The organism is Georgenia sp. Marseille-Q6866 (assembly GCF_965111665.1).
On record NZ_CBCOOR010000003.1, the window covers coordinates 1 to 113,793 of the forward strand.

Consider the following 113,793-nt stretch of genomic DNA (forward strand, 5'->3'; position numbering starts at 1 on the left):
CGAACAGCACCAGTGCCGGTCCGACGAAGAAGGCGATCTCCAGGCGCTTGCGCCACTGGCCGGAGAGGCGGGACGGGCCACGCCCCCCCGGCCGTCCCCCCCGCCGGGCGGGGGGCCGGCCCGCGGGGCGGGGCGCCCGCCCCGGGGGGCGGCGGCCAGGCCGCTGCGCCGGGGGCGGCGGCTCAGGCCGCGCGGGCGGTGAGCATGCGCGCCAACCCGGTGAGCATCTCGTGGCTCGCGGCGGGCAGGCCGAGCCCGTCCAGCGCCGCCAGCCCCTCGGCGAGGTGGCTGTCGACGAGCCGCTGGTGCTCCTCGACGGCGCCGGTCGTCTCAAGGACGGTGCGCAGGAGCGCGACGTCCTCGGCGGACAGGTCCGGGCGGCCCACGTGCCGCTGCAGGGTGGCGCGCTGCTCGGCGTCCGCGCCCCGCAGCGCCAGGGCGAGCAGGACGGTGCGTTTGCCCTCGCGCAGGTCGTCGCCGGCGGGCTTGCCGGTCACCTCGGGCTCGCCGAAGACGCCGAGGACGTCGTCCCACAGCTGGAAGGCCACGCCGAGGGGGAGGCCGACCCGGCGTAGCGCCGCGAGCGCCTCGTCGGGCGCGCCGGCCAGGGCGGCGCCGAGGACGAGGGGGTGCTCGACGCTGTAGCGCGCGGACTTGTGCTGCACCACCATGAGCGCGCGGTCGACGTCGTCCTGCTCGTTCCACGGCAGCACCTGGGAGCGGACGTCGAGGTACTGCCCCACGGCCACCTCGGTCGTCATGAGGTCCCACGTGGCGCGCGCCCGCGTCGAGGCGGCGTCGTCGACGAGCCGCCGCGCGAGGTCCATCTCGACCGAGGACACCGACAGGAGCAGGTCGCCGAGGAGGATGGCGCCGGCGGCCCCGTGACGGTCCGGGTCGCCCAGCCAGCCCCGATCGGCGTGCTCGCCCGCCATGCGCCGGTGGACGGCCGGCAGACCGCGGCGGGTCAGCGACCCGTCCATGAGGTCGTCGTGGGCGAGCGCGGCGCCCTGGAAGAGCTCGAGTGCGCTGCCCGCGAGGACGGGCGCGGAGCCGGCCGCCACCGGCCTGTCGGTGAACGCCGTCCAGCCGGCGGTGCAGAAGGCCGCGCGCAGCCGCTTGCCCCCGCCGAGCAGGGCCTCACCGGCGGACAGCAGCTCCTCCACCCCCTCGAGGGACTCGAAGGGGCGGGTGTGCTCGCGCAGGGCGGTGGCGACACGGTCGGTCACGAGCGTGGCCAGGCCGGCGGTAGGTGCTGCCATGCAGGGCAGCCTACGGGTGGCGGCCGCTGCTCCCCAGACGACGGGCTCCGCACGTCCTCCACAACGGGCACCGGCGCCTCGGTGACGGGCACCCGCGGCGGTGTGCGATGGACCCATGAACACGACGACCATCACGATCTCCCAGCCCGAGGACATCGTCGCCTACCTGCCCTACCGGCTCGGCTTCCGCCCGCGGGACTCGGTGGTCCTGCTCGCGATGTGCGGGGAGCGCAACCGTCTCGGCCTCGTCACCCGGGCCGACCTCGCGGACATCGGCCACCCGCGGGTCGGACCGGCGCTCGTCCGGGACGTCTCCCGGCTCATGGCGGAGGAAGGGGCCCACGACGTCTTCGTCGTCCTCTACTCCGACCTGCCCCGGGACCGGCTCGCGGCCGACCCCCTCGTGCGCGGAGCCCTGGAGCACCTGCGCACCCTCACCTCGTGGGCGGACCCGCCCGGCCCCTGGGTGGTGGGCGCCGGCACCTACGGCTGCTGGGGGACCGGCGAGGAGTGCGCCCCCACCACCCGCGACGCCGCCGAGCTCGACCAGCGGCCCGTCGTCGCCACCCTCGTCCTCCACGGCCTCGCCCTCGTCCCCGCTCGGGAGGACCTCGCGGTGCCCCGCACCACCGACGCCGAGCGTCGCCGCAGCGCCACGCGCGCGGCGCGCGAGGGGCGCCGCAGGCTCACCGAGCTGCGCGCCCGCAGCGGCGGGGGAGCGGCGCTGCCCGGTGCGGCCTTCGGCGTCCCAGGTGCGGCGCCGGCCGTCGACCAGCGCGAGATGGCCGAGTGGCGGGAGGAGGAGCGGCGCCGCTGGGAGCGCCTCGTCGCCCTCGCCGTGCGCGGCGCCGTCCTGCCCGCGAGCGAGCTGGGCATGCTCGCGTCCGCCCTGGAGGACAACACCGTGCGCGACAGCGTCCTGTGCTCGGTGATCCACCCGCTGGCCGGCCGGGTGCTCGACCGGGCGCGGACCGAGGAGATCCTCGACCTCGCGATGCTCCCGGGCGGACCCCCGCCCGACCAGGACCGGGTCGAGCCCGCTGCCTGCGTCCTGCGGGCGCTCGTGGCCTGCGTGCCACGCCGCTCCGGGGCGCTGGCGCTCGGCCTGCTCGCCTGGATCGCGTGGTGGTGCGCCGACGGAGCCCGCGCCGACGTCCTCGCCCAGCAGGCGCTGCGGGCGCGCCCGCGCACCCGCCTCGCCGAGCTCGTCGATGAGGCGCTCGCGGCGCGTCTCCCGCCGGGGTGGGTCCGGACCGCCTCGGGCGACCCGGCGGCCCCGAGGCCGCCGATCCGGTAGCGTCAGCGCACACGGAGCAGGCCCAGGACGTCCCGGCAGGAGCCGGAGGATGGAGCGCTGAATGACGGTCGTCGTGGGCTACCTCGCAACCCCTGAGGGCGAGGCGGCGCTGGAGACCGGCGTCGCGGAGGCCCGACGACGGGACGCACGCGTCGTCGTCGTCATCTCCCGGCGCTCCCGGCAGGAGCAGCACGCCGACGTCGACGCCGAGCTCGACGCCCTGCGCGACCGGCTGGACGACGCCGAGGTCGCCTACGACGTCCGGCAGCTCGGCCGCGGCAACGACGTCGCCTCCGACCTCGTCGAGACCGCCGAGGAGACGGGCGCCGAGCTCATCGTCATCGGGCTGCGCCGCCGCTCGCCGGTGGGCAAGCTCATCCTCGGCTCCAACGCCCAGCGCATCCTCCTCGACGCGCCGTGCCCGGTGCTCGCGGTCAAGCCGCCCTCCGCGGAGCGCCGCTCCTACTGAGTTCCCGCCGCCGGCCGGGGAATGCCGGGGTCCCCTCCCGTGTTGTCACGGGTGGCTGCCGATGGACTGCCGTTCGCGTGAGACCGCGCGGACGCGCGCAGCGAGTTATAATTGTAGGCAGCGCACCGGCTTGAAGCCGGAACCCTCGTCCCCCTCCGAAAGGCCTTCTGTGTCGTCGCACGCCCAGAGCACCTCCAGCCGCACGCACGCCGCGCGCACCTCTGCCGGCGGCACCACCGCGTCGGTCGAGGAGACGTCGACGAAGACCCGGGCCAAGGCGCCGGCGAAGTCGACCACGGCCAAGAAGCCCGCGGCGAAGAAGGAGACCAGCACGGCTACCAAGCGCACGGCCACGAAGACCACCGCCGCCAAGAAGGCAGCCCTCAAGGCGGTCCCCGACGTCGAGCAGCCCGAGGCGACCACCGACGAGGCGACCGAGACCACCGCCGCCGCGCCGGAGGCCGAGGCCACCACCAGCAAGGAGAGCGGCTTCGTCGTCTCCGACAACGACGACGACGACGCCCCGGTCCAGCAGGTCGTCACCGCCGGTGCCACCGCCGACCCGGTCAAGGACTATCTCAAGCAGATCGGCAAGGTCGCCCTCCTCAACGCCGAGCAGGAGGTCGAGCTCGCAAAGCGCATCGAGGCCGGCCTGTTCGCCGAGGAGAAGCTCGCCAGCGAGGACGTCTCCGGCAAGCTCAAGCGTGAGCTCGAGTGGATCGCCAACGACGGCCGTCTCGCCAAGAACCACCTCCTCGAGGCCAACCTGCGCCTCGTCGTCTCCCTCGCCAAGCGCTACACCGGGCGCGGGATGCTCTTCCTGGACCTCATCCAGGAGGGCAACCTCGGCCTCATCCGCGCCGTGGAGAAGTTCGACTACACCAAGGGCTACAAGTTCTCGACGTACGCCACCTGGTGGATCCGTCAGGCGATCACCCGCGCGATGGCCGACCAGGCGCGCACCATCCGCATCCCGGTGCACATGGTCGAGGTCATCAACAAGCTGGCGCGTGTCCAGCGCCAGATGCTCCAGGACCTGGGCCGCGAGCCCACCCCGGAGGAGCTGGCCAAGGAGCTGGACATGACGCCCGAGAAGGTCGTCGAGGTCCAGAAGTACGGCCGCGAGCCGATCTCCCTGCACACCCCCCTCGGTGAGGACGGTGACAGCGAGTTCGGCGACCTCATCGAGGACTCCGAGGCCGTCGTCCCGGCCGACGCCGTGAGCTTCACCCTCCTCCAGGAGCAGCTCCACCAGGTCCTCGACACGCTCTCCGAGCGCGAGGCCGGCGTCGTGTCCATGCGCTTCGGCCTCACCGACGGCCAGCCGAAGACGCTCGACGAGATCGGCAAGGTCTACGGCGTCACACGAGAGCGCATCCGTCAGATCGAGAGCAAGACGATGTCCAAGCTCCGTCACCCCAGCCGCTCCCAGGTCCTGCGCGACTACCTGGACTGAGCACACCCGCACGACGAAGGCCCGCACCGGTACGGTGCGGGCCTTCGGGCGTCCTAGCCGCGTGCCGCGTGGCGGTCGGCGTTGGCGTGGATCGCGTCGCGCACGTACTGGGCCAGGCCGGGACGGATGTCCTCGTAGGTCTTCGTGAAGCGCGGGTCGCTCACGTACAGGTCCCCGAGGTTGCGGTGGAAGTCCGCCGAGAGCGAGTAGAAGCGCTCGTGGATGTGGAGCCGGGCCCGCTCGGCGGCGTCCATGGCGGCCTCGCTCGTCGCCGGCTCACCCGCCTCCAGGGCGGCGACGAAGGCGGCGTTGACCTCCTCGGCCTCCGCCTTGATCTCCTCCCAGTCGGCCTTGGTGTAGCGGGACGTGCGCTGCTGGGACTGGCGCCACGCCTCGGTGTCGCCCCAGCGGTCCTGCGCCTCAGCGGCGTACTCGTCGCTGAACCCGTCGCCGAACAGCTCGCGCTGCTCCTCCTTGGTGAGGTTCACCCCGGTCATCTCTTTCTCCAGTGCTCGGTCGATGGCCGTGACGAGCTCGGCGAGCTCGTCCAGCCGGGACACGACCGCGGAACGCTGCCGTCGCAGGTGCTCGAGCAAGGCCGGCCGCGTGCCGTCGTCGAGCAGCTGGGCGATCTCCTCCAGGGAGAAGTCCAGCCGCCGGTAGACGACGACGTGCTGCAGGCGCGTGACATCCTCCTCGGTGTAGAGCCGGTATCCCGCGTGGCTGCGGGCGCTCGGGCTCAGCAGGCCGATCGCGTCGTAGTGGTGCAGCGTGCGCACCGTGACGCCGAAGCGCTCGGCCACCTGGCCCACCGTCAGCACCGTGAGGACTCCTGTTCCGTCGGTCATGCCTCCACCGTGGCGCCTGACGCCGCGTGAGGGTCAAGCCCATTCTCCTCGCCCGCGGAGCTGCGTGGGGGGAGTGACCGGGGCGCCGCGCGCGCACGGGGGCCGGCGACCGGGGACTGTCGGGACCGACCTCTACGATCGACCGGTGAGCACCGACACCTCGACCACGCGCCCGCCGCTCGGCCTGCGCACCTCCGACCTCGTGACCGCCGCCGCCACCGGGCTCCTCACGCTGCCGGACCCGGCCCGCCGTACCCCGGCCACCCGCTTCGCGCTGCGGACCGCCGTCGCCGGGACCACCGGCGCCGGCGTGTGGCTGGGCACGGACGGGGGCCGCGCCCTGGACCTACCCAGCCGGGTCGCCTTCACGGCCGGCGCCGTCGGGTTCGTCTACGGGGCCGCCGAGCTCGGCGAGGCCGTGGACCGGGCGCTCCAGCGCCGGCTCGTACGCATGGGGGTGCGCCGCCCGCGCGTGACGATGGCCCTGGCCGGCGTCGGCGCCTCGCTGGCAATCTCCCTTCTCGAGCGGCGGGCCGAGGCTGCCGAGGAGGAGGACGACGCCCCCGAGGGCCCCGTCCTGCGACCCCTCCCGGAGCCCGTCCGCGAGCTCGTGAGCGCGATCCTCTCGCACACCGAGGACTACGACTCCCTGCGCCTGCGCGCCCAGCTCACCGGGGCGCGCGAGGAGGTCTGGGGCGAGCCGGAGGACGCCCCCCCAGATGGTCGAGCTGTCCGTGCCCGAGGACGCCCCGCTCGCCGTGCCGCACTCCTTCACCTTCCCGGTGAGCGCGCGCTTCACCTCGGCGCGCGGGGTGCCCTGTGCCGCGCGGGTCCTCGTCAGCGGCGGCCGGCTCGCTGCCGTCGTCGTCGACCTCGACGACGACGCGTGGGAGGTGCTCGCCGAGGACTGGGACCCGGCCGGCGGTGACCCCGACCCGCTCGCCGACGTGACGCTGCCGCGGCCGCAGGACGTCATCCTGGTCACCGAGGCGCGGGGCTGAGCCTCACACGTCCTTGCCGTAGGCGAGGGACCGGCGCGACTCCCGGTAGCCGAGGCCCGTGTAGAGGTCCAGGGCGCGGTTGGGATTCTCGACGTCCACGCCGAGGTCGGCCCGCTCGATCCCGTCCTCCCGCAGCGCCCGCATGGTCGCCGCGAGGAGGGCCCTGGCCACGCCCGCGCGCCGCCACGGCCGCCGGACACCGAGGAGGTCGGTCCACCCGGCCGAGTAGCCCTGCGCCGCCCAGTCCTGCTCGTAGGCCGAGGTGAGGCTGTACCCGGCGACCTCGTCGCCGTCGAGGACCACGAAGCTCCACGTGGGCCGGAAGTAGCGCCCGCCGACGCTCTGGCGCTCCCAGTTCTCGCGGTCGCGGGGCTCGCTGCCCCAGTGGTCGGCGAAGGCGTCGTTGTGGGCCAGCCGGACCGGCTCGCTGAGGGCCGGCTCGTAGGGCATGAGCCGCAGGTCCTCCCGCAGCGCGGCCGCGGGGATCTCGGTGTCCAGCGGGCGGGTGAGCTCGAGGTAGACGCGCAGCCGGCGGAACCCGGCCCGGTCGAGGAGACGCTCGGTGGCGGTGAGCCCGTCGTCGACGTGGACGAGCACGCGCCCCGGGCCGGTGGTCCGTGCGGCGGCGATCTTCTCCCGCCCCAGCCGCTCCTGCCAGGCGAGCAGCTCCCGGCCGATGCCCCGGCCGCGCCACTGCGGGTGCACCCCGCCCCAGCAGAAGGCACGGACCGTGCGGACGTCACCCGGGAGCACCTGGACGTGCCCGAAGGCGCGGGGGACGCCGTCGTCGTCGATGCCGATGGTGCTGTCGCGGGCCGGGTCCTTCCAGGAGCCGTCGAGCAGCTCGTCGTGGAGGTCCTCGGGGGTGTAGCGCTCGGCGGGGTCGTCGGCGGCCTCGATCGCTCGGACGAGCTCGTGCCAGACGGGGACGTCCTGCGCGGTGATGGCCCGCCAGCGCAGGCCGGCGACGGGGGCGGGTGCGGTGCTCATGCCGCGGAGGCTACGGGCCGGCCGCCCGGCCGTCACGGGAAATAGCGCAGGCGCCGGCACCCATCGGGTGCCGGCGCCTGCGGTCGGTCGTGGAGGGCGCCTCTCAGCGCGCGTTGTCCTCGGTGAGACGGTGCGTCTCGTCCTGGATGGCGGTCGCGACCCCTTCGAGCGCCTCGGCGTGCTTGCGGGCGTGGTGCGCGCAGAAGAGCAGCTCCCCTACGGGCAGTCCCACGCGCACGTACGCCTGGGCGCCGCAGCGGTCGCAGCGGTCCTGTGCGGTCAGCGGGGCGGTCATCGTTGCGTTCACATCTGCATACAACCACGTCGGCACCGGAAACTTCCCCGGGACGGCGCCCCGTTCGCTTCCAGCGGACCGGGTGGCGCGATCGAGTGACGAGGGTCACGACGGCGGCCGCCTCCTCGAGTGCTCCCCATCACCTCCTCGCGGGGCCGGTGTACGCGATCCCGCGGGTCAGTCCGCGGAAACGGGGGAAGTCGTTCGTATGATCGCCGGGTGCCTCCCAAGTCGACCGCCTCGCCCTCGCAGTACACCGCCCGCCACCTCTCCGTCCTCGAGGGGCTGGAGGCGGTCCGCAAGCGTCCGGGCATGTACATCGGCTCGACCGACTCGCGCGGCCTCATGCACTGCCTGTGGGAGGTCATCGACAACGCGGTCGACGAGGCGCTCGAGGGCCACGGTGACTCCATCGCCGTCGTCCTCCACCCCGACGGCTCCGTGGAGGTCCGCGACAACGGGCGCGGCATCCCCGTCGACACCGTCGACTCCGTGGGCCTCAGTGGCGTCGAGGTCGTCTTCACCAAGCTCCACGCCGGCGGCAAGTTCGGCGGCAGCTCCTACGCCGCCTCCGGCGGCCTGCACGGCGTCGGTGCCTCCGTCGTCAACGCGCTGTCCGCACGTCTGGACGTCGAGGTCGACCGCGGCGGCAAGACCTACCGGATGACCTTCCACCGCGGCGAGCCGGGCACCTACGACGACCGCGCCGGCGCCGGCCCCGAGGCGCCCTTCGCGCCCTTCACCGACGCGAGCGAGCTCGCCGTCGTCGGCAAGACGCCGCGCGGGCGCACCGGCACCCGGGTGCGCTACTGGGCCGACCCGCAGATCTTCCCCTCGTCCTCGCAGTTCTCCTACGACGAGCTCATCACCCGCGCCCGCCAGACGACCTTCCTCGTCCCGGGCCTGACGATCACCGTCCGCGACGAGCGGCGCCTGCCCGGCACGCCGGGGGAGGACGGCCCGGTCGAGGAGGTCTTCCGGCACGACGGCGGCGTCGTCGACTTCACCGAGTTCCTCGCCACCGACCCGCCCGTCTCGGACATCTGGCACCTCACCGGCAGCGGCACCTTCACCGAGACCGTCCAGCAGCTCGACGCGTCCGGCCACCTGAGGCCGCAGGAGGTCGAGCGCACCTGCGAGGTCGACATCGCGCTGCGGTGGGGGCAGGGCTACGAGACGACGGCCCGCTCCTTCGTCAACATCATCTCCACGCCCAAGGGCGGCAGCCACCTCACCGGCTTCGAGCAGGGGCTCGTGCGCACGGTGCGCAAGCAGATCGACGCGAACTCCCGGCGCCTCAAGGTCACCGCCAAGGACCCGAAGATCGAGAAGGACGACGTCCTCGCGGGCCTCACCGCCGTCGTCAACGTCCGCCTGCCCGAGCCGCAGTTCGAGGGTCAGACCAAGGAGATCCTCGGCACGGCGCCGGTGCGCGGCATCGTCGCGAACGTCGTCGACAAGCAGCTCACCGAGATCCTCACCTCGCCCAAGCGCCACGAGAAGGCGCAGGCCGCCGCGGTGCTGGAGAAGGTCGTGGGGGAGATGCGCGCCCGCGTGCAGGCGCGGCTCACCAAGGAGATCTCGCGGCGCAAGAACGCGCTGGAGAGCTCGCGGCTGCCCGCCAAGCTCGCGGACTGCCGCACCGACGACGTCGAGCGCTCCGAGCTGTTCATCGTCGAGGGCGACAGCGCCCTCGGCACGGCGAAGCTCGCGCGGTCCAGCGACTTTCAGGCGCTCCTGCCGATCCGCGGGAAGATCCTCAACGTCCAGAAGGCCTCGCCCGCCGACATCCTCCGCAACGCGGAGGTCGCCTCGATCATCCAGGTCATCGGCGCCGGGTCCGGCCGCACCTTCGACCTCGACGCCGCCCGCTACGGCAAGGTCATCCTCATGACCGACGCCGACGTCGACGGCGCCCACATCCGCACCCTCCTCCTCACGCTGTTCTTCCGGTACATGCGCCCGCTCGTCGAGGCCGGCCGCGTGTACGCCGCGGTGCCCCCGCTGCACCGCGTCGAGATCGCGGGCTCGGGCGGCAAAAAGGGCGAGAAGATCTACACCTACTCCGAGGCCGAGCTCCACCAGCTGCTGCGCAAGCTCGAGAAGCAGGGCAAGCGGTACAAGGAGCCGATCCAGCGCTACAAGGGCCTGGGAGAGATGGACGCCGACCAGCTCGCCGAGACGACGATGGACCCCGCCCACCGCACCCTGCGGCGGGTGAGCATGGCCGACGCCCAGGCGCTGGCCGAGGCCGAGCGGGTCTTCGAGCTCCTCATGGGCAACGACGTCGCCCCCGCAAGGACTTCATCGTCGCCGGCGCCGGCCAGATCGATCGCGACCGCATCGACGCCTGACGCGCCCCGGACCACCACAGCTCAACGCGCACTTTAGGATTCCGACATGCCCGACACCTCCCCGACCGCGCCGCCCCTCCCGCCCACGCCGCCGTCCCCGCCCCTCACCTCGGCCTCACCTGGCGGCCACTCAGCACCGACGACGTCGACCCCGTCCACGCCCTCATCGGGCGCTGCGAGGCCGTGGACCAGCCGGTGCTCCGCACGGCGCGGGCCCAGGTCGAGGACGTCCTCGGGCGCCCGGCGACCGGGATGAAGGCCGACAGCCTGGGCGGCTTCGACAGCTCGGGGGAGCTGCGCGCCGCAGCCTTCGTCCACGCGCCGCTCGGTGATGAGACCCACGCCCGCGTGTTCATCTCCGCGTCGGTCGACCCGTCGTGGCGCGGACGCGGCATCGGCCGTGCGTTGCTGACCTGGCAGGACGACCGCGCCCGCCAGATCCTCGCCACGCTCGACCCGAACCTGCCCGGGCGCATCGCCGCCTACGTCGACGAGGACCTCGAGGACCGCCGTCGCCTGTACGCCGCCGCCGGCTTCAGCCCCAAGCGCACCTTCCGCGAGATGCGGCTGCGGCTCACCGAGCCGCCCGCCGCCGTCGACGTTCCCGAGGGCTACGAGATCCGGCAGTGGAGCCCGGAGATCGACGACGCCGTCCGCGACGCGCACAACGAGGCGTTCCGGGACCACTGGGGCTCCCAGCCCGTCGCCGAGACGACCTGGGCGGCCTCCCACCGCTCGCTCGAGGCGGCGTGGAGCGTCGTCGCCGTCCACCTCGCGACCGGCAGCGTCGCGGGCTACGCGCTCACCGCCCGCCACGAGCACCAGTGGGAAGCGCTGGGCCACACCGAGGGCTACACCGAGCTCCTCGGGGTGCTGCGCCCGCACCGCGGCTCGGGGGTGGCGCGCGCGCTGCTCTCCGCGGTCCTCGGTGCGCTGTACCGCGACGGCATCGAGGTCGCGGCGCTCGACGTCGACATGGAGAACCCCTCCGGCGCCCACCGCTTCTACGAGCGCATGGGCTACGAGCCGCAGGGCGCCCGGATCCTCTACACGATCGAGGTGTGACGCGTCCCGCTCACCGGCGGCGCCGGTAGGCCGTGACGCGGTGAGCACGTATCGTCGGAGCATGCTCGAGGACTACGACGGCGCCAGCCGCGCCCCGGCGCCCCGCGCCGCCGTGGAGGGGACCGGCGTCGAGCTGCCGCAGGGACACGACCTGCGGTGGCAGTGGCTGACCCTGGAGGGCAACGCCGTGCTCGTCGACCTGCTTGCGCGCATCGAGGAGCACGACGACCCGCCCTACCGCACGACTCTGGAGGAGTCCGCGGAGACCTTCGTCGCGGTGGGCGCGGACGCCGGCAACGCCAAGGTCATCGGGATCGACGCCGACGGCGTCCCCCGGGCCTACGCGATCGTGCGGGTGCGGCCCACGGCCGGCACCTACCGGGCGCTGTGCGACGGTGGCGTGGACCCCGCGTGGCGCAGCCGCGGGATCGGCGCGACCCTCCTGGACTGGCAGCTGCGGGCCGCCCGCGTCATCCTCGACGCCGCCGGGCAGAGCAGCGCCCTCGCCGTCGTCCACGTCGAGGACAACATGACCCACGCGCAGACCATGCTGCGCCTGGCCGGCTTCGTCCCCACCCGCTGGTACACCGAGATGCGCAGGGACCTCTCCCTTCCGCTGCCCGACGTCCAGCCCAAGGGCAAGGTCACCATCGAGCCGTGGGACCCGGCCCTGGACGACGCCGTCCGCCGCGCCCACAACGACGCCTTCAAGGACCAGTGGGGCGGGGAGCAGCACACGCCCGAGACCTGGGTGCAGGGCCGTACGTACTTCGCGCCGCAGTGGAGCTTCATCGCCCTGGACCGCACGAGCGACCGTGCGCGCGTGGCGGGCTACCTCATGTCCGGGCGCTACGAGGGCGACTGGCAGGCTCAGGGCTGGACCGAGGGCTACACCGAGATCCTCGGCGTCCGTGAGGAGTGGCGCGGGATGCGGGTGGCCACGGCGCTGCTCGTCACCGCGATGCGCGCCTACGCCGCCGACGGCATGGAGTACGCCGGGCTCGGCGTCGACTCACCGGCGCCCGGCGGCGACTTCGGCCTCTTCGGCCAGCTCGGCTACGAGCCCACGCGCCACTCGCTGATGTTCACCCGCTCCGTCTGACCCGTCCCACCCACCCCGCGCCTCCCTCCCTCTTTCGCGCCCTCGTCGCCGACAGCTGAGTTGTTCCTGGACGTCACCGCTGTGGGAGTCGGGGCGGCGGGCCAGAGACGTTGGTGACGGCCAGGCGCGCCAGCGCCAGTTCTCGCCCCCACGGAGTCGCAGCGTCGGCGCCATGTGGGCGGTTGGTGTCCGGTCACACGTGGGCTGTCGGCGGGCCGGGGCGCAGGTAACAAGTCAGCTGTCGACGCTGGGGATCCGGCGGCGGGTAACAAGTCAGCTGTCGGCGAGTGGGCGGGGCGGGATCCAGCTGTCGGGGGGTGAAGTGGCCGGTCAGCCGATGGCGGTGACGGGGCGGGGAGCGGTCGGCCGGAGCCGTCGCGGCGCTCGTCCACCTCCGGCAGGTCGACGGGCTGACCACCCGCGCCGACCGCACGGATGGGCTCGAGGCCCACCCACGCCGTCGTCAGGGTGTCCTCGCCGCGGAGGAAGCGCTGCGCGCGGACACCGCCGGTGGCGCGGCCCTTGCCGGGGAAGCGGTCGAAGGGGGTGACCTTCGCGCTGCCCGGCATCGTGCCGGGAAGGGCCGTGGAGGACCCGGCGACGGTGACGACGAGGCTGCGGGAGACGTCGTCGGGGTGGACGACGCCGAAGGCGACGACGCGTGCGTCCTCGGGCATCTTCACCCCGGCCATGCCCCCCGCGCCGCGCCCCTGCGGCCGGACTGCGGACGCCGCGAAGTGGAGGAGGTGCGCCTCGGTGGTCACGAGGACGAGGCGGTGCTCGTCGGGCGCGTGCGCGGCCCCGACGACGGCGTCGCCCGGCTTGAGGGAGATGAGCTCCCACGCGTCACCCTTGCCGGGACGGTCGGCCGGGCTCACGCGCTTGACGGTGCCGGCGGCGGTGGCCAGGGCGAGGGGCGGGGCGTCGTCGTCGAGGCGGGTCAGGCCCACGACGCGCTCGCCCGGCTCGAGCTGGAGGAGCTCGCCGATGGGTGCGCCGCCGGACAGGCCGGGCGCGGAGTCGGTGGACGGCAGCGCGGGGGCGTCGAGGACCGACAGCCGCACGCAGCGGCCGCTGCTCAGCACGACGCCGACGTCGCCGCGGGTACGGGCCGGGACGGCAGCGGCGATGGCGTCGTGCGCGACGCGCGGGCCCAGGCGTGGCGGCTCCTGCGCGCTGCGGGCGAGCAGCCCGGTCCCGGACAGCGCCACCCAGCACGGCTCGTCGGGGATCTCGAGCGGCACGCTCGTGCCGGTGCGACGGGCGGAGGCGGCCGAGCCGGTGGCCGGGCCGCCGGCGTGCTCGAGGAGCACGGTGCGCCGGGGGGTGCCGTGGGTGGCGGCGACGTCGGCGAGCTCGTCGCTCACGACCTGTCGCAGGAGCGCCTCGTCGGCGAGGATCCGCTGCAGCTCCTCGATCTCGCGGGCCAGCGCGTCACGCTCGGCCTCCAGCTCGAGACGGGAGAACTTCGTGAGGCGGCGCAGCCGCAGCGCGAGGATGTAGTCGGCCTGCGGCTCGGACAGGTCGAAGACCACCATGAGCCGCTGGCGCGCGGCGTCGGCGTCGTCCGACGAGCGGATGACGGCGATGACCTCGTCGATGTCCGCGATCGCGACGAGCAGGCCGGCCACGAGGTGCGCGCGCTCGATGCGCTTGGCCAGCCGGTGCTCGGTGCGGCGGCGGACCACCTGCAGGCGGTGCTGGACGTAGACCGACAGCAGCTCTCGCAGGCCCAGGGTTTGCGGCTGCCCGTCGACGAGCGCGACGTTGTTGATCCCGAAGGAGTCCTCCATCGGGGTGAAGCGGTAGAGCTGCTCGAGGACGGCCTCGGGGTTGAAGGCGTTCTTGATCTCGATGACCAGCCGCAGCCCGTGCGCGCGGTCGGTGTAGTCGGCGACGTCCGCGATGCCCTGGAGCTTCTTGGCGTCCACCGCCTCCTTGATCTTCTCGATGACCCGCTCCGGGCCCACCTGGTAGGGCAGCTCGGTGACGACGATCGCCTTGCGGCGCGCGGTGACGTTCTCCAGGTGCGTGGTGGCGCGGGTGCGGAAGGACCCGCGGCCGGTGGCGTAGGCGTCGCGGATGCCGTCGAGGCCGACGATCTTGCCGCCCGAGGGCAGGTCCGGCCCCGGCACGAAGCGCATGAGCTCCTCGAGCGTCGCGTCCGGCTGCGCGATGAGGTGGCGTGCCGCGGCGGTGACCTCGACGAGGTTGTGCGGCGGCATGTTCGTCGCCATGCCGACGGCGATGCCCGAGGCGCCGTTGACGAGGAGGTTGGGCATCGCCGCCGGCAGCACCGAGGGCTGGGTCAGCTGGTTGTCGTAGTTGGGGACGAAGTCGACGACGTCCTCGTCGAGTCCCGCCGTCATGAGGAGGGCGGCCGGCGCGAGCCGTGCCTCGGTGTAGCGCGGGGCCGCGGGGCCGTCGTCGAGGGAGCCGAAGTTCCCGTGGCCGTCCACGAGCGGCACCCGCAGGGAGAAGTCCTGCGCGAGGCGCACCATGGCGTCGTAGATCGCGGTGTCGCCGTGGGGGTGGAGCTTGCCCATGACCTCGCCGACCACGCGCGCGCACTTGACGTGCCCGCGCTCGGGCCGCAGGCCCATCTCGTCCATCTGGAAGAGGATCCGTCGCTGCACGGGCTTGAGGCCGTCGCGCGCGTCGGGCAGCGCACGGGAGTAGATCACCGAGTACGCGTACTCGAGGAAGGAGCCCTGCATCTCGCTGGAGACGTCGATGTCGACGATCTGCTCCGGCACGGGCGGCGGCGGGGTGCTGCGGCGTGGCATTGGGCCATTGTCCCCCGACACGGGCGCCGGTCCGCGCACCCGTGCCCGCCGTGTCCGGGCCTGTGTCGGACCCGGCCGGTAGGTTGGGCCCATGAGCGAGGAGGCGCCCCCGTACCCCGCGCACTGGGAGGCCGACGTCGTGCTGCGCGACGGCATCCCGATGCACATCCGCCCGATCCGGCCGGAGGACGCGCCCGCGCTCCAGGCCATGCACCAGCGGCAGTCCCCGCTCTCGCAGTACTACCGCTTCTTCGCGCCGATGGAGCGGCTCAGCGACCGTGACCTGCACCGATTCACGCACGTGGACCACGACGACCGCGTCGCCCTCGTCCTCACGAGCGGTGAGGACATCCTCGCCGTCGGCCGCTACGACCGCCTGGACCACGACGTCGCCGAGGTCGCCTTCTACGTCGCCGACTCCGAGCACGGCCGCGGCCTGGGCTCGGTGCTCCTCGAGCACCTCGCCGCCGCGGGCCGGGAGCGTGGCGTCGTGCGCTTCACCGCCGAGGTGCTGCCCGCCAACGCCCGGATGATCCGCGTCTTCCGCGACGCCGGCTACGACGTCCACCAGGAGCTCGACGACGGCGTGCTGCGCGTGGAGTTCCACATCGAGGAGACCGGCCGCTCGTGGGGCGTCATGGCCGAGCGGGAGCAGCACGCGGAGTCGCTGAGCATGCGCACGCTCATGGCGGCCGGCTCGGTCGTCGTCGCCGGGCTGGGCGGCCCCGAGCAGGTCTTCGCCGAGCATGCCGCCGCCACCGTCCGTGCCGGCAGCTTCACCGGCCCCGTCCACCTCGTCGGCCTGCCCGACGGCGGGACGGAGGGGGCGGGACACGCCTCCCTCACCGCACTCGCCGAGCACCTGCGCGCGTCGGGGGCGCCCGCCCCGGACCTCGCGGTCGTCGCGGGGGAGCCGGACGCCGTCGTCGCCGCGGTCCCCGAGCTCGCGGCGCTGGGCGTGCACGCCGTCGTCGTCCTGTCCGGCGGCTTCGCCGAGGGGGACGAGGAGGGGCGGCAGCGGCAGGAAGAGCTCGTGCGCCGCACCCGCGCCGGCGGGATGCGGCTCCTCGGCCCGGCGTCCTACGGCGTCGTCGCCACCGGGCCCGCGGGACGGCTGGACGCCACGGTCCGCCGCGGGATCGGGCAGGGCGGCCTCGCCCTGTTCTGCCAGTCCGCCGCCGCTGGCAGCGCGCTCCTGTCCGCGGTCCAGCGGCGCGGCATCGGGCTGCGCAGCTTCGTCTCCGCGGGCAACCGCGCCGACGTGTCCGGCAACGACACGATGCAGGCCTGGCAGGACGACCTCGGCATCACCGCCGCCGTCGTCAACCTCGAGTCGATCGGCAACCCGCGCAAGTTCTCGCGCATCGCGCGGCGCCTGGGCGCCACCGTGCCGCTCATCACCGTGCTCAGCGGGCAGACCGGTCAGCAGGTGCCCCCGGGCCACGCGGTGCGCACCACGCGGGAGCCGCAGCGGGTGCTCGCGCAGATGCTCGACCAGGCGGGGGTGATGCGCACCCGGACCACCCAGGAGATGCTCGACCTCGCCCAGCTCCTCGTCTCCCAGCCGCTGCCGCGGGGGCCGCGCACGGCGGTGCTCGGCAACTCCGGTGCCCTCACCACCGCGATCGCCGGCGCGGCCCGCGGCCACGGCCTCCAGCCGGTGCCCTCCGGTGCCCTGCCCGCCCTCGCCACGGGGGAGGACTACGCCCGGGAGCTCGCCCGCCTGCGTGAGGACGACTCGTGGGACGCGCTCGTCGTCGCGCACGTGCCGCCCCTGGGCGACGGCGACGCCGGGGTCTGGCGCGCGCTCGCCGCGGCCGCGGCGGGGGAGGAGCGTCCCGTCCTCGCGGCCGTCCGGGGACTCCTCGGCCTCACCGACGAGCTGACGAGCGACGGACGCACCGTGCCTGCCTACGCCACGCCCGCCGACGCCGTCGCGAGCCTCGCCGGTGCCGTAGCCCACGCGCGGTGGCGCGACGCCGACCACGGCGAGCTCGTCGACCCCACCGGGATCGCCCCCGCCCGTGCCCGCGAGCTGCTCGCCCCGGCCCTGCGCGGCCTCGGGCCCGGTGAGGCCGCGCGGCTCGCGCCCGACGCCGTCGCCGAGCTCCTCGCCTGCTACGGGCTCAGCCTCGTGCCCTCCCGCACCGCCCGCACCCCCGAGGAGGCGGTCGCCGCCGCCCAGGAGCTCGGCTGGCCGGTGGCGCTCAAGACCCGCGACGAGGTGCTGCGCCACCGCGCCGACCTCGGCGGGGTGCGCCTGGACCTCCGCACCCCCGCGGAGCTCACCGCCGCCATGGCCGCGATGACCCGCGACCTAGAAGCCGTCGGCCGTCCCGGCCTCGGCGTCGAGGTCCAGGCCATGGCGCCGCCCGGTGTCGCCTGCGTCGTGCGCGGCACCGAGGACGACCTCTACGGGCCGGTCGTGTCCTTCGGCCTGGGCGGCGACGCCGTCGAGCTCCTCGACGACGTCTCCTACCGGATCCCCCCGCTCACCGACGTCGACGTCGCGCAGATGGTCCGCGCGGCCAAGGCCTCGCCCCGACTCTTCGGGCACCGCGGCCTGCCGGTCATGGACGTCAAGGCCCTGGAGAACGTCATCGCACGCGTCTCCGTGCTCGTCGACGACCTGCCCGAGGTGCGGCAGATCCTCCTCAACCCCGTGCTCGTCGGGCGTCGCGGCGCGGCCCTGCTCAGCGCCGTCGTCGAGGTCGCCCCGCCCGGGCGGGCCGACAGCGGACGACGCGTCCTGCCCGGGGTGGGCGCAAGTGGTGTCAAGATGGAGCCGTGGATCGCCGCAACGTGACGAACGACCTGCAGTCCCGCCTCCGAGCAGACCTGGACCGCGCCGGCTACTACCCGCGGCTCGTCCAGGGTGTTCTCGACATCGCGCTCGCGGGCGAGGAGGTCCGGGCCTACCTCGTGCACCCCGAGACGACCTTCGACTCCCGGGAGGTGCGTCGCCACCTCACCGCCCTCGCCCTGACGCCCACCCGGCTCGTCATGGCGCACGTCGACGACGTCCCGGGCAACGAGGTCCCCTCGGCTGCCGCGACCACCGAGGCGGTGCCGATCGACCGCATCTCCTCCGTCGCCCTCACCCACGGCGTGAGCGACCCGGCCGGCACCCACGGCGGGCTGCGCTCGGACGACCTCACCATCGCGGTCACCTGGGGCGGGGCCCAGCAGGTCGACCTCGCACCCGCCGGCTGCAGCGACCCCGACTGCGAGGCCGACCACGGCTACACCGGACTGCTCACCCCCGAGGACGTCGTCGTGCGCGTGAGCGCGCAGGCGGAGGGCGCCGCGGCGCTGGAGCAGGCGCTGGCCTTCGCGCGGGCGCTGTCCGCCGCGACGGTGTCGTCGACGTGACCGAGCTGCCCCCCGACCTGCGCCTGCCCGACTACGACGGCACCGGGCTGCGCGCCGTGCTGCCCGCCGCCCTCGACGCCGTCGGCGCCCCGACGACGAGCGCGGGCCGCACCTCCGCCGACGACCGCGAGGCCCTGGGCCTGCCGCAGGCCCGCAAGGTGTGCGTCGTCCTCGTCGACGGCCTCGGCGCCCGCATGCTCGCCGAGCGCGGCGGGCACGCCCCCTTCCTGCGCCGGCAGCTGGCCGACGGGCTCACCCTCACGAGCGGCTACCCGTCGACGACGGCGGCGAGCCTCACGATGTTCGGCACCGGCTGCCCGCCCGGCCAGACCGGCATGCTCGGCTACACGGTCCGCAACGACGCCGACGGCTCGCTCCTCAACCTCATCAGCTGGGAGGACGCGACCGTCTCGCCGCGGCAGTGGCAGCCCGAGCCCACGCTCGTCGAGCAGCTCGGCACCGAGTCGTGGGGACGGCGCGTGGCGAGCGTCGGACCGGCCCGGTTCGTCGGCTCCGGGCTCACCGAGGCCGCGCTGCGCGGTCCGCGCTTCGTCGCCGCCGACTCGATGGCCGACCGCGTGGACGCGACCTGCTCCCTGCTCCGCACCCGCGGCACCGACCTCGTCTACCTCTACTGGGGTGACGTCGACAAGATGGGCCACCACCACGGCTGGGGCTCCTGGCAGTGGGGGGAGGCCGTCGAGCTCGTCGACGCCGAGATCTCCCGGCTCGCCCGGCAGCTGCCCAAGGGCACCCTCCTGCTCGTCACCGCGGACCACGGCATGGTCGACCTCGGCCCCGACTCGCGCATCGACGTCGCGACGACCCCGGAGCTCGACCGCGACGTCGCGCTCATCGCGGGGGAGCCGCGCGCCGTCCACGTCCACACCGAACCCGGGACCGCCGCTGACGTCGCGGGGCGCTGGCGGGACGTGCTCGGGGAGACCGCCTGGGTCCTGCTGCGCGAGGAGGCGGAGGAGGTCGGCCTCTTCGGTCCGCTGAGCGAGCGGCACCGCACGACCGTGGGCGACGTCGTCGTCGCGACCCGGGGGACGCGCGCCGTCGTCGACTCCCGCACGCAGACGCCGTCGTCGATCGCGCTCGTGGGCGTCCACGGCTCGCTCACCCCCGGCGAGCTGGAGATCCCGCTCGTGCGGGTCGTGGTGTGAGGTGGCCGAGCTCGCCTTCTTCGCCGGCACGATGGACTCCGGCAAGTCCACCCTTGCCCTGCAGATCGACCACAACTACCGCCGTCGCGGGCTGAGCGGCCTCATCTTCAGCCGCAACGACCGCGCCGGCAGCGGCGTGCTCTCCTCCCGTCTCGGCCTGGCCGTCGCCGCCGTCGAGGCCGACGACGCGACGGACTTCTGGCAGGAGGTCGTCACCCGGCGCACCCACGGGGAGCGCGTGGACTACCTCGTGTGCGACGAGGCGCAGTTCTACAGCGTCGCGCAGGTCGAGCAGCTGGCCCGGCTCGTCGACGACATGGACGTGGACGTCTTCGCCTTCGGCATCACCACCGACTTCCGCACCCGGCTCTTCCCCGGCTCCGCCCGGCTGCTCGAGCTCGCGGACCGCGTCGAGCAGCTCCAGGTCCAGTCGCTGTGCTGGTGCGGGCGCCGCGCCACTCACAACGCGCGCACCGTGGACGGACGGATGGTGACCGAGGGCGAGCAGGTCGTCGTCGGGGACACCGAGGCGGAGCCCGAGCCGGCCGGCGGCGTGGGCTACGAGGTGCTGTGCCGCCGCCACCACGTGCGCCGGGAGACCGCCGCCGTCGGTGGTGCGGCCGAGCTCAGCCCGGAGACCCTGCCACTGGGCTGAGCGCCGGTGCGCCGGATCTGCCGGCGGCGTCAGGTCGCCGGCGGAGCGGCGGCGGCTGCGCGTGATCTGCGCACAAGTGCGCCGGGAGGCGGGTTGTGCGACACCTGTCCCGGTGTGTCGCCCGCGTGTCGCCAACTTGTGCGCAGGCCAGCGACGGGCCGGCGACCCGGGCGTGCGGGCGGCTGGGCGTGCCGGCGGCCGGCACGCCGGCTACTCGGGCTTGGCGCCGAAGACGATCTCGTCCCAGCTCGGCACGCTCGCGCGGCGGCCGCGGCTCGAGCGTCGCTTCGCGTCCTTGGCCTCGCCCTCACCGCGCTGCGCCGGTGCCTGCGCGGCCCGGCGGCCCTGGCCCTCACCCGTCCGGGGCTGGGCCGGCTCCTCCGCCCTCGGCGGAGCGGGCGCGACGGCGGGCGGCGTGGAGGGTGCGGGCTCCGGCTCCTCGACGACGGCGGGACGGGCGTCACGCGGCATGGGCAGCACCTGGGCGTCGACCGCCTCGTGTGCCCGTGAGGCCGGCGGGTGGGCGGCCGGGGGCAGCCCCCAGGCGTCGTCCTCCTCGACCGACTCGAGCTCGGGGCGGGTGCCCCGCGTGGCACGCAGCTCGGCGAGGAGGTCGTCGGTGCTCGCGGCGGGCAGGTCGCCGTAGCCGAGGTCGTCCTCCGGCTCGGCGTCGCTGAGGTCGGCGTCGACGGCCGCGAGGGCCGGGCCGAGGTCGCCGTCGGCCTCGACGTCGTAGAGCCGCACCGGCATGAGGTGACGGCGCGAGGGGCTGGCGGGGGTCACCTCGGTCTCGGAGAGCCAGCGGCCCTCGTCGTCCAGCGCGTGGGTGGTGCGGGCGGCCATGTCGACCTCCCAGCGGGCCTCGCGGTGCTTGTCGCCGGCGGTGAAGCGGGCGATGAGCTCCCACGAGCGGTCCTGGCGGCGGACGGCGTCCCACTCGATCTCCGGTGCGCGCACCCCGCGGGTGGCCAGCCGGTCCAGGACGAGGTCGCCCAGCGAGGGGGAGTCCTCGGCGCGGCCGACGGTGAAGCGGCGCGCCTGGTCCACCACCCAGCTGCGCTCGGCGAGGACGGGGCCCTCGTAGCGCTGGACGTGCTCCACGGGCAGGCCGGCGGCCTCCGCGACCTCCACGGCCGTGGCCCCGGCGCGAATGCGCGCCTGGATCTCCTTGGGCCGCAGCCCTGCACCGGCGCGGATCTGCTCGAGCTGGGGCCGGTCGCGCCGGACGGCAGCCCGCAGCGCGTCGTCGACCAGCAGGCGGTAGCGCTGGCCGTCCGGACCGGCGAGCGTGAGGTGCTCGCCGTCGCTGTGCAGCCCGACGAGTTCGAGCTCTAGCATGTCGTCCCCCTTCGAGGTATGGGTCGAGGGTGCCACCGCTCGCGGCCCGGATGCCGGATTCCCGCCGGTGTGTTCTCCAGGGTCCTGTCAGCATGGACCAGTGCGGCCGCCGGACCGGGGAGGTTCCCCGGCGTGGCACGACCCACCCGACGCCGCCCAGGGAGGACGCCATGACCGACACCACCGCCGTCAGCCAGGAGCTCATGGGGATCGCCGAGACCGTCGCCCGGGAGGCCGGCGACCTCGTCCGCGAGGCCCTCGGCGGGTCGGTCGCTGTGGCCGCGACGAAGAGCAGCGGCGTCGACCTCGTCACCGAGGTGGACCAGGCGGCCGAGGCGCTCATCCGCCGCCGCCTCGCCGAGCTGCGCCCCGAGGACGGCGTGCTCGGGGAGGAGGAGGGCTGGCAGGCCGGCTCCTCCGGCCTCGTCTGGGTGGTCGACCCCATCGACGGGACGACGAACTTCGTCTACGGCCTACCCGCCTACTCGGTGAGCATCGCCGTGGCCCGCGCGGAGGGGGAGGACCCCTTCGCCTGGGAGCTGCTCGCCGGAGCCGTCCACGCCCCGGCCACCGGGCAGACGTGGACCGCCGCCCAGGGCGGTGGCGCGTACGCCGACGGCGAGCCCCTCACCATCGGCACGCCGCCGCAGCTCGCCACGGCGCTCGTGGGGACCGGTTTCGCCTACACCGCCGACCGCCGGGCCGGGCAGGCACAGGTGCTCGCCGCGGTGCTGCCCGAGGTCCGGGACATCCGCCGCCTCGGGTCCGCCGCGATGGACCTGTGCCTCGTCGCCGCCGGCGCCATGGACGTCTTCTTCGAGCGCTACCTCAACCCCTGGGACATGGCAGCGGGCGCGCTCGTCGTCACCGAGGCGGGCGGCGTCGTCGAGCGGGTGGGGGAGGGCGTCGAGGGCGTGACCGTCGCCGGTCCGGCCGCGCTCGTCGACGCGCTCCTCGCCGTCGTGCGTCCCGCCCTGCGCTGAAACGGCCCGCCGGCCGGGAGATTCCGGTCACACCGCCGGGGGATTTGGACTCGACAACGCGCGGATCGCGGCGGAAACTCAGGCCTTGGCGCGGGCCCGACCGCGACGGCGGACCGCCTCATGGTGCACAATCCGGGTGCCGCGGGAACAACACGGGGCTCTCAACGTTCCTGAGGTACGGCACGAGCCGTGCCCCTGACACAACTAGACGAACCGGAGCGTGACGTCTACATGGCGACCGACTACGACGCGCCTCGCAAGAACGAGGAGGACCTCTCCGAGGACTCGATCGAGGAGCTCAAGGCCCGTCGGGCCGAGAAGAGCTCTCCCTCGGTCGACGAGGACGAGGCGGAGGCCGCCGAGGGCTTCGAGCTCCCGGGTGCCGACCTCAGCAACGAGGAGCTCTCCGTCCGGGTGCTGCCGCGCCAGGCCGACGAGTTCACCTGCTCGCGGTGCTTCCTCGTGCACCACCGCAGCCAGCTCGCCTACGAGGACGGCGGCCAGCTCGTCTGCTCGGAGTGCGCTGCCTGACCTGCCCGTCCCAGGGCCGCGGCCAGCTCGGCAGGACGCCGGCTGGCCACGAGCCAGTAGGGCGTCGGGTCCCGCGGGTCGACGACCTCCACACGCAGGCCCTGCCGCACCCACGGGCGCTGGCAGACAAAAGCGCGAGCATCGGCCTGCGGGCCCATGGCCGCAACCATCGCATCGGCGTCGAGCACCACGGTTTCCCCGAGGTGCACGACGCCGATTCGTGCGTTCGCGGCGTGCAGCACCGGCCCCGTGCCCACCTCCTCGTCGCCGAGCTCGACGACGACGCGCGGCGAGCTGACGAGCAGCCCGACGACGACGGCGACCGCCGCCACGATTCCGACGACGTAGCCGGCCGTGGCGCTGAAGGGCCACACGAGCGCGCCGACCGCCGCACCGGCGAGCGCGCCGAGCACGAGGTTGACCGGACGGGGGTGCAGGCGCTCGGAGAAGATGACGGAGTCCACGGCACCACTGTCCCACCTCGCCCGTCCCGCCCTCCCGCTCGGCCGGCCCGCCGGGGTGGCCGGCGGGGTGGACGCTGGTTGGGGTGGCGCGGCCGGGGTCAGTACAGTCGCGGGCGTGAGTGACTACGTCGACGTCCCGCTCGTCCGGCTCGACCCGGACCTGCCGGCACCGTCCTACGCCCACCCCGGGGACGCCGGGGCCGACCTCCACGCCCGCCACGACGTCGAGCTGGCGCCGGGGGAGCGGGCCGTGGTCCCCACCGGGACGGCGATCGCGCTCCCCGAGGGCTGGGCGGCCTTCGTCCACCCCCGCTCCGGGCTGGCGGCGCGGCACGGTGTCACGGTCGTCAACGCGCCGGGTACCGTGGACGCTGGGTTCCGGGGTGAGATCAAGGTGATCCTCCTCAACACCGACCTCCGGGAGACGGTGCGGATCGCACGTGGCGACCGCGTGGCGCAGCTCGTCGTGCAGCGCGTCGCGCAGGCCCGGTTCACCGAGGTGCAGGACCTGCCCGAGTCGGTACGCGGCACGGGCGGGCTGGGGTCAACGGGTGGCTGGACGGCCACCGGAGCAGGAGGCGAGAACTGATGGGGCTCTTCTCACGACGCCGCAAGGGCGACGATGCCGCGCCGGCCGAGACCGACGCACCGACCGACGACACCACGGCCGACGACGCCGCGACCGCCCCCACGGGCCGCGGCCCCTGGGACGTCGCCGACGTCCCCGAGGTCGGCCAGCGCCTCGACCTCGGCGCGCTGCGCGTCCCCGCCCGCCCCGGCCTCAAGCTGCGGATGGAGATGGACAAGCGCACCCGCCAGGTCGTGGCCACGAGCCTGTCCGTGTCCGGCTCCGCGCTCCAGCTCCAGGCCTTCGCCGCCCCCCGCTCCGGCGGGCTGTGGGCCGACCTGCGTCCCGAGATCATCGCCTCGGTCGAGAAGCAGGGCGGCACCGCCGACGAGGTCGACGGCCCCTTCGGCCGCGAGATCCTCGCCCGGCTGCCCGTCACCGCCCAGGACGGCCGCATGGGCCACCGCCCGGCGCGCTTCATCGGTGCCGACGGACCCCGCTGGTTCCTCCGCGGCGTCCTCAGCGGACGCGCCGCCGTCGACCCCGACGCCGCCGCCGAGCTCGAGGACCTCTTCGCCGACGTCGTCGTCGTCCGCGGGCAGGAGGCCCGCCCGCCGCGCGACGTCCTCATGCTCCGCGTGCCCGGCAAGGCGAGCGGAGGGACGACGGCGGAGGAGACCCCGACGACGTCCTTCGACCCGCTCGCCCGCGGTCCCGAGATCACCGAGATCCGCTGAGGGACGTGAGCCTGTCCGTGGCCGAGGCCCCCAGCCGCCGGCGCACCCGCGTCGACGGTGTCCTCGTGGCCGTCACCTACCGTCCCGCGGGCTCGCCCGTGGGGCTGGTGGGGCGGCTCACCGACGGCAGCACCGAGGTCGACCTCGTGTGGCTGGGCCGCCGCGAGATCCCCGGCATCACGCCCGGCCGGCGGCTCGTCGCCGAGGGCGTCGTCCACTCCGGCGGTCTGCGCCCCACCATCTTCAACCCGGCCTACCGGCTGCTGCGGGAGGACTCATGACCACCGGCCCCACCGACCCGGGCGGCGCGCCCGACAGCGCCCCGGAGGTCGTCGCCGAGGCGGTGACCCGCTCGCGGATGAGCCAGCTCGCCGGCGAGGACTTCTCCGTCGCCGACGCCGTCGGCGGTGTCCGCGGGCTCGTCGAGTCGGTGGCCCCCGGGCTCGTCTTCGTCGTCGTCTACCTCGTCGCGGGCCAGGAGCTCGTGCCCCCGCTCGTCGCGTCTCTCGCCGTCGCGGTCGTCCTCGTCGTCGCCCGGCTCGTCGGCGGCACGCCGGTCACCCAGGCGCTCGGCGGGGTGGTCGGCGTCCTCATCGGCGTGCTGTGGGCGTGGCGCTCGGGCGAGGCGCAGGACTACTTCGCCCTCGGCCTGTGGACCAACGCCATCTACGGAGCCGGCCTGCTCGTCAGCGTCGTCGTGCGCTGGCCGCTCGTCGGCGTCGTCGTCGCCCTCCTGCGCCAGGAGGGCTTCGCCTGGCGCACCGACCCCGCGCAGCGCCCGCGGCTGCGCCGCTACACCGCCGCGACGTGGCTGTGGATCGGTCTCTTCGTCGCGCGTCTGGCCGTCCAGCTGCCGCTCTACCTCGACGCGTCGACGGCCTGGCTGGGCACCGCCCGCCTCGTCATGGGCGTCCCACTGTGGGCCCTGGCCCTGTGGGTCACGTGGCTGCTGGTGCGGGAGCGACCAGCCGCTGCAGCGCAGCCGGGTCAGCCCGCTCACTGAGCACGAGGACGAGCCGGTCCCCGGCGAGCACCCGCTCGTCCGGGTCCGGCGGCACCGGCTCACCGGCCCGGATGATCGCCGAGAGGAAGCAGCCCGGGCCCCAGTCGAGCTCCCGGACGGTGCGGCCGGCGACGGCGGAGCCGGGCGCGAGCGTCACCTCGTGCAGGCTTGTGCCCGAGCCGTGGAAGGAGAAGATCCGCACGAGGTCGCCGACGGTGACGGCCTCCTCGACGAGCGCCGTCATGATCCGCGGCGTGGAGACCTGGACGTCCACACCCCACGCGGAGTCGAACATCCACTCGTTCTTCGGGTTGTTGACCCGCGCGACGACGCGCGGCACCCCGAACTCGGTCTTGGCGAGCAGGGAGATGACGAGGTTGGCCTTGTCGTCGCCGGTCGCGGCGACGACGACGTCGCACGCGTCCACCCCCGCCTCCGCGAGGCTGGAGATCTCGCACGCGTCGGCGAGCTGCCACTCGGCGTCGGCCACCGAGGCGATGCGCATGGCGGCGGGCTGGCGGTCGATGAGGGTGACGGTGTGCCCGTGGGAGAGCAGCTCGCGGGCGATGGACCGGCCCACGCTGCCGGCCCCGGCGATGACGACGCGCATCAGACCTCCTCCTCGCGCGGGGGAGCGGACAGCACCCGCTGGACCTGCTCGACGGCGTCGGTCACCGCGAGCACGTGGAGGAGGTCACCGTCCTGGAGGACCGTCCCGGCATCGGGCAGCAGGCCGGAGCCGCGCCGGGTGAGGAAGGCCGCCCGTGCCCCGGACGCCACCTCGAGGTCGACGAGCGGACGACCCACCCAGCCGCTGTGGACGTCGAGTTGGAGGAGGGACACCCGGCCGGAGGCGTCGCGGTACTCGGCGGCCGCACCGGCGGGGAGCAGGCGCCGGAGCACCTGGTCGGCGGTCCAGCGCACCGTCGCCACGGTGGGGATGCCGAGGCGCTCGTAGACCTCGGCACGCCGCGGGTCGTAGATCCGGGCGACGACGCTGCCCACCCCGAAGGTCTCGCGAGCCACGCGGGCCGCGAGGATGTTGGAGTTGTCGCCGCTGGAGACGGCCGCGAAGCCGTAGGCGTCCTCGATTCCGGTCTGCGACAGGGCGTCGCGGTCGAAGCCGAGGCCGGTGACGCGCTGCCCGGAGAAGTCGTCGGGAAGGCGACGGAAGGCGTCGGGGTTCTGGTCGAGGACGGCGACCGAGTGGCCCTGCTCCTCGAGCTGGACGGCGAGGGAGGCCCCGACGCGGCCACAGCCCATGATGACGAAGTGCACGTCGGCACGCTACCGCGCCCGGGCCTAGCATGACCTTCCGTGACCCTCGACCCCGCGGCCTTCCACCGGGCGCTCCTCGCCCGGCCCCGCGGCAGGCAGCGCCACCCGGCACCGGCCGCGGCACTCGTGGCCCTCGCGGCGCCCGCCGCCGCGAGCGTCGCCGGTCCCGGCATGCTCGCCGACGACCTCGCCCGGTGGGCCGTGCTCGGCACGGTCGGCGCGCTCGGCATCGTCCTCCTCGCCCTCGGCCAGCTGCCCGACGACGCCCCGCGCGGCGGGGACGGGGTGCGCACCCCCGCACTGCTCGTCGAGCGGATCCTCCTCCTCGCCGCGTCGGCGGCCGCCGCCGCCGAGCTTCTCGCCGCTGCCGGCCTCGCCCTGCCGCGCCCGCTCCTCGCGGCCGTCCTCGTCGCGCTCGCCCTCGCGGCCCGGCTCGCCGTCGCGCAGCCGGTCCGACGGCGGGTGACGGCCGGGCTCGGCGTCCTCGCCGCCGTCGTCCTTGCGGTGGTCCTCGCCGCGGGCTTCGGGGCAGCCGCGAGCGGCGTCCTGCCGGACCCCGCGGTCCGCAGCGGGCTCGGCCGCTCGGCGCCCGCGCAGCTGCTCGCCGTGGGCGGGGCCGTGGCCCTCACCGGCGCGGTGCTCCAGCCCGCCCTCCTCGTCAGCCGCCGGCGCGGGCTGCCCCGCGCCGCGGCCGCCGGAGCAGCCGTCGTGCTCGTCGGTGCGCTCGTCGGCGCCCGCCTCGTCGTCAGCGGCGACGCCCTGCTGCTCGGCGTCACGGACGCGGGCCTGGGCGGCTGGGCAGAGCCGTGGGTCGCCGTCGTCCTCGCCGGCGGGCTGCTCGCCGCGGGCACGAGTGCCCTGTCCGGCCTGCCGCGCCCGCCCGGGACGTGGCCCGCGAGCCGGGGCTGGCCCGCCGGTGCTGCCGGCCGCCGGCTCAGCACCGCGGTGGCCGGGGCGGCGGTCGCCGTCGTCCTCCTCGGGGGTGGGCAGCCGTGGCGGCTCGTCGCGTGCTACGCGGCCGCCGTCCTGCTCCTGGCCCTCCTCGCCCTGCTCGCCGGCCGGCGCGAGTGGCGCCGCCGGCTCGAGATCCTCTACCGGCCCGCCGGCCGGCGCACCGCGCGCCGCGCCCGGGCACTCACCGGGGTGGGGGCGGGCGTGTCCGCCGCCCTGCTCCTCCTCGCGGTGCCCCACGGCTGGCCCGCCCTCGTCGCCGTCGCGGTCGGGTCGGCGATGATGTGGGGTGTGAGCCGACACGACCACGAGCTGCGCGCACGACTGGCCCTGGAGCACGTGGCCCAGGACCGGCCGCTGCCGACGGTCGTGCGCGCCTTCGTCGTCGTCACCGAGCTCGACCGGCCCGCCGTGCGGGCCGTCACCTACGCGCGAGCGATGCGGGCAACCTCCGTGGAGACGCTCACCGTGCCGGTCGACGAGGACGCCGCAGCGGCCCTGCGCCGGCAGTGGACCGCACTGGACCTGCCCGTGCCGCTCGTCGAGCTCGCCGCGCCCCCGGGCGACACCGGCGCGGGGGTGGTCGCGCACGTCGCCGCCGCCCGCCGCGCGGAGCCGGACGGGCTCGCCGTCGTCTACCTGCCCGAGACCACCGCCCGGCGCTGGTGGCGCCGGCTGCTGCTCGGCAGCGGACCGCAGCGGCTGCGCACGCGGCTGCTCGCCCTGCCCGGCACCGTCGTCACCACCGTCCCCTGGCCCACCGAGGAGAGCTGAGCACATGGACGTCCTGACCGGGGTCACCGTCGGCCCGCCCGCCCACGGCGGGCACTGCGTGGCCCGCGTCGAGGGCCGCGTCGTCTTCGTGCGCCACTCGGCCCCCGGCGAGGTCGTCGACGTGCGGCTCACCGACGCCGGCGAGGGCCGCAAGTTCTGGCGGGGGGACGCCGTCGCCGTCCACGAGGCCTCCCCGGACCGCGTCCCGAGCCGCTGGCCCGAGGCCGGCCCCGGCGGGGTCGGCGGGGGAGAGCTGGCGCACCTGTCCCTGGCGGCCCAGCGCCGCTGGAAGGCGGAGGTCGTGCGCGACACCCTGCGCCGCATCGGCCACCTCGAGCTCGACCACCTCGGCCCGCTCGTCGTCGAGCCCCTCGGCGAGGACGACGCGCGCGACGGCCTGGGCACGCGCACCCGCATCGACCTCGTCCTGGACGCCGCCTCCCGGCCGGGCATGTACCGCCACCGCACCCACGACGTCGTGCCGCTCGAGCAGATGCCGCTCGCCGTGCCGGCCATCGCCGACGCCGACCTCTTCGCCGCCGGCCGCTGGGACGGCGTGCGGCCCGGCACCCGCCTCGACGTCGTCGCGCCGAGCGAGGGGCCCGTCGTCGTCCTCGCCGACGGCCGGCTCGTCGACCTCGCCGACCCCGCCGGCTCGCTCGCCGCCACGCGCGGGTCCCGCCCGCGCCGAGGACGCCGCGACGCCGGCGCACCGGCCCGGGTGGCCGTGCACGAGCACGTCACCACCGCGGTCGGGGACCTCTCCTACCGCGTCGACGCCACGGGGTTCTGGCAGGTCCACCGCGACGCCCCCGCCGCCCTCGTCGACGCCGTCCTCGCCGCCGCCCGCCCCGAGCCCGGGCAGCGGGTCGTCGACCTGTACTCCGGGGCCGGGCTCTTCACCCTCCCGCTCGCCCGCGCCGTCGGGGAGAGCGGGCGCGTGGACGCCGTCGAGGTCAATGCGCGCGCCGTCACGGACGCCCGCCGCAACCTCCACGACAGCCCGCAGGTCACGCTCCACGTCGCCGGCGTCACCGGCGCGGTCGTCCAGGGCCTGGGCAGCGGTGTCGACGCCGTCGTCCTCGACCCGCCGCGCTCCGGTGCCGGCGCCGAGGTCGTCACGGCGCTCACCGAGCTGCGGCCCCGGCGGATCGTCTACGTCGCCTGCGACCCGGCGGCGCTGGCGCGCGACCTGCGCACCGCCGTCGACCACGGGTACGACGTCACCGGCCTCACCGGCTACGACCTCTTCCCGCACACCCACCACGTCGAGTGCGTCGCGGTGCTCGAGCCCCGCGCGGACTGAGCGGGCGACGACGCGCCGGACCGTTCGGCGTGACTTCACCCAGCCGACAAAGTATCTTGATGTCGAGATAACTTGTGGGTGGCGGCTGCTGCGACGGCTCCACCCGCGTGGGACGATGACCGACAGAAGCGCAGCAGCGAAGCGGCAAGAGGAGCAGATGTGAGCGTCGACAGCTTTGGAGCCCGCTCCACCCTCACGGTGGGCGAGCAGGACTACGAGATCTACCGCCTGGACGCGGTCGAGGGCCTGGAGCGGCTGCCCTACAGCCTCAAGATCCTCGCCGAGAACCTCCTGCGTACCGAGGACGGCGCCAACGTCACCGCCGACCACGTGCGCGCCCTCGCGACGTGGAACCCGGAGGCGGACCCGGACACCGAGATCCAGTTCACCCCGGCCCGCGTCGTCATGCAGGACTTCACCGGCGTGCCGTGCATCGTCGACCTCGCCACCATGCGTGAGGCGATGGTCGACCTCGGCGGCGACCCGACGAAGATCAACCCGCTCGCCCCGGCCGAGCTCGTCATCGACCACTCCGTCGTCGTCGACTCCTTCGGCAACGCGCAGTCCTTCGCCCGCAACGTCGAGCTCGAGTACGAGCGCAATGGCGAGCGCTACCAGTTCCTGCGCTGGGGCCAGACCGCCTTCGACGACTTCAAGGTCGTCCCCCCGGGCACCGGCATCGTCCACCAGGTCAACGTCGAGTACCTGGCCCGCACCGTCATGACCCGCAGTCGAGACACTGCCGACGGCTCCGTGATCACTGCCTACCCCGACAGCTGCGTCGGCACCGACTCCCACACCCCGATGGTCAACGGCCTGGGCGTGCTGGGCTGGGGCGTCGGCGGCATCGAGGCCGAGGCCGCCATGCTCGGCCAGCCGATCAGCATGCTCATCCCCAAGGTCGTCGGCTTCAAGCTGTCCGGTGAGATCCCCGACGGCGCCACCGCGACCGACGTCGTCCTCACGATCACCGAGAAGCTGCGCGACCACGGCGTCGTCGGCAAGTTCGTCGAGTTCTACGGCGAGGGCGTCGCCGCGGTGCCGCTGGCCAACCGCGCGACCATCGGCAACATGAGCCCGGAGTTCGGCTCCACCGTCTCGATCTTCCCGGTCGACGACGTCACCCTCGAGTACCTCCGCCTCACCGGCCGGGAGGAGGCGCAGGTCCAGCTCGTGGAGGCCTACGCCAAGACCCAGGGCCTGTGGCACGACCCGTCCCGCGAGGTGCAGTACTCCGAGTACGTCGAGCTCGACCTCTCCTCGGTCGTGCCCTCGATCGCCGGCCCCAAGCGCCCGCAGGACCGGATCGCGCTGACCAACGCCAAGGACCAGTGGCGCGCGGACATCAAGAACTACGTCGTCAACGGCAACTCGATCGACAAGAGCGAGCTCGACAAGGAGCTCATGGACACCTTCCCGGCGTCCGACCCGACGAGCCCCGACCCGACCCACCACTCCTCCGAGCAGGGCCGCCCGGTCCACTCGGCCGCCCCGCCGAACGGCTACGAGCGCCCGAGCAACCCGGTGCGCGTGACCCTCGAGGACGGCACCGACGTCGAGCTCGACCACGGCGCCGTCGTCATCGCGGCGATCACCTCGTGCACCAACACCTCCAACCCCTCCGTCATGCTGGGCGCCGCCCTGCTCGCGAAGAAGGCCGTCGAGAAGGGCCTGGAGACCAAGCCCTGGGTCAAGACCTCGATGGCCCCCGGCTCGCAGGTCGTGACGAACTACTACGACAAGGCGGGCGTCTGGCCCTACCTCGAGGCGCTCGGATACCACCTCGTCGGCTACGGCTGCACCACGTGCATCGGCAACTCCGGCCCGCTGCCGGAGGAGATCTCGACGGTCGTCAACGAGCACGACCTCGCCGTCGCCTCGGTGCTCTCGGGCAACCGGAACTTCGAGGGCCGGATCAACCCGGACGCGAAGATGAACTACCTCGCCTCGCCGCCGCTCGTCGTCGCCTACGGCCTGGCCGGGACGATGGACTTCGACTTCGAGACCGAGCCGCTCGGGCAGGACAAGGACGGCAACGACGTCTTCCTGCGCGACATCTGGCCCAGCCCGGCCGAGATCGACGCCGTCATCGCCAGCTCCGTCAGCCAGGAGATGTTCGAGGAGGACTACGCCGACGTCTTCGCCGGTGACGAGCGCTGGCGCGAGCTCCCGACGCCGGAGGGCGACACCTTCGCGTGGGACGAGGACTCGACCTACGTCCAGAAGCCCCCGTACTTCGAGGGCATGACCGCGGAGCCGGAGCCCGTCACGGACATCACCGGTGCGCGCGTCCTGGCCAAGCTCGGTGACTCGGTGACCACCGACCACATCTCCCCGGCCGGTGCGATCAAGCCGGACAGCCCCGCGGGCCGCTACCTCGCCGAGCACGGCGTGGCGCGCAAGGACTTCAACTCCTACGGCTCGCGCCGCGGCAACCACGAGGTCATGATCCGCGGCACCTTCGCCAACATCCGGCTGCGCAACCAGCTGCTCGACGGGGTCGAGGGTGGCTTCACGAAGAACTTCCTCTCGGGGGAGCAGGACTCGATCTTCGACGCGTCGATGGCCTACCAGGAGGCCGGCATCCCGCTCGTCGTCCTCGGTGGCAAGGAGTACGGCTCCGGGTCCTCGCGTGACTGGGCCGCCAAGGGCACCACGCTCCTCGGCATCAAGGCCGTCATCGCCGAGAGCTTCGAGCGCATCCACCGTTCCAACCTCATCGGCATGGGCGTCCTGCCGCTGCAGTTCCCGGCCGGCGAGAACGCCGACTCCCTGGGCCTGGACGGCACCGAGACCTTCTCGGTCTCCGGTGTCACCGAGCTCAACGAGGGCCGCACGCCCCGCACCGTCAAGGTGACCGCAGAGAAGGAGGGTGGCGAGACGGTCGAGTTCGACGCCGTCCTGCGCATCGACACCCCCGGCGAGGCGGACTACTTCCGCAACGGCGGCATCCTCCAGTACGTGCTGCGGAGCCTGGTCAAGAAGGCTGCCTGACCCCACGCGCACGGACGGGCCCCGGTCGACAGACCGGGGCCCGTCCCGTTCTTCCGCCCCCACCTCGCCGAGCGCTGACTTGTTACTCCATCCGCGCCGAGCGCTGAGCCGTTGCTCCCACCAGCGCCGAGCGCCCCACCAGCGCCGAGCGCTGACTTGTTACTCCCTCAGCGCCGAGCGCCCCACCAGTGCCGAGCGCTGACTTGTTACTCCTTCAACGCCGAGCGCCCCACCAGCGCCGAGCGCTGACTTGTTACTCCCTCAGCGCCGAGCGCCCCACCAGTGCCGAGCGCTGACTTGTTACTCCTTCAACGCCGAACGCTGACTTGTTACTCGCTACGAGGCGGCCGAGCGGTAGAGGTCGGTGAGGACGAAGATCTCCGAGCCGTGGTGGATGAGCTCACGGTTGAGGTGCAGCACGAGGTGCCCGAACGGCGCGGCGGCGTCGATCTCCGTCGCCTGGCTCAGTCCCACCGTCATGAACTCCTCGTCCTGCACCGACTCGACGCCCGTGCGCCACGCGTCCACCCGGCGGGCGAGCTCCTCGCGGGCCTCGTCGGCGTCCCCGTGGACGACGGCGTCCTGCCGCCGCCGCTGCCGCTCACCGAAGGTCCACTCCCACCGCTCGAAGTAGGTCTCGGTGAGATGGGCGACGAGCCAGGCGATCGTCCGCGGGCCGGGCTCGTCCGGTCCTGCCGGCCACTCCGCCACCCACTCACCGGTCCCGAGCGTGCGCGGGGTGCGTTCCTCCCCGCGGCGCACGACGTTGAGAGCCCCAGGGTGGGGCTCCCGGGTGAACTCCTCCTGCGTCACGGTGGCGAGCCGGCCGGCGAGCTCGAGCCACGAGAAGCCGAGCTGGCCCAGCGCCATCGCCTTCGGTGTCGGTGCCTCGAGGATCGACCAGTCGAACTCGGGAGTGCCGTAGTCGCCTCGCATCGGTGCGCCTCCTGGGGTCTGCGACGTTCAGCACACCGTAGTGCCCGACGGCGGGGCCTCGGAAGGGGGAAGGGCGGCGCGCCGTGGCGCCGCGCGGAGGCACCGTGCCGCGGTGGCGACGGCACTCGCGGCGGGAACACGTCCGCTGTTCGTAACAAGTGAGCTGTCGGCGACAGGGGGTTGCCGAGCGGGGCGTCACAAGTGAGCTGTCGGCGACAGGGGGTTGCCGGGTTGTCGGGCTGTCGGGCTGTCGGTAACAAGTGAGCTGTCGGCGCGAGGGGGCGTGTCGGGGACGACACAGGGGGCGTCGGCGGGGAAGTGGGCGCGGTGGCGCGCGTCGACGTAGGCTGAACCGGCGTGCTGTCACCGATCTGGAAAGGGGAGCGATGAGTCTGCTCGGACGCATCCGCAGGCCCGCGGACCTGCACTCCCTGACCAGCCCCGAGCTCGAGGTTCTGGCCAAGGAGCTGCGGGACTACCTCGTCGACTCGGTCTCCAAGACCGGTGGTCACCTGGGCCCCAACCTCGGCGTCGTCGAGCTCACCCTGGCGATCCACCGCGTCTTCGAGTCGCCGCGCGACCGCGTCGTCTTCGACACCGGCCACCAGTCCTACGTCCACAAGCTTCTCACCGGGCGCCAGGACTTCGCGGACCTGCGCAAGCGCGGCGGCCTGTCCGGCTACCCCAGCCGCACCGAGTCCGAGCACGACATCGTCGAGAACTCCCACGCCTCGACCGCCCTCTCGTGGGCCGACGGCATTGCCCGCGCGCACGAGCTCACCGGCCAAAAGGATCGCCACGTCGTCGCCGTCATCGGTGACGGCGCCCTCACCGGCGGCATGGCCTGGGAGGCGCTCAACAACATCACCGAGGCCCAGGACCGGCGCCTCGTCATCATCGTCAACGACAACGGCCGCTCCTACGCCCCCACCATCGGCGGCTTCGCCCACCACCTCGACGCGCTGCGCACCGCCCGCGGCTACGAGAAGGTGCTCGGCTGGGGCAAGCGCGCCCTGCAGCGCAGCGGCCCGCCCGGGCGGATGACCTACGACGCTCTCCACGGCCTCAAGAAGGGCGTCAAGGACGTCATCGCCCCCCAGGGCATGTTCGAGGACCTGGGCATGAAGTACATCGGCCCGGTCGACGGCCACGACCTCGCCGCCATGGAGTTCGCGCTGCGCCGCGCCAAGGCCTTCGGCAGCCCCGTCATCGTCCATGCGATCACCGAGAAGGGCCGCGGGTACACCCCGGCCATGGAGGACGTCGCCGACCGCTTCCACGCCGTCGGCGTCATCCACCCCGAGACCGGGCTGCCCGTCGCCCCCTCGCGCTTCGGCTGGACCTCGGTCTTCGCCGAGGAGATCGTCGAGATCGCTCGCAAGCGCAGCGACGTCGTCGCCGTCACCGCCGCGATGCTCGCCCCCGTGGGGCTCGCCCCGCTCGCCGAGGAGTTCCCCGAGCGCGTCATCGACGTCGGCATCGCCGAGCAGCACGCGCTCACCTCCGCGGCCGGCATGGCCTTCGCCGGGCTGCACCCCGTCGTCGCGCTCTACGCGACCTTCCTCAACCGCGCCTACGACCAGCTCCTCATGGACGTCGCGCTCCACCGCGCGGGCGTCACCATCGTCCTGGACCGCGCCGGCATCACCGGCGACGACGGTGCCAGCCACAACGGCATGTGGGACCTCGCGCTGCTGCGCACCGTCCCGCGCCTGCGCCTGGCCGCGCCCCGCGACGAGGAGACCCTGCGCGCCGAGCTGCGCGAGGCCGTCGACGTCGACGACGCCCCGACCGTCGTCCGCTACCCCAAGGGCGCCCTGCCCGAGGCGCTGCCCGCGATCGGCCGCGAGGGTGACGTCGACGTCCTCGCCCGCACCGCCGGCGACGGCGGGGCCCGGGTGCTCCTCGTCGGCGTCGGGGTCATGGCGCACACCGCCGTCGCCGCCGCCGCTGCGCTGGGCGCGCAGGGCATCGGCTCGACCGTCGTCGACCCGCGGTGGGTGCTGCCGGTGAGCGAGGACCTCCTGGACCTGGCCGCCAAGCACGACCTCGTCGTCGTCGTCGAGGACGGTCTGGGCACCGGCGGCGTCGGCAGCGCCGTGCGCGACGCCATGGCACAGGCCGGCCACGCGGTCCCCGTGCAGACCCACGGCCTGCCCCACGAGTTCCTCGACCACGCCACCCGCCCGCAGGTCGTCGAGCAGTACCACCTCCAGGCCCAGGACGTCGCCCGGCAGGCGGCCGGCGCCGTCGCGGCCCTCACCTCCGCCGCCGAGCAGTCGCTCGACCGGCCGGTGGAGCGCGACGCCTGACCCTGAAGGTGTGCCCCGTCACACCCGGGTAGCGTCGTGTGAGTGGGCTTACGTGGGTACTCGGGCCTAGGTCCCACGGCCGCGGCCGATCCTGTTCGTACGGTGGTCCTACCGGCACCCGCCGGGGAGGAGAGGGAGACAGCAATGGCTACGACCACCATCCACACGGCGCAGCAGACCGCGGACGCCTGGCAGGGCTTCGCACCCGGCCCGTGGCAGGAGAGCGTCGACGTCCGCGACTTCATCCAGCGCAACTACACCGCCTACGACGGCGACAGCTCGTTCCTCGCCGGGCCCACCGAGCGCACGACGCACGTGTGGAGCACCCTGTCGGCGATGTTCCCCGAGGAGCGCGAGAAGGGCGTGTACGACGTCGACGCGACGACACCGTCGACGATCACCGCCCACGCGCCCGGCTACATCGACGAGGACCGCGAGGTCATCGTCGGCCTGCAGACCGACGCCCCGCTCAAGCGCGCGATCATGCCCTACGGCGGGTGGCGCATGGTCGCGACCTCGCTGGAGACCTACGGCTACGAGGTCGACCCGACGCTCGAGACGATTTTCACGACCTACCGCAAGACCCACAACCAGGGCGTCTTCGACGTCTACCCGCCCGACGTGCGCCGCGCCCGCAGCGCCCACATCGTCACGGGCCTGCCCGATGCCTACGGGCGCGGGCGCATCATCGGCGACTACCGCCGCGTCGCGCTCTACGGCGTCGACGCCCTCATCGAGGCGAGGAAGGCCGACCGCGCCCTCCTCGACACCCAGCGCTCCGTCGAGGACGTCATCCGCGACCGCGAGGAGAACAGCGAGCAGATCCGCGCTCTCCAGGAGCTCAAGGAGATGGCCGCCTCCTACGGCTACGACATCTCCGGCCCCGCCCGCACCGGCCGCGAGGCCGTCCAGTGGCTGTACTTCGCCTACCTCGGCGCGGTGAAGGAGCAGAACGGCGCGGCCATGTCGCTGGGCCGCACCTCGACCTTCCTCGACATCTTCCTCGAGCGGGACATCGCCGCCGGCGTCCTCACCGAGTCCGAGGCCCAGGAGATCATCGACGACTTCGTCATCAAGCTGCGCATCGTGCGCTTCCTGCGCACCCCCGAGTACGACGAGCTCTTCTCCGGTGACCCGACGTGGGTGACCGAGTCGATCGGCGGCGTCGGCGACGACGGGCGCCACCTCGTCACGAAGAACTCCTTCCGGATGCTCCAGACCCTGTACAACCTGGGCCCTGCGCCCGAGCCCAACCTCACCGTGCTGTGGAGCGAGGACCTGCCCGAGGGCTTCAAGCGCTTCTGCGCGCAGGTCTCGATCGACACCTCCGCGATCCAGTACGAGTCCGACTCGCTCATCCGCTCGCAGTGCGGTGACGACGCCGGCATCGCCTGCTGCGTCTCGGCGATGGGGATCGGCAAGCAGATGCAGTTCTTCGGGGCGCGCGTCAACATCGCCAAGGCGCTGCTGTACGCGATCAACGGCGGCCGTGACGAGATCAGCGGCAAGCAGATCGCTCCCGTCACCGAGCCGGCGAGCGGCGACGTCCTCGACTACGACGACGTGCTGGGTCGCTACGACGTCCTGCTCGACTGGCTGGCCGCCACCTACGTCGACGCGCTCAACTGCATCCACTACATGCACGACAAGTACGCCTACGAGCGCCTGGAGATGGCGCTGCACGACCGCGACGTCCTGCGGACGATGGCCTGCGGCATCGCCGGCCTGTCCGTCGCCGCCGACTCGCTCTCGGCGATCCGGTACGCGACCGTGCGGCCGGTGCGGCGCGAGGACGGCCTCGTCGTGGACTTCGAGGTCGAGGGCGACTTCCCGACCTTCGGCAACGACGACGACCGCGTCGACGACATCGCCATCATGCTCGTCGAGCGCTTCATGGCGAAGATCCGCCGCCAGCCCACCTACCGGGACGCCGTGCACACCCAGTCGGTGCTGACGATCACCTCGAACGTCGTCTACGGCAAGCACACCGGCAACACCCCCGACGGCCGCCGCGCGGGGGAGTCCTTCGCCCCTGGCGCCAACCCGATGAACGGGCGCGACACCCACGGCATGCTCGCCTCGGCGCTGTCGGTGGCGAAGCTGCCCTACTCCGAGGCGCAGGACGGCATCTCGCTGACCAACACCGTGGTGCCCTCCGGCCTGGGCCGCACCAAGGACGAGCAGGTCACCAACCTCGCCGGCCTGCTCGACGCCTACATGGGCTCCCAGGGCTTCCACATGAACGTCAACGTCCTCAACCGCGACACGCTCTACGACGCTATGGAGCACCCGGAGAACTACCCCCAGCTCACCATCCGCGTCTCCGGCTACGCGGTGAACTTCGTGCGGCTCACCCGCGAGCAGCAGCTCGACGTCATCTCGAGGACCTTCCACGGACAGGTCTGACGTCCCGCTCCCGGCCCGCCACCCGAGCGGGCCGGGAGCCCACCACTCCGTCGTCGTCAGGGGAGGGAACCGATGAGCCAGGAGCAGACCCTCGTCACCGGCGTCGTCGCCCCCGACGGCATCAACGGCGAGTACGTGGCCGTCCCCGAGGACGCCGTGCCCCGGCTGCGGCGCTCGGCCGGCACCGCCGGCCTCGCGTCGGTGGAGGAGATGGACCGCAGCGAGCACCTCGCCGCCGTCCGCGCCGGTGACATCGGGTCGGTCCACTCCTGGGAGCTCGTCACGGCGGTCGACGGCCCCGGCACCCGGCTCACCGTCTTCCTCGCCGGCTGCCCCCTGCGCTGCCTCTACTGCCACAACCCCGACACCCTGCGCATGCGTGACGGCGAGGCCGTCCGGGTCGACGAGCTGCTGCGCCGGGTCAGGCGCTACGTGCCCGTCTTCAAGGCCACCGGCGGCGGGCTCACAGTCTCCGGCGGGGAGCCGCTCATGCAGCCGGCCTTCCTCACCCGGCTCCTCGAGGGCGCCCGGGCGATGGGCGTGCACACGACGATCGACAGCTCCGGATTCCTCGGCTCCTACGCGAGCACCCGGCTGCTGGACGCGCTCGACCTCGTCCTCCTCGACGTCAAGTCCGGCCTGCCCGACGTGTACCGGGCGACGACGGGACGTGAGCTCCAGCCCACGCTCGACTTCGGCCGCAAGCTGGTGGCCCACGGCAAGGAGATCTGGGTGCGCTTCGTCCTCGTGCCGGGCCTCACCGACGGCTACGACAACGTCGAGGCCGTCGCCGACTACGTCGCGAGCCTGTCCACCGTGACGCGGGTGGAGGTGCTGCCCTTCCACCAGATGGGCCGCGACAAGTGGGAGCGCCTCGGTGCCACCTACCAGCTGGGCGACACCGAGCCGCCGTCGGCGGAGCTGGTGGACAGGGTCCGGACCCAGTTCCGGAGCAGAGGCCTCACCACCTACTGACCCCGCCCTTCCGCATATGCGGGAAAAGCGCAGCCGTCCGGCGGACAGAGCCGCATTTTTCCCGCATATGCGGAACAAGGGGGGCTAGGGGAGGGTGGCTACCCCTCGCTCTAAGAAGCGGCGGCCGGTCACGGCCTCGGACGTCCCTGTGCGGTCGAGGTAGGGGGTGATGCCGCCGTTGTGGAGCGGCCAGCCGGCACCGAGCACCATGGCGAGGTCGACGTCGCGGGCGTCGGCCACGACGCCGTCGTCGAGGAGGAGACGCACCTCCTGGGCGAGGGCGCGGCGCACGCGCTCGAGGACGCCGTCGGCGTCCAGCGGCTCGGGCAGCGGCCGGGAGCCGAAGAACCGGTCGAGGTCCTCGCGCACGGCCGAGGCGGCGCTCGGCCGCTCGTCCACGGTGAAGCGCTCGCCCTCGGCGACCATCCGCTCGAGCCCCGGCGAGTGCGGGTAGCGGTCCCCGAGGGTGTGGCGCAGCTCGTCGAGCACGTGCATCGCGACCGCGGGCCCCACGAGCTGGAGGAGCTGGAAGGGTCCCATCGGCAGGCCCATCGGGCGCAGCGCACGGTCCGCCACGGACACCTCCGTGCCCTCCTCCAGGGTGCCGAGCACCTCGCCGAGCAGCCGTACGAGCACCCGGTTGACGACGAATCCCGGCGCGTCCTGGCAGGCGATCGCGCTCTTGCGGGCCCCGGCGGCGACGGCGAAGGCGGTCGCGTAGGCGGCCTCGGAGGTGTGCGGGGTGCGGACGACCTCGACGAGCGGCATCTGCGCCACCGGGTTGAAGAAGTGCAGCCCCACGACCCGCTCGGGGTGCTCGAGCCCCGCCGCCATCTCGGTGACGGACAGGGCGGAGGTGTTCGTCGCGAGGACGCAGTCGGGCCCGACGACGGGCTCGACCTCGGCGAAGACCCGCTGCTTGACGGCGAGCTCCTCGAAGACGGCCTCGACGACGAGGTCGCAGCCGGCGAGCTCGGACAGGTCCGCAGTGGCCGTCACCCGGGCCCGCAGCTCCTCCGCCCGCGTCTCGTCCAGCCGGCCCGAGCGCTCGAGCCGGGCCACCTGCTCGTGGACGTGGCGCAGGCCGGCGGCAGCGCGGTCGTCGTCGAGGTCGCGCATGACGACGGGCACGCGCAGCGCCCGGGCGAGGAGGACGGCGAGCTGGCTGGCCATGAGTCCCGCCCCGAGGAGGCCCACGCGGCGCACCGGCCGCGCGAGCTCCTCGGGCGGCGCGCCGGCGGGCCGGCGGGCGCGGCTGCGGGTGAGGTCGAAGGCGTAGAGGCCGGCGCGCAGCTGGTCGGACATGATGAGCTCGGTGAGCGCGAGGTCCTCGGCGGCGAAGCCCTCCGCGCGCGAGGCGGTGCGGGCGGCGGCCACGAGCTCCAGCGCGCGCTGCGGTGCGGGCGCCCCGCCCTCGGTGCGGCGCGCCACGAGCCCCTGGCGCGCGCCGACAGCCTGCTCCCACGCCTCCGCGTCGGAGGTGTGGTCGGTGCGGACCGGGTCGATGGCGCCGGAGAGCACCTCGGTGACCCACGCCAGCGCGCCGTCGCGGAAGTCGTCCCCGCCACGCTGGACGCTGTCGACGAGGCCGAGGTCCAGGGCCTGCTGCGCGTCGAGAGTCCGCTGGCGTGCCGGGTTGTCGAGGATGACCTGAAGCGCAGCCTCGGGGCCGACGAGCCTGGGCAGGAGGTAGCACCCGCCCCACCCGGGCACGAGCCCGAGGGACGTCTCGGGCAGCCCGAGCGGTGCGGCGTCGGCCGCCGCCACGCGGTAGCGGCAGGCAAGGGCGAGCTCGAGACCGCCGCCCAGGGCGAGGCCGCTGAGGAGGGCGAAGCTCGGGAGGTCGCCCAGGAGGGTGACGATGCGGTGCCCGGCCTCGGCCACCGCGCGGGCGTCCTCGACGCGCGCCATCGAGCCGACGGCGCGCAGGTCCGCGCCGGCCGCGAAGCAGCCCGGCGTGCCGGTGAGGGCGACGGCGGTGATCTCGCCGTCGTGCAGGCGGGTGGCGCAGGCCGTCAGCGCCTCCTCGAGGGCCGCGATGCTCCGCGGGCCGAGGGTGGCGGGCCGGCCGTCGGTCCCGGCCATGGTGACCAGCGCGAGCGTGCCGGTGGCCAGCGAGACGTTCTCGACGCTGATCGTCGTGGTGGGTGTCATCGTCACTCCCTTGTGATGGGTACCGACGACCGACAGTACCGGGTACCTCGCCCGGCGTCTCCCTCCGCGGGTCAGGCGTTGCGCATCGCCTCGGCCAGCGGCGCCGCCGTGAGCTCGACCTGCCACGGACGGGCGCCCTGCTCCTCGAGCGCAGCGCGCACCGACGTCTCGTCGACGACGTCCGGCGGCGTCCAGGCGATCTGGCGCTGGACGGCGGGGGACAGGAGGTTCTCCTGCGGGACGTCGTGCTCCTCGGCGAGGGCGCGGACGGCGGCTCTGACGGCGTCGAGGCGCCCCGCCGCGGCCGGGTCCTTCTCCGCCCACGCGCGCGGCGGGGGCGGGGTGCCGGTCGTCGACGCCAGCCGGCGCGGCGGGTGCTCCGAGGCGGGCAGCGCGAGCGCCCGCTCGACGGCGGACCACCAGTACTCGCTGGAGCGCCGCGTGCCCTTGCCGGAGAACTCCGGGAGCGCGACGAGCGCCCGCTCGCTGCGGGGCAGGGCGAGCGCGGCGGCGACGATGGCGCGGTCGGGGAGCACGCGGCCGGGGGAGCGGTCGCGTTTGCGGGCCAGCTCGTCACGCGCCTCCCACAGCTCGCGGACGACGGCGATCCCCTGGCCGCCGCGGACGGCGTGCATGCCGGAGGTGCGCCGCCACGGGTCCACGCGCGGGGACGGGTCCGGTGCGACGCGCACGGCCTCGAACTCCTGGCGGGCCCACTCGAGCTTGCCGGCCTCCTCGAGCGCCGCGGCCAGCCGGTCGCGCAGCTCGATGAGGAACTCCACGTCCAGGGCGGCGTAGCGCAGCCAGTCCTCGGGCAGCGGCCGGGTGGACCAGTCGGCCGCGGAGTGCTCCTTGGCCAGGGAGTAGCCGAGCTCCTCGGCGATGATCGCGCCGAGGCCGACCTTGGCGCGCCCGAGCAGCCGCGCGGCGAGCTCGGTGTCGAAGAGGGAGGTGGGGTACATCTCGAGGTCGTGGAAGCCGGGCAGGTCCTGGTTGGCGGCGTGCAGCACCCACTCGGTGCCGTCGAGCACCTCCCCGATCTCGTGGAGCTCACCGGTCGCGATGGGGTCGATGAGGAGCGTGCCGGCACCCTCGCGCCGGAGCTGGACGAGGTAGGTGCGCTGGCCGTAGCGGTAGCCCGAGGCGCGCTCGGCGTCGGCGGCGACCGGGCCGCTGCCCGCAGCCAGGGCCTTGGCAGCGCGGGCGAGGCCCTCACGCGTGGTGATGACGGGCGGGGTGCCCTCGCGCGGCTCGGTGACGGGGACCAGCTGGGGCGTCTCGACGTCGACGGGCTCGGTCATGGGGGTCACGGTAAGCCCGGCGCGGCCCGTCGGCCGTACAGGCGCGCGGTTCGGGCCGAGACCGTGACGAACACCGCTCGTCTCAGCGGCGCGGCGTCAGCGCGGTGACGCCGTCGGGCAGCGGCTCGAGGCCGCAGGCGGAGGAGGCGAGCTGGGTCCAGGCCATGAGGTGGGGCCCGAGGTCGGTCGTGTTGGGCGACCACGACGCGCGCACCTCGATCTCGACGTCCTGGTCGCGCAGGACGAGCCCACCGAAGCTCTCCGACAGCACGCGGGTGACCGTGCCGGACAGCGAGTGGTAGCCGGCGCCGGCGGAGGCGAGGGCGTCGGTGAGCCAGGCCCAGCCGACCTCGCCGAGGAGCGGGTCGGCACCGAGCTCGTCCTCGAGCCGCGCGCGGGCCATGGCGATGACCCGGAAGGTCCCGTTCCAGGCGCTCTGCCCCTCGGGGTCGTGGAGGACGACGAAGCGTCCGCTGCCGAGGAGCGACTCGGGCTCCGCCGTCGGGTTGACCTCGGCGGTGAGCGCCAGGGCGTACGGGGCGATCCGCGTGGGGGCGGGCACCTCCTCCAGGCGCACCTCGGGCCGCTGGCGGAGCCCGCGCAGACTGAGGAGCGCCTCCTCGAATGCGGGCGGAACCTGCGCACCGTCGCTGTTCACGCCCCCAGGCTAGGGCGGCACGCACGGAACGCGGTCGTGGCGCGCCGGTAGACTCGCCGGGCCCCCGCCGCCCAACCCCGGAGGAGCGCCCGTGGCCGACTTCCGTCCCGTCCTGCTCGGCACCGACCTTGGCGTGTACTCGATCGCCCGCTCGTTCCACGAGGCGTACGGCGTCCGCTCGATCGTCGTGTCCAACCAGAGCCGTGGGCCGGTCGACCACTCCCGCATCCTCGACAACGTCCTCGTCGGGGCGGGTGCGAGCGAGGAGCAGACCGTCGCGGCCCTCGTCGACGTCGCCCGGCAGCACGCCGGCACCCCGCTCCTGCTGCTCGTCAACGCCGAGCACGAGGTGGAGATGCTCGTGCGCCACCGCGCGGTCCTCGAGGAGCACTACGTCATCCCCTACGCGTCCAACGAGGTGCTCACCGCCGCGGGGGACAAGGAGGTGCTGGCCGCGGCCTGCGAGCGGCTGGGTGTCGCGACGCCGGCCACCCGCGCCGTCGACCTCGCCGCCGCCGACGACGGCGGGTGGGCACCGCCGCGGCTCGACCTCACCTTCCCCGTGGTGCTCAAGCCGGCCGTCAGCGCCGAGCACCTCCTCCTGTCCTACGAGGGCAAGCGCAAGGTCTACAGCGCCGCCACCCAGGCGGAGGCCGACGCCGTCCTGCGGCGCCTCGCCGCGGCTGGGCTGCGCGACGTGGTCCTCGTCCAGGAGCTCATCCCCGGCGACGACACCCAGGGCCGCACCGTCACCTGCTACGTCGACCGATCCGGCGAGGTGACGCTCATGGCGTCGGGGCAGCTGCTCCTTCAGCTGCACGCGCCGACGATGATCGGGAACTCGGCGACCATCCTCACCGAGGCGCAGCCGGAGATCGAGGCGCAGGCCGCGGCGGTCCTCGGTGAGCTCGGGTTCACCGGCTTCGCGAACTTCGACGTCAAGGTCGACCCGCGCGACGGCCGCGCGCACTTCCTCGACCTCAACCCGCGTATCGGGCGGCCGAACTACTTCCTCAACGTCGCGGGACGGAACCCCGCCCGCGCCGTCGTCGCGGACTTCGCGGCCGAGCTCGGCGCGGCCCCCGCGTCCGGGCCGCTGTACCGGCCCGAGCAGGAGGTGGGGGTCTACTCCTACCTGCCGTGGCGGCTCGTGCGCCGCTACCTCACCGACCCCGAGCTGCGACGCCGCGTGGGGCGCATCCACCGCACCCGCCGCTTCACCCACCCGCTGGCCTACCCGCTCGACCGGGACCCGCGCCGCGGCTTCTACCGCGCCGCCTCCACGGCCAACCTCGTGCGGGACTTCACGGAGCACTACCCGGAGCCCACGCCCACCGGGCTCTGAGTCGGGGCGTCGGGCGGGCGCAGTGTCAGGCGCCGGACTCGCGCACGGCCGTGAACCAGCGGTCCTGCGGCCAGGACGCGACGTCGGGGTTGTCGTCGACGCCGGTGAGCTGCCAGCGCACGACGCCCGGCAGGTCGAGGAGCAGCACCCGCCCACTGTGCGGGTCGACGTGCGCCTCGCCCCGCCGCCCGTCCTCGACGTGGTCGAGGGACACCACGACGCAGCCGGCGGCGCAGGGCGACCAGCCCACGACCTCGCCGAGCCGCCAGTCCTCGCCCGGCCTGCCCCAGACGTGGAGCCGCTCGGGCTGCAGGAGCCGGTCGGTCCACCCGAGCCAGCCCCGGAGCGGCGGGCCCGTCTCGACCCGGCGCCCCCGCACCGCGACCCGCGACCCCGCCGGGCCGGTCGTCACGGTGCTACCGTCCGTGACGAGCCGGGCCAGCCTGCCGTGCCGCCAGTACTCCTCGGACGACGGCGTCCCGGCCTCGACGCCGGCGCCGCGGGCGTGGACCCGGTCGGTCCGGGCGCTGAGCATGGCCGACACGAGCCGGCCGAGGCCGGGCAGGGGCGGTGGTGGGCTCACACCGCGAACCTAGGGCTTCCGCTGCCGCGCCGCGTGCCGATGGACGGAGACGGTGACCGAGACGGTGACGTCGACGGCGTCGGGCAGGGCCGCGACGGCAGCGGCGAGTGCGTCCCGGTCGACGTGGTGGGCGCTGGGGCCCATGAGGGCCTCGAGGGTGACGTCCTCGCGAGTCATCGCCGCGCGGTACCGCACCGCCCGCTCCTCGACGACGGTGAAGTCGGCGAGCTGCCGGGCGAGCCGGTCCGCCTTGTCCGGCGCGACGCCGATCATCCCGAGCGGCCCGATGATCTCCGCCAGGTGGTCCTGGGCCGGGGCGACGACGACGAGCCGCCCCTCCGGCGCGAGCACCCGCCCGATCTCCGGGGGGTTGCGGGGCCCGAACACGCTGAGCACCGCCGCGGCCGAGCCGGTGGCGAGCGGCAGGCGCTGCCAGACGTCGGCGCGCACCGCCGCGAGGCGGGGATGGGCGCGGGCGGCGCGGCGGGCGGCGTAGGGCGAGAGCTCGACGTCGACCCCGACGGCGCGGGGGAGCGCGTCGAGCACCGTGGCGAGGTAGTAGCCGGTCCCACCCGCGAGGTCGACGACGAGGGGCGGGGCGCCGTCGTCGTCGGCTGCCGGGACGGTGCCCACCGCCCGGGCCAGGGAGTCGGCGATCGGTGCGTAGTGCCCGCGGCCGAGGAAGGCCTCGCGGGCGGCGACCATGTCCGCGGTGTCGCCCTGGCCGGCGCGGCTGCCGCCCGCCAGGAGGGTGAGGTAGCCCTGCCGGGCGAGGTCGAAGCCGTGGCCCTCGGCGCAGCGCACCGTGCGGTCCGTCCGCGTGAGCGGGGCGGCGCACACCGGGCAGCGCAGGTGCGGCAGGACGAGGTCGATGCGCGGGTTCTCCATGACGGCCGCCAGCCTATGGGGTCACCTAGAGTTGTCCGGTGCTCATCCTCCTGCCGCCCTCGGAGTCCAAGTCCACCCGCAGCAGGGGCAAGCCGGCCGACCCGGCCGAGCTCAGCTTCCGCGAGCTCGTCGGACCGCGCCGCACGGTCGCGGCCGAGCTCGCCGCCGTGAGCGCCCGCCCGGACGCCCTCGAGGTGCTCGGTGTCGGTGCGAGCCTGGCGCAGGAGGTCGCCGGCAACCTCCGCCTCGACACCGCGCCCGCGCTGCCGGTGCGCGAGCTGTACACCGGCGTCCTCTACGACGCCCTCGACCTCGCCGGCATGGACACCGCCGCCCGGCGCCGGGCCGGCCGGTGGCTCGTCGTCGTCTCCGCGCTCCACGGCGCCCTGCGGATGGGCGACCGCGTCGCGCCCTACCGCCTCGCGATGAACGTCACGCTGCCCGGCACCGGCCCGCTCGCCCGCTTCTGGCGCGAGCACCTCGACGCGACGCTGACGACGGCGGCCGGTGACGGCGTCGTCGTCGACTGCCGCTCCTCCACCTACGCTGCCGCCGGGTCCCCGCGCGGCGCCGCGGCCGAGAAGTGGGTCCAGGTCCGCGTCCCGGGCGCCAGCCACATGGCCAAGCACACCCGCGGGCTCGTCGCCGGCCACCTGTGCCGCACCGGCGCCACCCCGCGCACCCCGGAGCAGCTGGCCGAGGAGCTGGCGGGCAACTTCACGGTCGTCGGCCTCACCGCGCCCGCGCGCCCGGGCAAGGCCTGGGTGCTGGACGTCACCGCGGAATAGAAGCGGGCGGTCCCGGTTGGACCCGGGTAGACCACCCCTCGACGAAAGGTGCCCGATGCCTCTCCCGCTCTCCATCCTCGACCTCGCCACCGTGGGCCGCAGCCAGACCGTCGCCGAGTCCCTCGCCGGGACCGTCGCCCTGGCGCAGAAGGCCGAGGAGACGGGCTACACGCGGGTCTGGTACGCCGAGCACCACAACATGGCCGCCATCGCGTCCTCGGCCACGTCCGTGCTCATCGCGCACGTCGCCGCGCACACGAGGACGATCCGCCTCGGCTCGGGCGGCGTCATGCTCCCCAACCACTCGCCGCTGACGATCGCCGAGCAGTACGGCACCCTCGAGACGCTCCACCCGGGCCGCATCGACCTGGGGCTGGGCCGCGCGCCGGGCACCGACCAGAACACGATGCGCGCCCTGCGCCGGGACAACAGCTCCGCCGACACCTTCCCCGAGGACGTCCTCGAGCTCCAGGGCTACCTCCAGGGCCAGTCGCGCATCCCGGGCGTGGACGCCTACCCCGGCAAGGGCACCGACGTCCCGCTCTACATCCTCGGCTCCTCGCTCTTCGGCGCCGGGCTCGCCGCCACGCTCGGCCTGCCCTACGCCTTCGCCTCCCACTTCGCGCCCGCCGCGCTGCACGAGGCCATCGCGCTGTACCGGCGGGAGTTCGAGCCCTCCGCACAGCTCGACAAGCCGCACGTCATCGCCGCCTACAACGTCGTCGCCGCGGACCAGCAGGCCGACGCCGAGCGCCAGCAGCAGGAGGTCATGCGAGGCCGCGTCGCGCTGCTACTGCGCCCGGGCACCCAGTACACCGACGAGCAGGCCGACGCGCTCCTCGCCTCGCCCCAGGGCCGCCACCTCACGCAGATGATGACCTACAGCGCCGTCGGCACCCCCGACGTCGTGCGGGACAAGGTGACCGAGTTCGGCGAGCAGACCGGCGCCGACGAGATCATCGTCGCCCACCAGGGCCCCACGGTGGAGGAGCGGCTGCGCTCCGCCGAGCTGCTCGCGGAGGCCTACCTCACCTGAGCCGGCCCGGCCCGCCTCGCGCACGTCGCCCCCGACCGCACCTAGGGTGGGGGGCGACGTGAAAGGGGATGAGGTGGAGCACAGCATCAGGCTCGTGCCGCTGGACGACGGCGAGTTCGCCGCGATGACGGCGGACGTCGACCTCCCGGTGGAGCAGTCCCTCGCCTGGGACGCCTACGACCGTGCCGTCCCCGGACGGCGGCCGTGGAAGCGCTTCGCCTTCCTCGTCGACGAGGAGCCGGCCGCCGTCGTCGCCCTCTCGGAGTACCTCGGGCGCGGCTTCCACTACCTGTGGGCCAAGCACGGGCCGGTCTGGCTCACCGAGCCGACGCCGGAGCTCGAGCGCGCCCTGCGCGAGCGGCTCGTCACCGGCGTGCGCGCCGTCGACCCGCGGCTCGTCTTCGTGCGCCTCCACGCCACTCACCGCACCGAGGACCTCAACCCGCTCCTCCAGTCGGTGACCTACGACCGCACCGTCGTCGTCGAGCTCGACGGGCGCAGCGACGACGAGCTGCTCGCCGGCATGAAGAAGCGCGGCCGCCGCGACCTGCGCAAGGGCCTGCGCGAGCAGCCCGTCGAGTGCACCGAGGAGACCGGCGCGGCGGACTTCACGCCCTTCTACGAGGTGCTGCGCGAGACCGCCGAGCGCGACGGCTTCGGCGTCCACCCGATGAGCGTCTACACGACCATGCTCGACGCCCTCGGCCCGCAGCACGCCCGCCTGTTCGTCGGGCGGCACGACGGCGAGGTCCAGGCCTGGGTCATCGTCACCGTCCACGACGGCCTCGCGACCGCCTACTACGCCGCGAGCACCGCCGCCGGCCGCGTCCACGACGCGCCCACCCAGCTGTACTGGCACATCATCCGCACCCTGCGCGACGAGGGGGCCCGCCGCTTCGACTTCATGGGCATCGGCTCCGAGCTCGCCCCCTCGCTCGAGGCGCTGACGACGATGAAGACGAAGTTCAACCCCGAGCCCACGGAGGTCGCCCCGGCCTGGGACGTCCCCGTCCGCCCCTGGACCTACACCGCGCTGACCAAGGCCCTGGCCGCCAAGCGGGGTGCCGTCGCGACCGCCCGTCGCGCGGTGCCCGCCGCACGCCGCGTCATCAGCCGCGAGGAGGAGACTGCGTGACCCTGCGCCCCGTCGACGACACCACCTACACCGCCCTGGCCGCGGGCACCCCGCTGCCCGTCGAGCAGGCGCCCGTCTGGGCCGGCTTCGACGCCGTCGTCCCCGGCCGCTCCCACTGGGGCCGGCTCGCCTTCGATGACGACGGCGCCACGGCCGCCGTCGTCACCCTCGCCGAGGTCCGCGGCCCGGGTGGCTTCCGGTACCTGTGGGCGAAGAACGGGCCGGTGTGGCTCGTGGAGCCGACGCCGGAGCGGGAGGCCGCGCTGCGCCGCGAGCTGGGCGAGCAGCTGCGCCGCCTCGACCCGCGGCTCGTCTTCGTCCGCCTCCACGCGCGCCACGAGGCGCCGGACCTGCGCCCGGTCATGCAGGGCATCACCTACGACCGCACGGTGGTCGTCGACCTCGACCGCAGCGAGGACGAGGTCTTCGCCGCGATGAAGCAGCAGGGCCGCCGCGCCATCCGCAAGGCCCTCAAGGACGAGTCGCTCACGGTGGGCGAGGAGACCGGCCTGGACGAGGCCGCCTTCGCCGAGCTCTACGACGTCTTCGTCGAGACGGGGGAGCGCGAGGGCTTCGGCCCCCACCCCGCCCGGCGCTACCTCGACATGCTCTCCACCCTCGGCCCCGAGCACGCCCGCGTGTTCGTCACCCGCCGCGACGGGCGTGCCCTCGCCTGGGCGCTGGTCCTCGTCAACGACGGCGCCGCGCTGTACTCGGTGGGCGCGTCGAACTCCGAGGCGCGCGGGGCCTACGCCGCCGACCTCCTCCACTGGGAGGTCATCCGCACGTTGCTCGCCGAGGGCGTGCGCTCCTACGACCTCGCCGGCGCCGGCTCCGAGCGCTTCCCGGGGCTGTCCGGGCTCACCCAGTTCAAGACGAAGTTCGAGAAGGAGATCAGCGAGGTCTCCCCGGCCTGGGACATGCCGCTCCACCCGCGCGCCTACACGGCGCTGGTCAAGGCGCTGGAGACCAAGCGCCGCGCGACCGCAAAGCTCGGCGAGCTGAAGCGCCGCGCCCGCGCCTAACTGCCCCACCCGGCCCCACCCCTCGCACATATGCGGGAAAAGTACGGTCGTTCGGGGGACTCGGCTGCAGGTATCCCGCATATGCGGGTGGGGGAGGGGTCAGCCGACGATGCTGCTGCCCGTGTAGAGGTGGAGGACTGGGACGCCTAACGCCTCGCGGGCTCGGCTTGCCCAGTCGCGTCGGAAGGTGTCGTCGAGGAGCTTGGGGCTCGTCACGACGACGACCTCGAAGGCCCGGTGGTTCGCCACCGCCTGGCTGAGGGCGGGCAGCGGGTCGTCGGCGACGACGACGCCGTCCGCCGTCGCCCCGGCCGCCTCGAGCAGCTCGAGGGACAGGCGCAGCGCCTCGGCCGCCTCGGTCCGCGCCGCACGGTCGTCCGGGTCGGGGTTGGTGATGTCGTGCCACAGCCGGCGCAGGTCGAGCAGGCCGAGGTCGTTGACGACCTCCTGGAGGACGTTGTGCTCGGTGTCGGCCGGGACGAGCACCTCGAAGCGCACGTCCCGCCCGGCGTAGGTCTCGACGATCTGCGCGACGTCGGTGTCGAGGAGGGTGTCCTCGGTCAGGATGACGACGGTCTGCGGCACTGTTTCTCCAGGTGTCTCGTTCGTCTGGTACGCACCTCCGGTCCTGCGGACGCGATCTGGAGGTGCGTCCAGACGACCATATGTGCGTCCCAGGCGGAAGGGGGCGGGGACAGGGCGGGATGGCGCCTCAGACGCGGAGGACGACGACGTCGTGGCCCGGGAGGGTCAGCGTCTCGCCGTCCGCGGTCGCCTCGCCCGTCCAGGAGAGGACGACCTCGCGGACCTGGCCGCGCAGACGGACCTCGCGCGGCGCCTCCTCGAGGTTGGCGATGATCGCGACCGAGCCGCGGTACATGCCGATCCAGGCGCCGTCGTCGCACGTCGTCACGCCGGTGTCCACGCGCACGCCGCTGGCGATGTCCGGCTCCGCGTGCCGCAGCGCGATGAGCTCGCGGTAGAACGCGAGGAGCCGGGAGTGCCGCTCCTGGCCGGGCTCGGACCAGTCGAGGCGGCTCGCCTCGACAGTGGCGGGGGACTGGGGGTCGGGCACCTCGACGTCGCCGCCGTACACGTCCTCCCAGCCGTGGGAGGCGAACTCCTCGCGGCGGCCCTTGCGGATGGCCTCGGCGAGCTCGGGCTCGGCGTGGTCGGTGAAGTACTGGAACGGGGTGGTCGCGCCCCACTCCTCACCCATGAAGAGCATCGGGGTGTAGGGGCCGAGGATCGTGAGCGCGGCCGAGACGGCGAGCTGGCCGTCGCTGAGCGCGCGGCTGGGGCGGTCCCCCATGGCGCGGTTGCCCACCTGGTCGTGGTTCTGGCTGAAGACGACGAAGCGGCGGGTGTCGACCTCGGCCGGGACGGGCGCGCCCCAGACCTTGCCGCGGAACTCGGAGTACGTGCCGGCGTGGACGAAGGTCTCGGCCAGCGCGGTGCGCAGGGTCTCGGTGGTCCCGAAGCTCGCGTAGTAGCCGTGCTGCTCGCCGGTGAGGCGGGCGTGCAGGGCGTGGTGCACGTCGTCGTCCCACTGCGCCGTCATCCCCAGCCCGCCGTCGGCGGTGGGGGTGACCATGCGCGCGTCGTTGAGGTCGGACTCGGCGATGAGGGACAGCGGGCGGCCCACCTCGCGCTCGAGCTCGGCGACGGCGTCGGACAGCTCCGCGAGCACGTGCTGCGGGGAGTCGTCGATGAGCGCGTGGACGGCGTCGAGCCGCAGGGCGTCGAGGCGGAAGTCCCGCAGCCAGCGCAGCGCGTTCTCGACGACGTACTGCCGCACCGGGCCGGCGTCGGGGCCGTCGAGGTTGACGGCCGAGCCCCACGGCGTCTCGTGCCGGTCGGTGAAGTAGGGCCCGAAGGGCGCGAGGTAGTTCCCAGACGGGCCGAGGTGGTTGTAGACGACGTCCAGGCACACGGCCAGGCCGCGGGAGTGGGCGGCGTCGACGAAGCGCTGCAGCGCCTCCGGTCCGCCGTAGGGGTGGTGGACCGCGTACAGCGCGACGCCGTCATAGCCCCAGCCGTGCTGCCCGGGGAAGGCGGCGACGGGCATGAGCTCGACCATGTCGACGCCGAGCTCGGCGAGGTGGTCGAGCCGCTCGATCGCGGCGTCGAGCGTGCCCTCGGGGGTGAAGGTGCCGACGTGGAGCTCGTAGACCACCGCGCCGAGGCTCGAGCGGCCCTTCCAGTGCTCGGCCCGCCACTCGTGCCTGGCCGGGTCGAACACCCGCGAGGGGCCGTGGACCCCGTGCGGCTGCCACGCGCTGCGCGGGTCGGGCAGGCCGGGGCCGCCGTCGAGGTGGAGCAGGTAGTCCGTGCCGGGGGCGAGCGGCTCCGGCGTCGCCCACCAGCCGTTCTCGCGGGCCTCGAGCGGGCGGCGCTCGGCTGCGTCGTCGTCCGGGCCGGTCGGGAGGCTGATCTCGACGGTGCGGGCGGCGGGCGCCCAGACGGTGAGCGGCTCAGTCATCGGCTCTCTCCAGCAGTGCGACGGGGTGAGGGTCGAGGAGGTCGGCGAGGCGGCACGACCCACCGGGCACCTCGCGCCCGGTGAGGACGTCGCGCCACCGGCCCTCGGGCAGGACGACGGTGTGCTCACCGAAGCCGCCCAGGGCGCCGAGCCCGCGCGCGATCCGGGTGACGACCGTGACGGCGCGCGGTCCGGAGTCGTCCCCGCGCGCGAAGGCGATCGCGTGACCGGTGGACGTGGGCAGCGGGAGGTACTGCGAGGACGCGCCGACGAAGGCCGCGGCCTCCCGGCGGCGCAGGCGCAGGGCCCGGGCGGTGAGCGCGAGCTTGACCTCGTCCAGCGTGCTGGGCGTGGCGCCGTCGTCGAGACGGTCGAGCTGGCGGGCCAGCTCGGTGAAGTCGACCGGGCGGCGGTTGTCCGGGTCGACGAGCGACGTGCGGGTCACCTCGGTGCCCTGGTAGACGTCGGCGACACCGAGCACGGTGAGCTGGAGCAGCTTGGTGCCGAGCACCGCGGCACGCACGGCGTCCGCCGTCGTCCGCTCCCACTCGGTGAGGGCCTCGACGACGGCCGGGTGCTCGAGCAGCGCGGCCGCGTAGTCGAGGAGGGCCTCCTCACGGGCGGTGTCGGGGTCGGTCCACGTCGTCCAGGACTTCTGCTCACGCACGGCCTTGACGAGGTAGGCGCGCAGGCGGTCGGCCGTCATCGGGTCCGAGTCGGTCCACGTCCCGGCGAGGACCTGCCACAGGAGGTTCTCCGCGCGGCCGTCGAGGTCCGCGGGCCGGATGTCGGCCGTGGCCTCGCGCAGCCGGCGCACGAGCGCCAGCCACTCCTCGGCGTACTCCGAGAGGACCCCGATGCGGGCGCGGACGTCCTCCCCGCGCTTGGTGTCGTGGGTGCTGCCCGCCGTCATCGTCGCCGGGTACGCGTTGATGGTCTGGGCGACCCACGCGTGCAGCTCGTCGACGCTGATGCCGAAGCGGCGCGGCGAGCCGCCGACCTCGCACAGGCTCACGAGGTGGGTCCACCGGTAGTAGGCGGTGTCCTCCACGCCCTTGGCCATGACGGCGCCGCAGGTCTGCTGGAAGCGGACGATGAGCTCGGCGCGGCGGGCGTCCTGGGTGCGGCCGGCGCTGCCGACCTCGTGGCCCAGGACGAGGTCGACGACGACGTCCAGCGTCTCGTGGCGGTCCTCGTCCAGCCGGGTGCGGGCCTCCTCGGCGGCCTCGCGCACGACCCGCTCGCTCATCTGCGGTGCCGGCTCGCCGGGGACGACGTAGGCGCGGTACCGGTCGAAGGCGACGAGGAGCTCGACGACGCAGTCCTCGAGGGACCGGTAGGTGTGGTCGCGCAGGCGCACGTCCTCGTCGCACAGCTCGCGCAGGATCGTGGCGAGGCGGTGGACCTCGGCGTACAGGGAGGTGCTGATGATCTGACGCTTGGCGTCGGTGATCATCTCGGCCAGCTCGCCGCGGGAGTCGCCGGCGATCTCGGTCATCGCGGTGCCGAGCGCACCGGAGCCGGCCGGGTCGGTGAGGACGGAGTTGATCCGCCAGGCGGCGTCGTAGCCGGTCGTGCCGGCCGCGGGCCAGTCCGGGGCGAGGGTCTCCTCGCCCTCGAGGATCTTCTCCGCCACGACCCAGGCGCCGCCGGTGGCCTCGTCGAGCCGCTCGAAGTAGCCGCGCGGGTCGGCCAGGCCGTCGGGGTGGTCGATGCGCAGGGCGTCGATGTGCCCGGAGCGCATGAGGTCGAGGAGCAGGGCGTGGCTGGCGTCGAAGACGTCCGGGTCCTCCACGCGCAGCGCAGCGAGGGTGTCGACGTCGAAGAAGCGGCGGTAGTTGAGCTCCTCGTCGGCCACCCGCCAGTAGGACAGCCGGTAGAACTGCCGCTCGAGCAGCTCGGCCAGTGGCAGGTGCTCGGTGCTGGGCCGCACCGGGAAGGTGTGCTCGTAGTAGCGCAGCACGGGCTGCTCGCCGAGCTCGGGCTCGGAGGGCACGACCATCTGCTCCACGCGCAGCTCGCCGCCGGCGAGGGCGGCGCCGACCCGCTCGCCGAGCACCGGCATGAGGATGCCGGGACGCTCGGACCCGAGGTCGACGTCGAACCACGCGGCGTAGGGGGAGTCCGGCCCGTCCTTGAGGACCGACCACAGCGCGCGGTTGTGCCAGGCGGGCGTCGGGACGGCCATGTGGTTGGGCACGACGTCGACGACGACTCCCAGCCCGGCCTCGTGCGCCGTCGTGCACAGCCGCTCCAGCCCCTCCCGGCCGCCCATGACGGTCGAGATCCGGGTGTGGTCGACGACGTCGTAGCCGTGGGTGGAGCCGGGAGCCGCCTCGAGGACGGGGGAGAGGTACAGGTCGGTGACGCCGAGCCCCACGAGGTAGGGCACGAGCTGCTCGGCGTCGGCGAAGCTGAGGTCCGGCCCGAGCTGGAGCCGGTAGGTGCTCACCGGGAGGCGGTGGCCCGCCGAGGGCAGGTGACGGGAGGCGGCGGTGGGCTGGGTGCTCACGCCTCCTCCTCGCGGGGGCACACGAGGATGACGGTGTTGTGCGGCAGCACCTCGAGGGTGTCCCCGGGGTGGTAGTCCCCGTTCTCCGTGTGGGTGGGGTCGGTGTTGATCGCCGTGCGCCACACCGCTCCGAACTCCTCCTCCGGGATGGTGAAGGTGACGGGCTCGGCGGCCGCGTTGAGCATGACGAGGAGGTTGTCGTCCGTCACGCGCTCGCCACGGGCGTCGGGCTCGGGGATGGCGTCACCGTTGTAGAAGATGGAGATCGAGCGGGCGTGGGACTGGTCCCAGTCCTCGTCCTCCATCGGCTCGGCGCTGGGCTTGAGCCAGGCGATCTCGCCGACCTCGGACTGGCCGCCGTGGCCGGGGTCACCGGCGAAGAACCGGCGACGGCGCAGCACGGGGTGGGCCATGCGGAAGTGGACCATGCGCTGGGCGAAGTCGAGCAGGTGCTCCTGCTCGTCGGTCAGCGCCCAGTCCACCCACGCCAGCTCGTTGTCCTGGCAGTAGACGTTGTTGTTGCCCTGCTGGGTGCGGCCCAGCTCGTCGCCGTGGGCGATCATCGGCACGCCCTGGGAGAACAGGAGAGTGGCGAGGAAGTTGCGGTGCCGGCGCAGGCGCAGCGCCCGGACCTCGGCGTCGTCGGTCTCACCCTCCGCGCCGCTGTTCCACGAGCGGTTGTGCTCCTCGCCGTCGTTGTTGCCCTCGCCGTTGGCCTCGTTGTGCTTCTCGTTGTAGGAGACGAGGTCGCGCATGGTGAAGCCGTCGTGGGCGGTGACGAAGTTGATCGAGGCCATCGGCCGGCGGCCGGAGTGCTCGTAGAGGTCGGCCGAGCCGGTGATCCGGCTGGCGAACTCCGCGAGGGTCGCCGGCTCACCACGCCAGTAGTCGCGCACGGTGTCGCGGTAGCGCCCGTTCCACTCGGTCCACAACGGGGGGAAGCCACCGACCTGGTAGCCACCCTCACCGAGGTCCCACGGCTCGGCGATGAGCTTGGCCTGGGAGATGACCGGGTCCTGCTGGATGATGTCGAAGAACGACGAGAGCCGGTCCACGGCGTGGAGCTCACGGGCGAGCGTCGAGGCGAGGTCGAAGCGGAAGCCGTCGACGTGCATCTCGGTGATCCAGTACCGCAGCGAGTCCATGATCATCTGGAGCGTGTGGGGGGAGCGCATGAGCAGGGAGTTGCCCGTGCCGGTCGTGTCGAAGTAGTGCGCCTCGTCGCCCTCGACGAGCCGGTAGTACGAGGCGTTGTCGATGCCCTTGAAGGACAGCGTCGGGCCCAGGTGGTTGCCCTCGGCCGTGTGGTTGTAGACGACGTCGAGGATGACCTCGATGTTGGCCTCGTGCAGGGCCTTGACCATCATCTTGAACTCCTGCACCTGCTGCCCGGCCCCACCGAGGGAGCTGTAGGCGTTGTGCGGGGCGAAGAAGCCGATGGTGTTGTAGCCCCAGTAGTTGCTCAGACCCTTCTCCTGCAGGTGCGGGTCGTTGACGAACTGGTGCACGGGCATGAGCTCGAGCGCCGTGACGCCGAGCGCGGTGAGGTGCTCGATGACGGCCGGGTGGGCGATGCCGGCATAGGTGCCGCGCATCTCCTCCGGGACCTCCGGGTGGAGCTCGGTCAGGCCCTTGACGTGGGCCTCGTAGATGACCGAGTCGTGGTACTCGTGGCCCGGCGGGCGGTCGAACTCCCAGTCGAAGAAGGGGTTGATGACGACGGACATCATCGTGTGCGCCGCCGAGTCGTCCTCGTTGCGCTGGGCGGGGTCCTCGAACTGGTAGGAGTACAGCGAGGGGTCGGTCGTGATCTGCCCGTCGATCGCCTTGGCGTACGGGTCGAGGAGGAGCTTGGACGGGTCGCAGCGGTGCCCGTTCTCGGGGTCGTACGGACCGTGCACGCGGTACCCGTAGCGCTGACCCGGCTGGGCGGCGCGCAGGTACCCGTGCCACACGTGACCGTCGACCTCGGTGAGCTCGATCCGCTCCTCGTTGCCGGCCTCGTCGAAGAGGCACAGCTCGACCCGTTCCGCGACGGAGGAGTAGAGCGCGAAGTTGGTGCCGGTGCCGTCAAAAGTGGCACCCAGGGGGTAAGGACGTCCAGGCCAAGGCTGCATGAGCGATAGGTTCTCATCGCTGCAGCGATTCGGCCTGCCGTGCTGGGACGTGGTCCGAAGGAGGACGCGATGCTCGATCTGTCGTCCGGTTGGCAGGTGGCCCTGGAGGTCGTGGGGTGGGTCGGCTCGGGCATCGTCGTGTGGTCGATGATGCAGCAGCGGATCCTGCGCCTGCGCGTGTACAACCTCGTCGGCTGCCTCGTCCAGGTGCTCTACAACGGGGTGCTCGGGGTGTGGCCCGTGGTCGCCCTCAACGTCGTCCTCGCCGTCGTCCAGGTGGTCAACCTCACACGACTGCTGCGCGGCCGCGACGACCCGGACTCCTACTCCGTGGCCGAGGTCCCCGCCCGTGGCCCGCTCCTCGCGCAGCTGGTCGACCGGCACCGTGAGGACGTGGCCCGTTTCCACCCCGGCTTCACCGCCCCGACGGCGGAGGCTGACGCGTTCGTCGTCATGTCCGGGGACGAGGTGGCCGGGTGGGTGGTCGTCCACGACGACGACGGCGTGGCCCAGATCGAGGTTGATTACGTCACCGAGCGTTTCCGCGACCTCTCGCCGGGCCGCTTCGTCTTCCGGCGTAGCGGGGTCCTCGCCGAGCGCGGCTACCGCGCGGTGGCTTGGGCTCCTGACACGGTCGAGCCGTACTACGAGCAGGTGGGCTTCGAGCGCCGCGGCGACCGTTACGTCCTCGACCTCACGCCCTGAGCCGCTGTGTCCGGGCACGCTGGTGCTTCACGAGCTGCGCAGCGAGGGCGGCCGTCCTGTGGACCTGTCCCGGATGTCGGTGGCCGATGGTTCTATGCGGGCATGCGCAGGTCGGAGCATGGGCCGGACGCCGCGCTCGAGCGCCTCGGTCCGACGTTGCAGAGTCTGTACGAGGGTCTCTGCCGGGGCCTCGCCATCGCTGTCGAGGTCCACCGGCAACACCGCTGGCGTCCGGCAGCAGACCTGCACCTGTTCCATCACATCGCCCGGCGTGAGGCGATGGCGCACCTGCGTGACCTCGATCCGCGACTGGATGAGGAGGACAACCTGGGGCTGCCCATGAGTGGGCTCCTGCTTCATCCCACCCCGGTCGACGTCCTCCGCGTGTGGCACAGCGATGACGGTCACGTGCGTGCTCCGGTGACGCACAGCGGCCAGCGTTTCGTGTCCCAGCGGTCAGCGGCGTACGACCTCTTCACGGACACGTCCTTCAGCTCTCAGGCGATGCCCGACGTCTGCAAGACCTACGTCCAGTGGGCGGCCAGGGGATCCGATCTCACGCGATTCGACCTCGTTCGACCCCGGGGGACGAGCGGCGGGTTCGTCGAGCCCGACTGGACCGTCCCACTTCTCGAGGCGATGAGATCGCCGGCGCCGGGCCCTGGCTGTCCGGAGATCGACGCCGATCGCGACGAGTGAGCGCCGCAAGAACGAGCAGGGCCCCCGACCGCTGGTCGGGGGCCCTGCTGCGCTGGTGGGCGATACTGGGTTCGAACCAGTGACCTCCTCGGTGTGAACGAGGCGCTCTACCACTGAGCCAATCGCCCGCGCTGGACGATGTTAGCCCACCGTCGGCCGTGCCCCCAAACCGCTCATGGGTCGAGGTCCTCCGCGGCTCGGGCCGCATAGAGCTCCTGGACTCGCAGCGTCACCGGCCCCGGCGTGATGTCGCGGCCGTCGATGCTGTCGACGGGGACGATGCCGCGCGTGGCGGACGTCACGGCCGCGTGCTCAGCCGCCAGGAACTCGGCCATCGGCACGACCGCCTCGCGCACGGGCAGGCCGGCCTCGGTCGCCCACTCGAGGACGAGCTCCCGCGTGACACCCGCGAGGCAGCCGGAGGCGAGGGGAGGGGTGAGCAGCTCTCCGGCGGTCTCGAGGAAGACGTTGGACGCCGAGCCTTCGCACAGCTCCTCCCGGGTGTTGGCGAGGACCGCCTCGGTCCCGCCCTCGCGGCGGGCGTGCTCGAGCGCGAGGACGTTCTCTCCGTAGGAGGTGGACTTCACGCCCACGAGCGGGGAGCGCTCGTTGCGCACCCACGGCACGACGACGACGGCGGTGCGCGGGCGCGGTCCGTCGGCTCCCGGGTGGGGCACCTGCTCGGCGGAGGCGGTGAGGAGGAGGGTGGGCGTCGCGTCGGCTCGGGCCGTGCCGGCGGGGAGCGGACCGGCCGTCCACGTCATCCGCAGGCGCCCGCTCCCGCCGTCGAGCCGGGCGGCGAGGTCGAGGGCGGCGGAGGTGACGACGTCGGTGGGCGGGACGGGCAGTCCCGCGGTCGTGGCCGAGCGGACGAGCCGGGCCACGTGCCGGCGCAGGGCGAAGGGCCGGCCGGAGACGACGACGCAGGTGTCGAAGACGCCGTCGCCCACCGTGAGGCCCCGGTCCAGGGCCGTGACGACGGGCTCCTCGGCGGGCCGGACCTCGCCGTCGAACCACACGAGAGTGCTCATGGGTGAAGCGTGCCACCAGAGGGGCCGTGGTGACCTCCCCGGTTCACCTCATCGGGACGTGCGGGAAGGGCGGAGGTCGGAGGAGAAGCGGGGAGGTCAGCGGGACGGGGTGGAGGCGAGGGCGACGAGGCGGGACGCCTTGAGCTCGGTCTCGTGCCACTCGGCCTGCGGGTCGCTGCCCCACGTGATGCCGGCGCCGGTGCCGAAGTGGAGCGCGCCGGGGCCGGTGCCTGCGGGCGGCGTCCACCAGAAGGTGCGGATCCCGACGGCGAGCTCGGCCCGGCCGTTGTCGGCGTCGATCCAGCCGACCGCTCCGCAGTACGGGCCGCGCGGGCCCGGCTCCAGCTCGGCGATGAGCCGCAGGGCGCTCGACTTCGGGGCGCCGCTCACCGAGGCGGGCGGCAGCGTGGCGTCGAGCAGCGCAGCCCAGCCGGCTGCGTCCAGCGGGTCGCGCAGTGTGCCGCCGACCCGGGAGACGAGGTGGACGAGCCCGGGGTGCTGCTCGACGGCGCACAGGTCGAGCACCTCGACCGTCCCCGGGAGGCACACGCGCTGGAGGTCGTTGCGGACGAGGTCGGTGATCATGACGTTCTCCGCGCGGTCCTTGGCGCCGAGGTCCTCCGCCCGGGTGGCCGTGCCCTTGATCGGTCCGGACACCACCTGCCCGTCCCGGACGGAGAGGAAGAGCTCAGGGGAGGCGCTGACCACCCAGACCGGCCGCTCGGCCGCCCCGAGCGGGACGTGGACCGTCCCGGCGTGGGGGGCGGGGTTGCCTGCCGCGAGGACGGCGGCGAGCGCGGCGGCGTCCGGCTCCGCCGTCGCCGAGCCGAGCGGGGCGGACAGCACCCGGCAGATGTTCGCCTGGTAGACGTCCCCCTCGCGGACCGCCTCACGCACCCGCCGCACCGCCGCGGTGTAGCCCTCCTCGTCCAGGGAGCTGCGCCAGGACGCGGCGGAGGGGCCGGGCCAGGTCCCGCCGCCGTCCGGTCCAGATCGACCCGTGGTCCTTGTCACATCGTGGACGTCAGGGGCCGTTTCGGCGAAGCGCCAGCCGGTGGTCCGGCCCTCGAAGTCGGCCACCACCGCCCACCACCCCGAGCTCAGCGCCTCGGGGTGTTTACGCAGGTCAGCGCACTCGAGGAGGCCGCGAGCGCGCACTCCGGGGAAGTCCGCGCGGGCCTCCTGGAGGCGTCCGGGGAGGGCTGCTGAGGTCACTCACGCCACGCTAGTGGGCGAGTTGGACGAGCGGCCCTCCCCTCGGCTAATGTTGGCAACGCCGCCGGGGAAGCCCGGCAGCAACGCGGATGTGGCTCAGTTGGTAGAGCATCACCTTGCCAAGGTGAGGGTCGCGGGTTCGAGTCCCGTCATCCGCTCGAGGTACCACCCCCCGGTGGGGCAGTACAAGCCTCAGGGTGGCGTGGCCGAGAGGCGAGGCAGCGGCCTGCAAAGCCGTACACACGGGTTCGAATCCCGTCGCCACCTCGGTTGAAGCAGGACAAGGGCGATTGGCGCAGCGGTAGCGCGCTTCCCTGACACGGAAGAGGTCACTGGTTCGATCCCAGTATCGCCCACGAGAACGAAGCCCCCGGCCGGCTGGCCGGGGGCTTCGTCGTTCGCCCGTGCGGGTCTACCGTGTCCTCCTCGCCAGAGGAGGACCACCGTGGACCAGGTCACGCTCTACCTCGACACCGCCCGTGCCTACACCCGCCTCGTGGCGCTCGTCCGCCGCGCCGACTGGCAGCGGGCGGCGCTCGGCGTCTGGGACGTGCGCGCCCTTGTCGGGCACACGACCCGCGCCCTGACGACCGTCGTCGAGTACCTCGCCGCCCCTGAGCCCACGGACGGCGCCCGGGTGCTCACCGCGCCCGAGTACCTCGCGGCCTTCGCCGCCTCGGCGGACAAGGCCGCAGCCGACGACGCCGTGGCAGCCCGCGGGCACGCGGCCGGGGTCGAGCTCGGCCACGACCCCGCCGCACGGACCGCCGAGCTCACCGACGACGTCGCCCGTGCACTGGAGGGTGTGCCCGTCCAGCGCCTCGTCGCGACCCGCTTCGGACACCTGCGGCTGGAGGAGTACCTGCGCACCCGCACCTTCGAGCTCGTCGTCCACGGTCTCGACCTCGCCCGCGCGCTCACGCTGCCCGGCGACGTCCTCCCGGCCCCGGCCGTCGCCGCTGCGCTCGAGCTGGCGACGCAGACGGCGGCTGCCTCCGGGCGCGGCACCGAGGTCCTCGCCGCGCTCACCGGGCGGGCCCCGCTGCCGCCCGGGTTCGCCGTCCTCTGACGTGGCGCCGGTGTGACGGCCACGACTCCTGCAACGGATCGGTGACGATTCGGCACACGGGCGGGACGGCGCCGGGGGCCCCCGGGCAACCTGAGTACGATCGGTCAGTCATGTCAGATCTTCAGCGGGAGCCCACTGTGTCATCCGTCTCCGAGCAGGTCATCCACGTCGACGGCGCCGAGCGCACGGTCACCGAGGGGACCACCGGGACGGACCTGTTCGGCGAGGACCGCGCCGTCGTCGCCCTCCGGGTGGACGGCGAGCTCAAGGACCTCGCCACCGACGTGTCGCGCCTCCCGGCCGGCGCCGTCGTCGAGAAGGTCGACATCGCCAGCGAGGAGGGCCTGTCCATCCTGCGCCACTCCGCCGCCCACGTGCTGGCCCAGGCCGTGCAGCAGGTGCGCTCGGACGCCCGCCTCGGCATCGGCCCGCCCATCAAGGACGGCTTCTACTACGACTTCGACGTCGAGACGCCCTTCACCCCCGAGGACCTCAAGGACCTCGAGAAGCAGATGAACCGGATCATCCGGGAGGGCCAGACCTTCGTGCGCCGTGTCGTCACCGACGACGAGGCCCGCGCCGAGCTCGCCGACGAGCCGTACAAGCTCGAGCTCATCGGCCTCAAGGGGTCCAGCGCGGAGGACGCCGCCGAGGGCGCCTCGGTGGAGGTCGGCGCCGGCGAGCTGACGATCTACGACAACGTCCGCCGCGGGGGAGAGGTGGCCTGGAAGGACCTGTGCCGCGGCCCCCACCTGCCCAGCACCAAGCTCATCGGCAACGGCTTCGCGCTCATGCGCTCGGCCGCCGCGTACTGGCGCGGCAGCGAGAAGAACCCCCAGCTGCAGCGCGTCTACGGCACGGCGTGGCCCACGAAGGACGAGCTCAAGGCCTACCAGGAGCGCCTGGCGGAGGCCGAGCGTCGCGACCACCGCCGTCTCGGCTCGGAGATGGACCTCTTCTCCTTCCCCGACGAGATCGGCTCCGGCCTGCCCGTCTTCCACCCCAAGGGCGCGACGATCCGCATGGAGATGGAGGAGTACTCCCGCCGCCGTCACGTCCAGGCCGGCTACTCCTTCGTCAACACGCCCCACATCACCAAGGGCCACCTCTTCGAGACCTCCGGGCACCTCGACTGGTACCGCGAGGGCATGTACCCCCCGATGCACCTGGACGAGGAGCGCGACGCCGAGGGCAACATCAAGCGGCAGGGGCAGGACTACTACCTCAAGCCGATGAACTGCCCGATGCACAACCTCGTCTTCGGCTCCCGCGGCCGCTCCTACCGCGAGCTGCCGCTGCGGCTCTTCGAGTTCGGCACCGTCTACCGGTACGAAAAGTCCGGCGTCATCCACGGCCTGACCCGCGCCCGCGGCTTCACCCAGGACGACGCCCACATCTACTGCACCCGCGAGCAGATGAAGGACGAGCTGAACTCCCTGCTCACCTTCGTCCTCGACCTCCTCAAGGACTACGGGCTCGACGACTTCTACCTCGAGCTCTCCACCCGTGACCCGGAGAAGTCCGTCGGTGACGAGGCGACGTGGGAGGAGGCCACCCGCGTGCTCGAGGAGGTCGCCACCGCCTCCGGCCTCGACCTCGTCCCGGACCCGGGCGGCGCCGCGTTCTACGGCCCGAAGATCTCCGTCCAGGCCAAGGACGCCATCGGGCGTACCTGGCAGATGTCGACCATCCAGCTCGACTTCAACCTCCCCGAGCTCTTCGACCTCGAGTACCAGGCCGCCGACGGCACCCGCCAGCGCCCGGTGATGATCCACCGCGCCCTCTTCGGCTCCATCGAGCGCTTCTTCGGCGTGCTCCTCGAGCACTACGCCGGTGCCTTCCCCGCGTGGCTCGCGCCCGTCCAGGTCGTCGCCGTGCCGGTCGCCGACGTCTTCGACGACTACCTCGCCGACGTCGTCGCCCAGCTCCGTGCGCGCGGCGTGCGCGCCGAGCTCGACCAGAGCGACGACCGCTTCAACAAGAAGATCCGCAACGCGACGAAGGAGAAGGTCCCCTTCATCCTCATCGCGGGTGGTGAGGACGCCGACGCCGGAGCGGTCTCCTTCCGCTTCCGGGACGGGTCCCAGCGCAACGGGGTTCCCGTGGCGGAGGCGGTCGAGCTCATCACCTCGGCCATCGCCGAGCGTCGGCAGGTGCTGACGGCGTGAGCGACGTGTCGCCGCCGAGCGGCGAGCCGGCGGAGGGGCTCGTCGGCGTCCCCGACGCGTTCCAGCGGCTGTGGACCCCGCACCGGATGGCCTACGTCGACGGCCACGACAAGCCCGACGACGGCACCACCGGCCAGTGCCCGTTCTGCCGGGCACCGCAGCGGGAGGACGCCGAGGCGCTCATCGTCCACCGCGGTGAGCACGCCTACGTCGTCCTCAACCTCTACCCGTACAACCCCGGCCACCTCCTCGTGTGCCCCTACCGTCACGTCGCCGACCTCACCGAGCTGACGACGGCGGAGCGGGACGAGGTGGGCGCGCTCAGCGCCACCGCGATGACCGTGCTGCGGGCAGTGAGCGCGCCGCACGGCTTCAACCTCGGGATGAACCAGGGCGAGGCCGCCGGCGCCGGGATCGCCGCCCACCTCCACCAGCACGTCGTGCCCCGGTGGGGCGGGGACGCGAACTTCTTCCCGATCATCGCCGGCACCAAGGCGCTGCCGCAGGTGCTCGGCGAGACCCGGGACCTCATTGCCGCGGCGTGGAAGGAGGCGACGTGCTGAGCTCCAAGGGGCGCGTCGTCACGAACGCGATCTTCGGCCCGGTCGCCCGCACCCTCGTCCGGGCCGGGGTCAGTCCCGACACCGTCACCGTCACGGGGACCGTCCTCACCGTCGCCGTCGCGCTGTGGCTGCTGCCCTCCGGGCACTTCGTCGCCGGGCCGCTCGCCATCACCGTCGTCGTCCTCATCGACAGCGTCGACGGGCTCATGGCCCGGATGCTGGGCCGCTCCACCCGCTGGGGCGCCTTCCTCGACTCCACCCTCGACCGTCTCGCCGACGCCGCGATCTTCTCCGGGATCCTCCTGTGGAGCATCGGGGCGGAGGAGACGTGGGTGCTCGGCACCGCGCTGGCCTGCCTCGTCCTCGGCAGCGTCGTGCCCTACGCCAAGGCCCGCGCCGAGGGGCTGGGCATGACGGCCTCGGGTGGGATCGCCGAGCGCGCCGACCGGCTGTTCGTCGCCCTCGCCGCGGTCCTCGCCGTGGGGCTGGGCGCCCCCGTGGCGGTCCTCGTCGTCGCCCTTGGGCTCCTCGCCCTCGCGAGCCTCTACACGGTGGGCCAGCGCATGGCGGCCGTGCGCCGCCAGACGCGTGGTGACCTGGGGGGGACGGCATGAGCCCGGACCCCGCAGCGCTGCTGCTCACCGCCGCACGCGTCGTGCCCCGCCTGCCCGCCTGGCTCTCCTCCGCGCTCTTCGCCGGTGCCGCCGAGCTGGCCGCCCTCACCGGCGTCGCCGGGGTGGGACAGCTGCGCGCCAACATCGCCCGCGCCGTCCCCGACGCGTCCCCCCGCCAGCTGCGGCGGCTCACCCGCCGCGGCATGCGCTCGTACATGCGGTACTACGAGGAGTCGCTGCGCCTGCCGACCGTGAGCGAGGCCCAGCTCGGCCAGCGCGTGCGCGCCGTCAACGACGGGTGGATCCGGGCGGAGCGTGCCGCCGGGCGGCCCGTCGTCGTCGCCCTCGGGCACCTCGGCAACTGGGACCTCGCCGGCGCGTGGGCCACCCGCTTCCTCGCCCCCGTCGTCACGGTCGCCGAGCACCTCGAGCCGGAGGAGCTGTTCCAGAGCTTCCTCGACTTCCGGCGCGGGCTGGGCATGACGATCATCCCGCTCGAGAAGGACGGCTCCACCTTCCGGGAGCTGCTGCGCGAGACCCGCGCCGGCGTCCCCCTCGTGCCGCTGCTCGCCGACCGCGACCTGTCCCGCACGAACGTCGACGTCGCGCTGCTGGGGGAGCGGGCCCGCGTGGCACCGGGCCCCGCGACGCTCGCCGTCGCCACCGGCAGCGCCCTCGCCTTCGTCGGGATCCACTACGAGCGCCTCCGCGGGCCGCGCCGCCAGGCGGCCGGCAGCCGCTGGGGCATCGTCATCACCTTCGGTGACCCCATCAGCCCGCCGGCCGGCGCCTCCCGCGAGGAGACGATCACGGCCCTCACCCAGGCGTGGGTCGACGAGCTCGGTGCGGCCGTCCAGGCCCACCCGGAGGACTGGCACATGCTCCAGCCGCTCTTCGTGAGCGACCTCGACCCCGCGCGCCTCAAGCCCGCCGGGAGCGTGGCCTGATGCGCATCGGGATCGTCTGCGGCTACTCCTTCGACGTGCCGGGCGGCGTGCAGTTCCACGTCCGCGACCTCGCCGAGCACCTCATCGCCACCGGGCACGAGGTGAGCGTCCTGGCCCCGGCCGAGGACGCCACGCCCGTGCCCGACTACATCGTGCCCGCCGGACGGACCGTGGCCCTGCCGTACAACGGCTCGGTGGCGCGCCTCAACTTCGGGCCCGTCGCCGCGGCGCGCACGCGCCGCTGGCTCGAGGAGGGGGACTTCGACGTCCTCCACCTCCACGAGCCCATCACCCCGAGCCTGTCGATGCTCGCGCTGTGGATCGCCGACGGCCCGATCGTCGGCACCTTCCACACCGCCATGGACCGCTCCCGCGCCCTGCAGGTGGCCTCGCCGCTCGTCCGGCCGCTGCTCGAGAAGATCGGCGGCCGGATCGCCGTGTCGGAGGAGGCCCGGCGCACCGTCGTCGAGCACCTCGGCGGGGACGCCGTCGTCGTGCCCAACGGCGTGTTCGTCGACCGCTTCGCCGACGCCCCGCGCGCGGAGGCCTGGTGCGGCACCGACGAGCGACCCACCGTCGCCTTCCTCGGCCGGCTGGACGAGGCCCGCAAGGGGCTGCCCGTGCTCGCCGAGGCCATCCCGCAGGTGCTCGCCCAGGTCCCCGGCGCCCGCTTCCTCGTCGCCGGCCGCGGTGACGTCACCGAGTACCGCGCCTCCCTCGGCCACCTCGGTGACGCCGTCACCTTCCTCGGGCCGGTGAGCGACGCGGAGAAGGAGTCCCTGCTCGCGTCCGCCGACGTCTACGTCGCCCCGCACACCGGCGGGGAGAGCTTCGGGATCGTCCTTGTCGAGGCGATGAGCGCGGGCGCGCACGTCGTCGCCAGCGACATCCCCGCCTTCCGCGCCGTGCTCGACGGCGGCCGGTACGGCACCCTCTTCCCGACCGGTGACGCCGCGGCCCTCGCCGCCGCGCTCGTGCCCGCCCTGCGCGACCGGGACGACTCCCGGCCCGTGCGGGAGGCGGCGCGCGAGGGCGTGCGGCGCTTCGACTGGTCCGTCGTCACCAGGCAGGTCCTCGCCGTCTACGAGATGGTGACGGCGAGCGGCGGTCACGTGCGGGAGGACCCGCGTTCCCGCACCGTGGTCGGCCGCCTGCGCGCGGCGCTGGACGGCCGGACGGAGGGGGAGCAATGACCTGGGAGGGCTGGACGCTCGTCGTCGTGCTGCTCGTTCTCGTCCTCGGCTGGGTGCTGTGGCTGCTCGCCTCGCGCGTGGACCGCCTGCACCGCAAGGTGCTGCGCTCCCGCGCCACCCTCGAGCTCCAGCTCGCCCAGCGCGCGGCCGCTGCCCACGAGCTCGCGATGAGCGGGGCCCTCGATCCCGTCGAGGCCGTGCTCCTCGCCGACGTCGCCCAGCGCGCCAGTGCCGGCGCGCCCGGCCGCGTGGTCCCCGACGGCCTCGAGGGCGAGCCCGACGTCGAGGAGCCCGTCGGCGACGTCGACCGCTCCCTCGTCGAGTCCGAGCTGTCCCGCACGCTGCGCGCCCTGCTCGAGTCGCACGCCGACACCGAGCCGCTCGGGGACAACCCGCTCGCCGTCGACCCGCTCCACCGGCTCGACGCCGCGTGGTACCGGCTCGAGCTCGCCCGCCGGTTTCACAACGCCCACGTCGCCGAGGTGCGGCGCATGCGCGCCAACCCCGTCGTGCGGGTGCTCCACCTCGCCGGCCGGGCACCGATGCCGCACGCCTTCGACATGGACGACGCCCGGCCCGCACGCTGAGCGCGGCCGTCCGCCCTCCGCGGGCGACGTCGCCGGCTGGCCCTACGCTGATCGCCATGGCCCTTCCCCCTCAGCCCTACCCGCCGTCCGGGCGCCCGGTGCAGCCCACCGCCTACCTGGCCGGCCAGCAGCCGCAGACCGCGCCCTGGGGCACCGGTGGTCCGCCCGCGCCTTCCCAGGCGCCCTGGCAGCCTCCTCGGCCGCGGCGAGGCGGGACGGTGCTCGTGCTCGTCGGCACCGGCGTGGGGATCCTCGCGCTCATCGCGACCGTCGCGCAGATCGCCAGCCTCACGAGCGCCGGCGCGGCGCTCACCGGTGGCATCGTCGCGCTGGTCCCGCTCGTGGCCGTCCTCCTCGGCATTCGCTGGATCGACCGGTGGGAGCCCGAGCCCCGGTACGCGCTGCTCTTCGCGTTCCTCTGGGGCGCCGGCGTCTCGACGCTCGTGTCGATCTGGCTCAACACGGCCTTCTCCACAGCCGTCTACTACAGCACCGGGAACGTCGAGACGGCCGAGATGCTCGGCGCCGCGCTCGGCGCACCGCTCATCGAGGAGACCGCCAAGGGGATGGGCGTGCTGATCCTCTTCCTCGCCCGGCGCCGGTACTTCGACGGGCCGGTCGACGGGATCGTCTACGCCGCGACGGTGGCAGCCGGGTTCGCCTTCGTCGAGAACATCCTCTACTTCGGCCGCTCCATCGACATGCTCCCGCAGATCTTCGTCATGCGCGGGATCCTGTCCCCGTTCGCGCACGTGATGTTCACGGTGGCGATCGGCATCGCGCTCGGCCTCGCGGCCCGCAGCCGGTCCTCCCTCGCGTGGGTGGGGGCGCTGCCCCTCGGGTGGCTCGTGGCGGTGCTGCTCCACGCGCTGTGGAACGGCAGCACCTTCACCGGCTCGTTCTTCGGTCTCTACGTCCTCGTCCAGGTCCCGCTGTTCGTCGCGGCGATCATCCTCGTCGTCTGGCTGCGCCGCCGGGAGCGGCGCATCATCACCGGGCGGCTCGTCGAGTACGCGCGCGCCGGCTGGCTGGCCCCGCACGAGGTCACCATGCTCGGCTCCTTCCCCGGCCGGCGGGCCGCCATGTCGTGGGCCGCGCGCGGCGGCCCCTCCGCCAAGGCCGCGATGAGGACCTTCCAGCACTCGGCGACCGCACTGGCACTGGGCCGCCAGCGCTTCGCCACCGGCCGCGCCGAGCCCAGCTACCACCACGACGAGCGGGTGCTCCTCGACCGGGTCACCACCTCGCGCACCACCTTCCTCCAGGCACTCACCCAGGCCCGCTGAAAGACCCCGGCGAGGTCCAGCGGTGACGGGAAGCGGGTCGGGGAACCGCACGGGCCGGCCGTGCGACCTCCTCGGGTACTGGGAGTCCGCAACGTTCCGGACGGACGTGCTCGAGTGGGTGCGCGACGTGCTGGCGGGGTACGGGATCGCCGTGCACCGGGAGCCGCTCACCCACCGGGTCCGGTTCTGGTCGGCGGTCCTGCGCATCCCCAGCGAGGCCGGCACCTTCTGGCTGAAGGCGACCAACCCCGGGCAGGCCTTCGAGGGGCCGCTGCTCGCACGGCTCGGCGAGCTCGTCCCGGACCACGTCCTCGCGCCGGTGGCGGTCCACGCCGGGAGAGGGTGGATCCTCCTGCCCGACGGCGGACCGAGCGTGGGGGAGAGCGTCCCCGTCCCCGTCGCGGAGTGGGAGGGACTCGTCGCGCAGGTGGCCCGGATGCAGCGGGCGCTCGTGGGCCACGGCGCGGAGCTCGGCCGAGCCGGACTGCCCTCCCTCCTGCCGGAGGACGCCCACGCCTACGCCACCGAGCTCCTCGGTCGCCTCGCCCGTCTGCCCGCGGACCACCCGCAGCACGTCGGTGCGGAGGAGCACCGGGCCCTCCTGCTCGGCCTGCGGGACGTGGCCCCACTCTTCGCCGAGCTCGCCGACTGCGGCGTGCCGCCCAGCCTGCAGCCCAACGACACGAGCGCCGCGAACGCCGTCCGGGCTGCCGGCGGCCGGGGCTACCGGTTCTTCGACCTCGGCGACGCGTTCTGGTCCCACCCCTTCGCCGTACTCCAGGTACCGCTGCGGATGGCGACCGGCAGCTGGCCACACGCGCCGGCCGCCACGGACCCCACGAGGAGGCGCCTCGTCAGTGCCTACCTCGGCGAGTGGACCGGGACGGAGGACGACGGGCTCGTCGACGCGGCGGACCGGTTGGCGAGCCTGCACCGGTGCGAGTCGTGGCGGCGCCTGCTCAAGGGGGTGGACGGACTCACCGTGAGGGCACCGCGCCTGGCCGATTGGGTCGCGGACGCCGTCCGCCCAGCGCCGTGAGCGCCCCGGCCCGCGGGCGGTGTCCCAGTGCTCGGAGCCGGGCACTGGACCGTCGCCGGAGGCTGGACAGGCGCCCCGGGCGCTGAGCCGCCGCACGTAGACTGGCGGCGCCCTGCTCCCTCCACCACCGAGGTACACCGTGTCCCATGAGACCCCCACGCCCAGCGCCCCCCAGCTCGGCACCGCCCGCGTCAAGCGCGGCATGGCCGAGATGCTCAAGGGCGGCGTCATCATGGACGTCGTCACCCCCGAGCAGGCGCGCATCGCCGAGGACGCCGGCGCCGTGGCCGTCATGGCCCTCGAGCGCGTGCCCGCGGACATCCGCTCCCAGGGCGGGGTGTCGCGGATGAGCGACCCGGACATGATCGACGGCATCATCGCCGCAGTCTCGATCCCCGTCATGGCCAAGGCCCGCATCGGGCACTTCGTCGAGGCCCAGGTCCTCCAGAGCCTCGGGGTCGACTACGTCGACGAGTCCGAGGTCCTCAGCCCGGCCGACTACGAGCACCACATCGACAAGTGGCAGTTCACCGTGCCCTTCGTGTGCGGGGCGACCAACCTCGGCGAGGCGCTGCGCCGCATCTCCGAGGGCGCGGCCATGATCCGCTCCAAGGGCGAGGCCGGCACCGGTGACGTCTCCAACGCCACGACGCACATGCGGCGCATCCGCCAGGACATCCGCCGCCTGTCCTCGCTGCCCGAGGACGAGCTCTTCGTCGCCGCCAAGGAGCTGCAGGCGCCCTACGACCTCGTCGTCGAGGTGGCGCGCACCGGGCAGCTGCCCGTCGTGCTCTTCACCGCCGGTGGCATCGCCACCCCGGCCGACGCCGCGATGATGATGCAGCTCGGCGCCCAGGGCGTCTTCGTCGGCTCGGGCATCTTCAAGTCCGGCAACCCGGCGCAGCGCGCCGCCGCCATCGTCCGCGCGACGACCTTCTTCGACGACCCCGCCGTCGTCGCCGACGTCTCCCGCGGGCTGGGCGAGGCGATGGTCGGCCTCAACGTCGACGAGGTCCCCGTGCCGCACCGTCTCGCCGAGCGCGGTTGGTGACGACCTACGGGCTGGGCCCCGACTGGGTGCCCGGCCCCGACGGCGTGCCCTTCCGGCGCGCCGCGCGCGTCATCCTCCTCGACGACGCCGACCGGCTTCTCCTCGTGCGTGGCCACGACGCGGGCGAGACGAGCCGCTCGTGGTGGTTCACGGTGGGCGGCGGCCTCGAGCCGGGGGAGGACCCGCGCGCGGGCGCGCTGCGGGAGCTGCGGGAGGAGACCGGTCTGCACCTGTCCGCCGCCCAGCTCGAGGGCCCCGTCCTCACCCGCAGCGCGGTCTTCGACTTCGCCGCCGTCACGTGCCGCCAGGACGAGGAGTTCTTCCTCGCCCGCGGCACCGACACGCGCCTGGACCACGCCGGCTGGACCGAGCTCGAGCGTGACGTCCTCGACGAGCTGCGTTGGTGGCAGCTGGACGAGCTGGACGCCGCCGTGGCGGCCGGCGCGGTCGTCTACCCCCGGCTGCTGCCCGGGCTCGCACGGCGGCTCGCGGGCGGCTGGGACGGGACCAGCGAGCACGTCGTCGAGTAGCACGCCCGCGGCGTCGTAGACTGGTGGTTCGTGACCTCCCCGCGCATCGGCGTCCTGGCTCTCCAGGGTGACGTGCGCGAGCACCTCGCGGCTCTCGAGGCCGCCGGCGCCCACGCCGTGCCGGTACGGCGCGCGGGTGAGCTCGCCGCCGTCGACGGTCTCGTCCTGCCGGGCGGGGAGTCGACGACGATCGGCAAGCTGCTCGTCGCCTTCGACCTGCTCCCGCAGCTGCGCGAGCAGATCGGGGCGGGGCTGCCCGTCTACGGCTCGTGCGCCGGGATGGTGCTGCTCGCCGACCGCGTGGCGGACGCACACGGCCCTCTCGTCGGGGGCATGGACGTCACGGTCCGGCGCAACGCCTTCGGACGGCAGGTGGACTCCTTCGAGGAGGACCTCCTGGCGCCCGGGCTCGGCATCGTCGACGCCCCTCTCCGCGCGGTGTACATCCGGGCACCGTGGGTGGAGGAGGCGGGTGACGGCGTCGAGGTCCTCGCACGCGTGAGGTCGGGACCCGCCACCGGTAGGATCGTGGCAGCTCGACAGGGCGCGCTGCTCGTCACCGCCTTCCACCCGGAGATCAGCGACGACGCGCGGGTGCACCGTGCGTTCGTCGACCTGGTGCGTGCACACGCCTAGCGCCACCTGTCCCCACCGTCCCCGCGGGGACGCCGTCGTCAGCAAGGAGCACACAGTGTCCGGTCACTCCAAGTGGGCCACCACCAAGCACAAGAAGGCCGCGATCGACGCGAAGCGGGGCAAGCTCTTCGCGCGCCTCGTCAAGAACATCGAGGTGGCCGCCCGCACGGGCGGAGGTGACCCGGCCGGCAACCCCACCCTCTTCGACGCGATCCAGAAGGCGAAGCGGAACTCGGTCCCGGCGGACAACATCGACCGCGCGGTCAAGCGCGGCTCCGGCGCCGAGGCCGGCGGCGCGGACTACGAGACGATCATGTACGAGGGCTACGCCTCCGGTGGTGTGGCCGTCCTCGTCGAGTGCCTCACCGACAACCGCAACCGCGCCGCCTCCGACGTGCGCGTCGCCTTCACTCGCAACGGCGGCACGCTCGCCGACCCGGGCTCGGTCTCCTACCTCTTCCACCGGCGCGGCGTCGTCATCGTGCCCAAGACCGACGGCCTCACCGAGGACGACGTCCTCACCGCCGTCCTCGACGCGGGCGCCGAGGAGGTCAACGACCACGGTGAGGCCTTCCAGGTCGTCAGCGAGGCGACCGACGTCGTCGCGGTGCGCACCGCGCTGCAGGAGGCCGGGCTGGAGTACGACTCGGCCGAGGCTCAGTTCGTCCCGTCGATGGAGGTCGAGGTCGACGTCGAGGGCGCCCGCAAGGTGCTGCGCCTCATCGACGCCCTCGAGGACTGCGACGACGTCCAGAACGTCTTCGCGAACTTCGACGCCTCCGACGAGGTCCTCGCCGCGCTCGACGAGGACTGACGCCGGCGGTGTCGCTCCCGCGGCACGTCCCACCCGGCTGCGACACTGGGGCCATGCGCGTCCTCGGAGTCGACCCCGGCCTCACCCGTTGCGGCCTGGGCATCGTCGACTCCGACCCGCGCCGCACCCTGTCGCTCGTCGAGGTGGGCGTGCTGCGCACCCCGCCGGACATGCCGATCCAGCAGCGCCTGCTCACCATCTCGGCGGGCATCGAGGAGTGGATCGTCCGGCACGACGTCGAGGCCGTCGCCGTGGAGCGCGTCTTCGCCCAGCACAACGTCGCCTCGGTCATGGGCACGGCGCAGGTCGCCGGGCTCGCCATGGTCGCCGCCGCGCGCGCCGGCCTGCCCCTGGGCATGCACACGCCCAGCGAGGTCAAGGCCGCGGTCACCGGCTCCGGACGCGCCGACAAGCCCCAGGTGCAGGAGATGGTGCGCCGCATCCTCCGGCTGGCCGAGCGTCCCGAGCCGGCCGACGCCGCCGACGCCCTCGCGCTGGCCGTCTGCCACCTGTGGCGCGGCGGTACCCCCGGCGTCGGGCCCACGGCCCGGCACGCGACGCCCGCGCAGGAGGCGTGGGCGAGGGCCGAGCTCGCGGCGCGGCGGTCCCGGCCTGTCACCCGCAGCCGGTAACCTTTTCGCACACACGTTCGCCCGGTCGCGCTCCGGGCCGGGATTGGAGCAGCCGTGATCGCCAGCGTCCGGGGGACCGTCGAGTCCGTGCGGCTCGACTCCGCCGTCGTCGAGGTCGGCGGGATCGGGCTGCGCGTGCAGGCCACCCCCGGCACCCTCGCGGGCCTGCGGCCCGGCACGGACGCCCGGCTGGCCACCGCCCTCGTCGTGCGCGAGGACTCCCTCACCCTGTTCGGCTTCGCCGACGACGACGAGCGCGAGGTCTTCGAGATCCTCCAGACCGTCAGCGGCGTGGGTCCTCGCCTCGCCCTGGCCGTCCTCGCCGTCCACCAGCCCGACGAGCTGCGCACCGCCGTCGCCGCGGAGGACGTCGTCGCCCTCACCCGCGTGCCCGGCATCGGGAAGAAGGGCGCCCAGCGCATCCTCCTCGAGATCGGGGACAAGCTCGGTCCCGCGCGCGGTGAGGTGCGCGCCGCTCCGGTGGCCACCGACTCCCAGCCCGAGGTCGTCGACGCGCTCGTCCAGCTCGGCTGGTCCGCCAAGGCCGCCGAGGACGCCGTGAGCACCGTCCTCGCCGAGCCCGCGGCCGACAGGGACGTCGCCGCCGTGCTGCGCGGCGCGCTCCAGCACCTGGGGGGCCACGGCCGTGGCTGACGACGCCGCCTTCCTCGACGCCGAGGCCGACGAGCTCGAGCGCGCCGCCGAGGCCGCGCTGCGCCCGCGCCGGCTGGCGGACTTCGTCGGCCAGGCGGTCGTCCGCGACCAGCTCGCCCTCGTCCTGGACGCCGCCAAGGCCCGCGGCTCCGCGCCCGACCACGTCCTCCTCTCCGGGCCGCCCGGGCTCGGCAAGACGACGCTCGCGATGATCATCGCCGCCGAGCTCCAGGGCGCGCTGCGCCTCACCTCCGGTCCGGCAGTCCAGCACCCCGGGGACCTCGCCGCGATCCTCTCCTCGCTCCAGGAGCACGACGTCCTGTTCATCGACGAGATCCACCGCCTGGCCCGGCCGGTGGAGGAGATGCTCTACCTCGCGATGGAGGACTTCCGCGTCGACGTCGTCGTCGGCAAGGGGCCCGGCGCCACCGCGATCCCGCTCACCCTGCCGCGCTTCACCGTCGTCGGGGCCACCACGCGCGCCGGCCTGCTGCCGGCGCCGCTGCGGGACCGGTTCGGCTTCACCGGCCACCTGGAGTTCTACTCGCCGGCCGAGCTCGAGCAGGTGCTCAGCCGCAGCGCCCGGCTCCTCGGCGCCGAGCTCGAGCCGGCCGCGGCCGTTGAGCTCGCCGGCCGCTCCCGGGGGACGCCCCGGATCGCCAACCGGCTGCTGCGCCGCGTGCAGGACTGGGCGCAGGTGCGGGGGACCGGCTCCCTCGACCTCGCCGCCACGCACGCCGCCCTCGACCTCTTCGAGGTCGACGAGCGCGGCCTGGACCGCCTGGACCGCTCGGTGCTCCGCGCACTGTGCGAGCGCTTCGGCGGCGGGCCGGTCGGCCTGTCCACGCTCGCCGTCGCCGTGGGGGAGGAGCCCGAGACCGTCGAGACCGTCGCCGAGCCCTTCCTCGTGCGCGAGGGCCTCGTCTCGCGCACGCCCCGCGGACGCGTCGCCACCGCCGCCGCCTACGAGCACCTCGGTCTCACCCGCCCGGACGACGGCGCGCTCTGGGCCTGAGGGCGGTTTCGTCCTGTCAGCCGCGTCACCTAGACTCAATCAGTATTTTGCCGCCGGTGAGACGCGCCCTGTCGCGATCCCACCGCCATCAAGGGAGTAGTGCCGTGGAGTTTCTCATCCTCATCGCCGTGTTCGGACTCATGATGTGGATGATGTCCCGAGGGGCGAAGAAGCAGCGCCAGGCCGCCGCCGAGCTGCGCAACAACCTCGAGGTCGGCCAGCAGGTCATGACCGCCTCCGGCTTCTACGGCACGATCGTCGACGTCGACGGCGACGTCATCACCCTCGAGTCCACCCCCGGCGTCGAGACCATGTGGAAGCGCGAGGCGGTCCACTCCGTCACCGAGCCGCCCTTCGCGGTCGTGGACGAGGACACCGCCGACGACGAGGACGTCACCACGGTCGAGGTTCCCGACGACGCCTCCTCGCTCACCCGTACGGACGAGCCCGTCGTCACCGACGAGCGCCCCGGCGACGAGAGCGACGAGCGGCGCGCCTGAGCGCCCCTCCACACAGAGAGAAGATCGCGTTGGCGACAACCGCCCCACGCCCCCTGCGCAGGATCATCGTCCTGCTCGTCATCGTCGCAGCGATGTTCGGCTCCGTTGCGATCGCCCAGCAGCTGGGTGACGACGACGCCGAGGGCGGTGCGTCCTTCGCGCCCGGCCTCGCGCTCGACCTCGAGGGTGGCGTCCAGCTCATCCTCACCCCCCGGCTCGACCCGGAGGCCGAGGGCGGCGACGGTGAGATCACCGACGACGACATCGACCAGGCCATCGAGATCATCCGCCAGCGCGTGGACGCCTCCGGCGTCGCCGAGGCTGAGATCACCCGACAGGGCTCCGCCAACATCGTCGTCGGCCTCCCCGGCCGGCCCGACGAGGCCACCCTCGACCTCGTGCGCCAGTCGGCGGAGCTGCGCTTCCGCCCCGTCCTCACGATGACCGACCCGACGCCGATCGACCCCGGCCAGGAGGGCCTGCCCACCGGGCCCGAGGGCGACGCCGAGGCCGGCGCGCCGCAGGACGGCGAGGGGACCACTGAGGAGCCGGCGGCCGACGAGACCACCGACGGAAGCGAGACCACCGAGGCGCCCGCCGACGGCGAGGCCACCGAGGCGCCCGCCGACGGCGACGCCGCCGAGGCGCCCGCCGAGGACGAGGCGCCTGCCGACGCGGACCGCTCGGCGATCGAGGAGGCGGCCTTCGCCGTCGCCGACGAGAACGGTGACGGTGAGCTCTCGAGCACCCCGGCGACCGAGCCGACGAGCAACAGTGACGTCGCCTGGATCACCGAGCAGCTGGTCTACGACCTCTACACCCTGGACTGCACCGATCCCGCGAACCTCGTCGGCGGCGTCGAGGACGCTGCCGACGAGCCGCTCGTGTCCTGCGCCCAGGACGGCACGACGAAGTTCGTCCTCGGTCCCGTGGACGTCGAGGGCACGCAGGTCGAGTCGGCCGGCTCCGGCCTCGAGGTCACCCAGGGCGGAGTGACGACCAACAACTGGGTCGTCGACATCGAGTTCAACGGCGAGGGCACCGAGCAGTTCCGTGAGGTCTCCGAGCGGCTCGTCGCCCAGCCCAGCCCCCAGAACCAGTTCGGCATCGTCCTGGACGGGCTCGTCGTCTCCGCCCCGCGCATGAACGTCGCGATCCCCGACGGCCAGGCCCAGATCTCCGGCAGCTTCACCCGCGAGAGCGCGAACACCCTGGCCAACCAGCTGAACTTCGGCTCCCTGCCGCTCAACTTCGAGGTCCAGAGCGAGGAGCAGATCTCCGCGACCCTTGGGGCCGAGCACCTGCGCAGCGGCCTCATCGCCGGCCTCGGTGGCCTCCTGCTCGTTGCGCTCTACCTCCTGTGGCAGTACCGCGGCCTCGCCGTCGTCGCGGTGAGCAGCCTTCTCATCGCCGCCGTCACGACGTACGGCGCGATCATCGTGCTGTCGTGGCTGCAGGGGTACCGGCTGTCGCTCGCCGGCGTGGCCGGCCTCATCGTCGCGGTCGGCATCACGGCGGACTCCTTCATCCTGTACTTCGAGCGGATCCGCGACGAGATCCGCGACGGCCGCACGCTCGAGGGCGCCGTGGAGCACGGATGGAACCGCGCGAAGCGGACGATCGTCGTCTCCGACCTCGTCACCCTGCTCGCCGCGGTCATCCTGTACTTCCTCGCCGTCGGCGGGGTGCGGGGCTTTGCCTTCACCCTCGGCCTCACGACGGTCATCGACCTCGTCGTCGTCTACCTGTTCACCCACCCGACCATGCAGCTGCTCATCCGCACGCGCTTCTTCGGCGAGGGGCACCGCCTGTCGGGCCTCAACCCCGAGAGCATCGGCGTCGACCCCGCGCGCTACCGCGGCCGCGGTCGCGTCGGTGAGGCACGGACGCGACCCCCGGCCGCCGCCCGGAAGGAGCCCGCGCGCGAGAAGCAGCCCGTGGGCGCCGGCCGGATGACGATCGCGGAACGGCGGGCCGCCGAGCGTCTCGCCGCCGAGCAGCAGGCGACGACCACCGAGGAGGAGGGCCGATGACCCGCCTGTCCCAGCTGGGCAACGAGCTTCACACCGGCAACCGCTCCTTCCCCTTCGTCCAGCGCCGCCGCACGTGGCTCACCGCCGCGGCCGTGCTCGTCCTGCTCTCCGTGCTTCTCGTCGCCTTCAAGGGCATCAACGCGGGTATCGAGTTCACCGGTGGCTCTCAGTTCACCGTCACGGGCACACAGAACCTGGAGGAGCAGCCTGCCCACGACGTCGTCGCGGAGGTCGGTACCGGCCAGGTGGCGCGCGTGTCGACGGTCGGCTCGACCTCCGTGCGCGTGCAGACCGAGAAGCTCAGCACCGAGCAGACGGACGCGGTGCGTCAGGGCCTGGCCGAGGCCTACGAGGTCCCGGAGGCGGACGTCGCCTCCACCTTCATCGGCCCCTCCTGGGGGCAGGACATCACGCGCCAGGCGCTCGTGGGCCTGATCGTCTTCATCGTTCTTGTGACGATCGTGCTCTCGATCTACTTCCGCAGCTGGCAGATGGCCGGCGCGGCCCTCGTCTCCCTCATCAACGACCTGGTGCTCACGGTCGGCGTGTACGCCCTCATCGGGTGGGAGGTCACCCCGGCCACGGTCATCGGGCTGCTGACGATCCTCGGGTACTCGCTCTACGACACCGTCGTCGTCTTCGACAAGGTCCGGGAGAACACCCAGGACCTCAGCGAGCAGCACGACCGGACCTACGCCGAGCTGTCCAACCTCGCGGTCAACCAGACCCTCGTCCGGTCGATCAACACCTCGCTCACCTCGCTCCTGCCCGTCGGGTCGATCCTCTTCGTCGGTGCGCTCCTCCTCGGGGCGGGCACGCTCCGCGACATCGCCCTCGCGCTGTTCGTCGGCATGTTCGTCTCGACGGTGTCCTCGGTCTTCGTCGCGACGCCGCTGCAGGTCGTCCTGCAGGAGCGCAGCGCGGGGATCCGTCAGCACACCGACGACGTCCTCGAGCGCCGTCGCCGCCGGACGGCCAAGGAGACCGCGGCCGTCGCGGCCGCCCCGGCCGCCGCGGCGGCTCCCGAGGAGAGCACCGTCGCCGGGACCCACCGTGGCCAGGCGGCCCAGCCCAAGCGCCGGAAGGGGCGACGATGACCGACTTCCCCGAGGAGCTCACCCAGCTGCTCGACTCCCACGTCCGTGAGGTGCCCGACTTCCCCGAGCGAGGGGTCCTGTTCCGGGACATCACGCCGCTGCTCGCCGACGGTCCCGCGTTCGCGGCGCTCGTCGACGCTCTGGCCGAGCGCTACCGCGGCAAGGTCGACGCCGTCGCCGGGCTCGAGTCGCGTGGCTTCATCCTCGCGGCCCCGCTCGCCCACGCGCTCGGCGTCGGGATGATCACCATCCGCAAGGCCGGGCGTCTGCCCGGACCTGTGACCGGGGTGGACTACACCCTCGAGTACGGGACGGCGCGGCTGGAGCTGCGCCCCGAGACGGTGGCGGCGGACCAGCGGGTCCTCATCATCGACGACGTCCTCGCCACCGGGGGCACCGCGCGCGCCGCCATCGAGCTCATCGAGGGCGCCGGGGCGCAGGTGGCTGGCCTGACGATGCTCCTCGAGCTCGACGAGCTGCGCGGCCGCGAGCAGCTCACGGGCTACCCGCTGGACAGCATCCTGCGCTACTGACGGCCCCGGTGCTCGGATCCGCCGCCACGCTGCCTAGAATGGGGCGATGGCGGAGGAGACGGTCACCGGCGCAGGCCCGGACGCACGCGGACCCCGGGTGCGGTCGCGCTTCGCGCTGCTCGGCTCGCGCGGACACAGCGCGTCCCCGGCGATCGAACCGGTCCTCCACGCCCTGCGGTCCAACCATCCGCGGGCCGACACCGCGCTGATCGAGCGGGCCTTCACCGTCGCCGAGCGCGCCCACCGCGGGCAGATGCGCAAGAGCGGTGACCCGTACATCACCCACCCCGTCGCGGTGACCACGATCCTCGCCGAGCTTGGGATGACGGTGCCCACGCTGGCGGCGGCACTGCTCCACGACACCGTCGAGGACACCGACTACTCCCTCCAGCAGCTGCGCAGCGAGTTCGGTGAGGAGATCGCCCTCCTCGTCGACGGCGTCACCAAGCTCGACAAGGTCACCTACGGCGAGGCCGCCGAGGCCGAGACGGTCCGCAAGATGGTCGTCGCGATGGCGCGGGACATCCGGGTCCTCGTCATCAAGCTCGCCGACCGCCTCCACAATGCCCGCACGTGGAAGTACGTCTCGGCGAAGTCCGCGGGGCGCAAGGCCCGCGAGACGCTGGAGATCTACGCCCCGCTCGCCCACCGGCTGGGGATGAACACGATCAAGTGGGAGCTGGAGGACCTGTCCTTCGCCACCCTCTACCCCAAGGTCTACGACGAGATCGTGCACCTCGTGGCCGAGCGGGCCCCGGCGCGCGACGAGTACCTGTCCACCGTGCGCGGCCAGATCGAGTCGGACCTGCGCTCGAACAAGATCCGCGCGACCGTGACCGGCCGACCCAAGCACTACTACTCGATCTACCAGAAGATGATCGTGCGCGGCCGCGACTTCGACGACATCTTCGACCTCGTCGGCGTCCGCATCCTCGTCGACTCGGTCAAGGACTGCTACGCCGTCCTCGGCACGATGCACGCGCGCTGGAACCCTCTGCCCGGGCGGTTCAAGGACTACATCGCGATGCCGAAGTTCAACCTCTACCAGTCGCTCCACACGACCGTCATCGGTCCGGGTGGCAAGCCGGTGGAGATCCAGATCCGCACCCACGACATGCACCGCCGGGCGGAGTACGGCGTCGCGGCCCACTGGAAGTACAAGGAGGCTGCGCGCGGCCAGACCGTCGACGTCCCCAAGGGCGCGGAGGAGATGGGCTGGCTGCGCCAGCTCGTCGACTGGCAGCGGGAGACCGCCGACCCCGGGGAGTTCCTCGACTCCCTGCGCTTCGAGATCTCCGGGTCCCAGGTCTACGTCTTCACCCCCAAGGGCGACGTCATGGCCCTGGCGCCGGGCGCGACCCCCGTGGACTTCGCCTACGCCGTCCACACCGAGGTGGGCCACCGGACGGTGGGCGCCCGGGTCAACGGACGCCTCGTGTCGCTGGAGTCGCGGCTCGAGAACGGCGACACCGTCGAGGTCTTCACCTCCAAGTCCGAGTCGGCCGGCCCGAGCCGGGACTGGCTCAACTTCGTCACCACTCCCCGCGCCCGCAACAAGATCCGGGCCTGGTTCACCAAGGAGCGCCGCGAGGAGGCGATCGAGGCCGGCAAGGGCCTCATCGCCCGGGCCATGCGCAAGCAGAACCTACCGATCCAGCGCCTCATGTCGCACGACACCCTCACCGCGCTCGCGCACGAGATGAACTACGCCGACGTGTCTGCGCTCTACGCCGCGGTGGGCGAGAGCCAGGTGTCGGCGACCAACATCGTCCAGAAGCTCGTCCAGTCGATGGGCGGGGAGTCCGGCGCCGAGGAGGACCTCGCCGAGGCCACGATGCCGGGGGAGAGCCGGCCCCGGCTGCGCGCGGGCGACCCCGGCATCGCCGTCAAGGGCATGGACTCCGGGGACCTGTGGGTCAAGCTCGCCCGCTGCTGCACCCCGGTGCCCGGTGACCCCGTCGTCGGGTTCGTCACGCGCGGCTCGGGCGTCTCCGTCCACAGGACCGACTGCGGCAACCTCGAGAGCCTGCGCAACGAGCCCGAGCGCATGGTGGACGTCGAGTGGTCGCTGCACGGCCAGAGCTCCTTCCTCGTCCAGATCCAGGTCGAGGCGCTCGACCGCGCCGGCCTGCTCTCCGACGTCACCCGCGTGCTGTCGGACAACCACGTCAACATCCTCTCGGCCTCGGTCCAGACGAGCCGCGACCGCGTGGCCCTGTCGAAGTTCGTCTTCGAGATGGCCGAGCCCTCCCACCTCGGGCACGTCCTGTCCGCGGTCCGGCGCATCGACGGCGTCTTCGACGTCTACCGGATCACCGGTGCACGGTCCGAGTCCCGGATGGCGTAGCCGGCTCCTCCACAGCACCCGTCTCACGCTCGTGCCGTCCACAGCGGACGGCTGTCGACCAGCGCGGCGTCCGACGGCGGGGGCAGGCTCGGTTCATGACGCGCGCGCTGGCCTGGCTGGAGGCGCCGTCGCTCACCCCGGTGGCGGCGGTTCTTGCGGCGCTGCCAGGCCTCGGCGGTGAACGGTACGACGGACTGCTCGTGGCCACGCCGGGCGGTGGCCTGGCGCCCGTGGACGTGCTCTCCCGCCCGGCGGGCCGGGCGTGGTCCCTGCGGGGCGTCGTGCCGCCCGGCGCGGCGCTGGCGCGCAGTACGGCGGTGTGGGTCCACACCGGGCGCCTGTGCCCGGAGCGGGCGGAGGTCGTCGTCGAGCCGGGACGGCGGCTGCACGCGGGCGCCGCCGTGCACCGGCAGCGGCTGGAGGAGGGCGACGTCGAGCTCCTCGGCGGTGTCCCGACGACGACGCCGCTGCGCACCGCCGTCGACCTCCTGTGCTTCACGGAGGGCGGGCTCGCGGTCGCGGGCACGTGCGCCCTCGTCCTCGGCGGGCTTGCGCCGTCGCAGGTGCGTGAGGCGCTGAGCCGTCCCGGTCGCCGGGCGCCGGTCCGGCGCGCCACGGCCCTCCTCACGGCGGCCGAGGACGCGGCGAGGCGGCGGCGTCCATGACGCCGCCGCCTCGCCCGGGCTCAGGCTCCCGCGGAGCGCAGGATCTGGTCGAGCCAGGACTTGCGCGCCTCGAGTGCGGTGGCCGCCTCCTTCTCGGCGCGGGCGTCGCCGGCGGCGCGCGCCTGGGCCAGCTGCTGCTCGAGGGCGTCGATCGCCTCGTAGAGCTGGGCCGCCGCGCCCTCGGCACGGGCGCGCTTCTCCGGGTCGCTGCGGCTCCACCGCTCCTGGTCCGCCTCACGCACGGCCTGCTCGACCGCCCGCATCCGGCCCTCGACCCGCTGGACGTCGTTGCGCGGGACCTTGCCCGCCTCGTCCCACTTGTCCTGGATCGGGCGCAGGGCCGCCTTGGCGGCCTCCGGGTCGGTGACCGGGAGGAGCGCCTCGGCCTGCTCGAGCAGCGCGAGCTTCACCTCGAGGTTGGCCGCGTACTCCGCGTCGATCTGGGCGTTCTCGCTCTCCCGAGCCTCGTAGAAGGCCTGCCGGGCGGCACGGAAGCGTGCCCACAGGGCGTCGTCCTCCTTGCGACTGGCGCGGCCGGCCGCCTTCCAGCGGTCCATGAGCTCCCGGTAGGCCGCGGACGTGCGCCCCCAGTCGGTCGAGGTGGACAGCGCCTCGGCCTCGGCGATGAGCTGCTCCTTGGCCCGCTTGACCTCCGACTGGGTGGCGTCCAGCTGGGAGAAGAAGTGGCCGCGGTTGCGGTCGAAGGTCGTCCGCGCCCGCGAGAAGCGCTTCCACAGCGCGTCCTCCGTGGGCCGGTCGAGGCGCGGCCCCGAGCGCTGGGCCTGCTTCCACTGGTCCAGGAGCGTACGCAGCTCGTCACCGCTGGAGCGCCAGTGGGTGCTGGCCGGGTCGGCGGCGGCGATGGCCTCTGCGCGCTCGACCACGGCGGTGCGCTCCTCGAGCGCCTTTGCCTTGGCAGCCTCGCGCTCCGCGCTGATCTCCTTGCGACGGGCGGCGGCGCGCTCGCGCAGGACCTCGACGCGGGCACGCAGACCGTCGAGGTCGCCGACGGCCGCCGGCTCGGCCAGCGCCTCGGTGAGGGTCGCCAGGGTCTGGTCGATCTCCTTGGTCTGCAGCTGGGGCAGCCGGGTCTCGAAGAGGACCACCTGCGCCTGGAGGTCCAGGAAGCGGCGCACGTAGAAGGCCAGGGCCTCGTCCATGTCCGCACCGGTGTACTGGCCCACCGTGCGCTCCCCGGCGGCCTCACGCACCCAGACGGTGCCGTCGGGGTCGACCCGGCCCCAGGCGGCCGCCGCGGCGGCCTCCTTGGCGTCGTCGAGGACCGGGGCGACAACGGCCGGCGCGGGCGCGGCACCCTGCGGCGCGCGGGCCGCAGGCTTGCGCAGGGCCGAGGGCTTGGGCAGCGGCCGGGGAACGGCCGCCGGCCGCGGCGCGGGTGCGGGCGCCTGGGCGGCCTCCGCCTCGATCGTGCCGCCGGGCTCGGCCGTGGCCGGCTCGGCGGGAGCGGCGGTCTGCTCTGCCGGAGCCGCAGCCTGGGCCGGAGCACGAACAGACCTGGCCAGAGAACCCGCCCTTCTGAAAGACGAGTCCGGCGCCCGACACCCGCAGGTGTCGAGCGCCGGACCACAGCGAGAATCAAGGCGTCACACGACGAAGGCGGAGACCCTCCCGCGCAGCTCGTCGGCCATGCGGGCCAGCTCGTCGGTGGCGCTCTGCATCTGCGCGAGGACGGTGCTGGACGTGGCCGTCACCGTGGCGACGCCGGAGATGTTCGCCGCGATCTCCCCGGAGCCGGCAGCGGCCTCGTGCACGCCGCGCGTCATCTCCTGCGTCGTCGCCGTCTGCTGCTCGACGGCCGAGGCGATGGTGAGCTGGTAGTCGTTGATCGACCGGACGGTCTTGGCGATCTCCTCGATCGCCGCGACCGCGGCCACGGTCCGCGTCTGGTTGTCACCGATGCGAGTGGTGATGTCCTCGGCGGCCCGCGCGGACTCCTGGGCCAGCTCCTTGACCTCCCCGGCGACGACGGCGAAGCCCTTGCCTGCCTCACCGGCCCGCGCGGCCTCGATGGTCGCGTTGAGGGCGAGCAGGTTGGTCTGCTCGGCGATCGAGGTGATGACCTTGACGACCTCGGAGATCTCTCGCGAGCTCTCGCCGAGGCTGTTGACGGTGGTGGCGGTCGCGTCCGCCGTCGTAACGGCGCGGGCGGCGACGCCGGCGGCCTCCCCCGCACTCTTCGCGATCTCCTGGATGGAGGCGCTCATCTGCTCGGCACCGGACGCGACGGTCTGGACGCTGTGGGAGATCTGCTGGGCGGCATCGGAGACCGCGCTGGCCTGGCTCGAGGCCTGCTCCGAGCCGGCGGCCACCTGGGTGTTGGACGCGGAGAGCTCCTCGGCAGCGGCGGCGACCGTCTGGGCCGACTCGACCACGCTGGTGAGGGCCTCGCGCAGGGCGACCCGGGCTAGCGAGGACGAGTGCGCCATCTGCCCGAGCTCGTCGCGGTCCTCGACGTGCGCGTCGACGGTCATGTCCCCGGCGGCCATGGCCTCGAGGGAGCCGCGCACGGCGTGCAACCCGCGGCGGATGCGGCGGGTCACGGCGACGGCGATGGCCACGGAGATCGCGGCGGCGACGACGAAGCCGATGCTCAGCACGAGGAGCGCTCTGCTGATCTCCGCCCCGGCGTCGGTCGCGATCGCCTCGACGCGGTTCTGGATCTGGCCGTCGGCGAGGACGAGCGCCCGTCCGGCGTTGTCCGGGTCACCGGCCGGGGAGGCGTTGAGCGCGCTCTCCAGCCCGACGACGTCGCCCGCCTCGACCAGCGGCATGAGAGTGGCGTCGCGGTAGGTGAGCCAACCCTCCCAGCGCGTGGTGAAGTCGGCCCACTGCTGGGTCTCCGACTCGGGGTACTGGGAGACGGCGTCGATGAGACCGTCGACGGTGCGGTCGTTCCACGCCTGGGAGGTGAGGAGCTGCTCGCGGCGCGACTCGTCCGTGGCGGCGACCGCGCGACGAACGAGCAGGTGGCTCTGGGACTGCGCGGCGCGCAGCTCGGCCATGGATCCCTGGAGGTCCTCGGTGAGGAGGCGCACGTCCTCGAGGTGGTCACCGGCGCGCAGCAGCGCGACGGCGCCCGCCCCGCCGACGATGCCGAACAGGCCGCCCATGATGACGAGGGCGGTGGCGATCTTGAAGCCGACCGGGCGGTCCCAGAACCACGCGTTCCGGCGGCGTCGGGGTGCGTCAGGGGTCTCGGTGCTGGTGCGGCGGCTCATGCCAGGTCTCCCGCCTCGTAGTAACCGCTCTCGATGAGCAGGTGCTGGTAGTTGTCCTGCGTGACGAGCTGAGGGGTCAGCAGGTAGGCGGGCACGACGAGCCGGCCGTTGTCGTAGGTGCTCACGTCGTTGGTCTCGGGCTCCAGGTCGTTGAGGATCTGGTGCACAGCCGAGACGGCGACCTCCGCGAGCTGCCGCGTGTCTTTGAAGATCGTCGTGTACTGCTCGCCGTCAGCGACGGACTTCGCGGAGGCGAGGTCGGCGTCCTGGCCGGGCACGACCGGGAGGTCCCGCCCGCCCGCGTCGAGTCCGGCACCGGAGAAGACGCCGAGAAGAGCCTGCGCGATGCCGTCGTTGGGCGAGAGAACGCCGTGGAGCTGCTGGTCGGCGTCGTAACTCTGGATGAGCGCGGTCATCCGTGCGGCCGCGGCCTCTCCGTCCCACGCAGGCGTGGCGACGACGTCGAACTCGGTCTCCCCGGAAACGACCTCCACGACGCCGGAGTCGAGGTACGGCTGCAGGACGCTCATGGCGCCGGCGTAGAAAACCGTGGCGTTGTTGTCGTCGGGCGAGCCGGCGAAGATCTCGATGAAGAAGGGACCCCTCGCGCCGGTGTCGCGGCCGGTCTCGTCGAGCACACCGATGCCCTGGAGCAGCGAGGTGGCCTGCTGGATGCCGACGCGCTCGTTGTCGAAGGTGGCGTAGTAGTCGATGTCGGGGCTGTCGAGGATGAGCCGGTCGTAGGCGACGACGGGGACGTCGGCCGCGCCAGCCTCGGCCAGCACCGCTGTCAGCGACGACGCGTCGACCGCGCCGATGACGAGCGCGTCTGCGCCGTCCTCGATCATCTGGCGGATCTGGTCCGCCTGGAGCTGGGGATCGTCGTCTGCGTACTCGACCATGACGTGGTGCCCGAGGGCCTCGAGCTGTGCGGTGACGTTTGCGCCGTCCTTGGCCCAGCGCTCAAGCTGCTGCGTGGGCATTGCGACGCCGACGCGGGCGACTTCGTCGCCGTCACTCACCGCCTCCAAGTCTCCGTTGGCGCAGCCGGCGAGGCCGACAGCGATCATCAAGGCACCGAGCCCAACAGTCCGAGCTGTTCGTCGTACAGGAGTCATGCGACCGCACCATCCGTGGCTGAATCGACCGGCGCGTCCAACGCCGGGCCCCGGGTGAGGGGCGTCACTCAGGGCGATCGGTGCCCTCCCTATGGAGATGAGCCGCTACGCCTGTGACATTCACCACGTGGCCAACCGGACCTCGCGCAAATTTAGACGTTGGACGCCACGATCCCTGCCTAGATCGCGAAACCCGACAGGAGCAGGAAGCCACCACGCGGCGACGACCTCCTCCTCTGAAACCCAGATAGGGGCTGAGCCGCCACAGCGAGACGACCGGCAGATGCCGATGCTAGCGACGACGCTAGGCCGATCACCTGCCTGCCGAGCCGGAACTAGGCATTCCCGTCCGTGGCACCTTCCCGACTCTTGGATTCTGCAACATCTACGCGCCACGACGAACACAGCTATCCCTGTCGACCAGCCCAAAGCTTAGGCACGCCCTCGCCTACCAAGAGTGGCGAGGAGTAGTCCACCACCACAGCTAACATCAGGCTCGAATACCGAATGCCCATAGCGCGCAACAGCGTGGCGCTTCTACGGGACGTCTCCTTCGGTCGGCGTGCCCCCTCCCGCCTCTACCAACGGGACGGGCACAAGGTCGCTATCCAGGCCAAGACTGCCGATTAGATTCGCCGCCGCCCTGGTCAGCGCGCCCAACTGCACAGACGTCGGCGAAATGACAATTCCACCCGAGAAATCGATGGTTGCAGCTACACGATCCGCGTCCCCCTCCTCGTCGGCCGGCCCAGGCAAGAGCACATCGACAGTTTCGACGAAGTAGTCATCAGCGACGGTCTCTACCACAGCTTCAACGTCACGATTAATGCTACCCTGCTGCTGCGACGCTATTCGTAATGTCCGTTCAACACCTGCGAGACTTACCGCATGGACGCTGAAGTCAGTCAAGCGTGGTTCGAGGCTGGACCATCTGGGCATCCTGCCTCCTGGCCGCGCTTGCAATTTGTACCCTGTATCGCTCACCCGGACCTCATGCTCGCCCACGGCAAAGCCCAGCCTGCCGCCGCGGAATTCCCAATGCGGAACAACGACCTCCTCATCGTCACCACCGCTCTGGACGTTGAGGCCAAGATAACTACGCTTGGCGGTCCAACGAGAAAGGTTAGCCTGGACGAAGCGCGTCAAATCGTAGCCTTCAAGAAGGTCGGCAATTCGCTCAAGCTGACTAAACTCAACTAGGGCGCCTAGATGAGACCAGAAACTCTCATCTTCAGGGGCGTCGGGAAGCGATAGCACCCAAGGCAGAAGTGCACGCAATTCTTCAGTGCCCATCGCACCGGAAAAGACCTCGGGCGCTGCGACCAATTCCGCCTTTTGATCACGCGACGCCAGAGCCCAATCAACGAACGCGGCCGTCCGCTCCATCCGGAGAACTGCATCTTCGAGAAACGTTTCACGAATCAGGCCGCTCACGCCAGCCTCATCTGGGTGCGCGGCTGACTGGACCAGGTTCTCAGCAACACGCTCGTCGACGAGCCCTCGAGCGCCGCGTAGGAAGTTCGAGCGGACAACGACACTTAGCGGCGTCTCATCTCGCTCGGCACCGCGCGTTATTTCGTCTACAGCCACCACATCGGTGAGCAGGGTAGTCTTCGATCGGCCAGCCGCTTTCTGCACGTCTGCGGGCGCCATCTCGAACCCGGACTCGGTTACACTCTGCTCGGGATCGATGGCCATGAACACCGGGTCGCCCGTGCTGATGTTGGCCGTGTCGTTTGCAGCCACAACAGAGGCATAACTCGAACGCAGGTAGTAGTCGCGCACGGTCACAGAACCGCGAACACGAGGCCACGTGAGCTTGAAATCCGGTATGGCACTGTGGTTGAAGTAGTGCGTGTCCTCAATCGACGCTTCTGGCTCAAGCTCCTCGAGGCGCGCACGGAAGGCGGCCTTGACGTGATAGATATAGTCCTCACGAACGTGATTCGCCCGAATCTCACGGAGAGTCTGCGAAAGTTCAGTCACAGCGTCTTCACCTTCCTATTGAGAACGGGACGGATCTGTTCGAGCTCGGTCCTTGTCAGAGCGAGGGCTTCTTGTTTCGGATTAAAAACGAGAACCGTAATGCGACTGGCAACGTCATGCACCAGAGCGTCATCCACGGCATGCCCGTCGAGATACTCGGGGTTCTCCTCTAACGCCATCTTGACATGGTCATAAGTTTCAAACTTCGACCAGTTCTCGAGATTGAAAGGGTGGAACGTCACCCAATAGTAGTGCGCCCGCCTGCACGAGCTGAACTTGTCAACCTCCTTCGCGTCTGCAGCATATGCGATCGCGAGAAACTTCTTGAACTCCTTATATTGGCCCCCCGCACTTGCATAGCGCTTGCTCTCTACAACAACCGGGGGCTTCTTGTCGCGAATCAGGTAACCAACGAGATCGAACTGCTTCATACCGCCGAATGTCTCGACCATGCAGTCGATCTTATTGTTATAGGCGTCGAAGGGCAGTTCTATGTACGTGGTCGCCTCTAGCCATCGCTTGAGCGTGGCCGCACCTTCGCGACCGATCTCCTGAACTTCTTCGGCTGGCATGCGGTGAAGTCTAGCGTTCCAGCTACACGTTGGCGGCAGATCAGGGCCGCGTACGGCCGGTGTCCTTAAGGGGTGAAGGTGCGTTCCTCGAGCGAGCCAAGTCTCTGCGAGCAAACTCCGGGCCACGACTGCGAGATCGGGCTCTCCATACCGATCGCGCTTGGCGCATCAACCACCGACATCCAGCGGAGCTCGGAGTGGCGCCCGGGCCGGGACTGAGCGATCGCGGCGAGGTCGCGTCCGAGAAGGCGACGCAGAGCGGCACGCCCCGCTCCTTGACCACCGACGCGCGCCAGGCGCGCAGCTTAGTCGGCTGGACCTGCGGGTCGTCGTCCGCTTACTGAAGAGTCACGTCGTGGTCAAGCTCCTCGAGTTGAGCGCCAAGTTTCGTGCCGTCGACCACCCATCGCTGGTGCTCCTGGGTCGTCATCCCGACACCGACACGTGCCATCTCGGCGTCGTTGCTTCCTTCAGCTTCGCTGCCCGCGCCCATACAACGGGCGAGGCCGACGGCGACCACGAGAGGACTGAGACCCACAGTCCAGGCTGTTCGTACACGAGTCGTGCGACCGCACCATCCGTGGTTGAACCAACCGGCGCGTCCAGCGACGTGCCTTTGGTGGCGGTCGTCACTCAGGACGATCGGTGCGAGGAATGGGCCGATGACATGAGCCCGCATGGCCTCGCCACACGCGCTCGTCCGGATGGATGCACTGACTGCGTTCACTCGGCCGGCCGTGTGACGTGGCTTCGCCTGCACCACGTCGATCGGCTCACTCCCCGTCACGGTCACCGCGGCTCGTGACTGGGATCTATGTCGACGTTGCCTCCACGCGGTAGTACGCGTCCCAAACGGTCCGCAGCGAGATCGTCACCGCACCGGGGTCGCTGCAGAGGTGTGACGCCGTGTGATCCGGCGACGGCACCCCCGGCTCCGGCCTCGTCAGCGGCGCAAAGCTGTCCCGAAGTCCCACGCGAAGAAGAGGCCGAGTGTGAGGCGACCGTCAACATCGAGGTCCGAGAACTGGCGCATTGCGAACGGGATCCCCGCCGCATCGGTCATCACAGGCCAAGCGAGCGATTCCACACTCGTCAGGGCGTCGCTGAGCTGCCCATAGGCGAGCACCCCAAGGGCAACATCCACGGCCGCACCATCCCACGCCCCTCGGCGGCTCGGAAACTTAAGACGGTCCGCCATGGCGGGCGTCGGTCCACTCTCTGCGCTTAGCGACGCGATGCCGAGGGCGCCCAGCAGCTTCGCAGGTCGATCGATGAGGCCCGACAAGCTTAGAATCCCAGATTCTACGCGTTTGTCCGCTCCGCAACATCGCTGTGTCCACTAGCCTTTGTGATGTGTTGTTGCGACCAGAGAGGGCACCATGGGGCCGAAAATTTCGTGGAGGACGCTAGCGACGACGTCAGCATGCGTCAACTTGGCACTGCTGGTGGCGCTCGCAGTCACGGTGGCTTCGGGGCATGCGGACTTCCTGTCAACACTGGCACTGGCGCTCGCCGTCATTGCATTCGTAGTGCAGATCATTGTCTTTATCGCCCAAACCAGCTTCTCCGCCGGGCAACTTCTCAGGGCCGAGGAAGTGCACGGCAGCACTATGCGCGCTCTTGCTGCGATCGAAGAAAAGACTGAAGGCACGCGGCAAACCATCAATACCATGAACGACCACATGCTTGCCGCCTTTGTGGAAAAGTCAACTCCTCCAAGCCCAACACACTCCAAACATTCTGTGAACACCGATGTCGGTCGTCGCGTAGCCGATCTGATCGCAGGAACACCTGCGGTAGAGCCTCGCACTGCGGCGACCGCCAGGACTCGCACTTCGGGGACCACCAAGAAGAGGACGGCGAGCGCTGGACTACCGCTGCCCGATGGGGAGCGAATGAGAAACGCGTCGGAGGCTTTGGCGTCCCTCTCCGGACAGGAGGTCACCGACCTCGAATGGCTAGCGGAGGACTACTTGCGATTCGGGCACCACCCTCCCGACGCAAGGGTTGGCCACGGCGTCTCCGAGGGTACCGTCGCAAGGGGGCTCTACGAGAAGGGCCTTGCCAAGAAGGTGCGCGCAACTTGGGGTTCAAACCCGATTGTTTGGGTCCTCACGGACTTGGGCAGGGACGCCGGAGCGATCCTTGTCGCGCCCATTGTTCCCAATGATCTGCCAGAAGGCGCACGCGCGGCACGAAAGGCCTTGGCGGACGAAAAGGAGGCGCTCGAAGAGATTTTGGAGAGTGCACGAGAAACAGACGCTGATATCCCAATTGAGGAGTGACGCGGCGCATCGCGACAAAAGGACCCGAGACGTATTGAGCGTACGGGCCCAACTCGTTAGTTCCGCCCTGCACTTTCTCGTCTGCGGCAACACTCTGTCAGTCACCGGCTCGGGGTTGGCAGCGCGACTGCGAGCGCTGGCCGATCGCGGTTCCTTGTCTTCCGCCAGAGATTTCGCGGTGCGCTTCGTAGCGGCGACCATAGTCGGGGGCGCCGCCGAGCGAGTGGGAGCGCGTAGGGCCTCGATCGCCACGCAACTCGTGCATTCAGCCGCCCAGCGGGTCAGCACCGCGATCCTCCGGGTCTCGTCGGCACGAACGCGCTGTTATATGTTCCGCTCCAACATTGTGCCGCCGACAGGCCGCGAACACTTCGCCACAGTAACGGCTCGCGGCCGCCGTGATGGGCGGCGGGTGCGGGCCTGAGGACGCTTAGGCTTCCGCGACCAGCCCGAGCACCGCCTCCCCGTAGCGCTCGAGCTTCGCCGCCCCGACTCCGGAGATCCCACTGAGCTCGGAGCGGTTCTCCGGGCGAGACTGGGCGATCGCGGCGAGCGTCGCGTCGGGGAAGACGACGTAGGCGGGCACGCCCTGCTCCTTGGCCGTTGTTGCCCGCCAGGTACGCAGCTGCTGGAACAACGCCTGCTGCGGCTCGTCGAGGTCCAGCGGCGCCTTCGCGGCGCCGGAGCGGGACTTCCGCGCCGTCCGCACGCGTTCCGGCTCCCGGCGCAGGCGCACCTCGCGCTCCCCGCGCAGCACCTCCCCCGCCGTCTCGGTGAGGGCCAGCACCCCGTACTCCCCCTGCACCTGCAGGAGCCCCTGAGCCAGCAGCTGGCGCACCACGCCGCGCCACTCGGCGTCGCCCAGCTCGGTGCCGATGCCGAAGGTCGAGAGCTCGGTGTGGCGCATCTTGACCACCCGCTCGTTCTCCCGGCCCAGCAGGATGTCCACGAGGTGCCCGGCGCCGAACTGCTGCCCGCGCTCGCGCTGCAGCCGCACGATCGTCGACATGAGCTTCTGCGCCGGCACGGTGCCGTCGAAGTCCTCCGGCGGGTTGAGGCAGGTGTCGCAGTTCCCGCAGGGCTCGCTGTCCTGACCGAAGTACCGCAGCAGCTGCTGGCGCCGGCACTGGACCGTCTCGCACAGCGCGAGCATCGCGTCCAGGTGCAGGGTCTGCGCGCGCTTGCGCTGCGCGTCCCCCTCGCCGTCGGCGATCATCCGCCGCTGCTGGACCACGTCCTGCAGCCCGTAGGCGAGCCACGCCGTCGACGGCAGCCCGTCACGTCCCGCACGGCCGGTCTCCTGGTAGTACCCCTCGATGCTCTTGGGCAGGTCCAGGTGCGCGACGAACCGCACGTCCGGCTTGTCGATGCCCATCCCGAACGCGATCGTCGCGACCATGACGACGCCGTCCTCCCGCAGGAACCGCGCCTGGTTGCGCCCGCGCAGCTCCGCGGGCAGGCCCGCGTGGTACGGCAGTGCCGTGACGCCCTGGGTGGCCAGCCACTCCGCCGTCTTCTCCACCGACGCCCGCGAGAGGCAGTAGACGATCCCCGCGTCGCCGTCGTGCTCGTCCTTGATGAGCCGCAGCAGCTGCTTGCGCGCCTCCTGCTTGGGCGCGATGCGGTACTGGATGTTGGGCCGGTCGAAGCTCGAGACGAAGACGCGTGCGCCGTCGAGCCGGAGGTTGCGCACGATCTCCTCGCGCGTCTCCGCCGTCGCCGTCGCCGTGAGCGCGATCCGCGGCACGTCGGGCCAACGCTCGTGGAGGATCGTCAGGCCGAGGTAGTCGGGCCGGAAGTCGTGGCCCCACTGCGCCACGCAGTGCGCCTCGTCGATCGCGAAGAGCGCGATGCGCGCGCGGTCGAGGAGGTCGGCGGCCACCGGCAGGCGCTCGGGGGCGAGGTAGAGGAGGTCGAGCTCCCCGCCGAGCAGCCGGCGCTCGACGTCGCGGCGCTCGTCGATGCTCTGCGTCGAGTTGAGGAACGCGGCCCGCACCCCGAGCTGCTCGAGCGCGTCGACCTGGTCGTGCATGAGCGCGATGAGCGGGCTGATGACCACGCCCGTCCCCTCCCGCACCAGCGCCGGGATCTGGTAGCACAGGCTCTTCCCGCCGCCGGTGGGCATGAGGACGAGCGCGTCGTCCCCGCGCGTCACCGTCTCGATGATCTCGGCCTGCTCACCGCGGAAGGCGTCGTAGCCCCACACGCTGGTCAGCGCCTCCAGCGGGGTGGACGACGACGCCGCAGCGGCCCGCGCCGTCGTCAGCGGTGCCGCGGTGGCGGCGTCCGTCGCGAAGGCGGCCGCCATCTCCGGGTCGTGGACGTCCCACTCGCTCATGGGGTCCGGCGGCGGCTCGTCCCAGTCGGGCTCCGGCCCGGTCCACATGTCACCCACCCCGCCAGGGTAGGTGGTCCGAGCGGGCGGCCGGGGCGGGGTGTGGGCGGAAGGGCTCAGCGGCTGGAGACGGTCGTGCGCGCCGAGCGGTGGTCCACCACCGCGCCGGCGAACACGGCGACCGCCGCGAAGCCGGACCAGTACGCGAGCTGCTCGGCCCGCTCGGGCGAGAACGCACAGGTCACGAGGGTCCCCACCGCGAGCAGCGGCACCAGCGCGGCCCACACCCGGTAGAAGGGGTTGGTGGTGAAGCGGGGGTGGTGGTAGCTCTCCGGGCTGAGGACGGCGTGGATCGCGACCGCCCCGAGGGCCAGGACGATGAGGACCGTGCCGATGGTGAAGGTGCCCTCGTCGAAGGTGGTGACCGCGCCGACGACCCCCATGACCGTAGCCAGCACGGCCGACGTGCCGAGCGCGATGCGATTCACCGATCCTCACCCCTTCCCCCGTCGCCGCCCCCGGCCGCAGGGTCCCCGCGGCGGGCGGCAACTCTGCTGACCCAAGCGGACCGTACGCCGCACACCCCGCGCAAGCTGGCGCGGAGAAACCGGTCGGGGGGCGGAGCCGCCTCTCCGTCCTCCGTCGTCCGCGAGGAGCAGACGTCCACCTTCCGCACGGTTTCGCGGCAGTGGGAAGGCCCGGGACGACGGCGTGACGTTGCGTCGCCCTTCTCGTTCACCGGGCCCCGTGGGAAGGGGCGCGGGACGATCGAGAAGGGCGACGCAAACGTGCGGCTGAGGCCGCGCCGGTCAGGACTGGCTGAGGATCTCCTGGACCTCCTCCGGCGTCCTGGCCCCACGCAGGCGGGCCACCTGGGGCTCGTCGAGGAAGACCTCGGCCACCCGGGAGAGCACCTGGAGGTGGTCGTCGCCCGCACCGGCGACGCCGATGACGAACTCCGTGTCCTTGCCGTCCCAGTCCAGCCCCCGCGGGTAGCGGACAAAGGAGATCGCCGTGCGGGCGATGAGCCCCTTGGCCTCGTTCGTGCCGTGCGGGATCGCCAGGCCGCTGCCCATGTGGGTGGAGACCGACTCCTCCCGCTCGTGCATCGCCTCGACGTAGGCCGCCGGCACCGCGCCGCTCGCCACGAGCAGCCCGCCCGCCTCGGAGATGGCCTCCGCCTTGGAGGACGCCCTCCCCTCGAGGACGACGGCCTCCACCGCGAGCAGCCCACCGCCCGGGGCACCGCCACCCGCGACCGACGACGGCACGTTACCTGCCGCTGGCAGGTGCCCCGACGGCGGCTGCGCGGTGGCCGGCACGGTCGGGCTCGGCGCCGGCTCGGTGGGCTGCGCACCCGCGGAGCGGCTCTCCCCCACCAGCGCGACGACCTCGTCGTAGCGCGGGCTGGCCATGAAGTCCTCGACCGACACGTGGAGCGCCGAGGGCGTGCGCTGGCGGGCCCGGTCGGTGAGGTCGCGGTGCGTGACGACGAGGTCGGCGTCGTCGTCACGGAGGCTCGAGATCGCCTTGTTGACCACCGTGACGTCCCCGTAGCCGGCGTCGCGGATCTTGCGGCGCAGCACCGAGGCGCCCATCGCCGAGGAACCCATCCCGGCGTCGCAGGCGAAGACGATCGAGCCGATCGGCCGCGTGGCCGTCGCGACGCCGCCGCGGCCGCCGCCCGTGAGCGCACCCGCCACGCTCGAGCTCTTGCCCTTCATCTCCTCCATGCGCCCCGTCGCACCGGTGAGGTCGCCGTCGTCGTCCTTGCCCGTCCGCAGCAGCACCGCGGCGATGAGGAAGGTGACGACGGCGGAGAGCACCACGGAGAGGATGACCCCGATGAGGCTCCCCACCGGGGACTGGATGAGCACGGCGATGATCGAGCCCGGTGCCGCGGGCGCCCGCAGCCCCGAGCCGAAAACGAGGTTGGTCGCCACGCCCGTCATGCCGCCGGCGATGACGGCGAGGATGAGGCGCGGCTTCATGAGCACGTAGGGGAAGTAGATCTCGTGGATGCCGCCGACGAAGTGGATGAGCGCGGCACCCGGCGCGGACGCCTTGGCCAGGCCCGTGCCGAAGACGGCGAAGGCGAGCAGCAGGCCCAGGCCCGGGCCGGGGTTGGCCTCGATGAGGAAGAGGATCGACTGCCCCTCCGCGTCGGCCTGCGTGGTGCCCAGCGGCGTGAAGATGCCGTGGTTGATCGCGTTGTTGAGGAAGAGGATCTTGGCCGGCTCGACGAGGATCGAGGTGAGCGGCAGCAGGCTGTTGTCGACGAGGAACCGCACGACGTTGCCCGCCGCGTTGGAGAAGGCCTCGACGAAGGGCCCGGCAGCCACGAAGCCGACGATCGCGAGGATCATGCCCCAGATGCCGGCGGAGAAGTTGTTGACGAGCATCTCGAAGCCCGGGCGGATCCTGTCCGCCCACAGGGCGTCGAGCTTCTTCATCGACCAGCCGCCGAGGGGCCCCATGACCATAGCGCCGAGGAACATCGGCACGCCCGCGCCGGTGATCGCACCCATGGTGGCGATCGCGCCGACGACGCCGCCGCGGATGTTGTCGTCGTAGAGCATCCGGCCACCGGTGTAGCCGATGAGCAGCGGCAGGAGGTAGGTGATCATCGGGCCGACGATCCCGCCGTTGCCGCCCTCCTCCGCGGAGCCGGCGCCCCAGCCGCCGAGGTGCTCGACCAGGCCGTAGCCGCCGGTGTAGCCGAAGACGTTCTCACCGATGAGCGTGATCCAGCCGACCTCGATGAACAGCGCGGTGATGAGCCCCCAGGCGATGAAGGCGGCGATGTTCGGCAGCACCATGTTGGACAGGGCGGTGCCGAGCTTCTGGACGGCGACCCGCAGGCCGCCTCGCTCCCGTCCCGCGCTGCCGCGGTCCGGTCGCACGTCAGTGGGTGCGGACATGTGTGCTCCTCCTCGAGAACGGTGATGCACCTCACGCATCGAGGACCAGTAAACACCCGTCCGGGCAGAAAGCCAAGCACTTCAACCTGTTCCCACATCCGAGTGTGTGGCTATGATGAGTGCACGGCGTCACACGGCGCCGGCTCGACCGATTGGGAGGACCGATGAAGGCCCTGCGTTTCTACGCCCCCGAGGACGTCCGTCTCGAGGACTACCCCGAGCCGGAGTGCGGCCCGGACGAGGTGAAGATCCGCGTCCGCAACTGCTCCACGTGCGGCACCGACGTCAAGATCTTCCACAACGGCCACCAGAACCTCAGCCCGCCGCGGACCATCGGCCACGAGATCGCCGGGGAGGTCGTCGAGGTGGGCGCGGACGTCGCGGGCCTCTACGGCACCGACTGGCAGGTCGGGGACCGGGTCCAGGTCATCGCCGCCGTGCCCTGCGGGGAGTGCCACGAGTGCCGCAAGGGCTGGATGGCCGTGTGCCAGAACCAGACCTCGATGGGCTACCAGTACGAGGGCGGCTTCGCCGAGTACATGGTCGTCCCGCGCCAGGTCCTCAAGGTCGACGGCCTCAACCGCATTCCGGACAACGTCGGCTTCGACGAGGCCTCCGCCGCGGAGCCCCTCGCCTGCGCGATCAACGCCCAGGAGCTGCTCGGGATCGAGGAGGGTGACGTCGTCGTCGTCTTCGGTGCCGGCCCCATCGGCTGCATGCACATCCGCGTCGCCCGCGGTGCCCACGGCGCCGGGCAGGTCTACCTCGTCGACGTCAACGCCGACCGCCTCGCCATGTCCGCCGCGGTCGCGAGGCCGGACGAGACGATCGACGGCTCCCAGGTGGACGTCGTCGAGCGCGTCATGGAGCTCACCGGCGGACGCGGCGCCGACGTCGTCATCACGGCGACGGCGGCGAAGGTCGCCCAGGAGCAGGCCGTGGCGATGGCCGCCCGCAACGGGCGCATCTCCTTCTTCGGCGGCCTGCCGAAGAACGACCCCGTCATCGCGCTGGACTCCAACGTCGTCCACTACCGCCAGCTCCACATCCACGGCGCCAACGGCTCGGCCCCCGAGCACAACCGCCGCGCCCTGGAGTACATCTCCACCGGGCAGGTGCCGGTCAAGGACCTCATCACCCACCACATCCCGCTCGAGGACGTGATGTCGGCCCTTGACCTCGTCCGCAGCGGCACCGCGATCAAGGTGACCGTCGAGCCCTGAGCCGCCGTAGCATCGAGCCGCCCACCAGCCGGCCGAGGAGGAACGTGTACGCGGAGGAGCGCCAGCAGGCGATCGCCCAGCTCGTCGTCACGCGCGGGCGGGTTTCGGTCACCGAGCTCGCCGAGGAGTTCGCGGTGACCACCGAGACGGTGCGCCGCGACCTCGGCGCGCTCGAGCGGCTGCGGCTGCTGCGGCGCGTCCACGGCGGGGCGGTCCCGGCCGCCTCCCTCTCGGCGATGGAGAGCCGCCTCGACGAGCGTGACGTCACCCACGCGCGGGAGAAGGAGCGCATCGCCGCCGCCGCGGTCCGCTTCCTCCCCGACGACGGCGGCACGGTCGCCGTCGACGCGGGCAGCACCACCGCTCGGCTCGCCGCGTTCTTCCCGCCCGACCGGCGGCTCACCGCCTTCACCCACGGCGTCCCGATCGCCGCGACGCTCGCCCCGCTGCCCGGCGTCGACCTCCATCTCCTGCCCGGGCGGGTGCGCCCGACGACGCAGGCGGCGGTCGGTGCGCTCACCGTTCAGGCACTGGAGCGGCTGCGCGTGGACGTCGTCTTCCTCGGGACGAACGGCGTCACCGAGGAGCACGGGCTGTCGACCCCCGACTCCGAGGAGGCGGAGGTCAAGCGGGCGCTGGTGCAGGCGGCGCGGCGCGTCGTCGTGCTCGCGGACTCGACCAAGCTGGGCCGGGAGGCGACGGTGAGCTTCGCCGCGCTCGACGACGTCGACGTCCTCGTCACCGATGCCGAGCCCACCGCCGTCCCGGCCCGCGCCTTCGCCGCCCGCGGCGTGGAGGTGGTCGTCGCATGATCCTCACCCTCACCGCCAACCCGAGCGTCGACCGGACCGTCACTCTCGCCGGCCCGCTGGAGCGCGGGGCGGTGCTGCGGGCCGTGTCGATGACCTCGCAGGCCGGCGGCAAGGGCGTCAACATCTCCCGGGCCGCCGTCGCCGCCGGCATCCCGACCGTGGCCGTGCTCCCCGCCGACGGCGCGGACCCCTTCGTCACCGAGCTGCGGGCCGCGGGGGTCGACTGCCGTCCCCAGCCGCCCGCCGGGGACGTGCGCGTCAACCTCACCCTCACCGAGCCGGACGGCACGACGACGAAGATCAACAGCGCCGGTGCCGCCGTCGACGGCGCTCACCTCGACCAGCTCGCCGACGCCGTCGTCGCGCTCGCCGCGGAGGCGACGTGGGTCGTGCTCGCCGGCTCGCTGCCGCCCGGGGCACCTGCGTACTGGTACGCGCGGCTCGTCACGTGGCTGCGCGGGACGGCCGCGCGGGTGGCCGTCGACACGAGCGAGGCGGCGCTCCTCGCGCTCACGGCCGCGCTCCCGGGTGCCGCGCCGGACCTCATGAAGCCGAACGGCGAGGAGCTCGCCACGATCGTCGGCGCCGACCCGCTCGCGCTCGAGGGCGACCCGGCCGAGGCGGCGCGTGCTGCGCGGGTGCTCGTCGGCCGCGGGGTGGGGGCCGTGCTCGTCACGCTCGGCGCCGCCGGTGGCGTCCTCGTCACCGCCGACGGCGCGTGGCACGCCCCGGCCCCGCCCACCACCGTGGTCAGCACCGTGGGTGCGGGTGACTCCAGCCTCTTCGGCTACCTCCTCGCCACCGAGCGCGGCGCCGCACCGGACGACGCGCTGCGCTGGGCCGTCGCCTACGGCAGTGCCGCGGCGGGGCTCCCGGGGACGGGGATCCCGCGGCCCGCGGACGTCGGCGCGGGCGCGGTCAGCGCGGTGGCGCTCGTACCGGGCGCCGCGGCCCCCAGCGCCTGAGAGGGCGGGCCACCGGCTACTGGCTACCGGCTACCGGCTACCGGCTACCGGCCAGCGCAACGGCCACCGGCCAGCGCAAACGGCGACCGGCCACCGGCCAGCGGCCAGCGGCCAGCGGCCAGTGGCCGGTGGCCAGGAGACCGTGTGGCATTCGCGCCCTCAGGGAGGCCGAAAGCCACACGATCGCGGAGCGGCCGGCGCAGACCTCAGGACGACTGGCCGCGCAGCTCCGCGGCGATGCGCGCCCGGACCTCCTGGTCGCGCATGCCCGGGCCGACGTCGGCGTCGTCGCTGCCCGACTCGGCCGCACGTGCCGGGTCGATGAGCCGACGCACACCCGCGCGCAGGAGCCGCGCGTCCACCGCGCCGGTTCCACTGAGCAGGAGCAGCCCCGCGCCCTGGTCCAGCGCCGCGCTCAGCGCGCCGAGCTCCTCCACCGACATGGGGTCGTCCTCGACGCGCTGCTGCCGGACCACCTCGGTGTAGGCGTCGAGCAGCCGCTGCATCCGGGCGGCCATCTCCGCGCGGAGCGCCTCGTCGCGGGCTGCCACGGCGATGAACTCGAGGGTGGCGAGCGCGAAGCCGGTCATCGCGGCCGTGAGGTCCTCCTCGCTCACGCCGTCGGGCACCGCCTGCGGGAGGTCCTCGACCCGCTCGAAGGGGTCCCACGCCTCCGCGAGCGCCGCCTCCATGTTGGTGTCCTGCACGGCGAGGAAGAGCGCGGCCTTGTTCTCGAAGTTCGAGTACACCGCCCCCTTGGAGAAGCCGGCCTCCCGCGCGATGACCTCGAGGTTGGCGCGGTGGTAGCCGTCGCGGGAGAAGACCGCGCGCGCCGCGAAGATCAGCGCCTCCCGGGTCTGGCGCTGCCTGTCGCGGCGCGAGAGCGGGTCGGGCAGCTGGGGCATGTCCGCGATCCTACGATGCCGCGGCCATTGACGTACCGGCAGTATCGGAATACCGTCAGTATCTCCATACCGACAGTATCCGAAAGGCTCTCTGATGAGCGAGGACGTGCTCCACGTCGAGGGGCTCACCCGGCGCTTCGGCACCGTCGTGGCCAACGACGACATCTCCCTGCGCGTGCGGCCCGGCGAGGTCGTCGGGCTGCTGGGCCACAACGGGGCGGGCAAGACGACGCTCGTCTCCCAGGTGGTCGGGCTCCTGCGGCCCGACGCCGGGCGCATCACCGTCGGGGACGTCGACGCGGTGACCGACCCGGCCGCCGCCCGCCGGCACACCGCCCTGCAGCCGCAGGCACAGGCGCCGATCGACGGGCTCACGCCGCGCACCGCGATCGAGATCGCCGGCCGTCTGCGCGGCCTGTCCACGCGTGCCGCACGCGCGGCCGCCGAGCACCTCGCGGCCGAGCTCGACATCGGCCCGTGGCTCGACCGCCGTGCGCTGCCCGACGGCCGCGGCCTGTCCGGCGGGATCCGGCGGCTCACCGCCTTCGCGATGACCGTCGTCGTACCGACACCCCTGCTCGTCCTGGACGAGCCGACCAACGACATCGACGCCTCCCGCCGCCGCCTCCTGTGGGAGGCGGTCCGCCGGCGCGGTGACGAGGGCTGCGGCGTCCTCCTCGTCACCCACAACGTCACCGAGGCCGAGCGGATCGTCGACGAGCTCGTCGTCCTCGACCGCGGGCGCGTCGTCGCCGCGGGCTCCCCCGGCCGGCTGCGCGGCACCCAGGACACCGACCTGCGCCTCGAGCTGCTCCTGCCACCCGGTGGCGCGGCCCCGGACGCCACCGACGCCCCCGTCACCGTCCACCGCACCGTCCACGTGGGCCGGCGCGTGCTCCTCACCGTCCCGGCCGCCCAGGCCGCGACCGCCGTCGCCTGGGCCACCACCCTGCGCGAGCGGTCCCGCATCGAGGGCTACGCCCTCGCCCCCGCCACCCTCGAGGACGCCTACCTCGCCCTCACCGCGGCCGACGCCGCCCCGTCCGGACAGGAGCCGGCCCATGTCTGAGACCCTCACCCGCCCCGCGCCCGTCCAGGTAAGCCTGTGGACGACGTACACGACACTGCTCCGCTGGCAGGTGGCGCAGATCGGGCCGCTGCTGCCGCTCGTCGTCGTCATCCAGGCGCTTCTCGCCGCCGGCATCATCATCGGCTTCGGGTTCCTCATCCCCGACATCGACCCGGGGACGGCGCTGTTCCTGTCCACCGGCGCACCGACCGTGCTGCTCCTGACGATCGGCTTCGTCATCGTGCCGCAGGGGGTGGCGCGCGCCCGCACCGACGGCACCTTCGCCTACATGCGCTCCCTCCCGCTAGCCCGGCCGCTGCTCCTCGCCGCGGACCTCACCGTGTGGCTGCTCATCGCGCTGCCGAGCGTCGCCGTCGGCGTCCTCGTCGCCCAGCTGCGCTACGACCTCGAGCTCTCCTTCGACTGGCCCGTCCTCGTGGCCGCCGCGCTGCTCGTCACCCTCATGGCGACGGCGGTGGGCTACGCGATCGCCGTCAGCCTCCAGCCGATGCTCGCCCAGCTCGTCACCCAGGTGCTCGTCTTCTTCGTCCTCCTCTTCTCGCCCATCACCTTCCCGGCGAGCCAGCTGCCGGCGTGGTTCCAGACGGTGCACGACGTGCTGCCCGCCCGTCCCGGCGCGGACCTGCTCCGCGCAGGGCTGGCCTCGGACGTCTTCGCCGCGAGCGGGCGCGACCTGCTCGTGCTCGTCGTGTGGTGCGTGCTCGGCGTCGCGGTCACGCTGCGGGCACTGGTGCGCCGGGAGTAGGTCAGCGGACGGCCGCGGCCACGGCCTCCTCGGCGGTGGTGTGCCGGAAGGTGAAGCCGTCGGCCTGCAGCCGGACCGGGAGGATGCGCTGGTCCGGCAGCAGCATCTCGTCGGCGGGCTCCCCGAGGACGAGCCGCAGCAGCCAGGCCGGCAGCCGGAAGAGGTGGGGGCGGTGCATCTCCCTGGCCAGTGCCCGGGTGATGTCCGCGGAGGTCGCGGCCGTCGGTCCGGTGAGGTTCACCGGGCCGGACAGCTCGGAGCGGGCGAGCAGGTGGACGATCGCGCGGGCCTCGTCGGCGAGGGAGATCCAGGGCCACTGCTGACGGCCGGTGCCGATCGCCGCGCCCGCACCCAGGCGGGTGGCGAGCTGGAGGGGCGCGAGGGCACCGCCGTCGGCCATGACGAGACCGGTACGGATGTGCACGACGCGCGTGACGTCGTCGGCGCGGGCCGTGGCCGCCTCCCAGCGCAGGACGACGCCGGCGAGGAACCCGTCCCCCGGCCCGGACTCCTCGGTGAGGACGGTGCCCGGGCGGTCGCCGTAGAAGCCGGTGGCGGAGCCGCTCACCCACACCCGTGGCGGGTTCTCGGCCGCGGCGATGGCGCGGGCGACGGTGCGGGTCGCGGTGACCCGGCTCTCGTAGATCTCGCGGCGGTAGGAGCGCGTCCACGGCAGCCGGCCCAGCGGCGCCCCGGAGAGCGTGACGACGCCGTCGGCCCACTCGACCGCCTCGGCCGGCAGGCGCCCCTCCTCGGGGTGCCACTCGTACTCGCTCACCCCGCCCGGCTCGCGGCGCACGAGCGTGCGTACCTCGTGCCCGTCGGCGCGCAGCTCCTCCTGCAGTGCCGAGCCGATGAGTCCGGACGCGCCCGCGACGAGTATCCGCATGAGCCGACCGTAACCACGCCGGCCGCCGTCCGCCCGCTGACCGACGCGCACACCGGGCGATCCACATCCGCCCGGTGTGCGCGCGTAGCCTCAGCCCTCAGCCGACTTGAGGAGCTCCTCCGCGTTCTTGCCGACCGCACCGCCCGGGTGGCTGTGGAGCACGTTCTCCCAGGTGTACCCACCCTCGTTCATGAGGAGGATGGCCAGCGCGTCGCCCCACGCCGCGGTCGCGAGCGTCGAGCCCATGGCAATGATGCCGCCGGGGTCGGCCGAGTCGCTGTCGATGACGACGACGACGTCCGCCGCCTGCGCCAGGCTCGACTCCGGGGCCGCCGTGAGCACCACGCCCTTGGCGCCGCGGTCCTTGGTCCGCTGGATGAACTGGGCGAGCTCGGTGGACTCTCCACCCTTGGAGATGGCAACGACGACGTCCCCGGCCGTGGCGACCCCAAGACTCCCGTGCAGGCCGTCGCCAGGGTTCTGGTACAGGGCGGGCGTACCGGTCACCGACAGCAGGTGGGCAAGCCGGCGGGCGATCGTGCCCGACGTGCCGGAGCCGGTGACGATCACCTTGCCGCTGGCCTCGCGGATGAGGTCCGCTACGGCGAGCAGCGACTCGTCGACCTGTGCGGCGACGCGGGCGACAGCGGCACCTTCTTGCTCAATGAACGTGGCCGCTGCCCGCAGCTGCTCGTGACGATCCATCATTCTGTCCTTCTTCGTAGGGGAGGTCGGTGATCGGGGCGGGAGCACTGTCGCGGCGCCCGTCCCGCTTGCCGTTGATCCAGGTCGAGGCGCGTGCACCCTCCATCCGGACGATCCAGACGCCCGCGAGGATGAGGCCCTGGGCGATCTGGTAGACGTAGCTGCTCAGGCCCTGCATGTTGAAACCGCTGGAGATCATCTGGAGGATCACCGCTGCCAGGGCGGTGCCCCAGATCGCCACTCGTCCGCCGAAGGGGTTGGCACCACCGAGCACGGCGATGGTGATCGCCAGGAGCAGGTACGAGCTGCCGTACCCTGCGGAGGCGCTGACGGTCCGCATCACCATGACGAGGCCCGCGGCGGCCGAGATGGTCCCGGCGAGGATGTAGGTCTGGAAGAGCACCTTGCGGCGGGCGATGCCGGTGTAGTCGGCAGCGGTCGCGCTGGCCCCGAGCATGGTGGCGCGCAGCCCGTACCCGGTGCGCGTCATGATGAGGGCGACGACGACGACCACGGCGACAAACAGCCAGAAGATCAGCGGCACCGACGCGACCGTCGTCGAGCCGACCTCCGTCAGCTCGGGGGTGAGCCCGTAGATGGGCTCGCCACGGGTGAAGGCGATGGCCGCCCCGGCGAAGATCATCTGCGTTGCCAACGTCGCCAGGATCGGCGCGACCCCCACAACGGCGACGACGAAGGCGTTGACGGCCCCGCACACCATGCCGACGAGGAGCGCGAGGACGACGGCGAGCACGGTGAGGGTAGGCGTCGCCATGCCCGCCTCCATGCCCTGGACGCTGACGTACGCGGCGGTGAGCGCCGAGAGGTTGGCGACCGAGACGATCGACAGGTCGATGCCCGCGGTCGTCATGGCGATGGAGATGGCCAGGGCCATGAGGCCGATCTCTGGGATCGACAGGGTGATCGACTCGATGTTGAGCGGGCTCGTGTACACCGAGGGGTTGATCGCCGAGAAGAGGACGGCGACGCCGACGGCGAGCGCGAGCAGGCCGAGCGTGTGGGCGTTGCCCCGGGCACGACGGGCCCACGGGGACGTAGTTGTGGCGGCCATCGGTCAGCCTTCCTCGAGAATGCGGGCACGGTGCTGGCCACGTGCGCTGCTCCGGGCCTGGATCGCCACGCCGACGAGGATGACCAGGCCGACGATGAGCATGTGCCAGTAGCTGGAGACCCCGAGTCGCACGAGTGAGTTCTGCACGAGCGAGACGAGGAGGACACCCAGCACGGTGCCCTGGACGGAGCCGCGGCCTCCCGTGTCGAGCGCGCCGCCGATGACGACGGCGGCGATGACGTTCATCTCCATGCCGACGAGCTCGAAGGGCGAGGCGTGGCGGGAGAGCACGACGTGGACCATCCCGGCAAAGCCGGCGAGGAGCCCTGCGAAGAGGTAGATGCGGGTCTGCACCATCGGCACGCGCAGCCCGACCCGTCGCGCGGACTCCTTGTCACCGCCGACGGCGTAGACCGAGCGGCCGAAGGACGTGCGCTTGAGGACGAATGCCAGGGCGACGCACAGCAGGACGACCGGGACGACGAGGACGTTGACCGCGCTACCGCCGAGGTGGAAGATCGTCGCCGACCCGACGCCGTCAAGCTGCGCCGGGAGCGTGGCGAGGTAGGTCGAGCCCACGAAGGCGAGCAGCACGCCGCGGATGATCACCTGGGTGCCGAGTGAGGCCACGAGGGTCTCCATCCGGTACCGGGCCACGAGGACCGCGTTGAGGCTCCCGAGGGCACAGCCGATGACCGCGGCGACGAGGAAGGGCCACACCCGCCCGTCGACCCCCAGCTTCGTCATGATCATCACCGTGCTGTACCCGCTGAAGATCGCGATGGCGGTGAAGGAGACGTCCATACCGCCGGAGATGATGATGAGGAGCAGGCCGAGGGACAGGGCCAGCGTGACGATGCCCGAGCGGAGGATGTCCCCCGCGAAGGTCCAGGTCAGGGTCGCGGGCTCGAGGAGCAGGATGACGGCGAGGAGCAGGACGATGACGCCCAGCAGGATGCCCTCGTTGTGCGGGCCGCGAAGCCGTCTGGCCCAGGTGCGCGACCGGCTCGGAGCCGGCCGCGTCGTCGTCGTGGTCATTTCTCCAGCCTTTCCCGCACGGCGGACACCGTGACGCCGTCACCCGCGACCTCCCCGTCCATCCGCCCGCGACGGATGAACAGGACGCGGTGACAGACGCTCACGAGCTCGGGGACGTCGTCGGAGATGAGGAGGACTCCCATCCCGGCCTCCGCCTGGCGGCGGAGGATCTGCATGATCGCGGCCTTGGAGCCGGCGTCCACACCGACAGTCGGGCCGTTGAGGATGAGCACCTGCGGGTTCGTTGCCAGCCACTTGCCGAGGACCACGCGCTGCTGGTTGCCGCCCGAGAGCGTGCTCACCGCGTCGTCGGCGCTGCCGACCTTGATGGACAGGTTGTCGATGGCGGAGGTGACCTGCTCGTCGATGCGGCGGCCGTCGAGGACACCGCCGGTGCGCGTCACGTCACCGAGGGAGGCGGCGACGAGGTTGGTAGCGATCGACTGCTCGAGGAACACCCCCTGGGTGAGACGGTCGCCGGGCACGTAGGCGATGCCGGCGGCCAATGCGTCCTTGACCCCGTGGATCTCCACGGCACGGCCGTCCACACGCACGGTCCCGCCGGTGATGGGCAGCTTGCCGAAGACGGCCTCGGCGACCTCCGCGCGGCCGGAGCCGAGCAGACCGGCGAGACCGACGATCTCGCCCTTGCCGATCGAGAAGGACACGTCCTCGAAGAGGTCGGTGGAGGACAGCCGCTCGACCTCCATGGCGGGCTCGGGCTCGGCGGGGAGCGCGGACAGGACGCGGTCCTCGGACGCCGCGTAGCCGAGCAGAGCCTCGACGAGGCTCTCGTGGGTGAAGCCCGAGGAGACGTCGTCGGCGACGACCTCGCCGTTGCGGATGACGGTGATGCGGTCGGAGATGCCGAAGACCTCCTCCGTCTTGTGGGAGACGAAGACGATGGCCACACCCTGCGCCTTGAGCTGGTTGACGACGCCGAAGAGCGTGTCGACCTCGCGCCAGGTGAGCGCCGTCGTGGGCTCGTCCATGAACAGGACCTTGACGTCGAGCGCGAGGGCCCGGCAGATCGCGACGAGCTGACGGTCGGAGATCGGCAGCTCGCCGACCTCCGCGTCGAGATCGAGGTGCAGCCCCAGCCGGTCGACCACCGCCTGCGCGACCCGCCGGGCCTCGCGGTCGGAGACGAGCCGCCGGCCGCGGGCAATACGCGCCGACATCGCGATGTTCTCCGCCACCGTGAGGTTCGGGAACAGCGACATGTCCTGGAAGATCACCTGGATGCCGCGGTCGACGGCTTCGGAGACGCTCAGCCGACCGACGGTCTCGCCGCCGATCTCGATCTCGCCGCCGTCCGCGGTCTCGACGCCCGAGATGATCTTGATGAGCGTCGACTTGCCCGAGCCGTTGGCGCCGGCGAGGCACAGCACCTCACCGGCCCGGACCTCGACATCGACGCCCTTGAGCGCGTGCACACCGCCGTAGGACTTACGCACCCCGCGAGCCCGCAGGGCCAGAGGTTGTTCGTTCATCACCGTTCCTTCCTGTCCTGTGGCCCCGCCGCCGCCCGCAGGCGGCGACGGGGGCAGCGTCAGAACGGGTAGTCCGCCTTGTTGTCGTTCGTGATGTCGATCCAGGCATCGCCGAAGAAGCTGTTGGGGACCTCGGGGTCCTGGCGCAGCGACTCGTAGCCGGGGACGCCGAGGTCGGTGCCCTCGGTGAGCTCCTCACCGTCGAGGATGATCTCCGCGGCGGCGAGCATCGCCTGCCCGGCCAGCGCCGGGTCCCAGCCGGTGATGACGTCGACGGAGCCGCTCTCGAGCTGGTTGCCGACGATCGCGGGCGTCGAGGTGCCGACGACGCAGGTGTCGGCCTCCCGGCCGGCCTCCTCGATCGCCCGGCCGATGCCGGCGACGTCGGTGGACGCGGCGCCGATGAACCCGCGGATGTCGGGGTACGTCGCCAGCAGCTCCTTGGTGCGCTGGTAGGCGACCTCCTGGTCCTCCTCGGAGGAGATGGCGTCGGTGACCCGGGTGATGCCCGGGTACTCCGCCTCGGCCTGCGCGAGTGCGCCGTCGGCCCACACGTTGTGGCTGGCCACGGTGAGCGAGCCGACGAAGTGCGCGTAGGAGCCCTCCCCGTCCATGCACTCGGCGAGCAGGTCCATCTGGTGTGCGCCGTAGTCGGCGTTGACGAACGCCTCGATGTTCGCCTCGGCGTTCTGGATGCCCGGCGCCTCGTGCGTGACGACGACGATGCCGGCGTCCTGGGCGCGGCCCAGCACCGACTCGAGGGACTCCGGGGAGTTCGGCACGACCGTCAGCGCGGCCGGCTGCTGCGGGATGAGGTCGTTGAGCGCCGCGATCTGCTTCTCCTCGCTCGAGTCGTCACCGGCCGTCTGCGTGACGGTGATGTCGTGCTCGGCGGCGTACTCGTCGTTGCCGACCGCCATGCGGTTGAACCAGTCACCGCCGGCGAGCTTGACGACGTTGACGATGCGGCGCTCGCCGTCGGCCGCGGGGCTGGCGGTGTCGTCGCCGCCGCCCGTGGAGCCGCACGCGGTGAGCACGAGCGCGACCGAGACGGTCATCGCCGCTCCGGCGGCACTCCGTCGTGCGTTCTTCATGGTCCTACCTCCTGTAGTGGGAACTGCTGATGTCTCACCGCGTCGGCGGCGATGTCGCGCAGGGCGTACATGACGTCCTCGGGCCGGCGCCCGAGGTCCGTGGAGAGCCGGTCGTAGATCCGGTAGAGGCGGTCGTAGACCGCGCCGGCCTCTGGGTCCGGCGTGTAGGCCGTCCGGGAGATCCGACCGAATGTCGCGGCCTCGGCGAAGCTGTCGTACCCGCCGGCAGCGGAGCCGGCGGCAAGGCCGGCGTGGAGCGCGGCGCCGAGAGCCGGGGTGTTGGCCGACGCCGACAGGTGGATCTCCCTGCCCGTGACGTCGGCGAGGACCTGCATGAGCAGCGGGCTCTTCCCGGGGAGACCGCCGCAGGCCACGATCCGGTCGACTGCGACGCCCGAGCTCTCGAAGGCCTCGAGGATGGTGCGCTGCCCGAAGGCGGCTGCTTCGACGAGTGCCCGGTAGACGTGCTCGGGACGGGTGGCAAGGGTCATGCCGACGAGCACCCCACTGAGATCGGCGTCGACGAGCACCGAGCGGTTGCCGTTGAACCAGTCGAGGGCGACGAGCCCGCTCTCACCGGGCCGCAGGGCAGCGGCTAGATCCGCGATGTAGTCGAAACCGCTGACTCCGCCAGCCTCGGCGGCCTCGGCGTACTGCTGCGGCAGGAAGTTGCGGACGTACCAGCCGAAGGTGTCCCCGACACCGGGCTGGCCCGCCTCGTAGGCCCAGTAGCCAGGGATGATGCCGTCCTTGACGACCCCGGACATGCCCTCGACGTGGTGCTTGTCGTCCGACAGCACGAGGTTGCACACCGAGGTGCCCATGACGAGGACCATGTCGCCGGGGCCGGCGACGCCGCACGCGAGCATCGCGACGTGCGCGTCCATGTTGCCGCTGGCGACGGCGGTCCCGGGTCGCAGCCCCAGGCGCCGCCCCCACTCCTCGGTGAGCCCGCCCGCGCGCGCGCCGGGACCGACGAGGTCGTGACCGAGCTTGCCGAGGACGGCGCCGAAGCCGGGTGAGAGCTCCTCGAGGAACTCCTCGCTCGGGTAGCCCGCGTCCTCGGCCCGGTAGTTGGCCTTGTAGCCGGCGACGTGCGCACCCCGCACCTCGTGCCCGACGAGCTGGGAGACGAGCCAGTCCTCGAGCTCGATGAGCCGCTCGGCCGCCGCGAAGACGTCGGGCGCGGCCTCGAAGATCTCCAGCGCCTTGGGGACGAGCCACTCGGCGGAGACCTTGCCGCCGTAGCTGTCGAGGAAGAGGCCGCCGTGGCTGCGCGCGAGCGCGTTGACCCGGTCAGCGTGCCGCTGCGCGGCGTGGTGCTTCCACAGCTTGGCGTAGGCGTGCGGCTCGGCGCGCCACTGCGGCGTCGTGGCGAGCGGGACGCCGTCGACCGTCGTCGGGATGACGGTGCACGCGGTCGTGTCGATCCCGATGCCGACGACCTCGTCGGCCGTGACGCCGCTGGCCGCCAGGGCGCCGCGGACGACAGTCGTCAGTCCCTCGACGTAGTCGGCAGGGTCCTGCAGAGCCCAGCTCGGCGGCAGCGTCTGCCCCGTAGCGGGGAGCACCTCGTCGATGACACCCGAGCGGTAGGCGTGCACCGCCTCACCGAGCTCCGACCCGCTGGCGAGGTCCACGACGACGGCGCGGCACGACTCGGTGCCGTAGTCGATGCCGATGGCCGCGCTGCGTGTCATTGCCTCTCCTCACTGAGCCTTCCGGACCCTTCCGCGGCTGCCCGCCGGGTTCGACCATTGAGGCATCGACGCGGGCCGTCACCCAAAGCTAGGGTGCTCATATGAGCACACATCGACCGGACGGGTCACCGTTGACCCACGACGAGCTCCTCGTCGACGTCGCGCGCCGGTACTACTTCAACAACGAGAGCAAGGTCGAGATCGCCGCCACGCTGAGGCTGTCCCGCTTCAAGGTGGCGAGGATGCTCGAGGAGGCCGTCCACCGCGGTGCGGTCCGGATCACGCTCCACCGGCCGACATCCCGCGCGAGCGAGCTCTCGGTCCGGCTCAAGCAGCGCTACGGGCTGAACCATGCCGTCGTCGTCCCGGCCGAGCACCGGACCGAGCCGGAGGTGCGACGGCTGCTCGGTGACGCCGGCGCTCGGCTGCTCACCACGCTCCTCGCCGAGGGCGACGTCCTCGGCGTGAGCTGGGGGCGCACCATCAAGGCGCTGGCCGAGGCGACGGTCAGCCTGCCCCGGGTCCCTGTCGTCCAGCTGTCCGGCATCGCTGGGAACCCGGGTGAGAACTCGATGGAGCTCGTGCGGATCTTCTCGAGCATTACCAAGGACGAGGCCTTCCCGCTGTACACCCCGCTCCTCGTGCCCGATGCGGCCACGGCGCGGAGCCTGCGGCACTCCCCCGGCGTCGCCGAGGCCTTCGACCGGTTCCGCTCGGTGTCCGTCGCCGTCGTCGCGGTGGGCAGCTGGAACCCCCCGAACTCCCAGCTTCGCACCTTCTTCTCCACCCAGGACCAGGCGGCCCTCACCGCCAGGGGACTTCAGGCGGAGACCGGCGGGATCCTCCTCGACGCCGAGGGCAGCGAGATCGACAGCCCGGTGGTCGAACGGATCATGGGCATCAGCAGCGTCGAGCTGCGGGCCGTCCCGACGGTGGTCGCCGTGGCCGGGCACGTGACCAAGGCCAAGGCCATCCGGAGCGTGTTGCTCGCCGGCATCGCCAATGCGCTCGTCACCGACGATGCCGTCGCCCGGCTCTTGCTCCAGGACGAGCTGCTCGTTTGAGCGGCATGGGTTCATGTGAGACATGCCGCATGAGGCATCGTGGAACACGCCGACCGACCTAGGAGGACCCGTGCCCGCTCCCAAGCTCTTCGTCGACTCCGCCGACCAACGCGCGACGGAGGACCTCTTCGCCACCGGCGCGTTCATGGGTCTGACGACGAACCCCACGATCCTCGAGCGCGGTGGAGCCGTCACAGCGGACCTCCCGCGGATCAACCGGTGGGCGAGAGCCGCCGGAGCCCAGGAGGTGTGCTTCCAGACCTGGGGGGAGACGCGCGAGGAGCTGCTCGCCAATGCCTCGCGCCTGCTCGACGTCGACGCGCGCACCATCGTCAAGGTCCCCTGCACGGTGGCCGGCGTCCCAGCCGCAGCCACGCTCGTCGGCCAGGGCGTCGAGGTCTTGCTCACCGCGGTGTACCGCCCGAGCCAGATGGTCGTGGCATGCAGCATCGGGGCGCGTTACGTGGCGCCCTACGTCGGCCGGATGGCCGACTCCGGCACCGATGCCCTCGCCGACGTCGTCGCGATGCACCAGATCGCGGCCGGTGGCCGCACCGAGGTCCTCGCGGCCAGCCTCCGCACGGCCGACGACGTGGCTCGCCTCGCTGCCGCCGGCACCCCGGCGTTCACCCTCTCCCCGCCCGTCGCCTGGGAGCTGGTCCGCGACGAGCGCTCCGACGCGGCCACAGAGGTCTTCGAGGCGACGATGGCCCGGCTCGGCAGCCTCTGAACGTCCGCCGGCCAGCGCGTCGTCAGTCGACGACGAGCCCGACGCTACCGGCGTCCCCTGACGTCGCACGTGGTGGGACGGACGACGGCGCCCGGGCAGGTCAGGGGGCGGGGACGAGGGCGCCGCGGCCGGCGCGGGTGAGCGTGGCCTGGCCGAGGACGCGCGTCCCGGCGTAGACCACCACCGACTGGCCCGGTGCCATGCCACGCAGCGGGGTGTCGAGGCGCACGAGGAGCGCGTCGTCGTCGCGACGGACCTGCGCGAGCGTCGGGGTGCCGTGGGCGCGGACCTGGACCTGCGCCGTCGTCCACTCCCCGGCGGGGACGTCGTCGGCGAGCCAGACGGTCTGGTCGGCGGCGAGCTCGGTCACCGAGAGGAGCTCGCCCGGGCCGACGACCACCGTGTTCGCGGCCGGGTCGGTGCGCAGCACGTAGCGGGGCTTCCCGTCGGCGGCGGGCCGGCCCAGGGCCAGGCCCTTGCGCTGGCCG

Annotated in this window: 98 protein-coding genes, 4 tRNA genes and 1 pseudogene (1 of these 103 only partly in view); 63 read left to right on the top strand and 40 right to left on the bottom strand. The window is 72.7% G+C overall.

From position 1 onward, the window contains the following. Nucleotides 1-182: 182 nt before the first annotated feature. Nucleotides 183-1,262, bottom strand: coding sequence for a polyprenyl synthetase family protein (locus ACWPXV_RS03335; RefSeq protein ID WP_454083897.1), 1,080 nt, complete (start codon nt 1,260-1,262; stop codon nt 183-185). Between the two features lie 115 nt (nt 1,263-1,377). On the opposite strand from ACWPXV_RS03335, the gene ACWPXV_RS03340 reads away from it, so the two are divergent. The 3 genes from ACWPXV_RS03340 to ACWPXV_RS03350 all read left to right on the top strand — a co-directional run bounded on the left by ACWPXV_RS03340 (nt 1,378) and on the right by ACWPXV_RS03350 (nt 4,484). Beyond that, nucleotides 1,378-2,559: a DUF4192 domain-containing protein gene (locus tag ACWPXV_RS03340; protein WP_454083898.1), complete on the top strand. Its 1,182-nt coding sequence runs from the start codon at nt 1,378-1,380 to the stop codon at nt 2,557-2,559. Nucleotides 2,560-2,620: 61 nt separating this feature from the next. Further along, a complete protein-coding gene (locus tag ACWPXV_RS03345) occupies nt 2,621-3,028 on the top strand; it encodes a universal stress protein (protein ID WP_251303334.1) in 408 nt (135 codons plus the stop codon). Between the two features lie 61 nt (nt 3,029-3,089). Then, complete coding sequence (locus ACWPXV_RS03350) at nt 3,090-4,484, top strand: RNA polymerase sigma factor (protein ID WP_454083899.1); 1,395 nt, start codon at nt 3,090-3,092, stop codon at nt 4,482-4,484. A gap of 53 nt (nt 4,485-4,537) precedes the next feature. Here ACWPXV_RS03350 and ACWPXV_RS03355 read toward each other — a convergent pair whose 3' ends face one another. Next, entirely contained in the window at nt 4,538-5,332 is a 795-nt protein-coding gene (locus ACWPXV_RS03355; protein ID WP_454083900.1) for a MerR family transcriptional regulator, read from the bottom strand. 145 nt (nt 5,333-5,477) lie between these two features. On the opposite strand from ACWPXV_RS03355, the gene ACWPXV_RS03360 reads away from it, so the two are divergent. Beyond that, nucleotides 5,478-6,260, top strand: coding sequence for a hypothetical protein (locus tag ACWPXV_RS03360; protein ID WP_454083901.1), 783 nt, complete (start codon nt 5,478-5,480; stop codon nt 6,258-6,260). A 76-nt stretch (nt 6,261-6,336) separates the two neighbouring features. Here ACWPXV_RS03360 and ACWPXV_RS03365 read toward each other — a convergent pair whose 3' ends face one another. Further along, nucleotides 6,337-7,323: a GNAT family N-acetyltransferase gene (locus ACWPXV_RS03365; RefSeq protein WP_454083902.1), complete on the bottom strand. Its 987-nt coding sequence runs from the start codon at nt 7,321-7,323 to the stop codon at nt 6,337-6,339. A 103-nt stretch (nt 7,324-7,426) separates the two neighbouring features. After that, nucleotides 7,427-7,618 carry a DUF7455 domain-containing protein gene (locus ACWPXV_RS03370; protein ID WP_251303393.1) on the bottom strand — a complete coding sequence of 64 codons (192 nt, stop codon included), beginning with the start codon at nt 7,616-7,618 and terminating at the stop codon, nt 7,427-7,429. 219 nt (nt 7,619-7,837) lie between these two features. Here ACWPXV_RS03370 and ACWPXV_RS03375 point away from each other — a divergent pair. The 3 genes and pseudogenes from ACWPXV_RS03375 to ACWPXV_RS03385 all read left to right on the top strand — a co-directional run bounded on the left by ACWPXV_RS03375 (nt 7,838) and on the right by ACWPXV_RS03385 (nt 12,139). Next, nucleotides 7,838-9,972 (top strand): annotated as a pseudogene (locus ACWPXV_RS03375) (DNA gyrase/topoisomerase IV subunit B). Nucleotides 9,973-10,167: 195 nt separating this feature from the next. Further along, nucleotides 10,168-11,037, top strand: coding sequence for a GNAT family N-acetyltransferase (locus ACWPXV_RS03380; RefSeq protein WP_454083903.1), 870 nt, complete (start codon nt 10,168-10,170; stop codon nt 11,035-11,037). Nucleotides 11,038-11,098: 61 nt separating this feature from the next. Then, nucleotides 11,099-12,139 (top strand): GNAT family N-acetyltransferase, encoded by a 1,041-nt coding sequence (locus tag ACWPXV_RS03385; RefSeq protein ID WP_454083904.1) that lies wholly within the window; start codon nt 11,099-11,101, stop codon nt 12,137-12,139. Here the strand turns inward: ACWPXV_RS03385 and ACWPXV_RS03390 are convergent. Beyond that, a complete protein-coding gene (locus ACWPXV_RS03390; protein ID WP_454083905.1) occupies nt 12,094-14,925 on the bottom strand; it encodes a DNA gyrase/topoisomerase IV subunit A in 2,832 nt (943 codons plus the stop codon). The genes ACWPXV_RS03385 and ACWPXV_RS03390 overlap by 46 nt on opposite strands. Nucleotides 14,926-15,016: 91 nt before the next feature. Between ACWPXV_RS03390 and ACWPXV_RS03395 the strand changes: the two genes are divergently transcribed. The 4 genes from ACWPXV_RS03395 to ACWPXV_RS03410 are packed head-to-tail and all read left to right on the top strand — an operon-like array spanning nt 15,017 to nt 20,121. Continuing rightward, complete coding sequence (locus ACWPXV_RS03395) at nt 15,017-17,731, top strand: GNAT family N-acetyltransferase (RefSeq protein WP_454083906.1); 2,715 nt, start codon at nt 15,017-15,019, stop codon at nt 17,729-17,731. Beyond that, on the top strand, nt 17,713-18,297 hold the full coding sequence (locus ACWPXV_RS03400; RefSeq protein ID WP_251838321.1) for a DUF5998 family protein: 585 nt from the start codon (nt 17,713-17,715) through the stop codon (nt 18,295-18,297). Before ACWPXV_RS03395 ends, ACWPXV_RS03400 begins: the two co-directional genes overlap by 19 nt. Then, nucleotides 18,294-19,466: an alkaline phosphatase family protein gene (locus tag ACWPXV_RS03405; RefSeq protein WP_454083907.1), complete on the top strand. Its 1,173-nt coding sequence runs from the start codon at nt 18,294-18,296 to the stop codon at nt 19,464-19,466. Before ACWPXV_RS03400 ends, ACWPXV_RS03405 begins: the two co-directional genes overlap by 4 nt. 1 nt (nt 19,467) lies before the next feature. Then, nucleotides 19,468-20,121 (top strand): thymidine kinase, encoded by a 654-nt coding sequence (locus ACWPXV_RS03410; protein ID WP_454083908.1) that lies wholly within the window; start codon nt 19,468-19,470, stop codon nt 20,119-20,121. A gap of 210 nt (nt 20,122-20,331) precedes the next feature. On the opposite strand, the gene sepH is transcribed toward ACWPXV_RS03410, so the two are convergent. After that, nucleotides 20,332-21,459 (bottom strand): septation protein SepH, encoded by a 1,128-nt coding sequence (gene sepH, locus ACWPXV_RS03415; protein WP_454083909.1) that lies wholly within the window; start codon nt 21,457-21,459, stop codon nt 20,332-20,334. Between the two features lie 170 nt (nt 21,460-21,629). On the opposite strand from sepH, the gene ACWPXV_RS03420 reads away from it, so the two are divergent. Next, entirely contained in the window at nt 21,630-22,442 is an 813-nt protein-coding gene (locus ACWPXV_RS03420) for an inositol monophosphatase family protein (protein ID WP_454083910.1), read from the top strand. A gap of 231 nt (nt 22,443-22,673) precedes the next feature. Continuing rightward, nucleotides 22,674-22,973: a DUF4193 domain-containing protein gene (locus ACWPXV_RS03425; RefSeq protein ID WP_110850981.1), complete on the top strand. Its 300-nt coding sequence runs from the start codon at nt 22,674-22,676 to the stop codon at nt 22,971-22,973. On the opposite strand, the gene ACWPXV_RS03430 is transcribed toward ACWPXV_RS03425, so the two are convergent. Further along, entirely contained in the window at nt 22,928-23,437 is a 510-nt protein-coding gene (locus ACWPXV_RS03430; protein WP_454083911.1) for a DUF3093 domain-containing protein, read from the bottom strand. The two genes, ACWPXV_RS03425 and ACWPXV_RS03430, sit on opposite strands and share 46 nt — an antisense overlap. A gap of 115 nt (nt 23,438-23,552) precedes the next feature. Here ACWPXV_RS03430 and dut point away from each other — a divergent pair, with 115 nt between their 5' ends. From dut to ACWPXV_RS03450, 4 genes are read left to right on the top strand one after another with little or no spacing between them, the layout of a single operon-like run. Further along, the gene (gene dut / locus ACWPXV_RS03435) at nt 23,553-24,026 is read left to right on the top strand and encodes a dUTP diphosphatase (protein ID WP_454083912.1); all 474 of its coding nucleotides are present in this window, start codon (nt 23,553-23,555) and stop codon (nt 24,024-24,026) included. Beyond that, nucleotides 24,026-24,742 carry a DUF3710 domain-containing protein gene (locus ACWPXV_RS03440; protein WP_454083913.1) on the top strand — a complete coding sequence of 239 codons (717 nt, stop codon included), beginning with the start codon at nt 24,026-24,028 and terminating at the stop codon, nt 24,740-24,742. The genes dut and ACWPXV_RS03440 overlap by 1 nt, the downstream gene beginning before the upstream one ends. Before the next feature lie 5 nt (nt 24,743-24,747). Next, nucleotides 24,748-25,023: an OB-fold nucleic acid binding domain-containing protein gene (locus tag ACWPXV_RS03445; RefSeq protein ID WP_454083914.1), complete on the top strand. Its 276-nt coding sequence runs from the start codon at nt 24,748-24,750 to the stop codon at nt 25,021-25,023. After that, nucleotides 25,020-25,745 carry a DUF3159 domain-containing protein gene (locus ACWPXV_RS03450; protein ID WP_454083915.1) on the top strand — a complete coding sequence of 242 codons (726 nt, stop codon included), beginning with the start codon at nt 25,020-25,022 and terminating at the stop codon, nt 25,743-25,745. The genes ACWPXV_RS03445 and ACWPXV_RS03450 overlap by 4 nt, the downstream gene beginning before the upstream one ends. On the opposite strand, the gene ACWPXV_RS03455 is transcribed toward ACWPXV_RS03450, so the two are convergent. Next, entirely contained in the window at nt 25,681-26,355 is a 675-nt protein-coding gene (locus ACWPXV_RS03455; protein WP_454083916.1) for a potassium channel family protein, read from the bottom strand. The two genes, ACWPXV_RS03450 and ACWPXV_RS03455, sit on opposite strands and share 65 nt — an antisense overlap. After that, nucleotides 26,355-27,008 (bottom strand): potassium channel family protein, encoded by a 654-nt coding sequence (locus ACWPXV_RS03460; protein ID WP_454084105.1) that lies wholly within the window; start codon nt 27,006-27,008, stop codon nt 26,355-26,357. The genes ACWPXV_RS03455 and ACWPXV_RS03460 overlap by 1 nt, the downstream gene beginning before the upstream one ends. Before the next feature lie 54 nt (nt 27,009-27,062). Here ACWPXV_RS03460 and ACWPXV_RS03465 point away from each other — a divergent pair, with 54 nt between their 5' ends. From ACWPXV_RS03465 to ACWPXV_RS03475, 3 genes are all read left to right on the top strand, one after another. Beyond that, nucleotides 27,063-28,748, top strand: a complete 1,686-nt coding sequence (locus ACWPXV_RS03465) for a hypothetical protein (protein ID WP_454083917.1) — start codon at nt 27,063-27,065, stop codon at nt 28,746-28,748. A gap of 4 nt (nt 28,749-28,752) precedes the next feature. After that, nucleotides 28,753-30,054, top strand: coding sequence for a class I SAM-dependent RNA methyltransferase (locus ACWPXV_RS03470; protein ID WP_454083918.1), 1,302 nt, complete (start codon nt 28,753-28,755; stop codon nt 30,052-30,054). Between the two features lie 159 nt (nt 30,055-30,213). Then, nucleotides 30,214-33,048, top strand: a complete 2,835-nt coding sequence (locus tag ACWPXV_RS03475; RefSeq protein WP_454083919.1) for an aconitate hydratase — start codon at nt 30,214-30,216, stop codon at nt 33,046-33,048. Nucleotides 33,049-33,384: 336 nt separating this feature from the next. Here ACWPXV_RS03475 and ACWPXV_RS03480 read toward each other — a convergent pair whose 3' ends face one another. Further along, nucleotides 33,385-33,984, bottom strand: a complete 600-nt coding sequence (locus ACWPXV_RS03480; protein WP_454083920.1) for a DinB family protein — start codon at nt 33,982-33,984, stop codon at nt 33,385-33,387. 386 nt (nt 33,985-34,370) lie between these two features. Here ACWPXV_RS03480 and dxs point away from each other — a divergent pair, with 386 nt between their 5' ends. The 3 genes from dxs (at nt 34,371) to pflA (ending at nt 39,677) form a co-directional block, all read left to right on the top strand. Further along, nucleotides 34,371-36,296 (top strand): 1-deoxy-D-xylulose-5-phosphate synthase, encoded by a 1,926-nt coding sequence (gene dxs, locus ACWPXV_RS03485; RefSeq protein WP_454083921.1) that lies wholly within the window; start codon nt 34,371-34,373, stop codon nt 36,294-36,296. Nucleotides 36,297-36,440: 144 nt separating this feature from the next. Then, complete coding sequence (pflB, locus tag ACWPXV_RS03490; protein WP_454083922.1) at nt 36,441-38,702, top strand: formate C-acetyltransferase; 2,262 nt, start codon at nt 36,441-36,443, stop codon at nt 38,700-38,702. A gap of 72 nt (nt 38,703-38,774) precedes the next feature. Next, the gene (pflA, locus tag ACWPXV_RS03495) at nt 38,775-39,677 is read left to right on the top strand and encodes a pyruvate formate-lyase-activating protein (protein WP_454083923.1); all 903 of its coding nucleotides are present in this window, start codon (nt 38,775-38,777) and stop codon (nt 39,675-39,677) included. An 84-nt stretch (nt 39,678-39,761) separates the two neighbouring features. Here pflA and ACWPXV_RS03500 read toward each other — a convergent pair whose 3' ends face one another. The 3 genes from ACWPXV_RS03500 to ACWPXV_RS03510 form a co-directional block, all read right to left on the bottom strand. Further along, a complete protein-coding gene (locus ACWPXV_RS03500) occupies nt 39,762-41,831 on the bottom strand; it encodes a 3-hydroxyacyl-CoA dehydrogenase NAD-binding domain-containing protein (RefSeq protein WP_454083924.1) in 2,070 nt (689 codons plus the stop codon). 71 nt (nt 41,832-41,902) lie between these two features. Beyond that, the gene (locus ACWPXV_RS03505) at nt 41,903-43,132 is read right to left on the bottom strand and encodes an HRDC domain-containing protein (RefSeq protein ID WP_454083925.1); all 1,230 of its coding nucleotides are present in this window, start codon (nt 43,130-43,132) and stop codon (nt 41,903-41,905) included. An 82-nt stretch (nt 43,133-43,214) separates the two neighbouring features. Then, nucleotides 43,215-43,790: a DUF3000 domain-containing protein gene (locus ACWPXV_RS03510; RefSeq protein ID WP_454083926.1), complete on the bottom strand. Its 576-nt coding sequence runs from the start codon at nt 43,788-43,790 to the stop codon at nt 43,215-43,217. Nucleotides 43,791-43,881: 91 nt separating this feature from the next. Between ACWPXV_RS03510 and ACWPXV_RS03515 the strand changes: the two genes are divergently transcribed. Continuing rightward, a complete protein-coding gene (locus ACWPXV_RS03515) occupies nt 43,882-45,135 on the top strand; it encodes a carboxylate--amine ligase (RefSeq protein WP_454083927.1) in 1,254 nt (417 codons plus the stop codon). Nucleotides 45,136-45,160: 25 nt separating this feature from the next. On the opposite strand, the gene ACWPXV_RS03520 is transcribed toward ACWPXV_RS03515, so the two are convergent. Both ACWPXV_RS03520 and ACWPXV_RS03525 read right to left on the bottom strand, forming a co-directional pair. Beyond that, nucleotides 45,161-45,718, bottom strand: a complete 558-nt coding sequence (locus ACWPXV_RS03520; protein ID WP_454083928.1) for a hypothetical protein — start codon at nt 45,716-45,718, stop codon at nt 45,161-45,163. Between the two features lie 9 nt (nt 45,719-45,727). After that, nucleotides 45,728-46,606 (bottom strand): putative RNA methyltransferase, encoded by an 879-nt coding sequence (locus ACWPXV_RS03525; RefSeq protein ID WP_454083929.1) that lies wholly within the window; start codon nt 46,604-46,606, stop codon nt 45,728-45,730. A gap of 38 nt (nt 46,607-46,644) precedes the next feature. Here ACWPXV_RS03525 and ACWPXV_RS03530 point away from each other — a divergent pair, with 38 nt between their 5' ends. From ACWPXV_RS03530 to ACWPXV_RS03545, 4 genes are all read left to right on the top strand, one after another. After that, complete coding sequence (locus ACWPXV_RS03530; protein WP_454083930.1) at nt 46,645-47,394, top strand: YaaA family protein; 750 nt, start codon at nt 46,645-46,647, stop codon at nt 47,392-47,394. Nucleotides 47,395-47,449: 55 nt separating this feature from the next. Next, the gene (locus ACWPXV_RS03535) at nt 47,450-48,430 is read left to right on the top strand and encodes an LLM class flavin-dependent oxidoreductase (protein WP_454083931.1); all 981 of its coding nucleotides are present in this window, start codon (nt 47,450-47,452) and stop codon (nt 48,428-48,430) included. Between the two features lie 73 nt (nt 48,431-48,503). Beyond that, entirely contained in the window at nt 48,504-49,565 is a 1,062-nt protein-coding gene (locus ACWPXV_RS03540; protein WP_454083932.1) for a lipid II:glycine glycyltransferase FemX, read from the top strand. Beyond that, the gene (locus ACWPXV_RS03545; protein WP_454083933.1) at nt 49,562-50,590 is read left to right on the top strand and encodes a lipid II:glycine glycyltransferase FemX; all 1,029 of its coding nucleotides are present in this window, start codon (nt 49,562-49,564) and stop codon (nt 50,588-50,590) included. The genes ACWPXV_RS03540 and ACWPXV_RS03545 overlap by 4 nt, the downstream gene beginning before the upstream one ends. 99 nt (nt 50,591-50,689) lie before the next feature. Here the strand turns inward: ACWPXV_RS03545 and ACWPXV_RS03550 are convergent, their stop codons facing one another. The 4 genes from ACWPXV_RS03550 to glgX form a co-directional block, all read right to left on the bottom strand. Further along, nucleotides 50,690-51,175: a hypothetical protein gene (locus tag ACWPXV_RS03550; RefSeq protein ID WP_454083934.1), complete on the bottom strand. Its 486-nt coding sequence runs from the start codon at nt 51,173-51,175 to the stop codon at nt 50,690-50,692. 127 nt (nt 51,176-51,302) lie between these two features. After that, the gene (gene treZ, locus ACWPXV_RS03555; protein ID WP_454083935.1) at nt 51,303-53,072 is read right to left on the bottom strand and encodes a malto-oligosyltrehalose trehalohydrolase; all 1,770 of its coding nucleotides are present in this window, start codon (nt 53,070-53,072) and stop codon (nt 51,303-51,305) included. Further along, nucleotides 53,065-55,584 (bottom strand): malto-oligosyltrehalose synthase, encoded by a 2,520-nt coding sequence (treY, locus tag ACWPXV_RS03560; RefSeq protein WP_454083936.1) that lies wholly within the window; start codon nt 55,582-55,584, stop codon nt 53,065-53,067. Before treY ends, treZ begins: the two co-directional genes overlap by 8 nt. After that, on the bottom strand, nt 55,581-57,701 hold the full coding sequence (gene glgX, locus ACWPXV_RS03565; RefSeq protein WP_454083937.1) for a glycogen debranching protein GlgX: 2,121 nt from the start codon (nt 57,699-57,701) through the stop codon (nt 55,581-55,583). The genes treY and glgX overlap by 4 nt, the downstream gene beginning before the upstream one ends. 69 nt (nt 57,702-57,770) lie before the next feature. Here glgX and ACWPXV_RS03570 point away from each other — a divergent pair, with 69 nt between their 5' ends. Both ACWPXV_RS03570 and ACWPXV_RS03575 read left to right on the top strand, forming a co-directional pair. Continuing rightward, complete coding sequence (locus tag ACWPXV_RS03570) at nt 57,771-58,406, top strand: hypothetical protein (RefSeq protein WP_454083938.1); 636 nt, start codon at nt 57,771-57,773, stop codon at nt 58,404-58,406. Between the two features lie 102 nt (nt 58,407-58,508). Continuing rightward, nucleotides 58,509-59,105, top strand: a complete 597-nt coding sequence (locus ACWPXV_RS03575) for a hypothetical protein (protein ID WP_454083939.1) — start codon at nt 58,509-58,511, stop codon at nt 59,103-59,105. Nucleotides 59,106-59,158: 53 nt separating this feature from the next. Here ACWPXV_RS03575 and ACWPXV_RS03580 read toward each other — a convergent pair. The 3 genes from ACWPXV_RS03580 to ACWPXV_RS03590 form a co-directional block, all read right to left on the bottom strand. Then, nucleotides 59,159-59,233: transfer RNA gene (locus tag ACWPXV_RS03580), tRNA-Val, on the bottom strand. Nucleotides 59,234-59,278: 45 nt separating this feature from the next. After that, the gene (locus ACWPXV_RS03585) at nt 59,279-60,136 is read right to left on the bottom strand and encodes an aminotransferase class IV (protein ID WP_454083940.1); all 858 of its coding nucleotides are present in this window, start codon (nt 60,134-60,136) and stop codon (nt 59,279-59,281) included. 96 nt (nt 60,137-60,232) lie between these two features. Next, entirely contained in the window at nt 60,233-61,351 is a 1,119-nt protein-coding gene (locus tag ACWPXV_RS03590; RefSeq protein ID WP_454083941.1) for a chorismate-binding protein, read from the bottom strand. Between the two features lie 85 nt (nt 61,352-61,436). Between ACWPXV_RS03590 and ACWPXV_RS03595 the strand changes: the two genes are divergently transcribed. From ACWPXV_RS03595 to ACWPXV_RS03715, 25 genes are all read left to right on the top strand, one after another. Further along, nucleotides 61,437-61,509: transfer RNA gene (locus tag ACWPXV_RS03595), tRNA-Gly, on the top strand. A gap of 38 nt (nt 61,510-61,547) precedes the next feature. Further along, a tRNA-Cys gene (locus tag ACWPXV_RS03600) sits at nt 61,548-61,618 on the top strand. A gap of 17 nt (nt 61,619-61,635) precedes the next feature. Beyond that, nucleotides 61,636-61,707 (top strand) — tRNA-Val (locus ACWPXV_RS03605). A gap of 89 nt (nt 61,708-61,796) precedes the next feature. Next, the gene (locus ACWPXV_RS03610) at nt 61,797-62,420 is read left to right on the top strand and encodes a maleylpyruvate isomerase N-terminal domain-containing protein (protein ID WP_454083942.1); all 624 of its coding nucleotides are present in this window, start codon (nt 61,797-61,799) and stop codon (nt 62,418-62,420) included. A gap of 137 nt (nt 62,421-62,557) precedes the next feature. Further along, nucleotides 62,558-64,588 carry a threonine--tRNA ligase gene (gene thrS / locus ACWPXV_RS03615; protein WP_454083943.1) on the top strand — a complete coding sequence of 677 codons (2,031 nt, stop codon included), beginning with the start codon at nt 62,558-62,560 and terminating at the stop codon, nt 64,586-64,588. Then, nucleotides 64,585-65,151, top strand: coding sequence for an HIT family protein (locus ACWPXV_RS03620; protein WP_454083944.1), 567 nt, complete (start codon nt 64,585-64,587; stop codon nt 65,149-65,151). Before thrS ends, ACWPXV_RS03620 begins: the two co-directional genes overlap by 4 nt. Further along, entirely contained in the window at nt 65,148-65,765 is a 618-nt protein-coding gene (pgsA, locus tag ACWPXV_RS03625) for a phosphatidylinositol phosphate synthase (protein ID WP_454084106.1), read from the top strand. The genes ACWPXV_RS03620 and pgsA overlap by 4 nt, the downstream gene beginning before the upstream one ends. Beyond that, the gene (locus ACWPXV_RS03630) at nt 65,762-66,712 is read left to right on the top strand and encodes a phosphatidylinositol mannoside acyltransferase (RefSeq protein ID WP_454083945.1); all 951 of its coding nucleotides are present in this window, start codon (nt 65,762-65,764) and stop codon (nt 66,710-66,712) included. The genes pgsA and ACWPXV_RS03630 overlap by 4 nt, the downstream gene beginning before the upstream one ends. Continuing rightward, nucleotides 66,712-67,905 (top strand): glycosyltransferase family 4 protein, encoded by a 1,194-nt coding sequence (locus ACWPXV_RS03635; RefSeq protein WP_454083946.1) that lies wholly within the window; start codon nt 66,712-66,714, stop codon nt 67,903-67,905. The genes ACWPXV_RS03630 and ACWPXV_RS03635 overlap by 1 nt, the downstream gene beginning before the upstream one ends. Then, nucleotides 67,902-68,492, top strand: a complete 591-nt coding sequence (locus tag ACWPXV_RS03640) for a hypothetical protein (RefSeq protein WP_251838358.1) — start codon at nt 67,902-67,904, stop codon at nt 68,490-68,492. Before ACWPXV_RS03635 ends, ACWPXV_RS03640 begins: the two co-directional genes overlap by 4 nt. Before the next feature lie 56 nt (nt 68,493-68,548). Beyond that, a complete protein-coding gene (locus ACWPXV_RS03645) occupies nt 68,549-69,778 on the top strand; it encodes a PrsW family glutamic-type intramembrane protease (protein ID WP_454083947.1) in 1,230 nt (409 codons plus the stop codon). Nucleotides 69,779-69,800: 22 nt separating this feature from the next. After that, on the top strand, nt 69,801-70,817 hold the full coding sequence (locus ACWPXV_RS03650) for a hypothetical protein (protein WP_454083948.1): 1,017 nt from the start codon (nt 69,801-69,803) through the stop codon (nt 70,815-70,817). Between the two features lie 139 nt (nt 70,818-70,956). Next, complete coding sequence (pdxS, locus tag ACWPXV_RS03655) at nt 70,957-71,868, top strand: pyridoxal 5'-phosphate synthase lyase subunit PdxS (protein ID WP_454083949.1); 912 nt, start codon at nt 70,957-70,959, stop codon at nt 71,866-71,868. Beyond that, nucleotides 71,865-72,398, top strand: coding sequence for an NUDIX hydrolase (locus tag ACWPXV_RS03660; RefSeq protein ID WP_454083950.1), 534 nt, complete (start codon nt 71,865-71,867; stop codon nt 72,396-72,398). Before pdxS ends, ACWPXV_RS03660 begins: the two co-directional genes overlap by 4 nt. Before the next feature lie 30 nt (nt 72,399-72,428). After that, entirely contained in the window at nt 72,429-73,034 is a 606-nt protein-coding gene (pdxT, locus tag ACWPXV_RS03665) for a pyridoxal 5'-phosphate synthase glutaminase subunit PdxT (RefSeq protein ID WP_454083951.1), read from the top strand. A gap of 55 nt (nt 73,035-73,089) precedes the next feature. After that, entirely contained in the window at nt 73,090-73,848 is a 759-nt protein-coding gene (locus ACWPXV_RS03670; RefSeq protein ID WP_454083952.1) for a YebC/PmpR family DNA-binding transcriptional regulator, read from the top strand. A gap of 53 nt (nt 73,849-73,901) precedes the next feature. Beyond that, nucleotides 73,902-74,480 (top strand): crossover junction endodeoxyribonuclease RuvC, encoded by a 579-nt coding sequence (gene ruvC, locus ACWPXV_RS03675; protein ID WP_251838364.1) that lies wholly within the window; start codon nt 73,902-73,904, stop codon nt 74,478-74,480. 54 nt (nt 74,481-74,534) lie between these two features. Continuing rightward, a complete protein-coding gene (ruvA, locus tag ACWPXV_RS03680) occupies nt 74,535-75,134 on the top strand; it encodes a Holliday junction branch migration protein RuvA (protein WP_454083953.1) in 600 nt (199 codons plus the stop codon). After that, on the top strand, nt 75,127-76,149 hold the full coding sequence (gene ruvB / locus ACWPXV_RS03685; protein ID WP_454083954.1) for a Holliday junction branch migration DNA helicase RuvB: 1,023 nt from the start codon (nt 75,127-75,129) through the stop codon (nt 76,147-76,149). The genes ruvA and ruvB overlap by 8 nt, the downstream gene beginning before the upstream one ends. 104 nt (nt 76,150-76,253) lie before the next feature. Further along, nucleotides 76,254-76,649 (top strand): preprotein translocase subunit YajC, encoded by a 396-nt coding sequence (gene yajC, locus ACWPXV_RS03690; RefSeq protein WP_454083955.1) that lies wholly within the window; start codon nt 76,254-76,256, stop codon nt 76,647-76,649. Between the two features lie 29 nt (nt 76,650-76,678). Then, nucleotides 76,679-78,682 (top strand): protein translocase subunit SecD, encoded by a 2,004-nt coding sequence (gene secD, locus ACWPXV_RS03695; RefSeq protein ID WP_454083956.1) that lies wholly within the window; start codon nt 76,679-76,681, stop codon nt 78,680-78,682. Then, the gene (gene secF, locus ACWPXV_RS03700; protein ID WP_454083957.1) at nt 78,679-79,779 is read left to right on the top strand and encodes a protein translocase subunit SecF; all 1,101 of its coding nucleotides are present in this window, start codon (nt 78,679-78,681) and stop codon (nt 79,777-79,779) included. The genes secD and secF overlap by 4 nt, the downstream gene beginning before the upstream one ends. Beyond that, nucleotides 79,776-80,312 (top strand): adenine phosphoribosyltransferase, encoded by a 537-nt coding sequence (locus ACWPXV_RS03705; RefSeq protein ID WP_454083958.1) that lies wholly within the window; start codon nt 79,776-79,778, stop codon nt 80,310-80,312. Before secF ends, ACWPXV_RS03705 begins: the two co-directional genes overlap by 4 nt. 46 nt (nt 80,313-80,358) lie before the next feature. Next, nucleotides 80,359-82,659, top strand: a complete 2,301-nt coding sequence (locus tag ACWPXV_RS03710; protein WP_454083959.1) for a RelA/SpoT family protein — start codon at nt 80,359-80,361, stop codon at nt 82,657-82,659. Nucleotides 82,660-82,754: 95 nt separating this feature from the next. Then, the gene (locus ACWPXV_RS03715; RefSeq protein WP_454083960.1) at nt 82,755-83,324 is read left to right on the top strand and encodes a hypothetical protein; all 570 of its coding nucleotides are present in this window, start codon (nt 82,755-82,757) and stop codon (nt 83,322-83,324) included. A 20-nt stretch (nt 83,325-83,344) separates the two neighbouring features. Here the strand turns inward: ACWPXV_RS03715 and ACWPXV_RS03720 are convergent, their stop codons facing one another. From ACWPXV_RS03720 to ACWPXV_RS03745, 6 genes are all read right to left on the bottom strand, one after another. Further along, on the bottom strand, nt 83,345-84,535 hold the full coding sequence (locus tag ACWPXV_RS03720) for a DUF349 domain-containing protein (protein ID WP_454083961.1): 1,191 nt from the start codon (nt 84,533-84,535) through the stop codon (nt 83,345-83,347). Nucleotides 84,536-84,928: 393 nt separating this feature from the next. Then, nucleotides 84,929-86,563 carry a methyl-accepting chemotaxis protein gene (locus tag ACWPXV_RS03725; protein ID WP_454083962.1) on the bottom strand — a complete coding sequence of 545 codons (1,635 nt, stop codon included), beginning with the start codon at nt 86,561-86,563 and terminating at the stop codon, nt 84,929-84,931. Further along, complete coding sequence (locus ACWPXV_RS03730; RefSeq protein ID WP_454083963.1) at nt 86,560-87,546, bottom strand: substrate-binding domain-containing protein; 987 nt, start codon at nt 87,544-87,546, stop codon at nt 86,560-86,562. The genes ACWPXV_RS03725 and ACWPXV_RS03730 overlap by 4 nt, the downstream gene beginning before the upstream one ends. 672 nt (nt 87,547-88,218) lie before the next feature. After that, entirely contained in the window at nt 88,219-89,667 is a 1,449-nt protein-coding gene (locus tag ACWPXV_RS03735; protein ID WP_454083964.1) for a hypothetical protein, read from the bottom strand. After that, on the bottom strand, nt 89,664-90,239 hold the full coding sequence (locus ACWPXV_RS03740) for a hypothetical protein (RefSeq protein WP_454083965.1): 576 nt from the start codon (nt 90,237-90,239) through the stop codon (nt 89,664-89,666). Before ACWPXV_RS03740 ends, ACWPXV_RS03735 begins: the two co-directional genes overlap by 4 nt. 943 nt (nt 90,240-91,182) lie before the next feature. Continuing rightward, complete coding sequence (locus tag ACWPXV_RS03745) at nt 91,183-91,383, bottom strand: hypothetical protein (protein WP_454083966.1); 201 nt, start codon at nt 91,381-91,383, stop codon at nt 91,183-91,185. Between the two features lie 289 nt (nt 91,384-91,672). Between ACWPXV_RS03745 and ACWPXV_RS03750 the strand changes: the two genes are divergently transcribed. Then, a complete protein-coding gene (locus ACWPXV_RS03750) occupies nt 91,673-92,524 on the top strand; it encodes a hypothetical protein (RefSeq protein ID WP_454083967.1) in 852 nt (283 codons plus the stop codon). Between the two features lie 430 nt (nt 92,525-92,954). Here the strand turns inward: ACWPXV_RS03750 and recQ are convergent, their stop codons facing one another. From recQ to ACWPXV_RS03765, 3 genes are all read right to left on the bottom strand, one after another. Beyond that, on the bottom strand, nt 92,955-94,910 hold the full coding sequence (gene recQ / locus ACWPXV_RS03755) for a DNA helicase RecQ (RefSeq protein WP_454084107.1): 1,956 nt from the start codon (nt 94,908-94,910) through the stop codon (nt 92,955-92,957). Between the two features lie 65 nt (nt 94,911-94,975). Next, the gene (locus tag ACWPXV_RS03760) at nt 94,976-95,347 is read right to left on the bottom strand and encodes a hypothetical protein (RefSeq protein ID WP_454083968.1); all 372 of its coding nucleotides are present in this window, start codon (nt 95,345-95,347) and stop codon (nt 94,976-94,978) included. Nucleotides 95,348-95,668: 321 nt separating this feature from the next. Continuing rightward, nucleotides 95,669-97,780, bottom strand: a complete 2,112-nt coding sequence (locus ACWPXV_RS03765; protein WP_454083969.1) for a PTS mannitol transporter subunit IICBA — start codon at nt 97,778-97,780, stop codon at nt 95,669-95,671. 164 nt (nt 97,781-97,944) lie between these two features. On the opposite strand from ACWPXV_RS03765, the gene ACWPXV_RS03770 reads away from it, so the two are divergent. Genes ACWPXV_RS03770 through ACWPXV_RS03780 form a run of 3 tightly spaced genes read left to right on the top strand, consistent with a single transcriptional unit; the run spans nt 97,945 to nt 100,780 of the window. Continuing rightward, nucleotides 97,945-99,003, top strand: coding sequence for a zinc-dependent dehydrogenase (locus ACWPXV_RS03770; RefSeq protein WP_454083970.1), 1,059 nt, complete (start codon nt 97,945-97,947; stop codon nt 99,001-99,003). Nucleotides 99,004-99,047: 44 nt separating this feature from the next. Further along, complete coding sequence (locus ACWPXV_RS03775) at nt 99,048-99,815, top strand: DeoR/GlpR family DNA-binding transcription regulator (protein ID WP_454083971.1); 768 nt, start codon at nt 99,048-99,050, stop codon at nt 99,813-99,815. Next, nucleotides 99,812-100,780, top strand: coding sequence for a 1-phosphofructokinase family hexose kinase (locus ACWPXV_RS03780; protein ID WP_454083972.1), 969 nt, complete (start codon nt 99,812-99,814; stop codon nt 100,778-100,780). Before ACWPXV_RS03775 ends, ACWPXV_RS03780 begins: the two co-directional genes overlap by 4 nt. Nucleotides 100,781-100,986: 206 nt before the next feature. Here the strand turns inward: ACWPXV_RS03780 and ACWPXV_RS03785 are convergent, their stop codons facing one another. Next, nucleotides 100,987-101,685 carry a TetR/AcrR family transcriptional regulator gene (locus ACWPXV_RS03785; protein ID WP_454083973.1) on the bottom strand — a complete coding sequence of 233 codons (699 nt, stop codon included), beginning with the start codon at nt 101,683-101,685 and terminating at the stop codon, nt 100,987-100,989. Nucleotides 101,686-101,779: 94 nt separating this feature from the next. On the opposite strand from ACWPXV_RS03785, the gene ACWPXV_RS03790 reads away from it, so the two are divergent. Both ACWPXV_RS03790 and ACWPXV_RS03795 read left to right on the top strand, forming a co-directional pair. Beyond that, on the top strand, nt 101,780-102,754 hold the full coding sequence (locus ACWPXV_RS03790) for an ABC transporter ATP-binding protein (protein ID WP_454083974.1): 975 nt from the start codon (nt 101,780-101,782) through the stop codon (nt 102,752-102,754). Then, complete coding sequence (locus ACWPXV_RS03795; RefSeq protein WP_454083975.1) at nt 102,747-103,520, top strand: ABC transporter permease; 774 nt, start codon at nt 102,747-102,749, stop codon at nt 103,518-103,520. The genes ACWPXV_RS03790 and ACWPXV_RS03795 overlap by 8 nt, the downstream gene beginning before the upstream one ends. Before the next feature lies 1 nt (nt 103,521). Here the strand turns inward: ACWPXV_RS03795 and ACWPXV_RS03800 are convergent, their stop codons facing one another. The 7 genes from ACWPXV_RS03800 to ACWPXV_RS03830 all read right to left on the bottom strand — a co-directional run bounded on the left by ACWPXV_RS03800 (nt 103,522) and on the right by ACWPXV_RS03830 (nt 111,511). Next, nucleotides 103,522-104,409 (bottom strand): TIGR01777 family oxidoreductase, encoded by an 888-nt coding sequence (locus ACWPXV_RS03800; RefSeq protein WP_454083976.1) that lies wholly within the window; start codon nt 104,407-104,409, stop codon nt 103,522-103,524. Nucleotides 104,410-104,499: 90 nt separating this feature from the next. Further along, entirely contained in the window at nt 104,500-105,117 is a 618-nt protein-coding gene (locus ACWPXV_RS03805) for an SIS domain-containing protein (protein ID WP_454083977.1), read from the bottom strand. Next, nucleotides 105,071-106,186 carry an ABC transporter permease gene (locus ACWPXV_RS03810; RefSeq protein WP_454083978.1) on the bottom strand — a complete coding sequence of 372 codons (1,116 nt, stop codon included), beginning with the start codon at nt 106,184-106,186 and terminating at the stop codon, nt 105,071-105,073. Before ACWPXV_RS03810 ends, ACWPXV_RS03805 begins: the two co-directional genes overlap by 47 nt. 3 nt (nt 106,187-106,189) lie before the next feature. Then, on the bottom strand, nt 106,190-107,224 hold the full coding sequence (locus tag ACWPXV_RS03815) for an ABC transporter permease (RefSeq protein ID WP_454083979.1): 1,035 nt from the start codon (nt 107,222-107,224) through the stop codon (nt 106,190-106,192). After that, nucleotides 107,221-108,717 (bottom strand): sugar ABC transporter ATP-binding protein, encoded by a 1,497-nt coding sequence (locus ACWPXV_RS03820; protein WP_454083980.1) that lies wholly within the window; start codon nt 108,715-108,717, stop codon nt 107,221-107,223. The genes ACWPXV_RS03815 and ACWPXV_RS03820 overlap by 4 nt, the downstream gene beginning before the upstream one ends. Before the next feature lie 59 nt (nt 108,718-108,776). Next, nucleotides 108,777-109,811, bottom strand: a complete 1,035-nt coding sequence (locus ACWPXV_RS03825; protein WP_454083981.1) for a substrate-binding domain-containing protein — start codon at nt 109,809-109,811, stop codon at nt 108,777-108,779. Next, nucleotides 109,808-111,511, bottom strand: a complete 1,704-nt coding sequence (locus tag ACWPXV_RS03830) for a ribulokinase (protein WP_454083982.1) — start codon at nt 111,509-111,511, stop codon at nt 109,808-109,810. The genes ACWPXV_RS03825 and ACWPXV_RS03830 overlap by 4 nt, the downstream gene beginning before the upstream one ends. Before the next feature lie 101 nt (nt 111,512-111,612). On the opposite strand from ACWPXV_RS03830, the gene ACWPXV_RS03835 reads away from it, so the two are divergent. Together ACWPXV_RS03835 and ACWPXV_RS03840 are read left to right on the top strand one after the other, a co-directional pair. Continuing rightward, nucleotides 111,613-112,575, top strand: a complete 963-nt coding sequence (locus ACWPXV_RS03835; protein WP_454083983.1) for a sugar-binding transcriptional regulator — start codon at nt 111,613-111,615, stop codon at nt 112,573-112,575. A gap of 70 nt (nt 112,576-112,645) precedes the next feature. Further along, nucleotides 112,646-113,305, top strand: coding sequence for a transaldolase family protein (locus ACWPXV_RS03840; RefSeq protein WP_454083984.1), 660 nt, complete (start codon nt 112,646-112,648; stop codon nt 113,303-113,305). A gap of 100 nt (nt 113,306-113,405) precedes the next feature. Here ACWPXV_RS03840 and mnmA read toward each other — a convergent pair whose 3' ends face one another. Continuing rightward, on the bottom strand, nt 113,406-113,793 hold the end of the coding sequence (gene mnmA / locus ACWPXV_RS03845) for a tRNA 2-thiouridine(34) synthase MnmA (RefSeq protein WP_454083985.1). It continues 719 nt past the right edge of the window; 388 of the gene's 1,107 nt are visible here — the last part of the coding sequence; its start codon lies beyond the right edge, outside the window; its stop codon occupies nt 113,406-113,408.

What these genes read in the sequence shown, in the direction of transcription:
- pflB (WP_454083922.1), top strand. Translation starts at nt 36,441, where the DNA reads ATGGCTACGACCACCATCCACACGGCGCAGCAGACCGCGGACGCCTGG.
- pflA (WP_454083923.1), top strand. Translation starts at nt 38,775, where the DNA reads ATGAGCCAGGAGCAGACCCTCGTCACCGGCGTCGTCGCCCCCGACGGC.
- secF (WP_454083957.1), top strand. Translation starts at nt 78,679, where the DNA reads ATGACCCGCCTGTCCCAGCTGGGCAACGAGCTTCACACCGGCAACCGC.
- ACWPXV_RS03390 (WP_454083905.1), bottom strand. Translation starts at nt 14,925, where the DNA reads ATGCCACGCCGCAGCACCCCGCCGCCGCCCGTGCCGGAGCAGATCGTC.
- ACWPXV_RS03765 (WP_454083969.1), bottom strand. Translation starts at nt 97,780, where the DNA reads ATGTCCGCACCCACTGACGTGCGACCGGACCGCGGCAGCGCGGGACGG.
- ACWPXV_RS03585 (WP_454083940.1), bottom strand. Translation starts at nt 60,136, where the DNA reads ATGAGCACTCTCGTGTGGTTCGACGGCGAGGTCCGGCCCGCCGAGGAG.
- ACWPXV_RS03365 (WP_454083902.1), bottom strand. Translation starts at nt 7,323, where the DNA reads ATGAGCACCGCACCCGCCCCCGTCGCCGGCCTGCGCTGGCGGGCCATC.
- ACWPXV_RS03500 (WP_454083924.1), bottom strand. Translation starts at nt 41,831, where the DNA reads ATGACACCCACCACGACGATCAGCGTCGAGAACGTCTCGCTGGCCACC.
- ACWPXV_RS03575 (WP_454083939.1), top strand. Translation starts at nt 58,509, where the DNA reads ATGCGCAGGTCGGAGCATGGGCCGGACGCCGCGCTCGAGCGCCTCGGT.
- ACWPXV_RS03525 (WP_454083929.1), bottom strand. Translation starts at nt 46,606, where the DNA reads ATGGAGAACCCGCGCATCGACCTCGTCCTGCCGCACCTGCGCTGCCCG.
- ACWPXV_RS03460 (WP_454084105.1), bottom strand. Translation starts at nt 27,008, where the DNA reads ATGGGCTGTGGCCGCGTCGGGGCCTCCCTCGCCGTCCAGCTCGAGGAG.
- ACWPXV_RS03335 (WP_454083897.1), bottom strand. Translation starts at nt 1,262, where the DNA reads ATGGCAGCACCTACCGCCGGCCTGGCCACGCTCGTGACCGACCGTGTC.
- sepH (WP_454083909.1), bottom strand. Translation starts at nt 21,459, where the DNA reads ATGCTAGAGCTCGAACTCGTCGGGCTGCACAGCGACGGCGAGCACCTC.
- ACWPXV_RS03805 (WP_454083977.1), bottom strand. Translation starts at nt 105,117, where the DNA reads ATGATGGATCGTCACGAGCAGCTGCGGGCAGCGGCCACGTTCATTGAG.
- ACWPXV_RS03425 (WP_110850981.1), top strand. Translation starts at nt 22,674, where the DNA reads ATGGCGACCGACTACGACGCGCCTCGCAAGAACGAGGAGGACCTCTCC.
- ACWPXV_RS03790 (WP_454083974.1), top strand. Translation starts at nt 101,780, where the DNA reads ATGAGCGAGGACGTGCTCCACGTCGAGGGGCTCACCCGGCGCTTCGGC.
- ACWPXV_RS03630 (WP_454083945.1), top strand. Translation starts at nt 65,762, where the DNA reads ATGAGCCCGGACCCCGCAGCGCTGCTGCTCACCGCCGCACGCGTCGTG.
- ACWPXV_RS03820 (WP_454083980.1), bottom strand. Translation starts at nt 108,717, where the DNA reads ATGAACGAACAACCTCTGGCCCTGCGGGCTCGCGGGGTGCGTAAGTCC.
- ACWPXV_RS03570 (WP_454083938.1), top strand. Translation starts at nt 57,771, where the DNA reads ATGCTCGATCTGTCGTCCGGTTGGCAGGTGGCCCTGGAGGTCGTGGGG.
- ACWPXV_RS03770 (WP_454083970.1), top strand. Translation starts at nt 97,945, where the DNA reads ATGAAGGCCCTGCGTTTCTACGCCCCCGAGGACGTCCGTCTCGAGGAC.
- ruvC (WP_251838364.1), top strand. Translation starts at nt 73,902, where the DNA reads ATGCGCGTCCTCGGAGTCGACCCCGGCCTCACCCGTTGCGGCCTGGGC.
- ACWPXV_RS03635 (WP_454083946.1), top strand. Translation starts at nt 66,712, where the DNA reads ATGCGCATCGGGATCGTCTGCGGCTACTCCTTCGACGTGCCGGGCGGC.
- ACWPXV_RS03780 (WP_454083972.1), top strand. Translation starts at nt 99,812, where the DNA reads ATGATCCTCACCCTCACCGCCAACCCGAGCGTCGACCGGACCGTCACT.
- glgX (WP_454083937.1), bottom strand. Translation starts at nt 57,701, where the DNA reads ATGCAGCCTTGGCCTGGACGTCCTTACCCCCTGGGTGCCACTTTTGAC.
- ACWPXV_RS03470 (WP_454083918.1), top strand. Translation starts at nt 28,753, where the DNA reads ATGGACGTCCTGACCGGGGTCACCGTCGGCCCGCCCGCCCACGGCGGG.
- ACWPXV_RS03370 (WP_251303393.1), bottom strand. Translation starts at nt 7,618, where the DNA reads ATGACCGCCCCGCTGACCGCACAGGACCGCTGCGACCGCTGCGGCGCC.
- ACWPXV_RS03830 (WP_454083982.1), bottom strand. Translation starts at nt 111,511, where the DNA reads ATGACACGCAGCGCGGCCATCGGCATCGACTACGGCACCGAGTCGTGC.
- dxs (WP_454083921.1), top strand. Translation starts at nt 34,371, where the DNA reads ATGAGTCTGCTCGGACGCATCCGCAGGCCCGCGGACCTGCACTCCCTG.
- ACWPXV_RS03810 (WP_454083978.1), bottom strand. Translation starts at nt 106,186, where the DNA reads ATGGCCGCCACAACTACGTCCCCGTGGGCCCGTCGTGCCCGGGGCAAC.
- ACWPXV_RS03785 (WP_454083973.1), bottom strand. Translation starts at nt 101,685, where the DNA reads ATGCCCCAGCTGCCCGACCCGCTCTCGCGCCGCGACAGGCAGCGCCAG.
- treZ (WP_454083935.1), bottom strand. Translation starts at nt 53,072, where the DNA reads ATGACTGAGCCGCTCACCGTCTGGGCGCCCGCCGCCCGCACCGTCGAG.
- ACWPXV_RS03385 (WP_454083904.1), top strand. Translation starts at nt 11,099, where the DNA reads ATGCTCGAGGACTACGACGGCGCCAGCCGCGCCCCGGCGCCCCGCGCC.
- ACWPXV_RS03740 (WP_454083965.1), bottom strand. Translation starts at nt 90,239, where the DNA reads ATGCCAGCCGAAGAAGTTCAGGAGATCGGTCGCGAAGGTGCGGCCACG.
- ACWPXV_RS03355 (WP_454083900.1), bottom strand. Translation starts at nt 5,332, where the DNA reads ATGACCGACGGAACAGGAGTCCTCACGGTGCTGACGGTGGGCCAGGTG.
- ACWPXV_RS03710 (WP_454083959.1), top strand. Translation starts at nt 80,359, where the DNA reads ATGGCGGAGGAGACGGTCACCGGCGCAGGCCCGGACGCACGCGGACCC.
- ACWPXV_RS03345 (WP_251303334.1), top strand. Translation starts at nt 2,621, where the DNA reads ATGACGGTCGTCGTGGGCTACCTCGCAACCCCTGAGGGCGAGGCGGCG.
- ACWPXV_RS03450 (WP_454083915.1), top strand. Translation starts at nt 25,020, where the DNA reads ATGACCACCGGCCCCACCGACCCGGGCGGCGCGCCCGACAGCGCCCCG.
- ACWPXV_RS03455 (WP_454083916.1), bottom strand. Translation starts at nt 26,355, where the DNA reads ATGCGCGTCGTCATCGCCGGGGCCGGCAGCGTGGGCCGGTCCATCGCC.
- ACWPXV_RS03350 (WP_454083899.1), top strand. Translation starts at nt 3,090, where the DNA reads ATGGACTGCCGTTCGCGTGAGACCGCGCGGACGCGCGCAGCGAGTTAT.
- ACWPXV_RS03640 (WP_251838358.1), top strand. Translation starts at nt 67,902, where the DNA reads ATGACCTGGGAGGGCTGGACGCTCGTCGTCGTGCTGCTCGTTCTCGTC.
- ACWPXV_RS03645 (WP_454083947.1), top strand. Translation starts at nt 68,549, where the DNA reads ATGGCCCTTCCCCCTCAGCCCTACCCGCCGTCCGGGCGCCCGGTGCAG.
- ACWPXV_RS03505 (WP_454083925.1), bottom strand. Translation starts at nt 43,132, where the DNA reads ATGACCGAGCCCGTCGACGTCGAGACGCCCCAGCTGGTCCCCGTCACC.
- recQ (WP_454084107.1), bottom strand. Translation starts at nt 94,910, where the DNA reads ATGTGGACCGGGCCGGAGCCCGACTGGGACGAGCCGCCGCCGGACCCC.
- ACWPXV_RS03730 (WP_454083963.1), bottom strand. Translation starts at nt 87,546, where the DNA reads ATGCCCACGCAGCAGCTTGAGCGCTGGGCCAAGGACGGCGCAAACGTC.
- ACWPXV_RS03825 (WP_454083981.1), bottom strand. Translation starts at nt 109,811, where the DNA reads ATGAAGAACGCACGACGGAGTGCCGCCGGAGCGGCGATGACCGTCTCG.
- ACWPXV_RS03715 (WP_454083960.1), top strand. Translation starts at nt 82,755, where the DNA reads ATGACGCGCGCGCTGGCCTGGCTGGAGGCGCCGTCGCTCACCCCGGTG.
- ACWPXV_RS03340 (WP_454083898.1), top strand. Translation starts at nt 1,378, where the DNA reads ATGAACACGACGACCATCACGATCTCCCAGCCCGAGGACATCGTCGCC.
- ACWPXV_RS03795 (WP_454083975.1), top strand. Translation starts at nt 102,747, where the DNA reads ATGTCTGAGACCCTCACCCGCCCCGCGCCCGTCCAGGTAAGCCTGTGG.
- ACWPXV_RS03725 (WP_454083962.1), bottom strand. Translation starts at nt 86,563, where the DNA reads ATGAGCCGCCGCACCAGCACCGAGACCCCTGACGCACCCCGACGCCGC.
- ACWPXV_RS03800 (WP_454083976.1), bottom strand. Translation starts at nt 104,409, where the DNA reads ATGCGGATACTCGTCGCGGGCGCGTCCGGACTCATCGGCTCGGCACTG.
- ACWPXV_RS03420 (WP_454083910.1), top strand. Translation starts at nt 21,630, where the DNA reads ATGACCGACACCACCGCCGTCAGCCAGGAGCTCATGGGGATCGCCGAG.
- ACWPXV_RS03480 (WP_454083920.1), bottom strand. Translation starts at nt 33,984, where the DNA reads ATGCGAGGCGACTACGGCACTCCCGAGTTCGACTGGTCGATCCTCGAG.
- ACWPXV_RS03440 (WP_454083913.1), top strand. Translation starts at nt 24,026, where the DNA reads ATGGGGCTCTTCTCACGACGCCGCAAGGGCGACGATGCCGCGCCGGCC.
- ACWPXV_RS03535 (WP_454083931.1), top strand. Translation starts at nt 47,450, where the DNA reads ATGCCTCTCCCGCTCTCCATCCTCGACCTCGCCACCGTGGGCCGCAGC.
- ACWPXV_RS03705 (WP_454083958.1), top strand. Translation starts at nt 79,776, where the DNA reads ATGACCGACTTCCCCGAGGAGCTCACCCAGCTGCTCGACTCCCACGTC.
- ACWPXV_RS03835 (WP_454083983.1), top strand. Translation starts at nt 111,613, where the DNA reads ATGAGCACACATCGACCGGACGGGTCACCGTTGACCCACGACGAGCTC.
- ACWPXV_RS03395 (WP_454083906.1), top strand. Translation starts at nt 15,017, where the DNA reads ATGAGCGAGGAGGCGCCCCCGTACCCCGCGCACTGGGAGGCCGACGTC.
- ACWPXV_RS03815 (WP_454083979.1), bottom strand. Translation starts at nt 107,224, where the DNA reads ATGACCACGACGACGACGCGGCCGGCTCCGAGCCGGTCGCGCACCTGG.